97 protein-coding genes, 3 pseudogenes and 3 riboswitches (1 of these 103 running past the window's edge) are annotated in these 115,343 nt (G+C 64.6%); of the genes and pseudogenes, 68 read left to right on the forward strand and 32 right to left on the reverse strand.

What is annotated here, in order from left to right:
* The 5 genes and pseudogenes from MSIMFI_RS22145 to MSIMFI_RS22165 all read left to right on the forward strand — a co-directional run.
* Positions 1-1,115 (forward strand): annotated as a pseudogene (locus MSIMFI_RS22145) (PE family protein); the annotation flags it as partial.
* 160 nt (positions 1,116-1,275) lie between these two features.
* Entirely contained in the window at positions 1,276-2,520 is a 1,245-nt protein-coding gene (locus MSIMFI_RS22150) for an amino acid deaminase/aldolase (RefSeq protein WP_191499189.1), read from the forward strand.
* A gap of 99 nt (positions 2,521-2,619) precedes the next feature.
* On the forward strand, positions 2,620-3,825 hold the full coding sequence (locus MSIMFI_RS22155) for a M28 family metallopeptidase (protein ID WP_191499190.1): 1,206 nt from the start codon (positions 2,620-2,622) through the stop codon (positions 3,823-3,825).
* The gene (locus MSIMFI_RS22160) at positions 3,822-5,108 is read left to right on the forward strand and encodes a D-arabinono-1,4-lactone oxidase (protein ID WP_191499191.1); all 1,287 of its coding nucleotides are present in this window, start codon (positions 3,822-3,824) and stop codon (positions 5,106-5,108) included. Before MSIMFI_RS22155 ends, MSIMFI_RS22160 begins: the two co-directional genes overlap by 4 nt.
* Before the next feature lie 218 nt (positions 5,109-5,326).
* Entirely contained in the window at positions 5,327-5,620 is a 294-nt protein-coding gene (locus MSIMFI_RS22165) for an ANTAR domain-containing protein (protein ID WP_191499192.1), read from the forward strand.
* Positions 5,621-5,639: 19 nt separating this feature from the next.
* On the opposite strand, the gene MSIMFI_RS22170 is transcribed toward MSIMFI_RS22165, so the two are convergent.
* The gene (locus MSIMFI_RS22170) at positions 5,640-6,389 is read right to left on the reverse strand and encodes an IclR family transcriptional regulator (protein WP_396820569.1); all 750 of its coding nucleotides are present in this window, start codon (positions 6,387-6,389) and stop codon (positions 5,640-5,642) included.
* Between the two features lie 64 nt (positions 6,390-6,453).
* On the opposite strand from MSIMFI_RS22170, the gene MSIMFI_RS22175 reads away from it, so the two are divergent.
* Both MSIMFI_RS22175 and MSIMFI_RS22180 read left to right on the forward strand, forming a co-directional pair.
* Positions 6,454-7,803, forward strand: coding sequence for an FAD-binding oxidoreductase (locus tag MSIMFI_RS22175; protein ID WP_191499193.1), 1,350 nt, complete (start codon positions 6,454-6,456; stop codon positions 7,801-7,803).
* Positions 7,803-8,597, forward strand: coding sequence for a DAPG hydrolase family protein (locus tag MSIMFI_RS22180; RefSeq protein WP_191499194.1), 795 nt, complete (start codon positions 7,803-7,805; stop codon positions 8,595-8,597). The genes MSIMFI_RS22175 and MSIMFI_RS22180 overlap by 1 nt, the downstream gene beginning before the upstream one ends.
* Here the strand turns inward: MSIMFI_RS22180 and MSIMFI_RS22185 are convergent, their stop codons facing one another.
* The gene (locus MSIMFI_RS22185) at positions 8,598-9,152 is read right to left on the reverse strand and encodes a TetR/AcrR family transcriptional regulator (RefSeq protein WP_191499195.1); all 555 of its coding nucleotides are present in this window, start codon (positions 9,150-9,152) and stop codon (positions 8,598-8,600) included.
* A gap of 192 nt (positions 9,153-9,344) precedes the next feature.
* Between MSIMFI_RS22185 and MSIMFI_RS22190 the strand changes: the two genes are divergently transcribed.
* A complete protein-coding gene (locus MSIMFI_RS22190; RefSeq protein WP_191499196.1) occupies positions 9,345-10,580 on the forward strand; it encodes a cytochrome P450 in 1,236 nt (411 codons plus the stop codon).
* Between the two features lie 31 nt (positions 10,581-10,611).
* On the opposite strand, the gene biuH is transcribed toward MSIMFI_RS22190, so the two are convergent.
* From biuH to MSIMFI_RS22205, 3 genes are all read right to left on the reverse strand, one after another.
* Positions 10,612-11,337, reverse strand: a complete 726-nt coding sequence (gene biuH, locus MSIMFI_RS22195; protein ID WP_191499197.1) for a biuret amidohydrolase — start codon at positions 11,335-11,337, stop codon at positions 10,612-10,614.
* A gap of 76 nt (positions 11,338-11,413) precedes the next feature.
* Positions 11,414-11,860 (reverse strand): DUF6941 family protein, encoded by a 447-nt coding sequence (locus MSIMFI_RS22200; RefSeq protein ID WP_186243212.1) that lies wholly within the window; start codon positions 11,858-11,860, stop codon positions 11,414-11,416.
* Positions 11,861-12,017: 157 nt separating this feature from the next.
* Positions 12,018-13,865 carry a DUF4407 domain-containing protein gene (locus MSIMFI_RS22205; RefSeq protein ID WP_191499198.1) on the reverse strand — a complete coding sequence of 616 codons (1,848 nt, stop codon included), beginning with the start codon at positions 13,863-13,865 and terminating at the stop codon, positions 12,018-12,020.
* Between the two features lie 222 nt (positions 13,866-14,087).
* Here MSIMFI_RS22205 and MSIMFI_RS22210 point away from each other — a divergent pair, with 222 nt between their 5' ends.
* Positions 14,088-14,657: a hypothetical protein gene (locus tag MSIMFI_RS22210; protein WP_186243214.1), complete on the forward strand. Its 570-nt coding sequence runs from the start codon at positions 14,088-14,090 to the stop codon at positions 14,655-14,657.
* A 130-nt stretch (positions 14,658-14,787) separates the two neighbouring features.
* Here MSIMFI_RS22210 and MSIMFI_RS22215 read toward each other — a convergent pair whose 3' ends face one another.
* The 4 genes from MSIMFI_RS22215 to malQ form a co-directional block, all read right to left on the reverse strand.
* Complete coding sequence (locus tag MSIMFI_RS22215; protein WP_191499790.1) at positions 14,788-16,515, reverse strand: molybdopterin-dependent oxidoreductase; 1,728 nt, start codon at positions 16,513-16,515, stop codon at positions 14,788-14,790.
* Between the two features lie 182 nt (positions 16,516-16,697).
* On the reverse strand, positions 16,698-17,168 hold the full coding sequence (locus MSIMFI_RS22220; protein WP_191499199.1) for a nuclear transport factor 2 family protein: 471 nt from the start codon (positions 17,166-17,168) through the stop codon (positions 16,698-16,700).
* Positions 17,165-18,049 carry an LLM class F420-dependent oxidoreductase gene (locus tag MSIMFI_RS22225; RefSeq protein WP_191499791.1) on the reverse strand — a complete coding sequence of 295 codons (885 nt, stop codon included), beginning with the start codon at positions 18,047-18,049 and terminating at the stop codon, positions 17,165-17,167. Before MSIMFI_RS22225 ends, MSIMFI_RS22220 begins: the two co-directional genes overlap by 4 nt.
* Positions 18,050-18,086: 37 nt before the next feature.
* Positions 18,087-20,237: a 4-alpha-glucanotransferase gene (malQ, locus tag MSIMFI_RS22230; protein ID WP_191499200.1), complete on the reverse strand. Its 2,151-nt coding sequence runs from the start codon at positions 20,235-20,237 to the stop codon at positions 18,087-18,089.
* 335 nt (positions 20,238-20,572) lie between these two features.
* On the opposite strand from malQ, the gene eccB reads away from it, so the two are divergent.
* Positions 20,573-22,093 carry a type VII secretion protein EccB gene (gene eccB / locus MSIMFI_RS22235; RefSeq protein WP_186243217.1) on the forward strand — a complete coding sequence of 507 codons (1,521 nt, stop codon included), beginning with the start codon at positions 20,573-20,575 and terminating at the stop codon, positions 22,091-22,093.
* The gene (eccCa, locus tag MSIMFI_RS22240) at positions 22,090-26,253 is read left to right on the forward strand and encodes a type VII secretion protein EccCa (protein ID WP_191499201.1); all 4,164 of its coding nucleotides are present in this window, start codon (positions 22,090-22,092) and stop codon (positions 26,251-26,253) included. Before eccB ends, eccCa begins: the two co-directional genes overlap by 4 nt.
* A gap of 30 nt (positions 26,254-26,283) precedes the next feature.
* Here the strand turns inward: eccCa and MSIMFI_RS22245 are convergent, their stop codons facing one another.
* Entirely contained in the window at positions 26,284-27,462 is a 1,179-nt protein-coding gene (locus MSIMFI_RS22245; RefSeq protein ID WP_191499202.1) for a cytochrome P450, read from the reverse strand.
* Between the two features lie 198 nt (positions 27,463-27,660).
* Here MSIMFI_RS22245 and MSIMFI_RS22250 point away from each other — a divergent pair, with 198 nt between their 5' ends.
* From MSIMFI_RS22250 to MSIMFI_RS22355, 22 genes are all read left to right on the forward strand, one after another.
* Positions 27,661-27,855: a ferredoxin gene (locus tag MSIMFI_RS22250; protein ID WP_191499203.1), complete on the forward strand. Its 195-nt coding sequence runs from the start codon at positions 27,661-27,663 to the stop codon at positions 27,853-27,855.
* A 534-nt stretch (positions 27,856-28,389) separates the two neighbouring features.
* Positions 28,390-29,568 carry a PPE family protein gene (locus tag MSIMFI_RS22255; protein WP_191499204.1) on the forward strand — a complete coding sequence of 393 codons (1,179 nt, stop codon included), beginning with the start codon at positions 28,390-28,392 and terminating at the stop codon, positions 29,566-29,568.
* 185 nt (positions 29,569-29,753) lie between these two features.
* Complete coding sequence (locus MSIMFI_RS22260; protein ID WP_186243221.1) at positions 29,754-30,053, forward strand: PE family protein; 300 nt, start codon at positions 29,754-29,756, stop codon at positions 30,051-30,053.
* Between the two features lie 26 nt (positions 30,054-30,079).
* Positions 30,080-31,294 (forward strand): PPE family protein, encoded by a 1,215-nt coding sequence (locus MSIMFI_RS22265; RefSeq protein WP_191499205.1) that lies wholly within the window; start codon positions 30,080-30,082, stop codon positions 31,292-31,294.
* Positions 31,295-31,849: 555 nt separating this feature from the next.
* Complete coding sequence (locus MSIMFI_RS22270; RefSeq protein ID WP_191499206.1) at positions 31,850-33,088, forward strand: PPE family protein; 1,239 nt, start codon at positions 31,850-31,852, stop codon at positions 33,086-33,088.
* Positions 33,089-33,127: 39 nt separating this feature from the next.
* On the forward strand, positions 33,128-34,351 hold the full coding sequence (locus MSIMFI_RS22275; RefSeq protein ID WP_191499207.1) for a PPE family protein: 1,224 nt from the start codon (positions 33,128-33,130) through the stop codon (positions 34,349-34,351).
* A 327-nt stretch (positions 34,352-34,678) separates the two neighbouring features.
* Positions 34,679-34,978, forward strand: a complete 300-nt coding sequence (locus tag MSIMFI_RS22280) for a PE family protein (RefSeq protein ID WP_085249325.1) — start codon at positions 34,679-34,681, stop codon at positions 34,976-34,978.
* Positions 34,979-35,202: 224 nt separating this feature from the next.
* The gene (locus tag MSIMFI_RS22285; protein WP_186243225.1) at positions 35,203-35,499 is read left to right on the forward strand and encodes a WXG100 family type VII secretion target; all 297 of its coding nucleotides are present in this window, start codon (positions 35,203-35,205) and stop codon (positions 35,497-35,499) included.
* A 50-nt stretch (positions 35,500-35,549) separates the two neighbouring features.
* Entirely contained in the window at positions 35,550-35,834 is a 285-nt protein-coding gene (locus tag MSIMFI_RS22290; protein WP_085249327.1) for a WXG100 family type VII secretion target, read from the forward strand.
* A gap of 98 nt (positions 35,835-35,932) precedes the next feature.
* Entirely contained in the window at positions 35,933-36,835 is a 903-nt protein-coding gene (locus tag MSIMFI_RS22295; RefSeq protein WP_186243226.1) for an ESX secretion-associated protein EspG, read from the forward strand.
* A 281-nt stretch (positions 36,836-37,116) separates the two neighbouring features.
* Positions 37,117-38,628: a type VII secretion integral membrane protein EccD gene (gene eccD, locus MSIMFI_RS22300; RefSeq protein WP_191499208.1), complete on the forward strand. Its 1,512-nt coding sequence runs from the start codon at positions 37,117-37,119 to the stop codon at positions 38,626-38,628.
* Positions 38,606-40,393, forward strand: a complete 1,788-nt coding sequence (mycP, locus tag MSIMFI_RS22305) for a type VII secretion-associated serine protease mycosin (RefSeq protein ID WP_186243228.1) — start codon at positions 38,606-38,608, stop codon at positions 40,391-40,393. Before eccD ends, mycP begins: the two co-directional genes overlap by 23 nt.
* Entirely contained in the window at positions 40,390-41,613 is a 1,224-nt protein-coding gene (gene eccE / locus MSIMFI_RS22310; RefSeq protein ID WP_191499209.1) for a type VII secretion protein EccE, read from the forward strand. The genes mycP and eccE overlap by 4 nt, the downstream gene beginning before the upstream one ends.
* The gene (eccA5, locus tag MSIMFI_RS22315; protein ID WP_186243230.1) at positions 41,610-43,442 is read left to right on the forward strand and encodes a type VII secretion system ESX-5 AAA family ATPase EccA5; all 1,833 of its coding nucleotides are present in this window, start codon (positions 41,610-41,612) and stop codon (positions 43,440-43,442) included. Before eccE ends, eccA5 begins: the two co-directional genes overlap by 4 nt.
* A 790-nt stretch (positions 43,443-44,232) precedes the next feature.
* Positions 44,233-45,501, forward strand: a complete 1,269-nt coding sequence (locus tag MSIMFI_RS22320) for a PPE family protein (RefSeq protein WP_191499210.1) — start codon at positions 44,233-44,235, stop codon at positions 45,499-45,501.
* A gap of 110 nt (positions 45,502-45,611) precedes the next feature.
* Positions 45,612-46,829: a PPE family protein gene (locus MSIMFI_RS22325; protein WP_191499211.1), complete on the forward strand. Its 1,218-nt coding sequence runs from the start codon at positions 45,612-45,614 to the stop codon at positions 46,827-46,829.
* Between the two features lie 130 nt (positions 46,830-46,959).
* Positions 46,960-47,134: riboswitch (M-box (ykoK) riboswitch) on the forward strand.
* A 277-nt stretch (positions 47,135-47,411) separates the two neighbouring features.
* A complete protein-coding gene (locus tag MSIMFI_RS22330) occupies positions 47,412-47,630 on the forward strand; it encodes a PE family protein (protein ID WP_191499212.1) in 219 nt (72 codons plus the stop codon).
* Between the two features lie 16 nt (positions 47,631-47,646).
* Entirely contained in the window at positions 47,647-48,846 is a 1,200-nt protein-coding gene (locus MSIMFI_RS22335; RefSeq protein ID WP_318187424.1) for a PPE family protein, read from the forward strand.
* A gap of 928 nt (positions 48,847-49,774) precedes the next feature.
* Positions 49,775-51,055: a PPE family protein gene (locus MSIMFI_RS22340; RefSeq protein WP_191499213.1), complete on the forward strand. Its 1,281-nt coding sequence runs from the start codon at positions 49,775-49,777 to the stop codon at positions 51,053-51,055.
* A gap of 34 nt (positions 51,056-51,089) precedes the next feature.
* Positions 51,090-52,484 carry a PPE family protein gene (locus MSIMFI_RS22345; protein ID WP_191499214.1) on the forward strand — a complete coding sequence of 465 codons (1,395 nt, stop codon included), beginning with the start codon at positions 51,090-51,092 and terminating at the stop codon, positions 52,482-52,484.
* A 90-nt stretch (positions 52,485-52,574) separates the two neighbouring features.
* Positions 52,575-52,898, forward strand: coding sequence for a DUF732 domain-containing protein (locus MSIMFI_RS22350; RefSeq protein ID WP_191499215.1), 324 nt, complete (start codon positions 52,575-52,577; stop codon positions 52,896-52,898).
* Positions 52,899-52,999: 101 nt separating this feature from the next.
* A complete protein-coding gene (locus tag MSIMFI_RS22355; protein ID WP_191499216.1) occupies positions 53,000-53,707 on the forward strand; it encodes an MgtC/SapB family protein in 708 nt (235 codons plus the stop codon).
* Between the two features lie 12 nt (positions 53,708-53,719).
* On the opposite strand, the gene MSIMFI_RS22360 is transcribed toward MSIMFI_RS22355, so the two are convergent.
* Positions 53,720-54,907, reverse strand: a complete 1,188-nt coding sequence (locus MSIMFI_RS22360; protein WP_191499217.1) for an NAD(P)/FAD-dependent oxidoreductase — start codon at positions 54,905-54,907, stop codon at positions 53,720-53,722.
* A 106-nt stretch (positions 54,908-55,013) separates the two neighbouring features.
* On the opposite strand from MSIMFI_RS22360, the gene MSIMFI_RS22365 reads away from it, so the two are divergent.
* Together MSIMFI_RS22365 and MSIMFI_RS22370 are read left to right on the forward strand one after the other, a co-directional pair.
* Positions 55,014-55,970 (forward strand): sterol desaturase family protein, encoded by a 957-nt coding sequence (locus tag MSIMFI_RS22365; RefSeq protein WP_191499218.1) that lies wholly within the window; start codon positions 55,014-55,016, stop codon positions 55,968-55,970.
* A 102-nt stretch (positions 55,971-56,072) separates the two neighbouring features.
* Positions 56,073-56,741: an Rv1815 family serine proteinase gene (locus MSIMFI_RS22370; RefSeq protein WP_224770382.1), complete on the forward strand. Its 669-nt coding sequence runs from the start codon at positions 56,073-56,075 to the stop codon at positions 56,739-56,741.
* Here the strand turns inward: MSIMFI_RS22370 and MSIMFI_RS22375 are convergent.
* The gene (locus MSIMFI_RS22375; RefSeq protein ID WP_396820570.1) at positions 56,738-56,908 is read right to left on the reverse strand and encodes a hypothetical protein; all 171 of its coding nucleotides are present in this window, start codon (positions 56,906-56,908) and stop codon (positions 56,738-56,740) included. The two genes, MSIMFI_RS22370 and MSIMFI_RS22375, sit on opposite strands and share 4 nt — an antisense overlap.
* On the opposite strand from MSIMFI_RS22375, the pseudogene MSIMFI_RS22380 reads away from it, so the two are divergent.
* The 3 genes and pseudogenes from MSIMFI_RS22380 to MSIMFI_RS22390 form a co-directional block, all read left to right on the forward strand.
* A pseudogene (locus MSIMFI_RS22380) lies at positions 56,903-57,305 on the forward strand (TetR-like C-terminal domain-containing protein); the annotation flags it as partial. The gene MSIMFI_RS22375 and the pseudogene MSIMFI_RS22380 overlap by 6 nt on opposite strands.
* Positions 57,306-57,321: 16 nt before the next feature.
* Positions 57,322-57,822: a VOC family protein gene (locus MSIMFI_RS22385; protein WP_191499219.1), complete on the forward strand. Its 501-nt coding sequence runs from the start codon at positions 57,322-57,324 to the stop codon at positions 57,820-57,822.
* 82 nt (positions 57,823-57,904) lie between these two features.
* Positions 57,905-59,395 carry an FAD-binding protein gene (locus tag MSIMFI_RS22390; RefSeq protein WP_191499220.1) on the forward strand — a complete coding sequence of 497 codons (1,491 nt, stop codon included), beginning with the start codon at positions 57,905-57,907 and terminating at the stop codon, positions 59,393-59,395.
* 21 nt (positions 59,396-59,416) lie between these two features.
* On the opposite strand, the gene MSIMFI_RS22395 is transcribed toward MSIMFI_RS22390, so the two are convergent.
* Positions 59,417-61,336: an ABC transporter ATP-binding protein/permease gene (locus tag MSIMFI_RS22395; RefSeq protein WP_191499793.1), complete on the reverse strand. Its 1,920-nt coding sequence runs from the start codon at positions 61,334-61,336 to the stop codon at positions 59,417-59,419.
* A gap of 105 nt (positions 61,337-61,441) precedes the next feature.
* Between MSIMFI_RS22395 and MSIMFI_RS22400 the strand changes: the two genes are divergently transcribed.
* From MSIMFI_RS22400 to gcvP, 12 genes are all read left to right on the forward strand, one after another.
* Positions 61,442-63,085: an acetolactate synthase gene (locus MSIMFI_RS22400; RefSeq protein WP_191499794.1), complete on the forward strand. Its 1,644-nt coding sequence runs from the start codon at positions 61,442-61,444 to the stop codon at positions 63,083-63,085.
* Between the two features lie 93 nt (positions 63,086-63,178).
* A complete protein-coding gene (gene secA2, locus MSIMFI_RS22405; RefSeq protein WP_191499221.1) occupies positions 63,179-65,515 on the forward strand; it encodes an accessory Sec system translocase SecA2 in 2,337 nt (778 codons plus the stop codon).
* A gap of 97 nt (positions 65,516-65,612) precedes the next feature.
* Positions 65,613-66,242, forward strand: coding sequence for a CDP-alcohol phosphatidyltransferase family protein (locus MSIMFI_RS22410; protein ID WP_191499222.1), 630 nt, complete (start codon positions 65,613-65,615; stop codon positions 66,240-66,242).
* Positions 66,235-67,158: a DUF881 domain-containing protein gene (locus MSIMFI_RS22415; protein ID WP_191499223.1), complete on the forward strand. Its 924-nt coding sequence runs from the start codon at positions 66,235-66,237 to the stop codon at positions 67,156-67,158. Before MSIMFI_RS22410 ends, MSIMFI_RS22415 begins: the two co-directional genes overlap by 8 nt.
* A 31-nt stretch (positions 67,159-67,189) precedes the next feature.
* On the forward strand, positions 67,190-67,522 hold the full coding sequence (locus MSIMFI_RS22420; RefSeq protein ID WP_186245776.1) for a small basic family protein: 333 nt from the start codon (positions 67,190-67,192) through the stop codon (positions 67,520-67,522).
* Between the two features lie 253 nt (positions 67,523-67,775).
* Positions 67,776-68,642: a DUF881 domain-containing protein gene (locus MSIMFI_RS22425; protein ID WP_396820579.1), complete on the forward strand. Its 867-nt coding sequence runs from the start codon at positions 67,776-67,778 to the stop codon at positions 68,640-68,642.
* Positions 68,643-68,668: 26 nt separating this feature from the next.
* A complete protein-coding gene (gene gcvH / locus MSIMFI_RS22430) occupies positions 68,669-69,073 on the forward strand; it encodes a glycine cleavage system protein GcvH (RefSeq protein WP_191499224.1) in 405 nt (134 codons plus the stop codon).
* 270 nt (positions 69,074-69,343) lie between these two features.
* Positions 69,344-69,832: a glycogen accumulation regulator GarA gene (gene garA, locus MSIMFI_RS22435; protein ID WP_186243245.1), complete on the forward strand. Its 489-nt coding sequence runs from the start codon at positions 69,344-69,346 to the stop codon at positions 69,830-69,832.
* On the forward strand, positions 69,829-70,572 hold the full coding sequence (ftsR, locus tag MSIMFI_RS22440; RefSeq protein ID WP_085249351.1) for a transcriptional regulator FtsR: 744 nt from the start codon (positions 69,829-69,831) through the stop codon (positions 70,570-70,572). Before garA ends, ftsR begins: the two co-directional genes overlap by 4 nt.
* A gap of 97 nt (positions 70,573-70,669) precedes the next feature.
* On the forward strand, positions 70,670-71,164 hold the full coding sequence (locus tag MSIMFI_RS22445; RefSeq protein WP_085249352.1) for a bifunctional nuclease family protein: 495 nt from the start codon (positions 70,670-70,672) through the stop codon (positions 71,162-71,164).
* A 420-nt stretch (positions 71,165-71,584) separates the two neighbouring features.
* Positions 71,585-72,211 carry a MerR family transcriptional regulator gene (locus tag MSIMFI_RS22450; protein WP_186243247.1) on the forward strand — a complete coding sequence of 209 codons (627 nt, stop codon included), beginning with the start codon at positions 71,585-71,587 and terminating at the stop codon, positions 72,209-72,211.
* Positions 72,212-72,263: 52 nt separating this feature from the next.
* A riboswitch (glycine riboswitch) is annotated at positions 72,264-72,361 on the forward strand.
* 3 nt (positions 72,362-72,364) lie between these two features.
* Positions 72,365-72,496, forward strand: a riboswitch (glycine riboswitch).
* A gap of 48 nt (positions 72,497-72,544) precedes the next feature.
* Entirely contained in the window at positions 72,545-75,394 is a 2,850-nt protein-coding gene (gcvP, locus tag MSIMFI_RS22455) for an aminomethyl-transferring glycine dehydrogenase (protein WP_191499225.1), read from the forward strand.
* 4 nt (positions 75,395-75,398) lie between these two features.
* Here gcvP and MSIMFI_RS22460 read toward each other — a convergent pair whose 3' ends face one another.
* Positions 75,399-76,259, reverse strand: coding sequence for a haloalkane dehalogenase (locus MSIMFI_RS22460; protein WP_191499226.1), 861 nt, complete (start codon positions 76,257-76,259; stop codon positions 75,399-75,401).
* A gap of 39 nt (positions 76,260-76,298) precedes the next feature.
* On the opposite strand from MSIMFI_RS22460, the gene MSIMFI_RS22465 reads away from it, so the two are divergent.
* A complete protein-coding gene (locus MSIMFI_RS22465; protein WP_191499227.1) occupies positions 76,299-77,165 on the forward strand; it encodes an alpha/beta fold hydrolase in 867 nt (288 codons plus the stop codon).
* 4 nt (positions 77,166-77,169) lie between these two features.
* Here MSIMFI_RS22465 and MSIMFI_RS22470 read toward each other — a convergent pair whose 3' ends face one another.
* The 5 genes from MSIMFI_RS22470 to MSIMFI_RS22490 form a co-directional block, all read right to left on the reverse strand.
* Entirely contained in the window at positions 77,170-78,906 is a 1,737-nt protein-coding gene (locus MSIMFI_RS22470) for a CocE/NonD family hydrolase (RefSeq protein ID WP_224770443.1), read from the reverse strand.
* A gap of 95 nt (positions 78,907-79,001) precedes the next feature.
* Positions 79,002-81,110, reverse strand: a complete 2,109-nt coding sequence (locus MSIMFI_RS22475) for a substrate-binding domain-containing protein (RefSeq protein WP_191499228.1) — start codon at positions 81,108-81,110, stop codon at positions 79,002-79,004.
* Between the two features lie 50 nt (positions 81,111-81,160).
* On the reverse strand, positions 81,161-83,359 hold the full coding sequence (locus MSIMFI_RS22480; protein WP_191499229.1) for a malate synthase G: 2,199 nt from the start codon (positions 83,357-83,359) through the stop codon (positions 81,161-81,163).
* A gap of 266 nt (positions 83,360-83,625) precedes the next feature.
* Complete coding sequence (locus MSIMFI_RS22485; RefSeq protein ID WP_186243253.1) at positions 83,626-84,678, reverse strand: hemolysin family protein; 1,053 nt, start codon at positions 84,676-84,678, stop codon at positions 83,626-83,628.
* On the reverse strand, positions 84,675-86,045 hold the full coding sequence (locus MSIMFI_RS22490; RefSeq protein WP_191499230.1) for a hemolysin family protein: 1,371 nt from the start codon (positions 86,043-86,045) through the stop codon (positions 84,675-84,677). Before MSIMFI_RS22490 ends, MSIMFI_RS22485 begins: the two co-directional genes overlap by 4 nt.
* On the opposite strand from MSIMFI_RS22490, the gene MSIMFI_RS22495 reads away from it, so the two are divergent.
* Entirely contained in the window at positions 86,008-86,199 is a 192-nt protein-coding gene (locus MSIMFI_RS22495; protein ID WP_186246072.1) for a hypothetical protein, read from the forward strand. The genes MSIMFI_RS22490 and MSIMFI_RS22495 overlap by 38 nt on opposite strands.
* Before the next feature lie 33 nt (positions 86,200-86,232).
* Here the strand turns inward: MSIMFI_RS22495 and MSIMFI_RS22500 are convergent, their stop codons facing one another.
* The 4 genes from MSIMFI_RS22500 to MSIMFI_RS22515 form a co-directional block, all read right to left on the reverse strand.
* Positions 86,233-87,669 carry a GuaB1 family IMP dehydrogenase-related protein gene (locus tag MSIMFI_RS22500; protein WP_191499231.1) on the reverse strand — a complete coding sequence of 479 codons (1,437 nt, stop codon included), beginning with the start codon at positions 87,667-87,669 and terminating at the stop codon, positions 86,233-86,235.
* Between the two features lie 15 nt (positions 87,670-87,684).
* Positions 87,685-89,136, reverse strand: a complete 1,452-nt coding sequence (gene gndA / locus MSIMFI_RS22505; RefSeq protein WP_191499232.1) for an NADP-dependent phosphogluconate dehydrogenase — start codon at positions 89,134-89,136, stop codon at positions 87,685-87,687.
* 115 nt (positions 89,137-89,251) lie between these two features.
* Positions 89,252-90,202, reverse strand: a complete 951-nt coding sequence (locus MSIMFI_RS22510; RefSeq protein ID WP_191499233.1) for a M56 family metallopeptidase — start codon at positions 90,200-90,202, stop codon at positions 89,252-89,254.
* A 14-nt stretch (positions 90,203-90,216) separates the two neighbouring features.
* On the reverse strand, positions 90,217-90,633 hold the full coding sequence (locus MSIMFI_RS22515) for a BlaI/MecI/CopY family transcriptional regulator (protein WP_186243258.1): 417 nt from the start codon (positions 90,631-90,633) through the stop codon (positions 90,217-90,219).
* A gap of 369 nt (positions 90,634-91,002) precedes the next feature.
* Here MSIMFI_RS22515 and MSIMFI_RS22520 point away from each other — a divergent pair, with 369 nt between their 5' ends.
* From MSIMFI_RS22520 to MSIMFI_RS22550, 7 genes are all read left to right on the forward strand, one after another.
* Complete coding sequence (locus MSIMFI_RS22520; RefSeq protein ID WP_191499234.1) at positions 91,003-91,434, forward strand: PaaI family thioesterase; 432 nt, start codon at positions 91,003-91,005, stop codon at positions 91,432-91,434.
* A 66-nt stretch (positions 91,435-91,500) separates the two neighbouring features.
* A complete protein-coding gene (locus tag MSIMFI_RS22525; protein WP_191499235.1) occupies positions 91,501-91,803 on the forward strand; it encodes an urease subunit gamma in 303 nt (100 codons plus the stop codon).
* The gene (locus tag MSIMFI_RS22530; RefSeq protein WP_191499236.1) at positions 91,800-92,111 is read left to right on the forward strand and encodes an urease subunit beta; all 312 of its coding nucleotides are present in this window, start codon (positions 91,800-91,802) and stop codon (positions 92,109-92,111) included. Before MSIMFI_RS22525 ends, MSIMFI_RS22530 begins: the two co-directional genes overlap by 4 nt.
* Positions 92,111-93,832, forward strand: a complete 1,722-nt coding sequence (locus MSIMFI_RS22535) for an urease subunit alpha (protein ID WP_191499237.1) — start codon at positions 92,111-92,113, stop codon at positions 93,830-93,832. The genes MSIMFI_RS22530 and MSIMFI_RS22535 overlap by 1 nt, the downstream gene beginning before the upstream one ends.
* An 8-nt stretch (positions 93,833-93,840) precedes the next feature.
* The gene (locus MSIMFI_RS22540; protein WP_191499797.1) at positions 93,841-94,476 is read left to right on the forward strand and encodes an urease accessory protein UreF; all 636 of its coding nucleotides are present in this window, start codon (positions 93,841-93,843) and stop codon (positions 94,474-94,476) included.
* Between the two features lie 9 nt (positions 94,477-94,485).
* The gene (gene ureG / locus MSIMFI_RS22545; RefSeq protein WP_191499238.1) at positions 94,486-95,187 is read left to right on the forward strand and encodes an urease accessory protein UreG; all 702 of its coding nucleotides are present in this window, start codon (positions 94,486-94,488) and stop codon (positions 95,185-95,187) included.
* A gap of 9 nt (positions 95,188-95,196) precedes the next feature.
* Positions 95,197-95,841, forward strand: coding sequence for an urease accessory protein UreD (locus MSIMFI_RS22550; protein ID WP_191499239.1), 645 nt, complete (start codon positions 95,197-95,199; stop codon positions 95,839-95,841).
* Between the two features lie 190 nt (positions 95,842-96,031).
* Here MSIMFI_RS22550 and MSIMFI_RS29810 read toward each other — a convergent pair whose 3' ends face one another.
* Positions 96,032-96,886 (reverse strand): PE family protein, encoded by an 855-nt coding sequence (locus tag MSIMFI_RS29810; protein ID WP_191499240.1) that lies wholly within the window; start codon positions 96,884-96,886, stop codon positions 96,032-96,034.
* A 154-nt stretch (positions 96,887-97,040) separates the two neighbouring features.
* Here MSIMFI_RS29810 and MSIMFI_RS29055 point away from each other — a divergent pair, with 154 nt between their 5' ends.
* The gene (locus MSIMFI_RS29055; protein ID WP_263597435.1) at positions 97,041-97,166 is read left to right on the forward strand and encodes a hypothetical protein; all 126 of its coding nucleotides are present in this window, start codon (positions 97,041-97,043) and stop codon (positions 97,164-97,166) included.
* Positions 97,167-97,194: 28 nt separating this feature from the next.
* On the opposite strand, the gene MSIMFI_RS22560 is transcribed toward MSIMFI_RS29055, so the two are convergent.
* The 3 genes from MSIMFI_RS22560 to MSIMFI_RS22570 all read right to left on the reverse strand — a co-directional run bounded on the left by MSIMFI_RS22560 (position 97,195) and on the right by MSIMFI_RS22570 (position 100,393).
* Positions 97,195-98,580 (reverse strand): NAD(P)/FAD-dependent oxidoreductase, encoded by a 1,386-nt coding sequence (locus tag MSIMFI_RS22560; RefSeq protein ID WP_191499241.1) that lies wholly within the window; start codon positions 98,578-98,580, stop codon positions 97,195-97,197.
* Between the two features lie 160 nt (positions 98,581-98,740).
* Positions 98,741-99,664 carry an LLM class F420-dependent oxidoreductase gene (locus tag MSIMFI_RS22565; protein WP_191499242.1) on the reverse strand — a complete coding sequence of 308 codons (924 nt, stop codon included), beginning with the start codon at positions 99,662-99,664 and terminating at the stop codon, positions 98,741-98,743.
* Between the two features lie 51 nt (positions 99,665-99,715).
* Positions 99,716-100,393, reverse strand: coding sequence for an SDR family oxidoreductase (locus tag MSIMFI_RS22570; RefSeq protein WP_191499243.1), 678 nt, complete (start codon positions 100,391-100,393; stop codon positions 99,716-99,718).
* Positions 100,394-100,653: 260 nt separating this feature from the next.
* On the opposite strand from MSIMFI_RS22570, the gene modA reads away from it, so the two are divergent.
* The 6 genes from modA to MSIMFI_RS22600 all read left to right on the forward strand — a co-directional run bounded on the left by modA (position 100,654) and on the right by MSIMFI_RS22600 (position 105,984).
* Positions 100,654-101,421 (forward strand): molybdate ABC transporter substrate-binding protein, encoded by a 768-nt coding sequence (modA, locus tag MSIMFI_RS22575; protein ID WP_186243269.1) that lies wholly within the window; start codon positions 100,654-100,656, stop codon positions 101,419-101,421.
* Positions 101,422-101,430: 9 nt separating this feature from the next.
* The gene (locus tag MSIMFI_RS22580) at positions 101,431-102,225 is read left to right on the forward strand and encodes an ABC transporter permease (protein ID WP_191499244.1); all 795 of its coding nucleotides are present in this window, start codon (positions 101,431-101,433) and stop codon (positions 102,223-102,225) included.
* A gap of 6 nt (positions 102,226-102,231) precedes the next feature.
* Complete coding sequence (locus tag MSIMFI_RS22585) at positions 102,232-103,377, forward strand: sulfate/molybdate ABC transporter ATP-binding protein (RefSeq protein WP_191499245.1); 1,146 nt, start codon at positions 102,232-102,234, stop codon at positions 103,375-103,377.
* A 75-nt stretch (positions 103,378-103,452) separates the two neighbouring features.
* Positions 103,453-104,478, forward strand: coding sequence for an alanine and proline-rich secreted protein Apa (locus tag MSIMFI_RS22590; RefSeq protein ID WP_191499246.1), 1,026 nt, complete (start codon positions 103,453-103,455; stop codon positions 104,476-104,478).
* 109 nt (positions 104,479-104,587) lie between these two features.
* Positions 104,588-104,887, forward strand: coding sequence for a GlsB/YeaQ/YmgE family stress response membrane protein (locus MSIMFI_RS22595; RefSeq protein WP_186243273.1), 300 nt, complete (start codon positions 104,588-104,590; stop codon positions 104,885-104,887).
* 71 nt (positions 104,888-104,958) lie between these two features.
* Positions 104,959-105,984, forward strand: a complete 1,026-nt coding sequence (locus tag MSIMFI_RS22600) for a zinc-binding alcohol dehydrogenase family protein (RefSeq protein ID WP_396820580.1) — start codon at positions 104,959-104,961, stop codon at positions 105,982-105,984.
* Positions 105,985-106,021: 37 nt separating this feature from the next.
* On the opposite strand, the gene MSIMFI_RS22605 is transcribed toward MSIMFI_RS22600, so the two are convergent.
* From MSIMFI_RS22605 to MSIMFI_RS22620, 4 genes are read right to left on the reverse strand one after another with little or no spacing between them, the layout of a single operon-like run.
* Positions 106,022-106,777 carry a CPBP family intramembrane glutamic endopeptidase gene (locus MSIMFI_RS22605; protein WP_191499248.1) on the reverse strand — a complete coding sequence of 252 codons (756 nt, stop codon included), beginning with the start codon at positions 106,775-106,777 and terminating at the stop codon, positions 106,022-106,024.
* Between the two features lie 35 nt (positions 106,778-106,812).
* Entirely contained in the window at positions 106,813-107,490 is a 678-nt protein-coding gene (locus MSIMFI_RS22610) for an MOSC domain-containing protein (protein WP_191499798.1), read from the reverse strand.
* Positions 107,491-107,547: 57 nt separating this feature from the next.
* Positions 107,548-109,929 carry a phosphoketolase family protein gene (locus tag MSIMFI_RS22615; RefSeq protein WP_191499249.1) on the reverse strand — a complete coding sequence of 794 codons (2,382 nt, stop codon included), beginning with the start codon at positions 109,927-109,929 and terminating at the stop codon, positions 107,548-107,550.
* A 10-nt stretch (positions 109,930-109,939) separates the two neighbouring features.
* Positions 109,940-110,791: an SDR family oxidoreductase gene (locus MSIMFI_RS22620; RefSeq protein WP_191499250.1), complete on the reverse strand. Its 852-nt coding sequence runs from the start codon at positions 110,789-110,791 to the stop codon at positions 109,940-109,942.
* Between the two features lie 59 nt (positions 110,792-110,850).
* Between MSIMFI_RS22620 and MSIMFI_RS22625 the strand changes: the two genes are divergently transcribed.
* Positions 110,851-111,357, forward strand: a complete 507-nt coding sequence (locus MSIMFI_RS22625) for a GNAT family N-acetyltransferase (RefSeq protein WP_191499251.1) — start codon at positions 110,851-110,853, stop codon at positions 111,355-111,357.
* A gap of 138 nt (positions 111,358-111,495) precedes the next feature.
* Here the strand turns inward: MSIMFI_RS22625 and MSIMFI_RS22630 are convergent, their stop codons facing one another.
* Positions 111,496-112,782 carry an Rv1453 family transcriptional regulator gene (locus tag MSIMFI_RS22630; protein WP_191499252.1) on the reverse strand — a complete coding sequence of 429 codons (1,287 nt, stop codon included), beginning with the start codon at positions 112,780-112,782 and terminating at the stop codon, positions 111,496-111,498.
* 203 nt (positions 112,783-112,985) lie between these two features.
* Between MSIMFI_RS22630 and MSIMFI_RS22635 the strand changes: the two are divergent.
* Positions 112,986-115,343, forward strand: a pseudogene (locus MSIMFI_RS22635) (CoA transferase); it runs 124 nt beyond the window's last position.

A 115,343-nucleotide genomic window follows, 5' to 3' on the forward strand; every position in this document is an offset into this window, starting at 1 on the left:
CAACCATCCTTCCCGCCGGGGGGGTTGGCGGGTTCGGCGGGAACGGCGGTGCGGGCGCGGGGCTGCTCGGCTTCGGCGGCGCCGCCGGAATCGGCGGAGCAGGCGGAACCACCGACGGCACCGTCACCGGCGTGGGCGGCTACGGCGGCCAGGGCGGCACCGGCGGCCAAGGCGGCCTGCTGTACGGCGTCCCGGGAGCTGGGGGCGCGGGCGGTGCGGGCGGCAACGGCTTCGGTACCGACACCGTCAGCTTCGGCGGCCACGGTGGCTCCGGCGGTAACGGCGGTGCCCTCGGACTATTCGGCAACGGCGGGTCCGGTGGCAACGGCGGTGTTGGTGGGGACGGAGCCGCAGGTGCCGCTAAGGCGGGCGGCGACGGCGGTGTCGGTGGTCTCGGCGGTGACGGCAGCCCAGGTGGTCTGCTGTACGGCAACGGTGGCGCCGGCGGTAGCGGCGGCCTCGGCGGCAACGGCGCCACGGGCGCTACCACTGGTTTTGCCGGCTCGGGCGGTTTTGCCGGCTCCGGCGGCGACGCCGTGCTGATCGGTACCGGCGGAGTTGGTGGCAACGGCGGTGGCATAGGGACCGGTAGCACGACCTTCGTTCCAGCCGACCGGCAACCGGTGGGCGGTATCGGTGGTAACGGTGGGCGCGCCGGGTTGCTGTTCGGCACCGGCGGCAACGGCGGCAATGGCGGCGCCACCAGCGTCGGCGGCACCCTCTACGCCGCTGGCGGAAACGGCGGCAATGGCGGTTGGGGGTTCGGCGGCGGCGGCACCGGCGGAAACGGCGGCGCAGGCGGGGCCAACAGCGCCGGCAACGGCGGTGTTGGCGGCAATGCAGCGCTGCTGTTCGGCAACGGCGGGGCCGGTGGGACCGGTGGCACCGGCGGAATCGGCGCCGGCGGTGCGGGCGGTAGCGGTGCCATTCTCATCGGCAACGGGGGTGTTGGCGGCAATGGGGCGCCCGGCGGCAATGGCGCGGGTGGTAACGGCGGAAGTGCCGTGCTCATCGGCAACGGCGGCAACGGTGGAAACGGGACCGGCACGGGTGCCGGCGGCGCCGGGGGCGCCGGCGGATTCCTGTTTGGTCAAAACGGGACGCCGGGGACGTAGCCGACGTACCCAACGCTTGGCGCAACCGAAAGGGCAATCTGCACAACGTCCGGCGATTTCGCCGGCATACGGCACACAATGCGGTATCGCCCCGGATTCAGCTCGCGCCAACACGTCAAAGCGCCTATGAGAGGCGACCCTTGTTCAGTAGGGTTACGGCGTGCAAAACGTGGCCGGTCGCGAGCAACGTCCAAACGGGCCGGTCAGGCTGGACGCACCGGGCCGGCTGCAGCGCTACGAAGAAGCGTTCGCCGATTACGATGCGCCCTTTGCGTTCATAGACCTTGACGCAATGTGGGGAAATGCCGAGCAGATGCTCGCGCGCGCCGGTGACAAGCCGATCCGGGTGGCGTCGAAATCGTTGCGTTGCAGGCCGATACAACGCGAAATCCTCGACGCCAATGCGAGATTCGACGGCTTGATGACGTTTACCCTGTCGGAGACCTTGTGGCTGGCGAGCCACGGCTTCGCGAACCTGTTGCTTGCCTATCCGACCAGCGATCGCGCCGCACTGCGCGAACTTGGCGAGATAACTGCCGAGGATCCCGCTGGCGCGCCGATCGTGATGGTCGACAGCATCGAGCACCTGGACGTGATCGAAAGCGCCACCGCCAGGCCCATCCGGTTGTGTATTGACCTCGACGCGGGCTATTGGCGTGCCGGAGGGCGCGTGAAAATCGGCCCCAAGCGCTCACCGCTGCACACGCCCGAACAAGCTCGCGTGCTGGCTGCGGAGATCGCGCGGCGACCGACGCTGGAGCTGGTTGCGCTGATGTCGTACGAGGGCCACATTGCGGGGTTCGGTGACAAGGTCGCCGGCAAACGCGCGCAAAACGCCGTCGTGGGGTGGATGCAGCGCCAGTCGATCGCGGAGCTGCGCGAACGACGCGCCCGCGCGGTTGAGCTGGTCCGCGAAGTCGCGGACATCAAAATCGTCAACGCCGGCGGCACCGGCGACCTGCAGCTCGTGGCGCAGGAGCCCGCGATCACGGAGGCGACCGCAGGCTCAGGGTTTTACGCGCCGACGCTTTTCGACTCGTACTCGTCGTTCACGTTGCAGCCCGCGGCGATGTTTGCGCTTCCGGTGTCTCGTCGACCCGACGCGAAGACGGTGACCGCGCTCGGCGGCGGTTACCTGGCCAGCGGAGTCGGCGCCAAGGACCGCATGCCCACTCCCTACTTGCCTAGCGGACTGAAGCTCGACCCGATGGAGGGCACGGGCGAGGTGCAGACGCCATTGCACGGCGAGGCTGCTCGGCGATTGAACGTCGGCGATAAGGTCTATTTCCGCCACACAAAAGCCGGCGAGTTGTGTGAGCGGTTCGATCGCCTGCACTTGGTTCGCGGCGCACAGATCGTCGACACCGTCCCCACCTACCGGGGTGAGGGGCGGACCTTTCTGTGATGCAGACAGTCGAAACGAACTTTTCGCTGGCAAGATGCTCACCGGGCAAATGCGGCGCGGCCCGGTGACACCGTCCAAGGCGCGCGAAAAGGAGCTGCCATGACCGCGATCACCGCGCTGCCGACGGAGCTGGACGCGATGCGCGAGGTCGTTGAGACCTTGGCGCCGATCGAACGTGCCGCAGGCGAGCCCGGCGAGCTGGAGGCGGCGAGGTGGATCGTCGAGCGCCTGGCTGCGGCCGGCGCTCAGAATTCGCGCATCGAGGAGGAACTGTACTTCGATGGTTATCCCCGGCTGCATCTCAAGTTGTCGGCCATCGGGGCGGCGGCCGGCCTCGCAGGTCTGGTCAGTCGGCGGTTGCGCGTTCCCGCCGCGCTGGCCGGGTTGGGTGCCGGATTGGCGATTGCCGACGACTGCTCCAACGGGCCGCGTGTTGTTCGCAAGAGAACGGAAAAGCCCCGGACAACTTGGAATGTGGTAGCCGAGGCCGGCGATCTGACGGCAGAGCGCACGGTTGTTGCCTGCGCCCATCATGATGCCGCGCACAGCGGCAAGTTCTTCGAGGCCCATATCGAGGAGGTTCTCGTCGAGCGTTTCCCGGGGATCGTTGAGCGCATCGACACCCAGCTGCCGAACTGGTGGGGGCCCGTCCTCGCGCCGGCGCTCGCCGGCGTCGGCGCCCTGCGCGGCAGCCGCAAAATGATGATCGCCGGAACAGTGGGCAGCGCTCTGGCGGCCGCTTTGTTCGCCGACATCGCCCGCAGTCCGGTAGTGCCCGGTGCCAACGACAATCTCTCCGCGGTGGCACTGCTAGTCGCCCTCGCGGAGCGGCTGCGTAAGCGACCGGTGAAGGGCGTGCGGGTGCTGCTGGTGTCACTAGGCGCGGAGGAAACGTTGCAGGGCGGGATCTACGGGTTCCTGGCTCGTCACAAGCCCGAGCTCGATCGAGAGAACACCTACTTCCTGAACTTCGACACCATCGGCTCACCCGAGCTCATCATGCTCGAGGGCGAGGGCTGCACGATCATGGAGGACTACTTCTATCGGCCGTTTCGCGATCTGGTCATACGGGCCGCCGATCGCGCCGACGCGCCCGTGCGGCGAGGTATCCGGTCGCGCAACAGTACCGACGCGGTAATGATGAGCCGCGCCGGCTACCCGACCGCGTGCTTTGTGTCGATCAACCGTCATAAGTCAGTGGAGAACTACCACCAGATGTCCGACACGCCCGAGAACCTATGCTACGAGACTGTCTCGCATGCAGTTACCGTCGCCGAGTCGGTGGTACGGGAGCTGGCGCGATGAGCACGGTGTGGCGCAACTGGCCCCGCGAGCAGGTCTGCACCCCGTCGGCGATCGCGCGGCCGGAGTCGGAGGCCGAGTTAGCAGAAGTCGTCGCACGTTCTGCAAAGCGTGGTGAGCGGGTGCGCGCGGTGGGCAGTGGGCACTCGTTCACCGACTGCGCGTGCACCGATGGAGTAATGATCGACATGACCGGCCTACAGCGGGTCATCGACGTGGACCGGGCGAATGGCCTGGCGACGGTCGAGGGTGGTGCCAAACTGCATTCGCTCCTTGCGCAGCTGGCCGAGCGCGGCCTTGCGTTGGAGAACCAAGGAGACATCGACAAGCAGTCGATAACCGGCGCAACCGCAACCGCCACGCACGGCACCGGTGTGCGCTTTACCAACCTATCTGCGCAGATCGCATCGCTGCGGCTGATCACCGCCAGCGGCGAGATCCTGAGCTTGTCGGAGGGGGATGACTACCTGTCGACGCGGGTGTCGATTGGTGCCCTTGGGGTGATCTCGCAGGTCACCCTCAAGGTGGTGCCGTTGTTTACGTTGCATCGTGATGACGAGGTGCGGCCGCTGGCTGAGACACTCGAGCGGCTCGACGAGCACGTGGACGGCAACGATCACTTCGAGTTCTTCGTGTTCCCTTACGGGGACAAGGCCCTGACGCGCACCACGCGCCGCAGCGACGAGGAGCCCAGGCCCAGGCCTGCGTGGAAACGCCGGATCGACGAGAACGTCGAAAACGCTGGGCTGAGCATGATCTGCCGCGCTGGGCGGCAATTCCCAAGTGCGGCACCAAGACTGAACCGCCTCATCACGAGCTTCATGTCGCCGTCCACCGTTCAGGACCGTGGCTGGAAGGTCTACGCGAGCGCACGCAACGTCAAGTTCACCGAGATGGAATACGCCATTCCTCGCGAGCATGCGCGCGAGGGAGTCGAGCGTGTCATCGACCTCGTTCGCCGTCGCAAGTTGCCGATCATGTTCCCGCTCGAGGTGCGGTTCTCGGCGGCGGACGACGCCTTCCTGTCGACCGCGCAGGGGCGTGACACCTGCTATATCGCCGTTCACCAGTACACCGGCATGGAGTTCGAAACCTATTTCCGTGCCGTCGAGGAAATCATGGACGAGTATGCGGGACGACCGCATTGGGGCAAGCGACATTACCAGACCGCGGCTACGCTTCGCGAGCGCTATCCGAACTGGGACCGCTTCGCGGCGGTCCGCGACCGCCTCGATCCCAACCGCATCTTTCTCAACGACTACACCAGACGCGTGCTCGGCAGCTGATTTCGCCCACGACTAAACCACGCCGACCACTTGCGATTACGAAAGCGTGGTTGGTTTCGGCTTGCATATCAACACGATTACAGCCCCATATCGATACCGGCGGTGGTGTGGCGCTGGTAGCGGCGTTGCACAAATCATGGCAAAGGGCGCCATAGGGGACCAGGGTTGTGAGCCGGGCGCACCGGAGGACGCTAGGGCTCAACAGGAGGTACCACGGCATGACGGCGAACTGGGTTCCCACCCAGATCTCGTGCGGCCCGAATTCTGGTCGCATTCTCGATACCGCACGGGGCATTCTGATTGGCCTTCGACGCTGCACCTCCGAAACGGCCTTCGAAGAACTGTTCAGCGCGGCACAACGCCACAAGGTGCCGTTGTTCGCGATGGCGTGGGCGCTGGTCCATCTCGCCGACGACTCTGGAAAACCAACTCCCAGCTTCATGGAGGCACAGTCCGCGGCGCGCCGCGAGTGGGGTGAGCTCTTCGCCGAATCCGCGATGGCCCCCTGCTGAGTACTGCGGTTGACCGTCTTCAGCGCGTCCAGGCCGGCGACTCGGCGGCGATCCGCAAAGCAGCGATGATCTGCTGCTCTTTCTCCAGAAATCGCTCGGTGGGGGTAGGCACCGAAATCGCAATCACGTTGTCGCCCACGGCTCGTCGCGCAATTGCAGCCGCGGAGATCCCGGTGGTGTGTTCGTCGCGATCGAAAGCGATTCCGGTGCGCCGGATCTCGACTATCTCGCGACGCAACCCGTCGGCAATCTCGGCGTCGAACCGCGAAAGTGCCGCCTCGGCGTCGGCGTCGTCGAGCCGCGCTAGCGCGGCTTTTCCGTTCGCCGTTCGGTCCAACGGAAACCGGATACCGACGGCCGAAACCGCGCGAAGTCGGTGTGACGATTCGATCTGGTCAATGAACAGCATGCGTTGGCCCCGCAAGATCGACAGGTCGACCGTCTCGCCATCGGTTGCGCGAGCTACGCGCTCGATGGTCGGCCGGAATATCGCCGCGATATGGGCGCCGGTGGCGGTACCGAATCCCAGCAACCGCTCACCAAGCGAGAATCGGCCCTGCGAATCGACGCTTACCAAGCCGACTTCGGACAGGCCGACAAGTAGTCGCCGAGTGGTCGACTTGGCCAACCCCAGGCGCTCACCGAGGTCGACCAGGCGCAAGCGTCCCGGCTCTGCGGCGATTTCGTCCAGTGCGGCCGCGGCGCGTCGCAGCACCTGGATTCCCTCGTCGCGATTGGTCGGCGCATTTCGTTCCGTTCGAGGCACCATTCCACTATAGTGACCCGCATCGCGGACTTAAAGGAACCGAAATGTGGATCAAAGGAGTTCCAGAATGAGCGCTCTTCCGGCCGGGCGGCACTTCTTCCGTGGCGATGACGGGTACGAGGCGGCCCGTGCCGGAACCGTGTGGCACCAGCGCGTGCCCGAACGCTATCCCGAGGTGATCGTCCAGGCCGTTGATTCCGACGACATCGTCGCGGGCCTTCGCTACGCCAAGGCCCACAGTCTTAAGGTCAGCGTCGTATCGGGAGGGCACAGCTTCGCGGCCAGCCACCTTCGCGACGGGGCCGTGCTGCTCGACGTCAGCCGCCTCGATCACGCCAGTATCGACGCCGAGAAGGGCCTCGCCGTCGCCGGTCCGGGCAAAGGCGGCAGCCTACTCATGGCCGATCTGGAGGCGCGGAACCTGTTTTTCCCAGGCGGCCACTGCAAGGGCGTCTGTCTCGGCGGATATCTGCTGCAGGGCGGATACGGCTGGAACAGCCGGATCTACGGCCCGGCTTGCGAGAGTGTCGTCGGCCTGGATGTCATCACCGCCGACGGCGAGCAGATCCATTGCGACGCAGACAATCACGCCGACCTCTACTGGGCTGCCCGCGGCGCGGGTCCGGGCTTTTTCGGCGTCGTCACGTCGTTCTACCTCAAGCTGTACCCGCGGCCCGCCGCGTGTGGCACCAGCGTCTATGTCTACCCGTTCGACCTCGCCGACGACGTCTTTACCTGGGCCCGTGCGGTCAGCGCCGAAGTCGATCCTCGAGTCGAGTTGCAGGCCGTCGCCTCCCGTGGAGAACCGAATATGGGCATCGACGTCCCCGTCATCACATTTGCCTCACCCGCGTTCGCCGACTCCGACGCGGACGCCGAAAAGGCCCTCGCCCTGTTCGGCACCTGTCCCGTTGCGGAAAAGGCGATCGTGAAAGTCCCTTATATGCCAACCGATTTGCCTACCTGGTATGACGTCGCGATGAGCCACTATCTGTCCGACCACCACTACGCGGTGGACAATATGTGGACGTCGGCGTCGGCCGAGGACCTGCTTCCGGGTATCCGGACGATCCTGGACACGATGCCCCCGCATCCGGCGCACTTCCTTTGGTTGAACTGGGGTCCGTGCCCTCCCCGCCAAGATATGGCGTACAGCATCGAAGCCGACATCTACCTGGCGCTCTACGGCTCCTGGAACGATGCGACGGATCCGGCCGACAGCGACCGTTACGCCGACTGGGCGCGATCCAACATGGCCGCCATGTCCGACCTGGCCGTCGGGATTCAGCTCGCCGACGAGAACCTCGGCCAGCGTCCGGCGCGGTTCGCCAGCGACGCGGCCATGGCCAAGCTGGACCGGGTGCGCGCCGAGTATGACCCCGACGGTCGCTTCAACAGTTGGATGGGAAGAATCTGATGGCCAGCGAACTGTATCTAGGCTACCGCGGCGACGACGCGAACACGCCATGGGGCAAGTTCTTCAAGCCTGAAATGGCGCCGCTGCCACAGCATGTCGTCGAGGCGCTGCAGCACGGCCCGCAGGGCGGGATGGCGCTGTTGGCGTACGACGACGCGGCGAGCGTCGCCGGCGAGGGGTACCAGCAGACCGAGAACGGTTACGGGGTTCTCGAGGACGGCAGCTACCAAGTATCGGTACGCACCGACATGCCTGGTGTTACCCCGGCGATGTGGTCATGGTGGTTCGGCTGGCACGGTTGCGACACCCGCCGCTACAAGCTCTGGCACCCGCGCGCTCACCTCTCCGCCGCCTGGAAGGACGGGAAGGACGACCTGAGCTACATCGGCCGCTGGTCGTTGATCAGCGAGTACATCGGCTCATCGCTGCTGAACGGCGCGATCCAATTCGTCGCGCCCCAGGAGATGGGCTGTCCCCCCGACAGCGACGATGCGGTGGCGGTTTGTGCCCGACTGGGCGCCGGTGACGCCCCGGTGGATGTTGGATGGTTCATCCACCACATCAGGTCGACGCAAGGCGGCTCCGAAATGCGTTCCCGGTTCTGGATGGGCGGATCGCACATCGCCGTGCGCAAGGCCCCCGGCGTGGCGTCAAAAGCGGTGCGTCCCATCGCGTCACGGATACTTGGCGACCCGGTGGCCAGCGGTCGCAATCTGCTGGTGCACTGTGCGCAGGAGATGAATCACCTCGCCGGTTTCCTACCGGAGTTGTACGACGCCTTCGGCGACGAGTAATCACCGCTGGTCGGTGAAGGCTGGCGCGACGAATCGTTGCACTAGCTGGCGTTCCGCGTGATCATCAGCGGCGGGCCAGTACATCAGCGACAGGACGACGCGGACTACCCAATGCGCGGCCTCTGGATCACGGCCGGAAAGCCCGGCTAGATCGGTGGCGAAGTCCGCCAGCAGTGGCGATCCGGTCAGCCACATCATCTCGTTGGCGCGGACCGAGCTGAACATGAGTGGTGCGAGTGGATCGGCTCGGATCAGCTTGAGCGCCACCGTGATTGCGGTGACAACGCGCTGCGGCCCGCTCATATTCTCGACAGCTTTACGCACCGACTCGACGATGCGAGACGCGGCGCGGGCAACGACTGCGTCGCGGATTTCGGCTTTTCCTCCGACATACCGGTAGATAGTGGCCCGTGAACAGTGGATGCGCTTGGCCAACGTGTCGATATCGAAGGCCTTTGGCCCGTCGCGCGCGATCATGTCCGTGGCGGCGGCATAGATGCGTTCGGCGGCGATCGCGCGGCGATCACCGCCGACCAGCCAATCGTCTCTAGGCATGGGTGCCTATCCTTCCGGGCGAGATGAGTACTGAGCCTGGTCTCATCGTGAGACAGATCCGGCAAATTTCTCTCAAGATAGTCGCAGCTCCGGCCCGTGCCGTGAGACGGCCGTATGCGACGGCGCTCGGTGCTGGGTTTCAACTTTCGCTGCGCCGTTGACGTGCAATTATCGCCCCCTCAGCCTGGTGGGATGACCGTGACTCACGATCCCATCGAGTTGTTCGGGGCCGCATCCATCCAGGATCCGTATCCGCTCTACGACCGAATGCGCGCCGCCGGTCCGGTCCTTCGTATCGGTGATTCCAATTTCTATGCGGTGTGCGGTTGGGACGCGGTCAATGATGCCATCAGCCGCCCGGAGGACTTCTCCTCGAATTTGACCGCGACAATGATGTATACCGCCGCAGGCACCGTCGTGCCCTTCGATATGGACCCGCTCGGCGGACCCACCCATGTCCTGGCTACCGCCGACGATCCTGCGCACGCCGTGCACCGCAAGTTGTTGATACGTCATCTGGCGGCCAAGCGAATCCGTGCAATAGAGGAATTCACCACAGAGACCGCAGAGCGACTGTGGGCCGAGGGACTCAGCGACGGGCGCATCGAATGGATGAGTGCCATGGCCAACCGCCTGCCCATGATGGTGGTGGCTGAGCTGATCGGTGTCCCCGACGCGGACATCGACCAGCTGGTGAAATGGGGATACGCTGCCACCCAACTACTTGAAGGGCTGGTCAGTGAGGAACAGCTCGCCGCCGCGGGCGTCGCCGTCCTGGAGCTCGCCGGCTATATCAACCAGCAATTCGACCGGGCCGCAGCGGACCCGCAAGACAATCTGCTGGGCGCACTTGCGACTGCCTGCGCTTCGCACGAGGTGGACACCATCACCGCTCAGGCGATGATGGTGATCTTGTTCGCCGCGGGCGGGGAGTCCACCGCATCGTTGCTGGGTAGTGCCGCATGGATCTTGGCGAACCGTCCCGACATTCAGCAGCAGGTCCGCGACGATCCCTGCCTGCTTCCTACATTCATCGAAGAAGCGTTGCGCTATGAGCCACCGTTTCGAGGTCACTATCGGCACGTCCTGGTGGACACCACCCTGGGCGATGTGGAATTGCCCGCCGGCTCGCGGCTATTGCTGTTGTGGGGAGCGGCAAACCGGGATCCGGCACATTTCGAGGCGCCCGATGAATTCCGCCTTGACCGCACCTTGGACCGAGCCGACGCCAAAGGCCACATCAGTTTTGGCAAAGGAGCTCACTTCTGCGTCGGCGCCGCGCTGGCACGTCTGGAGGCTCGGATCGTTCTGCGGCTGCTGCTTGATCGCACTTCGATAGTCAAAGTGGCTCCGGAAGCGCACGTCGGCAGGTGGCTGCCGAGCATTCTGGTGCGCCGCCTCGAACGTCTCGAGCTAGCCGTCAAATAGCCTTACTGATTCGACTGCAGCACAACGGGTTTTAGGAGCCGGCTGCCGTCCGCTTCTTCCGCAACCTATCGAACGCGTCAAGAACCGCGGAGCTGGTGGCGTGGGCACCGAAGACGCCGCCCTGCATTGTGATCATCTTCAGTGCGGCAAGGTGGTTCGCATAGTCTGTGGCACCGGTGCAGTCGGACAAGACGAGACATTCGTAACCGCGGTCGTTCGCCTCGCGCAACGTGGTGTGGACGCACACGTCGGTGGTGATACCGGTGAAGATCAGGTGGGTGATGCCGTGATTTTTGAGGATCAAGTCCAGATCGGTGGCGTAGAAACTGCCCTTGCCCGGCTTGTCCACGATTGTTTCACCCTCCAGCGGTGCCATTTCAGGGACGATCTCCCATCCCGGCTCGCCGCGGGTGAGAATGCGTCCGCACGGCCCGGGCGATCCGATCTCGGCCCCGATCTGCTTCGATCTCCATCTTTTGTTCGGCGGTAGGTCGCCGAGGTCGGGCCGGTGTCCTTCCCTGGTGTGAACAATGAACAGGCCCGCCCCGCGCGCGGCGTGCAGCACCGCCTGCGCCGGACCCAGGGGAGTGCGGGTCAACGACAGGTCGTAGCCCATGATGTCGACGTAGCCACCCTCGCCGGCGAAGTCGACCTGCCAGTCGATGTTGACAAGTGCCGTTCTGTCGACCGGGATGTCGCCGTCGTAGGGCCAGACATAGGGTGTGGCGTCGACGGTAACGAAATCGGCGGCACTCATACCGATGCTCCCGTTCCGAGCCAATCCATCTGTCCAGTGAAAGTGATTGCCGCGGTAGACATTGCGACGATCGACATTACCCGGCCGGCGGGGACGGAAGTCCTGCGCTCACCACGAACGCTTCGACCGCTGTGGCCTGCTCGTAGCCGTCCACTTCTACCCGCCACTCGTATATTCCTGGATCCAAGGGGATTCCGCCTGGGATGTTGAGCGTGAGCGGCATGCGAACCGATGTGCCGTGGATTGCCCCAGGAGGCCTGCCCGCCTCTGCGGCGGCTTCGAACAGGATCCGCTGCGGCCCTTGCGGTCCGGGCACTACCACCGATTCTCCATCGGTAGTAAGCAATTGGCATGTTAGCTTATGCTGCTTGTTGGTCTCATCCCAGTCGATGTCGAGAAACAGCACCAAAGCAAAAGGGGGAGTGGGCGTTTGGCACTGGCGCCAGCCGAGCCCAAGCGTGTGGACTTTCCCCGACTGGACGTCGGCTTGCGCCGCATCGGCGAGGAACAGGCTGACCTTCATCGGGCAGCCGGCGTTCGGATCGATGTTCGGTGCAATGCCGCGAGATCCACGTTCTGCTCCCAATCCGTATGCAATTGCTCGAAAAACGCACTCCTCGGCAGGATAATACGCCGCGACCGATCGACCTATTCGCGAGGATTTGCTTCGAGATTCTCGGCTATTTCGGGGGCGGCAGCTCGCGTGGGCCTTCGGGCGGACTCAGTTCATGGGGCCCATCCCGCCCGACCAGCGCATGCCGGCCGTCGCGCTCCGTCGAGCCGCGCGCTAGACCCGTAAGGTCGCTGGGCGCCACCCCCTCCAATGGGGGGTGCGCCTGATGCGCACCCAGGTGGCCCTCGTCGCTGGCAACTCGACGGTAGTGCCCAGAATTACCGGCGCCACGCGATGATTCGATCCGGTTGCTTTCCGCAGGCGGGTCGGCCGCGGGGGCTGCGAGCTGCCGGTCGCCGCCGTCGGAACTCTCGGAATTGACCGTCACCTTTCGGGTGCGCTTGAGCGAGAACGCGATCTCCTCGACCTCTTCGAAAACTTGACGCGCGGTGCGCAGCGGCTGGGTCGTGTTGTCGATGACCCGGGCAACAAACGGCGGCACCAGCGGGCGAATCCACCGAGCAGCGGCCTTGGTGGCATCCGGGATCGACGGGATCAGTGGCGTGCCGCGCTCCTGTGTTTCGTGCTGTTCCTCGTGATATTCAACGGCTCCGGCCGGTTCGATCTGCGCGGGCAGGTTCTCCGGCACGTCGGCGCCAGCGTGGTGTTCCGCTGCGGGCAACTCGGCGACTGCCCGGCTGGCAGCCTCGGCTTCGGCGGCGATCGGCAGATACATGGCTTCCTCCACTGGCTCGAAACTACGCTGCGATGAAGCGTGCACCGGACCCTCGAGTGCTTCCGTGACTCGACGGCGTTGCTGTTCGCGATCGATTTCGGCTTGGGCCTCGATGGCAAGGCGGGTCTGGGTAAGTTGATGCTCAGCCCACATGATTTCGGCAGCCCGGCGAACCTCGGCTCGCTTGATCGCAATCGCCGTGTCAGCGTCCAGCTCGGCGCGTTCTCGCGCTGCGCGCGCGGCCGCATGGCGGTCATGGGTGGTCTCGCCACGCCACAACCGCAAAATCAGCGGAAGCAGATAGAGCAGCGAAAAGAACGCGATCGTCAGCATTCGCAGCACTAGTGCCCCGCTACTGGACATTGTCAGATCGTTCATGGCTACCCAGCGCGCGCCCAACCCGCGACCCGCATCGGCGACCACGCTGTGGCGCGCCGCAATGAGGGCCTGGTCGTCACGGGCGACTTTGGCATCCCGCTCAGGCGCCTGCCGATCGCGGGCCGCTAGAGCGTTGTCCAGTTCACGCTGTGCATCGGCGAGAAGTCCGTTTGCCGTGCGTGTTTCGGGCCCTTGACCGGGAACACCGGTGATTCGGGTCTGCGGGCAGTCCGGTGTCGGGTGGTACTCGCAGCGCGCGACGACCAAGGCTTTGTCCAGGTGTTCACGAGCCTGATCGACTGTGGCGTCCAACGAAGCGCGTGCGGCTCGCGACTGTTGCAGGGACGCCGATGCTTGCGCGACCGCAGGCGCGGCGTCGGCATTGCGCAGGGCGCGTTCGTCGAGTCGGTGGTCGATCGCGCCGGAAAAAGCGACGAGCGCGGCGAGCTCACCGACCACGACACCGACTGCTACGGCGACCGCCGCGCGGCCCGCAATGCCGGGCCAACCCCGGACGGGGCCACTGGCGGTACCGCGGATTACCGCGCCGACCAGCAGGCCGAAAACAAGGGTCAGCCCGATCAGCGCCCATGTTGGCCAGTGCACGGCCTCGGTTATGGCCTGGCTCGCCACCAGTGAGGCCAGCACGGCACCCAGCGCTACAACCGCGCCGGCCACGGCGTGGGTAGACCTTTCGTAACGCTCGGCGAGTTCGCGCCAGTGTCCGCCGCCGAGCCAGGTGAGCAACCCCTCGATCCGCGATACGGCCGAGCGCTGCTCAGGAAATTCGTGGGCGCACATGAGAGTCCAACACCTCCAAGTAGCTCAAGCCTGACAGGCCGCCGCCCGACACACCGAATCGAGGAGGCCGCTTGTGGCGTTGTTCACAACTCGCCGGAGATGACCCGGATCACACCGCTGCGGGGCCCAAGCGGGCATTTGCGCCGCGTCTGATGGCAATATTCCTGCGACGCGAGCGGATCAGCGGCCGTCAGACCTGGTGACGTGAGACCGTATCAGTCTATGCAAAACCACGACTTCGTCACCTACGAAGAGTTCGGCCGGAAATTCTTCGAGATCGCCGTCACCCCGGACCGGGTTGCCGCCGCATTCGCCGATATCGCGGGCAGCGAGTTCGCCATGGAGCCGATCGCTCAAGGTCCCGGCGGTATCGCGAAGGTCAGCGCGAAGGTCAAGATCCAAGAGCCCCGCGTGACGCGAAAACTTGGTGACCTCATCACGTTCGTCATTCACATTCCGCTGTCAATTGACTTGCTTCTCGACCTACGGCTCGACAAACAGCGATTTTTGGTCGCCGGAGATATCGCGTTGCGAGCGACTGCGCGTGCTGCCGAGCCGCTGCTGCTGATTGTCGACGTGTCTAAGCCGCGGCCGTCAGATATCACCGTCAACGTGTCATCGAAGTCCATTCGCGGCGAGGTGTTGCGCATACTCGCAGGTGTTGACGGTGAGATCCGGCGATTCATAGCCCAGTACGTCGCTGAAGAAATCGATTCACCACAATCCCAAGCCGCGCAAGTCATCGATGTAGCCAACCGTTTGGACGCTGCCTGGACCGGCCTACACGGCTGACACGCGGGCCTTCTCCCACCGGCCTGCGGCACCGACTGATCGCGCGAGGAAACGATCGGGTCTTCGGCTAAGCGCCTTGCTCGATCGAAGGTACTGAAAATTGTTTTGTCACAACGGTATTCGTCACCCGTTACAGCGTCTGGTGGCGCCCAAAATACTTGTGGTCTTCGCTGTATCCGCCGTAACCGCTGCCGATTTCAGAGTAGTGGGCGACGAACTCGATACCTTTTATCCACTTGACCTGCTTAAAGCCGTGCTGCAGCTCGTTGCGCAGTCGTAGCGGTCGGCCGTGCAGGTACGGGAGCGGCTGATCGTTCATGTTGTAAGCCAGCATGCTCATGTGATGCGTCATCTGCTCGATGGGATGCGCGTTGTAGTAGATCCCGCCGGTGGCGCCCTCGCCCATCGAGTAGAAGACAACCCACTTTGCCTCTGGCAGCGGCTTGACGATGTCCATCATGGTCTGCATTGATACGCCACCCCACTTGGCGACACCCGACCACGCCTGGATGCAGAAGTGTTGAGTGATCTGGTCGTGGTAGGGCAGCGCCTTCAAGTCTTCAAGCGAAAACGCCGTCGGATTCTCGACGAGGCCGTAGACCCGCAGCCGCCAGTCGGCGAAGTCGTTCTTTTCCAGCTCTTTGTATTCGACAGTCTCTGGCAACCGGCCGTTGCGCCAGTGATACGGCGAGATGTCTTTTTCGGTGAACGCACCGGGCTTGGGGTTGAGGTTTTCCAGCACTCGCTGGAAGGGGCCGATGAGCGCGTATCCAACACGCTGCACGACACGAGGATGCCGAATCGTAAACGGAGTGGCTGCAACCCAACCGACGGCAACTACCACCATCGCCGCGACGAACACCAGGAAACCCATCCAGCCGTTGTCGTCTCTGGCGGCGAAGATGTGATTGAGGTTGCGCAACGCGTCCGTCGCGAACACCAATGTGACGTGGACCAGGATGAAGAACACGAAGTACACCAGCACCAGGAAATGCAGCGAGCGCGCGTGCTGAATGCTGAGGCGCTTGCTCAGCCAGTGAACCCGCTGCGACAGCGCCGGCGACATCCCGAGTCCGGTGATCAGCGCGGCCGGCGCGGCGATAAATACGGTGGTGAAGTACGCCAGCAACTGCAGAGCGTTATACGCGACCCACCCGTCGTCGGTGGGCCAGTCCAGTGACAGGTACTGAATTGCGACAGACGCGGCCTCGGGGAAGACATCCCAGCTGGTTGGCACGATGTGTCGCCACTGTCCGGTTGCGAACAGCAACACGTAGAAGACCAAACCGTTCACCAGCCACAAGACGTCGACGCCCAGGTGCCACCACCGGGCCAAGCCGATGGAGTGTCGAAAACCTGGCAAACCGAACTGCGGTGGCAGGGCGACGGTGTCGGAGTTGGCGGTCCATAACGGGTCGTCCGGAACGGGCGGTCCGACCCGCAGCCATTCGTCCCTACCGGGAGTCGCGTTGCGGCTGAAGTAGAGCCGCGGGTGGTCGCACAGGATCTGAATCCCCGATCGGATGATGAACATCATCATGAAAAGGTTGAAAAAGTGCGTCCATCCGATCCATGCGGGGAGGGTTGGGCTCACGGCGTGAGTCGTGTCAGTGCCGGGATACCGGCGAATGAATGACTGCACCGCCGGCATGTTGTGCAGCCCTTTGCCGATCGCCACCGCGGCCACCAGCAGCGCGAAGCCAATCGGGATCAGCCAAAGCAGGTTGAACCACTTGTCGCGGCCTACCCGCAGCCGCGGCGCAGTCGCCCGCCGAGTGAGGTCGAAGCCACCGCCGTACGTGTCGACGTCGACGACGTCCTCGGCGGTATGGACCTCCTTGGCGTAGTCCACACCCAGCTGCTGCGCAAGCCCGGAGATCTCCGCCGCGGCGGCGGATGGCGCTGTAGCTCCCGCCGAAGTTTCCCGGATTTCGGCGTTGTTGCGTTCGTTGATCACAGCCCCAAAATACGCCGATTTGTTTGCGCAAGCGCAAATAATCTCGTAGCTCGTCCTCGCCGTCACGTTCGCGCGAAGCAGGCTCAGCTTGGGTCGCGGGGCAGCAGCCTGCGCACCGGCCGGGTTTCGATGGCAATGATCGTCAAGTCGCGGCAGCTGATCCGCCAGTGCGCATCGGTCAATTCATACTCGTCGTCGTAGCGCAGGTGCCAGACCGCATCGACCAGATCGTCGGCGCGTTGACTGAAATGATGTGCAATACAGGTGATCCGGCCGCGCGCGACGCCGGATCGTGGGCCTTCGTCATAGACCTCGCCGACGATCGCGTGTTCGGTGCGCACCGCTTGGGCGACAGCGGCTACCGCGCGGGCGATCGCGTCCCGGCCGCGGTGCTGATGGACCGGCTTTAGCGCGGTTGGTGGGTCGGGTACCGTCAGGGCCGCTGAAGCGGTGAAAAGCGCTGCAACGGAGTCGAATTGACGGTCATCGACGTACGCCGCATAACGATGTACCAAGTCGCTGAGAGCCGCCCGATCGGCCAGTGCGAGACTCACGAGGCCTCAGGCGTCAACGCAAGCCGTTGTGCGCAGGCCGACAAGACGTCCTTGGCCTGTTCGATCTCGGTGGTTAGCGGCATGGCCAACACGATCCGGTCGGCGCCCTGGTCAACCATGCTGGCGGCGCGTTCGGCATCGATCTTGTTCACCAGGTGGCCCAGAGACACCTCAAGGCTCGCCGGATCACGACCCACCGACGACGCCTCCGCACGCATCAGCGCGATCAGCGAAGCCAGTTTCGGACCGGTTACGCCCAGCGGCTGAAATCCGTCGCCGAAGCGTCCGGCGCGGCGGGCGGCCGCACGGGTGTGCCCCCCGATGTGAATCGGAAGTCGCGCAACCGGTTTGGGGTAGCACATGGCGTTGTCGAAGCTGAAGAACTCGCCGTGATAGGACGCGCCGTGCGGTTGGTCGGTCCAGAGCGCGCGCAATACGGCCAACTGCTCGTCGGCCCGGCGCCCGCGGCTTTCGAAATCCGCTCCGCATGCCTCGAGCTCCTCCTTGAGCCAGCCCACACCAACGCAGAGCCGCAGTCTGCCGCCGGAAAGAGCATCAACAGTGGCTGCGCGCTTGGCGAGCACGACCGGATGATGGTTGGGCAGCACCAAGACTCCGGTGGCCAGTTTCAGCCGCGTGGTACGGCCGGCAAGAAAACCAAGCAGGTCGAGCGGGTCGGGGATCGGACAGTCAGGTGCCAACTCAACCCGGCCGGAACTGTCATACGGATAGACACTGTCGTACCGCGTGACCAGGACGGTGTGCTCAACGACGATGATGGACTCGAAGCCGCAGGCCTCGAGGTGCTGCGCGAAGGCCGTCATCCAGTCCGGGTTCGCGGTGACGCCGGCAGCCACTGGAGCAACGACACCCACCTTCAGCGGGAACTTCATGGCAACCGAAGCTAACAGGTGGGCCTCAGGTGCCGGCAGGGCTCGTCTGAGCGCGCACCGCCTCCGCCAGACTGGCCGCCCTGCGGTCGGTGAAGATGTCCTCAAGCAGCATCTGCCGGCCGTTGGGTCCGGTCAGGGGGACCCGCCAGTTCGGGTACTCGTCGGTGGTGCCGGGTTGGTTCTGTGTCCGACGGTCACCGACCGCATCGGTCAGCGCGACCCCCAACATCCGCGACGGAGTTCGGCCCAGGTAACGGTAAAGCGCCAGAATCGTTTGTTCCGGGTCCCCGATTTCTGGGTCGGTGTCTTCAAGTAATCCGACTCGGCGCAACTCGGCCAGCCAAGCCTGCCGTTCGGCCCGAGCGGACTCGAGTTCGGCCTCGACCGGGCGGGTGAGCAATCCCAGTGACTCCCGTAGCCGCACATGATCGCCGGCCAGGTAGCCCGCGGTCGGCGGCAAGTCATGGGTGGTAACCGAGGACAAGCAGTACTCCCGCCAACGCTCTGCCGGCAGCGGGCCGCCATTTCCCTCGCGATCCTGCTCAAACCAGAGAATCGAGGTGCCCAGCAGGCCACGCAACAACAGGTAGTCGCGCACCCAGGGTTCGACGGTGCCGAGATCTTCGCCGACGATGAGCGCACCGGCCCGATGGGCTTCCAGTGCGACGATGCCGATCATCGCTTCATGGTCGTAGCGCACGTACGTGCCCTCGGTGGGCGGCGCGCCCTCGGGAATCCACCACAGTCGGAACAAGCCGATGATGTGGTCGATGCGCACGCCGCCGGCGTGCCTCAGCATCGCCTGGATCAGTGCGCGAAACGGTCGATACTCCTGCTCTTCCAGCCGGTCCGGTCGCCACGGTGGCTGTGACCAGTCCTGACCGAGTTGATTGAACTCATCGGGCGGCGCGCCCGCGGTCACGCCCAGCCCCAGCACGTCTTGTAGTGCCCAGGCATCGGCTCCGTCGGGGTGCACGCCAACCGCGAGATCATGCATGATGCCCAACGACATTCCGGCCCGTTTGGCCTGTGATTGGGCCGCCGCGAGCTGCTCGTCGAGCTGCCATTGCAGCCAGCGATGGAAATCGACCGCTTCCTTATTCTTATGGACGAACTTCGCGACACCCGAGGCGTCCGGATGTTGCAGCGACTTCGGCCAGCGATGCCAGTCACCGCCGTACTTCTCGGCCAGCGCACACCAGGTGGCGAAATCATCCAGGGCGCGGCCCTCCCGGGCACGAAAGGCGGCGTAGGCCAATTCGCGTGCCGCCGACCGTGGCACCCGGTGGATGAGTTGGAGGGCCGCCCGCTTGGCCGCCCACGCTGCGTCACGGTCGATGGCGTCGAGCTGGTCGGCCAGGCGCTGCACGTCCCCTCGTAACCGCCGCAGCCGGCCCCGCTTGGGCAGGTCGACGGCTTCTGGAATGGCCTCGACCCGTAGGTAGATGGGGTTGACGAAGCGCCGCGATGTCGGCAGATAGGGCGACGGCTCCATCGGCGCCGTGAGTGTCGCCGCATGCAGGGGATTGACCAGCACATAGTCAGCGCCGTGCCGAGAAGCCGACCACAGCGCCAGATCGGCGAGGTCGGTGAGATCGCCGATGCCCCACGACTGCCGCGACCGCACGCTGTACAGCTGGATGGCCAGGCCCCAGGCGCGGCGGGTTGCGAGCTTTTCCGGCAGCCCGAGCCAGTCCGGCGTCACGATGAGTGCGGTGCTGGTCTGGTAGTCACCGGAACGCAGATGCGCGCGGTGATAGCCGAGCGGCAGGTCAGCGGGCAATACGAAGCTCGCCTCGCCGACCCAGCGCCCGTCAAGACCAAATGGCGGAGTGAAGTTGTCCACCTGCACCACCCCGTCCCGTATGGTGCCGTCCTCCAGGCGCAACCACACTTCGGCGGGAGCGCCATGGGTTACATGCGCCCAGAACCGCGTCTGGGCGCCGGCGCGCGCAACAATGACCGGCGGCAACGGGCGCGCCCAATAGGACCGCAGATGTGCAGTCAGGGCGGCGTTGCGCTGCTGTTCGGTCTCAGCAGAAACGTCTAGGGCAGCCAGAACGGCCACCAGCGTGGTCTCGGAAACGACCACATGGCGACCCATCCAGTCCTCATACCCGGTGGCGATGCCGAAGCGCCTGGCAAGTTCGACCAGAGAGGGCGCGAGCTCAGTCATGTCGCCAATCTTGCGTCTGGCACCCGCACCTGGTGAGGGCGGGGCAATTTGCCCGTCTGGGGCCACCGCGCGGCCAATAGAGTCGTATCATTACGTCCCAGGTCAGCGCGATGGACCGGGGAGTGGATGTCTCGACAGGCCGACTTGGTCATTCGCCGCTACCATGCCTTTGAAGACACGGTGAAATCTTGGGGGATTCCAGCGCGGTCGGCGCCAGCGTGGCGAGGCCTGTTCGGGTGCCCTACGGTTATCGAAGTGACTAGCGCTTGCCAACCATGCAGGCCGAATAAGCAGGTCAATATCCAGGCGTTTTGACAGACCGGATGGTGAATTAGGTGGCTGAAGAAAGCCGGGGACAGCGAGGTTCGGGCTACGGGCTCGGGTTGTCTACGCGGACCCAGGTAACGGGTTATCAGTTCCTGGCGCGCCGAACCGCCATGGCGTTGACCCGCTGGCGTGTTCGGATGGAGATCGAACCGGGCCGGCGTCAGACACTGGCGGTGGTTGCGTCGATATCGGCGGCGCTGGTGATCTGTCTGGGCGCGCTGCTGTGGTCGTTTATCAGCCCATCGGGCCAAATAAACGACTCACCGATCATCGCCGACCGTGACTCCGGCGCGCTTTACGTCCGGGTGGGGGACAGGTTGTACCCGGCGCTGAATCTGGCATCGGCGCGACTGATCACTGGGCGACCAAACAACCCGCACCTCGTTCGGTCCAGCCAGATCGCCAGCCTGCCGCACGGGCCGCTGGTCGGAATTCCGGGCGCGCCGTCGGAATTCGCGCCAAAGAATCCGCCCGCGTCGTCGTGGCTGGTATGTGACACCGTGGCCACGTCGACCGGTGTCGGCTCTCCCGGGGGCGTCACGGTGACGGTCATCGACGGCACCCCCGACCTGACCGGCCACCGGCGGATCCTGAGCGGATCGGACGCCGTGGTGCTGAACTATGGCGGCAGCACGTGGGTCATCCGGGAAGGACGCCGGTCGAAAATCGACGCAACGGACCGGTCGGTGTTGTTGCCGTTGGGGTTGACACCGGAGCAAGTCAGTCAGGCGAAGCCCATGAGCCATGCGCTATACGACGCCCTGCCGGTGGGACCCGAGTTGTTGGTGCCAGAAGTGCCTAACGCGGGTGCACCGGCAACCTTTCCGGGCGCTCCCGGCCCCGTCGGGACCATAATCGTTACACCGCAAATCAGTGGGCCACAACAGTATTCGCTGGTTCTGGTCGATGGAGTGCAAACGCTTCCGCCGCTGGTGGCCCAGATCCTGCAGAACGCGGGCCGCCCGGGCAACACCAAACCCGTCACCGTTGAGCCCTCAGCGCTGGCGAAGATGCCGGTGGTCAACAGGCTGGATCTGTCGGCCTACCCGGACAATCCGTTGAACGTGCTCGATATCCGGGAGAATCCGTCCACCTGCTGGTGGTGGGAAAGAACCGCCGGTGAAAACCGGGCCCGCGTCGAGGTGGTGTCCGGGCCGACCATTCCGGTCGCGCCGAATGAGATGAAAAGAGTGGTGGAGCTGGTAAAGGCCGACATGTCTGGCCGAGAAGCAGACCAGGTTTATTTCGGGCCCAACTACGCGAACTTCGTAGCCGTCACCGGCAATAACCCGGCCGCCCAGACGGCGGAATCGCTGTGGTGGCTCACCAACGCCGGCGCCCGGTTCGGAGTGGAAGACAGTAAGGAAGCACGCGAGGCGTTGGGTTTGACGTTGCAGCCAAGTCTGGCGCCGTGGGTGGCGCTGCGGCTGTTGCCACAGGGGCCGACGCTGTCACGAGCGGATGCGCTGGTCGAGCACGACACCCTACCGATGGACATGACCCCTGCAGAGTTGGTGGTACCAAAGTGAAACGTGGTTTTGCGCGCCCAACACCGGAAAAGGCTCCGGTAATCAAGCCCGAAAACATCGTCCTACCAACACCGTTGAGCATCCCCCCGCCGGAGGGGAAGCCGTGGTGGATTGTCGTAGTTGGCGTCGTCGTGATCGGTCTGCTGGGCGGCATGGTGGCCATGACCTTCGCGAGCGGTTCACACGTGTTCGGGGGCGTGGGCTCGATCTTCCCGATCTTCATGATCGGCGGGATGATGATGATGATGTTCGGCGGCCGGTTCGGCGGTCAGCAGCAGATGAGCCGGCCGAAATTGGACGCCATGCGCGCCCAGTTCATGCTGATGCTGGACATGCTGCGCGAGACGGCTCAGGAGTCCGCCGACAGCATGGACGCCAATTACCGGTGGTTCCACCCGGCGCCCACCTCGCTGGCGGCAGCAGTGGGATCGTCGCGGATGTGGGAGCGCAAGCCCGACGGCAAGGACCTCAACTTCGGAGTGGTCCGGGTCGGCGTTGGAATGACGCGCCCCGAGGTGACCTGGGGTGAACCCCAAAACATGCCCACCGATATCGAGCTGGAGCCGGTAACGGGCAAAGCCCTGCAGGAATTTGGGCGCTATCAAAGCGTCGTCTACAACCTGCCCAAGATGGTTTCCCTGCTGGTTGAGCCCTGGTACGCGCTGGACGGAACGCGCGAGCAGGTACTGGGATTGATGCGGGCAATCATCTGCCAGCTGACGTTCTCCCACGGGCCTGACCATGTCCAGATGATCGTTGTCAGTTCCGATCTGCAGGAATGGGACTGGGTGAAATGGCTTCCGCACTTCGGCGATTCGCGGCGCCATGATGCGGCGGGGAATGCGCGGATGGTCTACAGCTCGGTGCGCGAGTTCGCGGCTGAGCAAGCCGAGTTATTCGCCGGCCGTGGGTCTTTCACGCCGCGGCACGCTAGTTCTTCGGCGCAGACCCCGACACCCCACACCGTGATCATCGCGGACGTCGAGGACCCCCAATGGGAGTACGTGATCAGCGCGGAGGGCGTCGACGGGGTGACGTTCTTCGACCTGACCGGTTCTTCGATGTGGACAGATGTCCCTGAGCGGAGATTGCAGTTCGACGAGGTTGGCGTGATCGAAGCCTTGCCCCGCGACCGCGACACCTGGATGGTGATCGACGACAAGGCTTGGTTCTTCGCCCTCGCCGACCGACTCAGCATCGCCGAGGCGGAGGAGTTTGCCCAGAAGCTGGCGCAGTGGCGGCTCGCCGAGGCTTACGAAGAGATCGGCCAGCGGGTCGCCCACATTGGCGCCCGAGACATTTTGGCCTACTACGGGATTGACGATCCCGCGGACATCGACTTCGACGCGTTGTGGGGCAGCCGCACCGACACCATGGGCCGGTCCCGGTTGCGGGCACCCTTCGGCAATCGATCCGATAACGGCGAGCTGCTGTTCTTGGACATGAAGTCGCTTGATGAAGGCGGCGACGGCCCTCACGGGGTCATGTCGGGAACCACCGGTTCCGGCAAGTCGACACTCGTGCGGACCGTGATCGAATCGCTGATGCTGAGCCACCCGCCCGAAGAGTTGCAGTTCGTTCTGGCTGACCTCAAGGGTGGTTCGGCGGTGAAGCCGTTCGCCGGGGTGCCGCACGTGTCGCGCATCATCACCGACCTTGAAGAAGACCAGGCGCTCATGGAGCGCTTCCTGGACGCGCTGTGGGGCGAGATCGCGCGCCGCAAGGCGATCTGCGACAGCGCGGGCGTCGACGACGCCAAGGAGTACAACTCGGTGCGGGCCAGGATGCGGGCACGCGGCCAGGACATGGCGCCGCTGCCGATGCTGGTGGTGGTCATCGATGAGTTCTACGAATGGTTCCGGATCATGCCGACGGCCGTCGATGTCCTCGACTCGATCGGCAGGCAGGGCCGTGCCTATTGGATCCACCTGATGATGGCCTCCCAGACCATTGAGAGCCGAGCCGAAAAGCTCATGGAGAACATGGGTTACCGTCTGGTGCTGAAGGCGCGCACCGCCGGCGCGGCGCAGGCGGCCGGCGTCCCCAATGCGGTGAACCTGCCGGCTCAGGCCGGTCTGGGCTACTTCCGGAAGAGTCTTGAGGACATCATCCGGTTCCAGGCCGAGTTCCTGTGGCGGGACTACTTCCCCGCCCCCCCAATTGACGGCGAGGGACAGCCCGTATTCGTGCACAGCATCGATTACGTGCGCCCGCAACTGTTTACCAACGATTTCACCCCGCTCGAGGTGAGTGTGGGTGGCCCCGAGGTCGAACCGGTGGCCTCGTTCACGAATGGCGAGGTTCTCGATGTGGACGAGGACCTAGACGAGGAAGAGGAAGCGATCAGGACACCGAAGGTCGGGACGGTGATCATCGATCAGCTGCGCAAGATCAAGTTCGAGCCGTACCGGCTCTGGCAACCCCCCCTCACCCAGCCCGTCGCCATCGACGAATTAGTGAACCGGTTCCTCGGACGCCAGTGGCAAAAGGACTACGGCACGGCCAGGGATCTGGTGTTCCCGATCGGGATCATCGACCGTCCGTTCAAGCATGACCAGCCGCCGTGGACGGTCGACACCTCCGGGCCTGGTGCCAACGTTCTGATTCTGGGCGCCGGCGGTTCGGGCAAGACGACGGCGCTGCAGACATTGATCTGTTCGGCTGCCTTGACCCACACTCCAGAGCAGGTCCAGTTCTACTGCTTGGCATACAGCAGCACCGCATTGACCACGGTGGCCCAATTGCCCCACGTGGGCGAGGTGGCAGGTCCCACGGATCCGTACGGTGTCCGCCGGACGGTAGCCGAGCTGTTGGCGCTGGTGCGCGAGCGCAAGCGCAGCTTCCTCGAATACGGCATCGCGTCGATGGAGATGTTCCGCCGCCGCAAGTTCGGCGGGGAGGCCGGGCCGGTGCCCAACGACGGGTTCGGCGACGTCTACCTGGTGATCGACAACTACCGGGCGCTGGCCGAGGAAAACGAGGTGTTGATCGAGCAGGTCAACGTGATCATCAACCAGGGCCCCTCGTTCGGCGTCCACGTGGTGGTCACCGCCGATCGTGAATCCGAGCTGCGGCCACCGGTGCGTAGCGGCTTCGGTTCGCGTGTCGAGCTGCGCCTGGCTGCAGTCGAGGACGCCAAGCTGGTTCGTTCCAGGTTCGCCAAGGACGTTCCGGTCAAGCCGGGCCGCGGCATGGTTGCGGTTAACTACGTCCGGCTCGACAGCGACCCGCAGGCTGGTTTGCACACCCTCGTCGCCCGCCCGGCGCTGGCCAGCACGGCCGACAATGTCTTCGAATGCGACAGCGTGGTTGCCGCGGTCAGCCGGCTCACGAGCGCACAGGCACCGCCGGTGCGTCGGCTGCCGGCCAGGTTCGGCGTGGAGCAAGTGCGCGAACTGGCCGCGCGCGACACCCGTCAAAATGTTGGCGCGGGCGGAATCGCCTGGGCGATATCGGAATTGGATTTGCAGCCGGTTTACCTCAACTTCGCCGAGAACTCGCACTTGATGGTGACGGGCCGACGCGAGTGTGGGCGTACCACGACGCTGGCCACCATCATGTCCGAAATCGGACGGTTGTATGCGCCGGGCGCCACCAGCGCACCGCAGCCTCCGCCGGGGCGGCCCTCTGCACAGGTATGGCTGGTCGATCCGCGTCGGCAGCTGCTGACCGCCCTGGGTTCGGACTATGTCGAGAAGTTCGCCTACAACCTCGACGGCGTCGTTGCGATGATGGGTGAGCTATCCGCTGCCTTGGCCGGCCGTGAGCCACCGCCGGGTCTGTCCGCCGAAGAGCTGTTGTCGCGGTCGTGGTGGAGCGGTCCGGAGATCTTCCTGATCGTCGACGACATCCAGCAGCTGCCACCCGGCTTTGATTCGCCGCTGCACAAGGCAGTTCCGTTTGTGAACAGAGCCGCCGATGTGGGCTTGCATGTGATCGTCACCCGTACCTTCGGTGGCTGGTCATCAGCCGGCAGCGACCCGATGCTGCGGGCGCTGCATCAGGCCAATGCGCCGTTGCTGGTGATGGACGCCGATCCCGATGAGGGCTTCATCCGCGGCAAGATGAAGGGCGGTCCGCTGCCCCGCGGTCGTGGTCTGCTGATGGCAGAGGACACCGGTGTGTTCGTACAGGTGGCAGCAACCGAGGTGCGCCGGTAATCCGCCACCGGCAAGGGCGCGGCGCCGGGCTCAGCTCCAGCGCAGGGGCAACGCCTTGAGCGCGAACGACTTTGACGGGAAACGGATCTCGGGTGTGTACCCCGGAGCCAGTTCGAACTCGGGGATTCGCTTCAGCCATTCGCCGACAACGAGGGTGAGCTCTAAGCGCGCCAGGTGAGAACCCAGGCATCGGTGCGGTCCGCCGCCAAACCCCCAGTGGCGGTGCACCTTTCCGTCCATCACCAAGTCATCGGTGGATACCTCGTCGGTGCCGTCGCGGTTTATCGCGGCCATGCATAATCGCACGGGTGACCCTGCGGGCAGGGTCATGCCACCGACGTTGACAATCTGCGTGGTAATCCGGGGGGCCACCGGCGCCGACGGCTCGAGGCGCACGATCTCTTCGATGAAAACCCTGATCTGCTTGGGATCGTCTCGAAGCATGGTGCGAAGCTGCGGTCGGCGCGCAAGTTCAAGCAAACAGAAACCCACCGCGGCGGTCACCGTGTCTAGCCCTGCGAGTATCAAGAGGTGACTCAGGCCCAACACTTCGATCTCGCTCAGCGGGTCCTCGCCGATGAGCACTTGCGACAAGACGTCCGGACCCGGGTTTTGTTTGCGTTCGGTGATCGCTTGTCCGAGGTATTCGAAGAGCTGGCGCGATGCCGCGATGTCGGCATCGGTCGGATAGGGCTTGTCCGATGTGGCGATGACAGCGTCTTTCCAGCCAATCAGGCGGTCGCGATCCTCCAGCGGCAGCCCGTAGAGAACCAGAAAGAGCTGAAACGGGAACAGATTCGCGAGGTCTGCCATGGCCTCACACTCACCACGGGTGGCGATGGCGTCGATCAGGGCGACCGTATGTTCCAGCAGCACCGGTCGGACTTTGGCCAACGCCGCCGGGCTGAAGTACGGTTGCAGGATCCTGCGGTAGCGAGTGTGCTCCGGCGGGTCGAACGCCAGCGGCACCACGGGCAACGGATTCCCCGGCGGTTGGAGCGCTTCCTTCGAAGAGAAAACCTTCGTATTGCGCAGCGCCGAAAGCACATCCTCACGGCGGGTCAGGTAGTACCAGCCGTTCATGAACACCACCGGCCCGGCATCGCGGAGGATCTTCCACCCGAGACCTCTGTCGGCGGTCATCGGTAATGTCGAATACTCAAGGCGCGGCAGGTAAAACGAGCCTTGGCCGGCGTCGGGAGTGCTCATGGTCTTTCGCTTGTCCGTCCTCTTGGTTGGCGGTAGCCGACGCAGCCAAGGCTGATGGCACAGCCAATATTGCACGTACAGCAGGACAGCCACCACTCGGCGGTTAGGCACATCCACCACCAGGTGTGCTGCCGTGCCGACCGGCTAATCTACGTCTGACCGATCCGGCGCGGGCCCGGAGCGGTCAGGAGGAAACCCGTGAAGGTTCGTCTGGAACAGTCGAGATGCGTAGGACACGCCCAGTGCTACGCGGTGGATCCCGATCTGTTCCCGATCGACGATTCGGGCTACTCGATCCTTCAGGAGCGAGAGGTCCGGCCCCAGGACGAGCAGTTGACTAGAGACGGCGTGGCGGCCTGCCCTGAAATGGCACTTATTCTCGAAGTCGACTGATGCGATCGTGGTCCCGGCTGCGCTGAGCGCAACTCATCGAAAGCTCATAACTTATTTGCAATCGACCAGAGCGCGGTTCCGACCTCCACCGAGTGACGGTGTCACGTTTCCCCTGGTGGCGCAATCCAATATGAATCTTCAAGCAATGCTTAATTAACAGCAGCTGAACACTGGTTTGTAGGGAATGAATAGTTGGCGTCCGCGGCTCAGGATGTCGGTTTGGCAATCTAATGTGTTTGATATGCAACGGTTCCGCAACGAAGCAACTGTTGATTGCCGATGTTAAACTGCGCGATTTTTCTGGCTAAGACCGCGTTTCGGTGGTGACCGGATATCGGGGAGGTCGCGTAGTTGACCCCGATTTTGGCTCAACGATGAATGCCTGAACCTATCGGCCGGTCCGTCGACAACGGACCACTGACTTAAAAACGTTCGCAGCGATGGACGAGTTCGCGCCCACGGCGCCGACCGCAGACGATACCAACGCTACCCAAGGTCGCTAAGGCGATCGCGGTCGGCTGAGGAGGAGTGGTTTTGGACTTCGGGGTATTACCGCCGGAGATCAACTCGGGCCGCATGTACGCAGGCCCGGGATCGGGATCTATGCTCGCCGCCGCGGCAGCCTGGGATGAGCTGGCTGCCGAATTGGCTTGGGCAGCGGCCGGATACGACTCGGTGGTTTCTGAGCTCAGCAGCTCGCCGTGGGTCGGTGCGGCATCAATGGCGATGGTGGGAGCGGCCACAACGTACGTCGCGTGGCTTAGCGGTGCCGCGGCGCAGGCCGAAGACGCGGCCTTGCAGGCACGGGCTGCCGCAGCGGCCTATGAGGCGGCGTTTGTGATGACGGTGCCCCCGCCGGTCGTCACAGCCAACCGGGTGCTGTTGATGACGCTGATCGCAACGAACTTCTTCGGCCAGAACACACCGGCGATCGCGGCCGCCGAGGCGCAGTATGCCGAGATGTGGGCCCAGGATGCCACCGCCATGTACGGCTACGCGGCCTCCTCGGCAACCGCATCACAGTTGACTCCGTTCACCGAGCCCGCGAACACCACCGATCCCGCCGGGGTTGCCGCACAGTCGATGGCCGTCGCCGAAGCGGCCGCCACTCCGTCAGCGACTTCCGCGCCGGCGTTATCGTCGGCGGATTCGCTGATCACCTCTGCCGCGATACCGGACCTGCTGCAGCAGCTTTCGTCGTCCGCGTTGGCGAGTTGGCCCAATCCTAACGACTGGTGGATTGTGCAGCTCCTGGGTTCGCTTAACCCCGCTAACCGAACTGCGGCAGTCCGTTTAGCGGGTCTTTCGTATTTCGCGATGGGCATGTCGCAGTTTTTTGCATCGATCGGGCAACAGTTGACGTTCGGTCCCGGGGGCACGACGGCCGGTTCGGGCGGCGCCTGGTACCCGACGCCCCAATTCGCCGGCCTCGGGCTCGGTGGTGGGCATGCTTCGGCGACCTTGGCTTCGGCCAACAAGGTCGGAGCGTTGTCGGTCCCACAGAGCTGGGTCAATTCGACTGCCGCGGCCGAACGTGCCGCCGCGGCGACGATGAGCAGCAACATAGTCAGTCAGTCTTCGCCAAATGGAACCGGGGGTCTGCTCCGGGGAATGCCGCTGGGGTCCGGCATTGGCCGCCGTAGCGCCGGCGGCTTCAGCAACCGATATGGGTTCCGCTACAGCGTTCTGACCCGCACGCCGTCAGCCGGATAACGCCATGAACGCAGTGACAGGCCGAGGAGAGACAGAAGAGAAAGTGGCTGGCGGATGAACAATAGTTGTCCGGGAATGAATAGTTGGCAGCGGTGGAGCGCTGCTAAATCCAATCCAATTAGCGTCATTAGTAATCAAGTTCCCGACGGTCTTTTTGGCCCGAAGGTTATTGAGGAGGAGATCGCATGTCGTTTGTGACCACACAGCCAGAAGCGCTGGCCGCGGCGGCCGGCACGTTGCAGGGGATCGGCTCGGCGCTGAGTTCCCAGAATGCGGCTGCGGCGGCCCCGACGACGGGCGTCGTTCCGGCGGCGGCCGATGAGGTATCGGCGCTGACGGCGGCTCAGTTCGCCGCACATGCGCAGATGTATCAGGCCGTCAGCGCTCAGGCTCAGGCAATTCACGAGATGTTTGTCAACACCTTGGGCATCAGCTCCGGGTCGTATGCGGCCACTGAGGCCGCCAATGCCGCCGCCGCCGGCTAAAAGGCGTTCTAAAAGGGGTTACTGCCATGGATTTTGGAGCGCTACCGCCAGAGATTAATTCCGGGCGAATGTATTCGGGCCCGGGGTCGGCGCCGATGGTCGCGGCCGCGGCGGCCTGGAATGGGCTGGCTACAGAGCTGGGTTCGGCGGCCCTCGGTTATGACAAAGTGATCGTTCAGCTCAGCAGCGAAGAGTGGATGGGTCCAGCCTCGGCGGCGATGGCCGAGGCGGTCATGCCCTATGTGGCGTGGATGAGCGCGGCTGCGGCACAAGCCGAACAGGCGGCCACTCAGGCCAGGGCGGCCGCGGCGGCCTACGAGGCGGCGTTTGCTGCGATGGTGCCTCCGCCGCTGATTGCGGCCAACCGAGCCCAGTTGGCGCAATTGATCGCCACCAATGTTTTTGGTCAAAACACGTCGGCGATTGCGGCAACGGAGGCCCAGTACGGTGAGATGTGGGCCCAAGACGCGGCAGCGATGTACAGCTACGCCGGTACCTCTGCCTCCGCCGCGTCGGTCACGCCGTTTGCCGCGCCACCGCAGATTGCCAACCCGGCCGCTCAGGGCACTCAGGGTGCCGCGGTCGCTGCGGCAACTGGCACCGCGGCCGGCTCGGCACAAGAGTCGCTGAATCACGTGCTGTCCGCGCTGCCGTCGGCGCTGGGAAGCCTGGCGTCGCCTCTCACTAGTGCGGCCCCGGCCGCTGCGGCCGACCCCTTGTCGTGGCTGTGGCAAATTCTGTTCGGGTCGTCCACATTCCCAACCTCGATTTCGGGGCTGCTCAACGCACTTCAGCCCTACGCAAGCTTCTTCTACAACACCGAGGGTCTGCCTTACTTCAGCATCGGTATGGGCAACAACTTTGTTCAGTCGGCCAAGACGCTGGGGTTGATCGGGGCGGCGCCGGCGGCTGCGGCCGGGGCGGCCGGCAATGCCGCCAAGGGCCTACCCGGGCTCGGCGGGCTACTCGGCGGCGGGGGTCCGGTATCTGCGGGCCTGGGCAACGCACCTTCGATCGGGAAGCTGTCGGTACCGCCGGTCTGGAGCGGACCGCTGCCCGGGGCGATGAACCCGGGTGCCGCTCCACTGCCGGTGAGCACCATCAGCGCCGCCCCCGAAGCCGGGGCCGGCAACCTGCTGGGCGGCATGCCGCTGGCGGGTGCGGGGGGCGGCGCGGCCGGCGCGGGCCCGCGGGACGGGGTCCGCCCCACCGTTATGGCCCGACCACCGTTCGCCGGATAACGCACGATCGCACTGACCCGCAACGACGGAACCGGGCCGCCAAGATTCGGCGCCCGGCTTTGTCGTCACGCGTGCTGCGCAATAAACACCGAATGCCGATGAATTTGATTGCCTTATGATTTTTATTCGTCGGACATAGTTTCTATAGACAACGCATAACCACCGCGCGGCCGGTGGCGTGCTCGCGGTGCAGTCTTCCCAGGCCGCGTTCGTGGGTGTATTTGTGCAAGTCGGAGATGGGAATTGGGCGTCCGCCGCCCGGTCACGCATCGCATCTGGTCCGTGTGCGGCACGCCCGTGAGTCGGTAGTTCATCACCGGTCGACGTCGACGCACCGAAAGGCAGCACGCGGCTGTTCGATCTAGCCTCCCAGAGAAGCGACCTGCTAATGATCGCTGAAACTCAAACCGGGAGTGCGAGATGCCGTTCGTACTGACGTCGCTGGCGACGCCTGCGGGCAACTTGCCGAACCCGACGGGGATGGTTCACTGCGTTGCCGCAGTTGCCAGCCCGGTCGCCGCCGGCTGAGCATCCGGCGGTCTACCGACAATGCTGATGGATTATGGGGCACTGCCCCCAGAGGTGAACTCTGGTCGGATGTATTGCGGTCCGGGTGCCGCGTCGATGCTGGCCGCGGCGGCGGCCTGGGACGAGCTGGCTTCGGATTTGGCCGTTGCAGCAGCCGGCTACGGGTTAGTGCTGGCGGAGCTGACACGTTCGGGCTGGGTCGGTCCGGCGTCAGTGGCGATGACAACCGCGATCAGACCATTTGTGACCTGGCTCGGCGACACAGCTGCCAAGGCGGAGCGCGCAGCTAGTCAGGCTTGGGCAGCGGCGGCGGCCTACGAGACCGCGTTTGCGCTGACCGTGCCCCCGCCAGTGATCGCAGCCAACCGGGCGTGGTTGACGTCGTTGATCGCGACCAACTTCTTTGGCCAGAACACTCCGGCGATCGCGGTCGCCGAGGCCGTGTACGCCGAGATGTGGGCCCAGGACGCCGCCGCCATGTACGCCTATGCGACCTCGTCGGCAACCGCGTCGCAGTTGACTCCCTTCAGTGCGCCGGCGATGACCACCAACCCGGCCGGATTGGCCGGGCAGGCAGCGGCGGTCGCCGAGGCCGCGGCAACGTCGTCCGGGATCAGCGGGGTGACCGACGCTGGCCTGTTGTCCGGATCCGCACTGCCCCAAGCACTGCTACCGGGCTCGTCGTCAGTTGCTTCGTTGTCCTCTATCTGGACATGGCTGCTGGCCCAGCTCAGCAATATCTCACCCGCTGAACGAACCGCGTTGGTTCGTCTCCTGGTAGGGCTGCCGTACTACACGTTGGGGATCGGGCAGGTGGTTGTCTCGCTGACACAGACGCTGATCCCGGGCAGTCCTGCCACTGGTGGGGGTGATGCCGGGTCGTCGGTTGCTGACTCGTGGGGACCAACTTTCGGAGCGAGCCTGGCCCAAATACCGGGCACCGCGACCGGCAGTTCGGTCGCGCCTGGCATGGCGTATCCGTTGGCGCACCCACTTGATCCCAATCCGGTATCGGGAGCTTTGGGCAACGCAAACTCGGTCGGGGGTTTGTCGACACCGCCGCGTTGGACCAGCAACACGGCGATGCACCCGACGGACACCGAGGCGCCGCTGACCAGCATCGCAGGGCACGGCAAGGGTGGCGCAGTCGACGGCTTGCTTCGGGGCATACCGCTGACAGGGGCCAGCCGGCATGCTGGCGACTCCTATGTGCACCGCTACGGGTTCCGCTACAGCGTCATGGCGCGTCCGCCGTCAGCTGGGTAACGACGATGTGCAGCAAATTCAGTGAAGAGGACTAGCGCGATGGACTTTGGAGCATTGCCGCCAGAGGTCAATTCCGGACGTATGTATGCGGGTCCGGGATCGGCGCACTTGGTGGCCGCGGCGTCGGCGTGGAATGGGCTGGCGGTCGAGCTTGGCTCGGTGGCCACCGGCTATGACACGGTAATCACTGCGCTCAGCAGCGACGAGTGGCTGGGACCGGCATCGGCACTGATGGCCGACGCGGTTGCGCCATTTGTTGCGTGGCTGAACGCGGCGGCGGTTAAGGCCGAGGAAGCGGCTACGCAAGCGAGGGCGGCGGCGGCGGCTTTTGAGGCGGCATTTGCCGCGGTGGTGCCTCCGCCGCTGATCGCGGCCAACCGCGCCCAGCTGGCACGTTTGATCGCGGCGAATGTCTTTGGCCAAAACACCTCGGCTATTGCCGCTACCGAGGCTCAGTACGGCGAGATGTGGGCCCAGGACGCCGCCGCGATGTACGGATACGCCGGCTCCTCGGCTTCCGCGTCGGCAGTCACCCCGTTCACCGCGCCGCCGCAGACCACGAGCCCGGCCGCCTCGGCCCTGCAGGCGGGGGCCGTCAGCGAGGCTGTGGCGACCTCGGCGGGCACGGCCCAGTCAACCCTGTCCCAGCTGATCTCGGGGGGTCCTACGGTGCTCCAAGGCCTTACCTCGCCAATCTCGTCGGCGTTGGTCCACTTCGCTTCGTCGGATTCACCCTGGTCCTGGCTGTGGCAGCTGCTATTCGGGACGAGCACGTTCCCGACGTCGATTTCGGCCCTGTTGACCGACTTGCAGCCCTACGCGAGCTTCCTCTACAACACCGAGGGTCTTCCTTATTTCAGCATCGGTATGGGTAACAACTTCGTGCAGTCGGCCAAGACGTTGGGGTTGCTTCCCGCGGCGGCGGCCCCCGCGGCGGCGGCGGCCGCTGGCGATGCGGCCAAAGGCCTGTCCGGCTTGGGAGGGCTGCTGGGCGGCGGACAGGTCACGGCGGGTTTGGGTGATGCCGCCTCGCTTGGCCGATTGTCGGTTCCGCCATCGTGGGCGGCGGCAACTGGTCCGGGGCTAAGCTCGGGAACTGCGCCGGTGCCGATCAGCACGGTCAACGGCGTCCCCGAGGCCGGGGGATCCGGAAATCTGCTGGGCGGCATGCCCCTGGCCGGTGCTGGATCCGGGATGGGCGGTTCTGGTCCCCGATACGGATTCCGCCCGACCGTCATGCCCCGACCACCGTTTGCCGGATAGCGGTTGCACGCACCTCAGTAGCTAAGGACGGGGCTTAACTGCCGGCGAGATTTTATCGCCGGACACCTCGATAGCCCACAAATGTGTTGCTGAGCCCGCTGTTATGGGCCGAAACCGGCGATCTGTGCACTCGCTCGGCGTGAACTGCTCCGAGAGGGCCACCAACCAGGTCAGACGCTGTTACTGTGTCGTTACAGCAGGTGAATTCGTCGTGCCGCTGGGTGAACAAATGCAAACAGGGGACGTCGAAAGCGACCTGGTGCGGCCTAGTCATCTACTCTCGTGCAGAGAGCGGTTGCTGGGGATGATTCAAGAGAGGAAAACAGCATGTCGTTCGTGACCACACAGCCGGAAGCATTGGCTGCGGCGGCCGGAAACCTGCAGGGTATCGGCTCGGCGATGAATGCCCAAAACGCTGCAGCGGCGGCTCCGACCACCGGGGTAGTGCCAGCGGCCGCCGACGAGGTGTCGGCGCTAACCGCGGCTCAGTTCGCCGCGCACGCGCAGATGTATCAGGCAGTCAGTGCTCAGGCCGCGGCGATTCACGAGATGTTCGTTAACACTCTGGCAACCAGTTCCGGCTCGTACGCGGCCACCGAAGCCGCCAATGCAGCTGCTGCCGGCTGACCGGGCTGACAGTTCACGGCTGGGACGAATTGGCGAGGACCTACGCCGTGGTTTGGCTGCTACGTCCACATCGACGGGATGCAAACCGGCGGCCGCGGAGTGACGGAAGGGGGTCATCCGTAGTTCGGGTCGGCGGTTGTGCCGTGGCATAGCCGAACCCGGCCAGGTCCACAACAACAGATGATCTAGGCAGCAAATAACCAAGTACTAAAGGAGACAATCGAGTGACCACGCGCTTTATGACTGACCCGCACGCGATGCGGGACATGGCGGGCCGTTTTGAGGTGCACGCCCAGACCGTCGAAGACGAGGCCCGCCGGATGTGGGCGTCCTCGCAGAACATTTCCGGCGCTGGCTGGAGCGGTCTTGCCGAGGCAACCTCGTTGGACACCATGGGCCAGATGAACACCGCTTTCCGGAACATCGTCAACATGCTGCACGGCGTGCGCGACGGCCTGATCCGCGATGCTAACAACTACGAGCAGCAAGAGCAGGCATCCCAGCAGATCCTCAGCAGCTAGCGACCAGAGCCACAGCTGCGTACGCTTCCTCACATTAGGAGAACACCAATATGACCATTAATTACCAGTTCGGGGATGTGGACGCCCATGGCGCTCTCATCCGCGCACAGGCCGCAAACCTGGAAGCCGAGCACCAGGCCATCGTTCGCGATGTGCTGGCTGCCGGGGATTTCTGGGGCGGTGCCGGTTCGGTGGCGTGCCAGGAGTTCATCACCCAATTGGGCCGCAACTTCCAGGTGATCTACGAGCAGGCCAACGCTCACGGCCAGAAGGTTCAGACCGCCGGCAGCAACATGGCGCAAACAGACAGCGCCGTCGGCTCCAGCTGGGCCTAATACCGAACTTCAGGCGCGGCAGCACACCACCAGCCGGTGTGCTGCCGTGTCCTGCAGTCAACTGGGACGCGAACGACTGAGGACCTCTGAGGCTAGGGATGGACCAACAAAGTACCCGCACCGATATCACCGTCAACGTCGACGGCTTCTGGATGCTCCAGGCGCTGCTGGATATCCGGCACGTCGCGCCGGAGCTGCGGTGCCGGCCGTACGTATCTACCGACAACAACGACTGGTTGAACGAGCATCCGGGGATGGCGGTCATGCGCGAGCAGGGCATCGTCGTCAACGACACCGTCAACGAGCAGGTGGCCGCTCGGATGAAGGTGCTCGCCGCGCCTGACCTCGAGGTCGTCGCACTGCTGTCCCGGGGCAAGTTGCTCTACGGCGTTGTCGACGACGAGAACCAGCCGCCCGGTTCGCGTGACATTCCCGACAACGAGTTCCGCGTGGTGTTAGCGCGCCGCGGCCAGCACTGGGTGTCGGCGGTCCGCGTTGGCAACGACATCACCGTCGACGACGTTTCGGTCACCGACAGCGCCTCGATCGCCGCGCTGGTGATTGACGGCTTGGAGTCCATCCACCATGCGGACCCGGCGGCGATCAATGCGGTCAACGTCCCACTGGAGGAGATGTTGGAGGCAACGAAGTCGTGGCAGGAATCCGGTTTTAACGTCTTCTCCGGCGGAGACCTACGGCGAATGGGCATCAGCGCTTCCACAGTGGCCGCTCTGGGGCAGGCCCTTTCGGATCCCGCGGCCGAGGTCGCGGTGTACGCGCGGCAATACCGTGACGACGCGAAGGGGCCCAGCGCCTCGGTGTTGTCGCTGAAGGACGGATCCGGTGGGCGCATCGCGCTGTATCAGCAGGCGCGGACCGCGGGGTCCGGCGAGGCGTGGCTCGCGATTTGCCCGGCTACCCCGCAGCTAGTGCAAGTGGGGGTAAAGACGGTTTTGGACACATTGCCGTACGGCGAGTGGAAAACGCACAGCAGAGTTTAACAACACCGTTACCAAACACGCAGTGCAACAACAGTTTTGAACATAGAGTGCGAGTTGGATGCGAACACGACATACTGCTCTAGAACCGGCTGCAATAACTGAAAAGCAAGGTCAACCGCAATTAATAGTCGCGAGGCGAGGCAAATGAAATCGGAGTCAGTCGAGCCGCTACTCCCAGAGGGCTTTGACATCTTGGGCGTCTCGGTGCGCACACCGAAAGAGCCCCACGTGCCGCCGAGAACACACCGCAACACATTCGCCATGGCAGGGGGAGCAGGACGATGACTGCAGTAGCTGATGCGCCACAGGCCGATGTCGAGGGCGTCTCGTCGCCGCGAGCCGTTGTAATCGGCATCATGGCCGGTGAGGGTGTCCAGGTCGGTGTGCTGTTGGACGCCAACGCTCCGGTTTCAGTGATGACCGAGCCACTGTTGAAGGTTGTCAACAGCCGACTCCGGGAACTCGGTGAGACTCCATTGGAAGCCACTGGGCGCGGCCGATGGGCACTGTGTCTCGTTGACGGCACGCCGCTGCGCGCCACCCAGTCGCTTACGGAACAAGACGTCTACGACGGCGACCGACTGTGGATTCGGTTTATTGCCGACACCGAACACCGCTCGCAGGTCATCGAGCACATCTCCACTGCAGTGTCGTCCAACCTCAGCAAGCGATTCGCCGCAATCGACCCCATCGTCGCAGTCCAGGTCGGTGCGGCGATGGTGGCGACTGGGGTTGTGCTGGCATCCGGCGTGCTGGCCTGGTGGCGCTGGCACCACAACACGTGGTTGACAACCATCTTCACCGCGGTGATCGGCGTGCTCGTGTTGGTAGTGGCTATGTTGCTGTTGATGCGCGCCAAGACGGACGCGGATCGGCGCGTTGCCGACGTCATGCTGATGAGCGGGATCGTGCCGGTGACGGTTGCGGCCGCCGCGGCACCGCCAGGTCCGGTCGGGTCCCCGCAAGCTGTGCTCGGATTTGGGGTCCTCACCGTCGCCGCCGCGCTGGCGCTGCGGTTTACCGGTCGCCGACTGGGGATCTACACCGCGGTCATCACCATCAGCGCGCTGACAACGCTTGCGAGCCTGTCGCGAATGGTCGCAGCGACCAGTGCGGTGACCTTGCTGTCCTGTGTGCTGCGGGCCTGCGTGTTTTTCTACCACGCGGCGCCGGCGCTGTCCCGACGACGGGCCGGCATCCGGCTGCCGGTGTTCCCGTCCGCCACGAGCCGATGGGTTTTCGAGGCCCGCCCCGATCTGCCGACGACTGTGGTGGTGTCGGACGGCGGTCCGCCGACTCTGGAAGGACCGGCGTCGGTGCGGGATGTGCTGCTGCAAGCAGGGCGCGCCCGGTCGTTTTTGAGCGGCTTGTTGGTGGGACTCGGCGTCCTCGTGACTGTGTGTGCGACCGCGTTGTGCAATCCACACACCCACGAACGCTGGCTGCCGCTGATCCTGACCGGGTTCACCGCAGGTTTCCTGCTGCTGCGTGGTCGCTCCTACGTCGACCGTTGGCAGGCGATCACCTTGGCCTCGACCGCCGTGATCATCGTCGCCGCGGTGTGCGTGCGGTACGCGGCCGGGCTGCACTCGCCGCTGTCCGTGTCGATCGCGGCGGCGATCCTGGTGCTGCTGCCCGCGGCGGGGTTGACAGCCGCGGCTGTGGTGCCCAACACCATCTACAGCCCGCTGTTCCGCAAGTTTGTGGAATGGATTGAATATCTCTGCCTGATGCCGATCTTCCCGCTGGCATTGTGGTTGATGAATGTCTATGCAGCGATTAGGTACAGATAGCAGCAAGTCGTGGCGTGGTCGCGCAAGCACCGCGACCGTCGCCGCGATTCTGCTTGCCTCGGGTGCGTTAGCCGGCCTCCCGCCGGCGTATGCCATCTCGCCGCCGACGATTGATCCGGGCGCGTTGCCGCCTGACGGTCCACCCGGACCAGTGGCGCCGATGAAGCAAAACTCCTACTGCACCGAGGTCGGGGTGATACCAGGCACGGATTTCCGGTTGCAGCCGAAATACATGGACATGCTGAACTTGACAGAGGCATGGCAATTCGGACGTGGCGGTGGGGTTAAGGTCGCCGTCATTGATACCGGTGTGACACCACACCCACGACTGCCGCACTTGATCCCGGGCGGCGACTACGTGATGGCGGGTGGTGACGGCCTGTCCGACTGCGACGCACACGGAACCATCGTCGCGTCGATGATCGCCGCGGCTCCCGCCAACGGGGCAGTAGCGCCGCCGGCTGCGCCACGTCGGCCGGTGACCGTGCCCACCACAGAAAAGCCACCACCGCCGCAGACGGTGACACTGTCGCCGGTACCCGGCCCGACGGTGACGGTGATTCCGGCTCCGCCGCCGTCGCCGCAGGAAGGGGCTCCACCCGGGCCACCGCCAGGACCTGGTCAGGCGCCGGCCGCGAACCACGGCGGCGGCACCGTGACCATTCCCGGCTATTCCGGTGGCGGGCACGTGATTTCGGTCGACAATCCACACCCGCTGGCCCCGCACCCGCTCGCCCCGTCGACCACCTCGACACCCGCACCGCCACCGCCTCCACCGCCGGCTGCATCCGCGGCACCAGCCCCGGACGCTTTCAGCGGAATCGCACCGGACGTTGAGGTGATCTCAATTCGCCAGTCAAGCCAGGCCTTTGGCCTCAAGGACCCCTACACCGGGGACGAAGATCCGCAGACGGCGGCGAAGATCGACGGCGTCCAGACGATGGCGCGAGCGATCGTGCACGCTGCCAACATGGGAGCTTCGGTGATCAACATCTCCGACGTGACATGCATGAGCGCGCGCAACGTCATCGACCAGCGCGTCCTGGGCGCCGCCGTTCATTACGCGGCGGTCGACAAGAACGCCCTCATCGTGGCCGCAGCCGGCGACAGCAGCAAGAAGGACTGCAAGCAGAACCCGATCTTTGACCCGTTGCAGCCCGATGATCCTCGCAACTGGAACGCTGTCACCACGGTGGTGACGCCCTCCTGGTTCAGCGACTATGTGCTGACCGTCGGAGCAGTCGACTCCAACGGGCAGCCAATGAGTCAAATGAGCATCGCCGGACCATGGGTATCGATCTCCGCACCCGGAACCGACATCGTCGGACTCTCACCCCGCGACGACGGTCTGATCAATGCGGTTGACGGCCCGGACAACACGTTGTTGGTTCCGGCGGGCACCAGCTTCTCGGCTGCGATCGTGTCCGGCGTGGCCGCGCTCGTACGCGCCAAGTTCCCCGACTTATCCGCGTACCAGGTTATGAATCGGTTGATTCACACGGCCAGGGCGCCCGCTCGCGGCGTCGACAACCAAGTCGGCTACGGTTTGGTTGACCCGGTGGCGGCACTGACATGGGATGTGCCCGAAGGCCCCGCCAGGCCGCCAAAGCAGCTATCAGCACCACTGGTACTGCCAAAGCCGCCCGCCGATCGCAACATGGTGCCAGTGTGGGTGGCAGCCGGTGGATTAACCGGTGCACTACTGATAGGCGGCGCGGTGTTTGGTACGGCGACATTAATGCGGCGATCAAGGAAGCAGCGATGAAGACTCAGCGCAGGTTTGGGTTGTCGTTGTCGTGGCCGCGCGTTACGACGGTGTTTTTGGTCGACGTCCTGATTTTGCTGGCCGCCAGCCATTGCCCGGAATCATGGCAGGGCGACAAGCATGTGGCGTGGTGGGTCGGTGTGGCCCTCGCGGTGCTGGTAACGCTGCTGTCGGTGGTGACCTATCGCGGGATCACGGTGACATCGGGTGTGGCGGCGTGGCTATGGGATTGGTCGGCTGACCAGGGTGCGGCGCTCGGGGCTGGATGCACGCCGGCAATCGACCACCAGCGTCGCTTCGGGCGTGACACCGTAGGTGTGCGTGAGTATCGGGGCCAGTTGGTCACCGTGATCGCTGTTGACGACGGTGAAGGCGATCCGTCGGGTCGCCACCGCCATCGGACTGGTTTTGCGACGGGGACGGCAGCCGTTTTGCCGGTGACCGCAGTCGCTGAGACGTTGCGCCAGTTCGACATTCAGCTTGATGGCATCGACATTGTGTCGGTGCAGGCGCGTGGCGCAGCGGAGGCGGCCAAGGCCTCGGCTTCGCTGGAGGAGTGGGGGCCTGAGGAGTGGGATGTGGTGGGTGATCAGCCCGCCGCCGATCGGCGTAGCACCTGGTTGGTGTTGCGGATGAATCCGCAACGCAATGTGGCTGCCGTGGTGTGCCGCGATTCGTTGGCGTCGACGTTGGTGGCGGCCACCGAGCGGCTGGCCCAGGATCTGGATGGGCAAAGTTGTGCAGCCCGGCCGTTGACTGCGGATGTGCTGGCCGAGATGGATAACGCGGTGCTTGCGGATTTGGAGCCGACATGGAGTCGCCCGGGTTGGCGGCACCTCAAGCATTTCAATGGATACGTGACGAGTTTTTGGGTGACGCCAGCGGACATCAGCTCTGAGACATTGGAGCAGTTGTGGTTGCCCGACGCCCCGGAAGTGGCAGCGACTGTGCTTACGGTGCGGTTGACCATGCGGGTGGAGGGGCCTGCGGTGTCGGCGTGGGTGCGCTATCACAGTGAAGCCCGTTTGCCTAGGGAACTATCAGCAGGGCTCAACCGACTCACCGGCCGACAGTTGGCCGCTGTGCGCGCCAGCGTGCCTGCGCCTACGACCCGGCCCCAATTGGTAGTACCTAGCCGCAGGCTTGGGGAGCATGACGAACTCGAGCTGCCAGTCAGCCACGAGCCGGAACACGCAACAAGCTTGTCCACAGGGCAATGACCCGCGCGCAGTCAGCCGCCGAAGACGCCCGTAACGCACTGGTCGCCGGTCTGCTGGCATCGGGAATCTCTGTCAACGGCCTGCAACCTAGCCACAATCCGCAGGTGGCCTCGCAGATGTTCACCACCGCTACCACCCTGGATCCAGCGATGTGCGATGCCTGGCTGGCGCGGGTGCTGGCCGGGGACCAGAGCATCGACGTGCTGGCTGGCGCATGGGCGGCAGTAAGGACCTTCGGTTGGGAGACGCGCCGCCTTGGCGTCACGGATCTGCAGTTCCGCCCTGAGGTCTCCGACGGGTTGTTTCTGCGGCTGGCGGTAACCAGCGTGGACTCGCTCGCCTGTGCGTACGCGGCGGTCCTCGCCGAGGCTAAGCGTTACCAGGAGGCGGCGGAACTGCTGGACTCCAGCGATCCCAAGCATCCGTTCGATGCTGAGTTGGTGAGCTATGTCCGGGGTGTGTTGTACTTCCGCACCAAACGCTGGCCGGATGTGCTCGCGCAATTCCCCGAGGCAACGCCGTGGCGTCACCCCGAGCTGAAAGCCGCGGGCGCGGCAATGGCCACGACGGCACTGGCGTCACTCGGCGTCTTCGAAGAGGCATACCGCCGCGCCCAGGAAGCCATCGAGGGGGACCGGGTACCCGGCGCGGCAAACATCGCCTTGTACACCCAGGGCATGTGCCTGCGGCACGTCGGGCGCGAGGAGGAAGCGGTAGAGCTGCTTCGCCGCGTGTATTCACGCGATGCGAAGTTCACCCCCGCCCGCGAGGCGTTGGACAATCCCAACTATCGGCTGGTGCTAACCGACCCGGAAACAATTGAGGCGCGGACGGATCCGTGGGATCCGGATAGTGCGCCGACCCGCGCACAGACGGAGGCCGCTCGCCATGCCGAGATGGCCGCGAAGTACTTGGCCGAAGGCGACGCCGAGCTGAACGCGATGCTCGGTATGGAACGAGCCAAGCGAGAAATCAAACTCATCAAGTCCACGACCAAGGTGAACCTTGCGCGAGCCAAGATGGGCCTTCCGGTCCCGGTGACTTCGCGCCACACGCTGTTATTGGGGCCCCCGGGAACCGGCAAGACGTCAGTCGCGCGCGCTTTCAGTAAGCAGTTGTGCGGGCTGACCGTGCTGCGCAAGCCGGTTGTGGTGGAGACCAGCCGAACCAAGCTGTTGGGCCGCTATATGGCGGATGCGGAGAAGAACACCGAGGAGATGCTCGAGGGCGCGCTGGGCGGGGCGGTTTTCTTCGACGAGATGCACACGCTGCACGAGAAGGGGTACTCCCAGGGCGACCCTTACGGCAACGCGATTATCAACACGCTCCTGCTGTATATGGAAAACCATCGTGACGAGCTAGTGGTGTTCGGCGCGGGTTACGCCAAGGCGATGGAAAAGATGCTCGAGGTGAATCAGGGTCTGCGGCGGCGTTTTTCGACAGTTATCGAGTTCTTCAGCTACACCCCGGACGAGCTGATCGCGCTGACGCGCCTGATGGGCCAGGAGAACGAGGACGTCATCACCGAGGAAGTGGCCCAGGTGTTGTTACCGTCCTACACCAAGTTCTACAGCGACGAGACCTACTCCGAAGACGGAGATTTGATTCGCGGAATAGATGTGCTCGGCAATGCCGGTTTCGTGCGCAATGTGGTGGAGAAGGCGCGCGATCATCGCAGTTTCCGGCTCGATGACGCAATTCTCGACGAAGTGCTCGCCAGCGATCTCACCGACTTCAGCGAAGCCCAATTGCGCCGATTCAAAGAGTTGACTGCCGAAGATCTCGCCGAAGGACTCCGCGCTGCAGTGGCGGAGAAGAAGACAACCTAGACAATTCTGGTCTAGCCTCGGCCAGCTAACCGCGGCTCCGCGTAGTCCCGATTCAGTCCGTCGAATGTCCCGGACATTTACGACCGTCACGTTTATCGCTCATCGCAACCTCCGGGAGTCGCGTTGGCGTGCATAGGGCGCGATAGCCCCGGGGCACCGGACACTGGCTCGCCAGTGATGTTTCTGCACGGAAATCGGCCCGGAAATAGAGATTGGCGGTTACCGCCGAAGGCGCCCAGGGGCCGGCACGACACGCCAAGTGTATGGGTTGTGTCTAACTCGCTTCGGGCAGCGCCGCAGCCGGATACGCTGTTTGGTGCCGAAGCTCAGACGAGCGGGATGCCGAGTCTGGCAAATTTTGCCGGGTCGACGGTTATCCCAATTTGCGCAACACGGCGGCACTCCCGGGTGACCGAAACGTGACGGGAGGTGGGCCGGGACCGATCCAATTGACAGTGGTTGTACGAAGTTGATGATCGTTTCTTTCCGATCCGGTCAAGGCGAATTTTCCGCCGTCTGAATCGATTGGCGCCGAGTACCCGAAACACGCTGCGCAGTGATTGCCTAGGTGCTTTCGGCCACACCCCGACACCACCACAGCGGCCGAGGCCGAACTCCGGGTCGGACTATCCCGACGAGGAGACGTCCATGCTATCTAGGCCCGCCGCAACACAATTCGCGTTGCGCGCCCCAATCTATCAAGGTCCGGGCCGCAAAGCGGCGATCCTTCACGAACTGTTCATGGCCAACGTGGCCAATGCAGTCATTGCCGGTTAAAGGAGGTGTGGCAATGGATTTCGGAGCGTTACCACCGGAAGTCAACTCTTTGCGCATGTATTCGGGGCCAGGATCGGCCCCGATGCTGGCTGCTGTGACGGCCTGGGACAGCCTCGCCGCAGAGCTGCGTTCGACGGCGGACGCATACGAGACGGTGATCTCGACACTGACCAGCGACGAATGGCTGGGCCCGGCCTCGGCATCGATGGTGGCCGCAGTCACCCCATATCTGGCGTGGATGACCATCACGGGAATGCAGGCCGAGCAGACTGCCCGTCAGGCAGCGGCAGCGGCGGGCGCATTTGAGTCCGCGTTCGCGATGACGGTGCCTCCACCTGTGGTGGCGGCTAACCGGGCTCAATTGGCGGCGCTGGTCGCGACCAACTTGATTGGTCAGAACACGCCCGCCATCGCCGCGACCGAGGCTGCATACGGCGAGATGTGGGCCCAGGACGCGGCGGCGATGTATGGCTATGCGACCGGTTCTGCTGCCGCCGCGACGCTGACACCGTTCACGGAGCCGGCGCAGACGACCAACCCGAGCGGGCAGGCCGACCAGGCCGAAGCGGTCACCCAAGCCGCCGCCAGCGCCGCGGGCAGCCTCGCGCAATCGGAGTTGCCGCAACTAATGTCCGCGGTGCCGGACAGTCTGCAAGGACTTGCATCACCAGCCGCGGCGTCGCCGCTCGACGCCATTCCGGGGACGGGATTGCTCGCCGACATCCTGAATTTCCTGGATGGCAACGACGGGAATCCTTATGGGATCTTCTTGAACTCCTCGTTGATGAACGGCTTCGTCTCGGCCGGGTACGTCAGCCCCGCCCTCGTCGGCCCGGCCGTCTGGGCTGCAATGGCAGACATCAACGCCGTAGCGCTCGGCGCGCAAGAAGGTGTCGCGGTACCACCCATGGGCTCGGGCGAAGGAAATCCGGGGTGGATACCGGCAGACTCGCCGGCCAGCCCTATAGGCGTGCCCCCTTTGGGCACTGTGACTCCGGCCTCGTGGAGTACGGCAGAGGTGTCGGCCGGCACCAACAAGGCGGCGTTAATCGGGCGATTGTCCGTCCCACAGAGCTGGACGGCGGCGACCGCGGTGGCGAACCACGCCGGAGCTGCGGCAGCAGGTGGCGGCTGGACCAGCACCGCCGTCCCAGAAGCGGCGGCCGGTATGCCCGGCGTGCCCGGCATGCCCGCCGTGGGCGCTTACGGGCACGGGTTCGGAAGTGCCCCGCGGTACGGATTCCGGCCCACAGTCATGGGACGCCCGCCAGCCGCTGGATAACGCAACGGTCTTCGTGACTTTGGCCTATCGGTGCTGGCACGTATGCGGTCACCGAAGCCAACAACGCGCTGCGCGATCGGTTAAAGGTCGGCCAAAAGGAGGTGCAGGCAATGGATTTCGGGGCGCTCCCGCCTGAAGTCAACTCCCTGCGCATGTATTCCGGGCCAGGATCGGCGCCACTGCTGGCTGCTGTGACGGCCTGGGATGACCTTGCTGCCGAAATGCATTTGACCGCAACGGCATACGAGTCGGTGATCTCGGCGTTGGTCAGTGAAGGATGGCTGGGGCCGGCATCGGCAGCGATGGCGGCTGCGGTCGCCCCGTATGTGACTTGGATGAGCGCGACGGGCCTGCAGGCCGCACAGACAGCCGCTCAGGCCGCGGCGGCCGCGGCGGCGTTTGAGGCCGCGCACGCGATGACCGTGCCCCCGGCTGTGGTTGCGGCGAATCGTGCGCGATTGCTGGCACTAGTGGCGACCAATTTTCTCGGTATTAACACACCTGCGATCGCGGCTACCGAGGCCGAATACGCCGAAATGTGGGCCCAGGACGCGACGGCGATGTACGCATATGCGGCGAGTTCTGCCGAGGCCGCAGCGCTGACACCATTTACTGAACCGGCGCAGACCACCAGTACCTCCGGGCAGGCCGGCCAGGCTGCGGCGGTCTCTCAAGCGGCCGGTTCCGCAGTGGGCAGCGTTACCCAAACGCAGTTGCCCCAACTCATGTCGGCGGTGCCGGCGAGCATACAAGAATTCGCATCACCTGCGGCGGCGTCGCCATTCGACGCAATTACCCAGCCGGGACTGCTTGCCGACATCCTGAATTTCCTGGATGGAAACGATGGGAACCCCTACGGGATCTTCCTGAACTCCTCGCTGTCGAATGGGTGGGTGTCAGCCGGATATACGGCTCCCGCAGCGGTCATGCCCGCAATCACGAGCGCGCTTGCCGATGTCAATGCCGTGGCTCTCGGCGATACGGAGCAGGTCTCCTTACCGCCGATGGGCTCCGGTTCCGGCAATCCCACGTGGACCGGGGCGACGGGCACTCAGCCGGGATTGGGTGGCGTTACGACCGGCACGAACCAGGCGGCCCTGGTTGGGCGACTGTCTGTTCCACCGAGCTGGACGGCGGCCGTCGAGGTGGCAAATTCCCCCGGTGCCGCAGTATCCGGCACAGGTTTGACCAGCACCGCTGCTGCGCCTGAGGCTGCGGGAGTGCCCGGCGTGCCCGGCATGCCGGCCGCTTACGCACGTAATTTTGGCAATGGTCCCCGATACGGATTCCGGCTGACGATCATGCCGCGCCCGCCCGCCGCCGGCTGACAGAGACTGCGGACCGCCCGATAGCCCCGAATTGTGCTTTTGCGCTGGTTGCTCGGTTTGTACACCGATATTTGCAGTCGGTTGCGTGTTGGGTTGACTCCCATCGCTGCGAGTGCCACGATGGGGCCGGTATGCACCTCGCTAGGTGAGGCGTCTGCACGGATATAGGCCACTGACCTCGAACGTCGAAAGACGCCCAGGGTCAGGACAGCTCTTCCCGGCTTAAGGGTTGAGCCCAAGTGGCTTCTGGTTTTACCAGCCAGATACGCCGTGTGGTGCCAAAGCTCTGACGAGAGGGGTGCCCGCCCGATCGCTTTGCGTTGGGCCCTCATCCCTATGTGCGCGGTACCCGGCATCCCCGTGTGCCCCGGCCCTGAGGAGGTGAGAGCGAATGAGTCCCGGCGATAGTCCCTATCCGAGATCGACGACCATTTCGTTCCGATCCGACCCTGGCGCCGTTTTCGCAGTCTGAACCGCGTTACAGCAATTTCCTGATCTCACGTTTCGCCACGCGAAACGTGTGTGGGTTGCGCGGAAATGCCACCGTCCGGGTTGGGTGATTTCCCGTGAGGATCATGTCCGATGTCATTTGTCACTACCAATCCGAAAGCCTTAGCCCTGGCTGCCGGTCTCTTGCATGACGTCGCGTTCATTCCGACACAGTTCAGCGCCCACGGCGCCCTATATCAATTGGTGGGCGCGCGTGCCACGGGAGTCCATGAGCGGTTTATCGCGACCCTGGGCACCAGCGCCGATTCCTATGCGGCCACCGAAGCCGCCAACACCATTTCCGCCAGCTAACGAGAAGGGGGCAACGATGACCGCCGCCCTGGACTTTGCCGCATTGCCGCCCGAAATCAACTCCACTCGCATGTACATGGGAGCGGGCTCGGGGCCAATGCTGGCCGCCGCGTCAGCCTGGAGCGGATTGGCCGCAGAACTGCGTGCCACCGCGTTGTCTTACGGCTCGGTGCTCGCCGCATTAACCACCGAGGAATGGTGCGGCCCGGCGTCAGCATCCATGGCGGCCGCCGCGGCCCCCTACGTTGGGTGGATGAGCAGCGTCGCCGTCCAAGCCGAGCAGACCGCCGCGCAAGCCGAGGCCGCCGCGGGTGCTTACGAAGCCGCGTTCGCCGCAACGGTGCCACCAGCGGCGGTCGCGGCCAACCGTGCTCAGCTGATGGCGCTGATCGCCACCAACGTCCTGGGGCAAAACACGCCGGCGATCGCGGCCAACGAGGCCCAGTACGCCGAAATGTGGGCCCAAGACGCGATGGCCATGTACGCCTACGCCGGTTCCTCGGCTGCAGCAACGGAGTTGAGCCCGTTCGTCGAACCGCACCAGACAACCAACCCCAGCGGGCTGGCCGCCCAGGCCGCTGCCGTTACCCAAGCCGCCGGCAACTCGGCCGCCAGCCAGCAGAACGATCTGTCGCAGCTGATCTCCGCTGTGCCCAGCGCATTGCAAACACTTACGGGCTCCAACAACACATCATGGTGGACAGAAATCCTGAACATTCTGACTGGGAATGGGCCTTCTTGGTGGAACAACTTCTGGAACACGTGGGGGCCCAACGCGAATATCTGGAACACCATCACTTCGACTGGGTTCTTCACCCCGGGCGCCACCATCGGAACCCTTTCGAGCTTGCTCGGTGCGGGCGCCATTGGCGATGTGGCGGGGGACATAGCCGCGGAGGCAGCACCTGCCGCGTCCAACGCGGTGACAGGTGCTGTCGGATCCCCGGCCGGGCTTGGTGGAATGATTTCCGCCGGCGCGGGCAACGCAGGCATCATCGGCAAGCTATCGGTACCGCCAAGCTGGACCGGCGCCGCGCCGGTCAGCCCTCTTGGCTCGGCGTTGGGAGGCACGCCAATGGTCGCGCCGCCGCCAGCGATGGCAGCCGGGATGCCCGGAATGCCGTTAGGCAGTATGGCCGGCCAACCGTTTGGCCGCGCCGTGCCACAGTACGGGTTCCGCCCCACCTTCGTGGCACGCCCACCCGCCGCCGGATAGCCTGCGGCGGGTCAACGAGGGCGTCCTCCCAGGGAATGTCCAGCAACTGGGCAGTCAGGTGGCAGCTGTATCGGCATAAGTTTTTGAACGTTTTGCGTACGCTTTCCCAGTGTCAGGAGAACACATCACTACGATCAGTAATCCATTCGGCGCTCGACCATCAGGCCGCCGCCCGCGAGTGCTGACGCAGCCATCTGTGGGGTCGGTCGTAGATGATTGAGGGGTATGCCAGGGCACACGACCACTGGTCTCGACCGCGGTCAGCGGTGCGAAATGTTTGCCGGCGACGATCAGGCGAACGATAAGCTGATTGCAGTAACAATGCCGCTGGATATCCTTAGCCAATATCGTTCGTACGCTCCGAAGCCCTACCGCCGCGGCGCAGCATTTGTGCATATTTTGAAACCCTCCAAAGCATTTTTTAAACAGCGAAAAAGGGGGTCGCATTATTCGCGATTGACGCAGTGAAATGCCTTTCTTTCGCACATCGCGACAATGCAAGTCGAGTCGTCAAGCTGCAGATACTTGTATCGGCCTCGGGTCCATTGCCGGATGGTCGCCGATCATAGTTGTGACCACGGTGTTTAGTGTGACAGAGCGATAGCTGCGCGCTCGTCTCACCAGTCGTCAACGACCGGTGACACTGACTGTTTACATTTCGCTTACGTGAGCGGAACGCTAGGCAAATAATTTTTTCGCAGCATGTTCGTATCGTAGGCCAGAAACCTGAAAAGGGGGAGGAAATGCCTACCGCGACAGATTTTTCGAACGGGCGTGAGCGGGTTTGTCGTCACTAAAACATGTGAAATTACTCACAGAACCTTATTTGCGTATCTGGTGAGTTTGATAAGAGCCAGATCGATTTGTATGCACAACGAGGGAGCCGTGATTACCATGGCGGCCGTATAGGGGACCGGAGGTAACACATATGGACTTCGGGGCGCTCCCGCCGGAAATCAACTCCGGGCGGATGTATGTAGGGGCGGGGTCCGGACCGATGTTGGCTGCAGCTGCGGCATGGGACGAGTTGGCCGTGCAATTGCACGACATGGCCGCCTCATATGGTTCCACGATTGAGGGCTTGACCATCGGCCCATGGGCGGGTCCGTCCTCGATCACGATGGCGGCTGCGGCCGCTCCGTATGTGGCGTGGATAACCGCCACGGGGGCTCAGGCTGAACAGGCGGCCACGCAGGCCAAGATCGCCGCGGCGGCGTATGAGACGGCGTTTGCCGCGACGGTGCCCCCACCGATGATTGCCGCAAACCGCGCGTTGTTGATGACGCTGATCGCCACCAACATTTTTGGACAGAACACGCCGGCAATCGCGGCTACTGAAGCCGAGTACGCCGAAATGTGGGCGCAGGACGCCGCCGCGATGTACGCCTACGCCGCTTCGTCTGCGACCGCGTCGGAGGTGACACCGTTCACCGAGCCACCGCAAACCACCAATCCGTCGGCGGCCGCCACGCAAGCGGCCGCGGTTGCCCAATCCGCCGGGACCGCTACCGGCTCAGAGTTGACGACGCAGTTGTCCCAGTTGATCTCCGCGGTGCCGAACACGCTGCAAAGCCTGGCGACGACCACGGGGTCAACGGCCGCGGCTACGGGATTGCCATTGCCGGGGATCACCCTGCCACCGTGGCTGGCGACCGACATCGCAAACTGGAACACAATCATGTCGGCCCTCACCGGGCCGTACTCCCTCCAGGGGCTGACCTCCATACCCGGCGGCCCGTTCCTGTCGTTCGGTCAGATATACGCCTTCGCCCAAAACGGGCAAGGGCTGCAGGCCTTCTACGCCCCTGCGAAACCCATCACCGGGGCATTGGCACCTATCGCTGGGCAGGGGTTCAACCTGACCTCCGCAGCGGCAGGTGGGGCGCCGCCAGTGTCGGGGGCCATGGGCCGCGCGGCCTTGGTGGGAAGTATGTCGGTGCCCGAAGGCTGGACCACAGCCGCGCCGGCGATGAGAACGCTCGCCTCGGTCCTACCCGCCAACATGGCAGCCGCACCGGCTGCTTCCCTGGCCGGCGGCGAGGCCGGCGTGTTCGGCCAGATGGCCCTGTCGAGCCTGGCGGGACGTGCCATGGGCGCTACCGCGTTCGGCTCCGGAGGTGGTGGTGCGGCGAGGTCACTCGGCGGCGTCGTCGCCGAGGCGGACCCAGCCGCCGCCACCATCATCGTGATCCCGGCGGTCGAGGACTGACCAGGACGGCTACGACCAGGTAAGAGGCGAAGACATGTTGTATGCAGCACTACCGCCGGAGATCAACTCGGGCAGGATGTACACCGGGCCTGGCTCGGGGCCGATGCTGGCCGCCGCGGCCGCCTGGGACACGCTTGCCGGAGAACTACAGTCCACGGTGGCCCTCTACTCGTCCGCGATCTCGAGTCTGACCAGCGGGCCGTGGGTAGGTCCATCATCGGCAGCCATGGCGGCCGCGGTCGCGCCATATGTGACGTGGCTCAGCGCAACCGCGACGCAGGCAAAGGAAGCAGCGACCCAGGCGACCGCGGCGGCAAGCGCCTACGAGGCAGCATTCGCCGCACACGTGCCGCCGCCGGTGATCGCGGCGAATCGCAGCCAACTCGCAACACTGATCGCTACCAACCTTTTTGGGCAGAACACGTCGGCAATCGCGGCCACCGAGGCTCAGTACGCGGAATTTTGGGCCCAAGACGCCACCGCGATGAACAGCTATGCAACCTCGTCGGCGACCGCTACCCAAGTGACGGCGTTCACGGAGCCACCGCAGATCACCGATGCGAGCGGTCTGGCCAGCCAGGCGGCCGCGGTAGGGCAAGCCGCCGGCGGCGCAGCCGCCACGGATACGCTCCTTGGGGCCGGGCCGATATCGGAGCTGCTGCAATTGGGTGCTGACCTCGCCACGGCTTACAACACCGCTGTTCCAAAGCTCATAGACGCCCTGCTTGGGCCGGGCACGGCAGCGACCTATAGCAGCTTGTACACGGCGATCAAGGTTCCTCTCGGGTTTACCACTCAGTTCAACGACATCGGGCTGATCATCAACTTCCCGGCGTCGCAATTCCTCAAGTTCGCGACCAAGCCGGCTGTGCTTGGCGAACTGCCGAAAGATGCGCTGGGAGGTGGACTTGGCCTTGGGGCACCACACTGGGGCCGGGGCTGGCTGACCAGCGCGCCGGTAACGGCGGATTTCGGACGCGGCACCTTGGTTGGAAAGTTGACAGTTCCGCCGAGTTGGGCCCCGGCGACTCCGGATATCAGGATGGTCGCTGCCGCGCTGTCGGCCGCGGGGCCGGAGGCGGTGCCGGCGGCCGCGCTTAGCGAGGGCAGCCTGCTCAGTTCGATGTCGGCGGCCGGAATGCTCGGCAGTGCCTTAGGCGCAGGGGCTCCCAGCGCTTTCGCTGGCACTGGCGTCCGAGGTCGTCTCACGCCCATCAAAGACCTCAAAAACAAGCACTCGCCCGAGAAGCTCAAACGTCTGGTCGCACAAATTTCGGAAAAGCCCGAGAGCGTACAGCACCATAATGTCGATCAAGAAGGTCTTGACAGCCTGCTCGAGCAACTGTCGAAGAAACCCGGCATCCACGCGGTCCACCTGACCAAAGGCGACAAGCCAAAAGTCCTGCCGCCAAATACGCAGTTAGGTTAGCTTTTTACCGTATTGCCTTGGGACAACGGAATTTTGGCCCACTGTACCAATTCTGCAAGAATTGCCTCGACATGGGAGAATGGTGAGATTATGAGACGGCTACTTGCGCTTCTCGGCGTCTTTGCCATGATTGGCCTTGCCGCGCCCGCGTACGCCGATCCCGATGACAACGGCGGCGGTGACGACGCGGGCTTCCTCGCGGCCCTCCGACAAGTCGGCATCACCTACGGCAGCCCCGCCCAAGCCATTGGGTCCGCCAAGGCGGTGTGCGGATGCTTGGATAACGGCGAAACGGGTTTGGAGCTAGTCAACGACGTAAAGACTCGCAATCCCGGCCTGGATATGGACGCGGCGGCACAGTTCGCATTGATCTCGTCGAAGTACTACTGCCCGCATCACCTCAGCCACGCCTGATACCTGTAGGCCACGCGCCGTTCACCTAGGCGTGGTTAGCTGCCGCGCCGAGGGGTGGGGGCGGATACGCAGCCCTGCGGTCGGGGAAGGAGTGCGCCGTCATGCAGACGCTGAGCACCGCCGATTTCGCACTCCGGCTTGGCGTCGGAGTGGGTTGCGGCGCCCTCATCGGATTTGAGCGGCAATGGCGGGCGCGCATGGCCGGCCTTCGAACCAACGCACTAGTGGCGGCCGGCGCCACGTTGTTCGTGCTTTACGCGGCCGCCACCGAGGACAGCAGCCCCACCAGAGTCGCGTCTTATGTGGTGTCGGGGATCGGCTTTCTCGGTGGCGGGGTAATCCTGCGCGAGGGGTTCAACGTCCGGGGCCTCAACACCGCCGCCACCCTGTGGTGCTCGGCGGCCGTCGGTGTGCTGGCGGCCTCCGGGCACTTGGTGTTCACTCTTATCGCCACCGGCACCGTCATCACCATCCATGTGCTGGGGCGCCCATTGGGCCGGCTGATTGACCACGACAACACCGTCGAGGAAGACGAAGGTTTACAGCCCTATCAGGTTCAGGTGATCTGTCGCCCCAAGTCGGCGAAATACGCGCGTGCTCAGCTCGTGCAGCACACCACCAACAACGACATCACATTGCGGGGCGTTCATACGAGCCCGGTCGACGACGACAAGGTCACTTTGACTGCGCACCTGCTCATGGACGGCCATACGCCGGCCAAGCTGGAGCGGATGGTTGCCGAATTGTCTTTGCAGCCAGGCATTTACGCGGTGCAGTGGTATGCCGGTGAACAGGCGCAGGCGGAGTGACCAGGGTCCCGCTCAGGGACGCGCCTGCAGATCAGGTGCGGCTGCGGCCAGCAGGTCCGAGCGACTTCGCGTCAACGGAGGATAGATCCGCCGGGTATTGATGGTCTGCTTGGTGGCCTTGGCCTCCACGCCGCGCGACACGACCATCCGATCCCACCCTTCCGTGTACACCGCGCCAGCCGGTCCTAGATCGAGAACCGTGACATACCAAGGGATCCGAAGCGCCAGCAGGGGCTGGTCAAATAGGTCGCTGATCACGTTGTAGCCGGCATACCGGCCCATCGGGCGGCCATGCTGACACGACATCACCGACACGTGTTCGTCGTCCATGCGGGCGGCGGAGACATCGCCGGCGGCAAACATTGCGGGCACCCCGATCACTCGCAGATAGTCGTCGACCTCAACCCGGCCCAGCCGATCACGGGCCACCGGCAATTGCTCGGTCAGTGAGCTGGCCCGCATGCCGGCACACCACACCACCGTGGCGGCTGCCAGCTGCTCACCCGACGACAGCGACAGCCCACCCCGACCGACTGCGGCAACGCTGACTCCCGTCCTGGTCTCAACACCGTTGTCCGACAAGGCTTGTTCGATCACGGGCCGCGCAGATGCCCCCATGTCGGAGCCGACAAAAGCGTTGTGGTCGACCAGCACCACCCGGGGTGTGACGCCCAGTGCTCGTAGTCGGTGCGGCAGCTCGCAGGCCGTCTCGATACCGGTTAGGCCGGCACCGACTATGACGACGGTGGCCGCCGCCGGCGTCGCCGGACCATCGGCCAGCTCTTGAAGGTGGTGTTGCAGCCTCATCGCGCCGTCATAGGTGTCGACATCGAAACCGAACTCCCGCAGACCCGGTATGTCCGGTTTGACCACACGGCTACCCGAGGCGAGCACCAGTCGGTCGTAGTCGTGCGTCTCACCGCTGGCGGTGGTGACGCGGCGACAGTCGGCGTCAATCCCGGTCACCTCGGTCGTGATGTGCGCGACGCCGGCTGGGTCGAGCACGTCGGCGAGTGGGATGCGGCATGCACTCAAGTCAGCCTCGTAGTTGCGAACGCGGATGTCATGAAACGGTTTTGCGCTCAACACCGTGATGCAAACCGTTCGTTCTGTCACACCGAGCTCATCGAGTCGCCTGGCAGCACCGAGCGCTGCCCATAAACCCGCGAAACCCGAGCCGATCACCACGACTTTGATCAACGCAGCTCCTCTTTTCTGGGCCGGGCTCGGCCATGGCTGCCATCAGTGTGTACTCCGGGCGACCAATGGTCACCTCCTCGGCACCAGGAGTCGTAGTCTGTTTGGTGTGGATTCCTTAGCAGGGTTCTGGTCCGCGCTGCCCCCGCTAATGCGGGACCCGGTGTTATTTGCCATCCCGTTTTTCCTGCTGCTGTTGACTCTCGAGTGGACGGCGGCGCGCAAGCTGGAGAGCATCGATGCCCTGGAACCCGATGCCAACACCGGCAAACCGCGGCCGGCATCAGGGGCGTACTTCACCCGCGACTCCATGGCGAGCATCTCGATGGGGCTGGTGTCGATTGCCAGCACCGCCGGCTGGAAGACGCTGGCCCTGCTCGGTTATGCCGCACTGTATGCCTATGTAGCGCCCTGGCACCTCCCGGCGAGCCAGTGGTATACGTGGGTCATCGCCATCCTGGGCGTCGATTTGCTCTATTACACCTATCACCGCATCGCCCACCGGGTTCGACTCATCTGGGCGACTCACCAGGCTCATCACTCCAGTGAGTACTTCAACTTCGCCACCGCACTGCGCCAGAAGTGGAACAACAGCGGCGAGGTCCTCCTGTGGGTCCCGTTGCCGTTGTTGGGGCTTCCCCCTTGGATGGTGTTCTTCAGCTGGTCGTTGAATCTGATCTACCAGTTCTGGGTGCACACCGAACGTATCGGCAAGTTGGCGCGGCCGTTCGAATTCGTCTTCAACACGCCTTCACATCACCGGGTTCATCACGGGATGGACAAGGTGTACCTCGACAAGAACTATGGCGGCATCTTCATCATCTGGGATCGGCTGTTCGGCAGCTTCCAGGCGGAGTCGTTCCGACCGCACTACGGCCTGACCAAGCGGGTCGACACCTTCAACATCTGGAAGCTGCAGACCCGCGAATACGTGGCGATTGCCCGCGATTGGCGATCGGCAACACGGCTGCGGGATCGGTTGGGCTATGTCTTCGGACCACCAGGTTGGCAGCCGCGAGCCACCTCTAAAGCACGCGGTGCGATCCCGCTGGCGACGTCGCGGTAACGCCGGGCGGGGCCGGGGCGAAAAACTCAACGACGGTGAACCTACGCCGCAACCTCGCCCTTCGGTCGGCGCCACGCCGGCCTCGACGGATCGGAGTCCATAGTGCGCCGCCTGGCAACGCGTGCATTGACCGCATCGATTGTCATCGCGGTGCTGGCCTTGGGGTATTCATCTCCGATCGCCGGCGCCGACCCGATATTGGTGTTCCCCGGCATGGAAATCCGCCAGGACAGCCACGTCTGCACTCTGGCTTATGTTGACCCCGGCCAGCGACTGGCATACACGGCAGGGCACTGTCGGGGCGCGGGGCCTGTCACGGACAGGGACAACAATGTCATCGGGCATCTCGCGGCCTTCCGCGACAGCACACCCAGCGGCTCGACCGTGGCCACCGACCAGACGATCGATGACTATGAAGCGATTGCGCTGGTCGGCAACGTCGCGATGAACAACATCCTGCCGGGCGGACGGGCGCTGATGTCGAGTCCGGGTGTGGTTGTCGCGCCCGGCCAGGCCGTCTGCCATTTCGGCATTAGCACCGGTGAAACCTGCGGGACTATCGAGGCAGTCAACAACGGCTGGTTCACCATGACGGGCGGCGTTGCCAGCCAGCGGGGTGATTCGGGTGGCCCGGTGTACCTGACCCCCAACGGGGGCCCCGCGCAGCTCATCGGGATCTTCAACAGTATCTGGGGGCAGTTTCCCGCGGCCGTCTCTTGGCAGTCCGCCACCGAGCAGGTGCGCCAGGATCTAGGGCCGTCAAGACACTAGGCTCGCAGCTCACGAGCGCACAACACCGGGATCAGTGGTGCCGCGGCACGCAGTTCGTCGTCGCTGGCTTGCGGTGTCAACCCACCGACATACCCCTTCACCTGCCAATACCATCTGCCCAGATAGTGCCTGAGGAGTCGGTGCCACAACCCTGACTCAAAGCGCATTGGGCGCTGCTCTACGGCAGCCCCGTGCCCGGATATCACGCACCGCCCGAGCGCACCATCGGCGTCGGCACCCGCGTGGTCGGAGCGGTCCTCGACGCGATCGCGGCCGGTATTGCAACCGGTGACATCATGTTGACCGATTATCAAGCGCGGCAACCGATGTCATCGGACTTCGAACGCATTCGGCACGAGTTCGAGTTTCCCGGTGACGATGGCGTCGTCGCCAAGTTTGCTGTGGGCCGGTGTCGTCGGCGCGATCAGTCTCGAGGTATTTGGGCAGTACGGCACCGATACGTTGACCGACCCTGAGGCGGTCCTGAGACGGTCGTGCCAACCGGAATTAGAACGTGTTCACCATGCCCGTGGAGGCCGGCCATCGCCGATTCCGGCAAAGTAGGTTATTCTGCGAATCGATGAACTTTTCCGTTCAGTCTCCGACACAGATCGCATGGGTAACCGCGGACCTGGACGCCACCGAAACGACCCTCACCGGCCTGTTAGGTGCCAAAAAGTGGGTGCGGATACCCGATGTGCACTTTGCTCCAGACACCTGCAGCTATCAGGGCAAGCCCGCTGATTTCGTCGCCAGTATTTCGTTGAGCTATCTCGGCGACATGCAGTTGGAGCTGATCTCTCCGGTTAGAGGGGAGAACATCTATAGTGACTTTTTGCGGGAGCGCGGGCCCGGTTTGCATCACATCTGCGTGGAGGCCGAAAGCTTGGAGCGCTTCGACGCCGAGGTGGCGCAAGCCGCCGCTCACGGCGCTGAGCTCGTGCAGCAGGGCGTAATGCCCGGCGGTATGCACTTCGCCTATGTGTCGGCGCCGCGGGCGGGCGTGCCGTTTGTCGAGATTGCCTATGTCTCGCCAGAGATCAGATCGTTCTACGAGTACATAAAGCGGGAGCAGCGGTGACCCGCGCCAGCGGCGATGCGGTGGGGGCACCCCCAGCCGCGCAGCGGCGAGGGGGACGTAGCGATGAAGAGGAGTGGTGCCAATGAGCACCGAGATACCAGCGACGGTCAATGCGGACACGGTGACGTCGTGGTCGGATGAGGTCGACGTCGTGGTGATCGGTTTCGGTATTGGCGGGGGCTGCGCGGCGGTCAGCGCCGCTGCCGCCGGAGCACGGGTCTTGGTCCTGGAACGCGCCGCCGCGGCCGGCGGCACCACGTCGCTTGCCGGGGGGCACTTCTACCTGGGCGGAGGGACGGCGGTCCAGCAGGCGACCGGCAACCCCGACTCACCCGAGGAGATGTATAAGTACCTGGTCGCGGTGTCGCGACAACCCGACGAAGCTAATCGGACCAAAATTCGTGCCTACTGCGATGGCAGTGTCGAGCATTTCAACTGGCTGGAGGACCTCGGGTTTCAGTTCGAGCGCAGCTTCTTCCCGGGCAAGGCGGTGATCCAGCCAAACACCGAAGGGCTGATGTACACCGGAAACGAGAAGGTGTGGCCATTCCTCGAGATGGCGGTGCCGGCGCCCCGCGGTCACAAGGTGCCCGTCCCCGGCGACCCCGGCGGGGCCAGCATGGTGATCGACCTGCTACTCAAGCGAGCCGCAAGTCTGGGCGTTCAGGTCCGTTACGAGACCGGCGCCACCGAGCTCATCGTGGACGGCTCTGCCGGCTCGGGCCCGGGGACCCGCGTTACCGGTGTGATGTGGAAGCGGTTCTCCGAATCCGGTGCGATCAAAGCGAAGTCGGTCATCATTGCCGCCGGGGGCTTCGTAATGAACCCCGCGATGGTCGCCAAGTACACCCCGAAGCTGGCCGAGAAGCCGTTCGTGCTCGGCAACACCTACGACGACGGGCTTGGCATTCGGATGGGCGTCTCGGCAGGCGGGGCCACCCAGCATATGGATCAGATCTTCATTACGGCTCCGCCGTATCCGCCGTCGATTCTGCTGACCGGGATTATCGTCAACAAGCTTGGGCAACGGTTTGTCGCTGAGGACTCCTACCATTCCAGGACCTCGGGATTCATCATGGACCAGCCGGACAGCGCGGCCTTCCTGATCGTCGACGAGGCACACCTAGAGCACCCCAAGATGCCGCTGGTCCCGCTGATCGATGGGTGGGAAACCGTCGCCGAGATGGAAGCTGCGCTTGGCATCCCACGGGGCAACTTGGCGGCGACGCTGGACCGCTACAACGGCTACGCCGCGCGTGGCGAGGATCCCGACTTCCACAAGCAGCCGGAATTCCTTGCGCCGCAAGACAACGGGCCATGGGGAGCCTTCGATATGTCGCTGGGCAAGGCGATGTATGCCGGATTCACCGTCGGCGGGTTGGCCACGTCAGTGGACGGCGAGGTACTGCGTGACGACGGCTCGGTGGTAGGCGGTCTGTACGCAGTCGGCGCGTGTGCCTCCAACATCGCTCAGGATGGCAAGGGATACGCCAGCGGAACGCAGCTGGGTGAAGGGTCGTTCTTCGGGCGCCGGGCGGGGACGCACGCGGCAGCCGCGGAGCACGCGCGGTAAAGCCTCGAGCGCAGGGGCCCGCTACACCGGCGCCGGCTTGTTTTCGACCCGACCCAGCTCCCACGCACCGCCGCCAAGCAGCTTGAGTTCCTGTTCATGGAGCAGCTCAACCGCACGCCGATGGCTGACACTGACCACGATGCAGTCCGGGAGTTCGCTTCGAAGCATTTGGTAGAGCGCGAATTCCAGCCCTTCGTCGAGCGCCGAGGTGCTTTCGTCGAGAAAGACCGCCTGGGGCTTGGTGAGCAGGATACGGGCAAAGGCAACGCGCTGTTGTTCGCCGGGCGAGAGCACCTTGGCCCAGTCCTCGTCTTCGTCGAGCCGCTCGGCTAGGGGAGCCAGCGCGACCTTGGTCAGCGTGTCCCGGATGACCTCTTCGGAGATGTCGTCCGGCGAATTCGGATAGCACACCACCGCGCGCAAATTTCCCAGCGGCACATACGGCAACTGTGACAAGAACATAGTTGCGTTCTCGCCGTCGGGGCAGCGCAGTATTCCGGAGGCAAACGGCCACAATGCGGCGAGACTGCGCAACAACGTGGTCTTGCCGACCCCCGAGCGTCCCGTGACGACCAGCGAGTCGCCACGTTCTAGGCGCAAGTCCAGCGGGTCGATCAATTGGTCGCCGGCCGGCGTGCGGACTTCTACATGGGCCAGCTCGACTGTCCCGTCGTCACTCGGCCGCGCCAGCACCGCCGGCAACGCGCGGCCCTGTTCGTTGGCGTCAACCAATCCATGCAACCGGATTATCGCCGCACGGAAACCCGCGAACGCGTCGTAGTTGTTTCGGAAGAACGACAGCGAATCGTGAATATTTCCGAATGAAGTCGCCGTCTGACCAACGTCGCCGAAGTCGATCTGACCGGCGAACAAACGAGGCGCCTGGATCACCCATGGCAACGGCACGATCGTCTGGCTCACCACCAGGTTCCAGCCATTGAAGCCGATGCTTCGATTAACAAACCGAAGGTAGTTGTCGATGATCGGAGTGAACCGCCGCTGCAATTGGGTGCGTTCCACGCGTTCACCACGGTAGAAGCCCACAGCCTCCGCGGCATCGCGCAAGCGCACCAGTGCGTAACGGAAAGCGGCGTTGAGCTTTTCGTTGCGGAAGCTCAGCCAGATCAATGGACGACCAATGATAAACGAGATGATCGTGGCCGCGAGCACATAAACGATGACGGTCCAGAACATGGCACGTGGGAAGGACACCCCAAAGATATTCAGGGTGCCGGAGAGCTTCCATAGGATCGCGGTAAAGGAAATGACTGAAATAATCGATTGCACCGCACCGAATAGCAGCGTGCTAGCAGTCCCGTTGGCGGGCTGATTCGGAGTACCGCCGCTCCCGGCAGTGAAGATGTCGACGTCTTGCTGGATGCGCTGGTCGGGGTTGTCGATCGTTTCGTCGATGAACAGGTCCCGGTAGTAGGCCCTGCCGTCGAGCCAGTCCTGGGTCAAGTGGCCGGTCAGCCATACCCGCCAGGCGACTATGAAGCGCTGCGTCAAGTAGATGTCCGCCATCACGCGCGCCACGTGCAGTACGGCCATGATGCTGAACACCCCGATGGACATCCAAAAACCGCGTACGCCTGAGCGTTTGACAGCGTCATCGCCGGAGGCGATGCCTTCGAAGGCTTTCTGCAAAGCCGTGTACATGTCGTTGCCCTGATAGCTGAACAGCACATTCAGGCGCACCGCCAGCACCACCGAAAGCAGCAAGACGCCGAGCATCAGCCACACCCGAATGCTCTTTGTCCCGACGAAGTACCCGCGGGTGATCCGCCAGTACTGCTGTCCCCAGGGTGTCACGAAACGCAGCACAACCAGCACGACGAGCACACAGACCGCGCTGATCGCCCACGCTTTGCCGGTCCAATACAAAGAATCCAGGAGTGCCCTAGACCAGTCGATGGATGGCTTAAACGGTTTGGGGCCCAAGGTCGGTGTCTCCTCACAGGCGAGGTGTTCCGGCGGCGGCTGGAACAGAAATCCTTCGGCGAAGGTACCCGACTGCGGTGGATAGGCTCTCCAAATATGAGCGATATGAGCACCCAAGCCGTCCCCGCCCAGACGATTCATGCCGGCCAGCTCGTCGCGCGCCGACTCAAAGCCAGTGGTATCGACACGATCTTCACGCTGTCGGGCGGCCATCTGTTTTCCATCTACGACGGCTGCCGCCAAGAAGGCATCCGGCTGATCGACACCCGGCACGAGCAGACGGCGGCTTTCGCCGCCGAGGGCTGGTCGAAGGTGACCAGGGTGCCGGGCGTTGCCGCACTCACCGCGGGTCCTGGGGTTACCAACGGGATGAGCGCCATGGCCGCCGCACAGCAGAACCAGTCGCCGCTTGTCGTGCTTGGCGGACGGGCGCCGGCGGGGCGCTGGGGCATGGGCTCCTTGCAGGAAATCGACCACGTGCCGTTCGTGGCGCCGCTGGCGCGGTTCGCCGCCACGGCACAGTCAGCCGACGACGCGGGCCGGCTGGTCGATGATGCCCTGCGGTCCGCGATGGGTGCTCCGTCGGGCGTGGCGTTTGTCGACTTCCCGATGGACTACGTGTTTTCGATGTCGGACGACGACGGGCGCCCAGGCGCTCTGGCCGAATTGCCCGCAGCGACGAGCCCGGACAACACCGATCTGGACCGGGCCGCCGCACTGCTTTCGACGGCTCGGCGGCCGGTCATCATGGCGGGAACCAATGTCTGGTGGGGACACGCCGAAACGGCGCTGCTGCGTCTGGCCGATGCGCTGCAAATCCCGGTGCTGATGAATGGAATGGCCCGTGGCGCAGTTCCCGCCGACCATCCGTTGGCCTTCTCGCGGGCGCGATCAAAAGCATTGGGAGAGGCGGACGTTGCGCTGATTGTCGGCGTGCCCATGGATTTCCGCTTGGGCTTTGGTGGGGTATTCGGGTCAGATACCCAGCTCATCGTCGCAGACCGCGCCGAACCAGAGCGCGAGCATCCGCGCCCCGTTGCGGCTCGGCTCTATGGGAACCTCACCGCGATCCTGTCGGCGCTGGCCGTACCCGGCGGAAGCGACCGTCGGGACTGGATTGATGAGCTTCGTACGGCCGAGACCGCCGCGCGCGATCTTGAGAAGGCCGAACTCGCCGATGACCGCATTCCGCTTCATCCGATGCGGGTATATGCCGAGCTGGCATCGCTGCTGGACCGCGACGCCGTCGTCGTCATCGATGCGGGCGATTTCGGGTCTTATGCCGGCCGCCTGATCGACAGCTACTTGCCGGGCTGCTGGTTGGACAGCGGTCCCTTCGGCTGCCTTGGTTCAGGTCCCGGGTACGCCCTGGCCGCGAAACTGGCGCACCCCGAACGCCAAGTCGTGCTGCTGCAAGGCGACGGTGCATTCGGGTTCAGCGGCATGGAATGGGACACGCTGGTTCGCCACAACATTCAGGTCGTGTCGGTGGTCGGCAACAACGGCATCTGGGGTTTGGAGAACCATCCCATGGAGGCGCTGTATGGCTACTCGGTTGTGGCCGGGCTGCGGCCGGGAACGCGCTACGACGAGGTGGTCCGCGCCCTCGGCGGTCACGGCGAGCTGGTCTCGGCGCCCGCCGAGCTGCGCCCGGCGTTGGACCGTGCCTTCGCCAGTGGTCTTCCGGCCGTCGTCAACGTCCTTACCGACCCAACAATTGCCTACCCACGTAGATCCAACCTCGCCTGATCCCGAGGCCCGCGAACGTGCGTAGTTGTTCGCTTGTACTCGGTGTGTCGCGTGCAAACACGCACGCTCGCGCCGACCGCGTACGGTGGGGCTGTGCCTAAGACGATCCGCGCTCAACCAGGCCGTCTGAGCGGCCGATTCTGGCGGCTGCTCGGCGCCAGTACGGAAAAGGACCGCAACCGTTCCCTGGCCGAGGTCGCAGCTTCGGAGGAGTTCGACGAAAAGGCGGCCGATCTCGACGACGAGAAGCTGCGCAAGGCGGCTGGCCTGCTCAACCTCGACGACCTCGCGGAATCCGACGACATCCCACAGTTCCTAGCGATCGCCCGGGAAGCCGCGGAAAGGACGACCGGCTTGCGACCATTCGACGTGCAGTTGCTGGGCGCGCTGCGCATGCTCGCCGGTGACGTGATCGAGATGGCAACCGGTGAGGGCAAACCCCTCGCCGGCGCGATCGCGGCCGCGGGATACGCGCTGGCCGGACGGCACGTGCATGTGGTGACCATCAACGATTACCTGGCCCGCCGTGACGCGGAGTGGATGGGCCCCCTGCTTGAGGCGATGGGCCTCAGCGTCGGCTGGATCACCGCCGAGTCGACGAGTGCGGAGCGCAGGGCCGCATACGGGTGCGACGTCACCTATGCCTCGGTCAATGAGATCGGATTCGATGTGCTGCGTGATCAGCTGGTGACCGACGTCGACGACCTGGTATCGCCCAACCCGGATGTGGCCCTCATCGACGAAGCCGACTCCGTGCTGGTCGACGAAGCGCTGGTGCCCCTGGTACTCGCAGGCACCACGCACCGTGAAACGCCGCGGCTAGAGATCATCAAGCTGGTCGGTGAGCTTGTTGGCGACCACGACGCCGACGAGTACTTTGCCACCGACTCGGACAACCGCAACGTCCACCTCACCGAGGTGGGTGCCCGCAAAGTCGAAAAGGCGCTGGGCGGCATCGACCTGTACTCCGAGGAGCACGTCGGCACGACGCTGACCGAGGTCAACGTCGCCCTGCACGCGCATGTGCTGTTACAGCGCGACGTGCACTACATCGTCCGCGACGACGCGGTGCATCTGATCAACGCCTCGCGCGGCCGCATTGCGCAACTGCAGCGCTGGCCGGACGGCCTGCAGGCCGCTGTTGAGGCGAAGGAAGGCATCGAGACCACCGAAACCGGTGAGGTGCTCGACACCATCACGGTGCAGGCGCTGATCAACCGCTACACAACCGTGTGCGGCATGACCGGCACCGCGCTGGCCGCCGGTGAGCAGCTGCGCCAGTTTTACAAACTGGGGGTCTCGCCAATACCGCCGAACACCCCGAACATCCGCGAGGACGAGTCCGATCGGGTCTACATCACCGCCGCCGCCAAGAACGACGCGATCGTCGCGCACATCGCCGAGGTGCACGAGACGGGGCAGCCGGTGCTGGTCGGCACCCGCGACGTCGCCGAATCCGAGGAGCTGCACGAGCGGCTGTTGCGGCGCGGCGTTCCCGCGGTGGTGCTCAACGCCAAGAACGACGCCGAGGAAGCCCGGGTAATCGCCGAAGCCGGCAAATACTGCGCGGTCACGGTGTCCACCCAGATGGCCGGGCGCGGCACCGACATCCGCCTTGGCGGATCCGACGAAGCCGACCATGACCGGGTTGCTGAACTCGGTGGTCTGCACGTGGTGGGCACCGGCCGGCATCACACCGAGCGACTGGACAATCAGTTGCGTGGGCGGGCCGGACGCCAGGGTGATCCGGGGTCGTCGGTGTTCTTCTCCAGTTGGGAAGATGACGTCGTTGCCGCCAACCTCGACACCAACAAGCTGCCAATGCAGACCGATGAGGACGGCCGGATCGTTAGCCCCAAGGCCGCCGGGCTGCTCGACCATGCGCAGCGTGTCGCTGAGGGCCGGATGCTGGATGTGCACGCGAATACGTGGCGCTACAACCAGTTGATTGCCCAGCAGCGCGCCATCATCGTTGACCGGCGAAACACATTGCTACGCACAGCAACCGCGCGCGAGGAACTCGCCGAACTGGCGCCGAAGCGGTATGAAGAGCTGTCGGAAGATGTTTCCGATGAGCGGCTGGAGAACATCTGCCGTCTGATCATGCTGTATCACCTCGACCGCGGCTGGGCCGATCACCTGGCGTATCTGGCCGACATTCGCGAAAGCATCCATTTGCGCGCGCTGGGCCGGCAGAATCCCCTCGACGAGTTCCACCGGCTGGCCGTCGACGCGTTCGCGTCGCTGGCCGCCGACGCGATCGAGGCGGCTCAACAGACGTTCGAAACCGCGAACGTCCTCGAAGAGGAGCAGGGGCTGGACCTGTCCAAGCTGGCACGGCCGACGTCGACGTGGACCTACATGGTCAACGACAATCCGCTGTCCGATGACACGCTGTCCACGCTGAGCCTGCCTGGCGTGTTCCGCTAAGGCCGGCGCCACCATTCGCCGGGCTCGGCCTGATTCGCCCGGCTCCTTTTCGGTCCGCCGTGCGGACCATGTCGTCGCCGGGCTAAGGTCACGGCTCATGGAGCCCGTGCTCAGACAGAATCGGGTGCTGACGGTGCCCAACGTGCTGAGCCTCATCCGACTGGCGCTCATCCCGGTATTCGTCTACCTAATGCTGGTCGCCCATGTACATGGCTGGGCGGTGGCGATCCTGGTATTCAGCGGCGTCTCGGATTGGGCCGACGGCAAGATCGCTCGGCTGCTCAATCAGTCGTCGCGGTTGGGCGTGCTGCTGGACCCGGCCGTCGACCGTCTCTATATGGTCACCGTGCCCATCGTGCTGGGGTTGAGCGGGATTGTGCCGTGGTGGTTTGTGGTCACATTGTTGGCCCGCGACGCGTTGCTGGCTGCGACGCTGCCGGTGCTGTGGAGTCGCGGATTGTCGGCGCTCCCGGTGACCTACGTCGGCAAGGCCGCGACATTCGCACTGATGGCCGGCTTTCCGATCCTGCTGTTAGGGCAATGGGACGCGTTGTGGAGCCGGGTGTTCCGGGCCTGCGGTTGGGCGTTTCTGGTCTGGGGTATCTACGCCTACCTGTGGGCGTTTGTGCTGTACGTGGTGCAGATGACGATGGTGGTGCGTCGGATGCCCAAGATCAAACACCGGGCCTACCAGCCTGCGGTTCAAAAAGCAGATGACCATGGCTGACTCCGACCGGCTACTCGGCGGCTATGACCCCAATGCCGGGTACAGCGCCCACGCGGCGGCCCGCCCGAAGCACATTCCGGTGCCATCACTACTGCGCGCCCTGCTCTCCGAGCATCTAGATCCCGGTTACGCGGCCGCGGCCGCAAAACGTGGCCGCCTTGCCGCTTCGCAGTCGGTGAGAGCCCGCACTTTCGGCTGGATGTGGCAGGCGTTGGCGGCGACCCTGGTCGCCGCGGTATTCGCCGCCGCGGTCGCACAGGCCCGTTCGGTTGCGCCCGGCATGCGCGCCGCCCAGCAGCTTTTGGCGACGAGCGTGCGTTCGACACAGGCCGCCGCAGCCAAATTGGCCCAAAGCCGCGGCGCGCTCTCAGCAAAGGTCGACGAGGTGCAGCGGGCCGCGCTCGCCGACGACGCCGAGGGGCAGCGGCTGTTGACCCGTATCGACGCCCTCACCCTGGCAGCGGCTACCACACCGGTTATTGGCCCCGGTTTAACGGTGACCGTGACCGACCCCGGCGTCGGCCCGAATCTTTCCGACGCGTCCAAACAGCGAGTGAACGGCAGCCGGCAAATCATTTTGGACCGTGACCTACAACTGGTCGTCAACTCGTTGTGGGGGAGTGGGGCGGAGGCCATCGCGGTCGACGGCACCCGGATCGGGCCGAATGTGACCATCCGGCAAGCCGGCGGAGCCATCCTGGTCGACAACAATCCCATCAGTAGCCCCTACACAATCCTCGCTGTCGGGCCGCCGCACGCGATGAAGGATGTCTTCGACAGCAGTCCCGGTCTGCACCGCCTTAGGCTGCTGGAGATCTCGTACGGCGTGGGTGTCAGCGTGAACGTCGGCGACGGTCTGGCACTGCCCGCCGGAGCAACCCGGGACATCAAGTTCGCCAAACAGATTGGGCCCTAGTGAGACAACCGTGGACGGGAATCCGACAAGCATGATCGGCATCGCGGCGCTTGCCATTGGCATCGTGCTGGGCTTGGTTTTCCACCCCAGCGTGCCCGAGGTCATCCAGCCCTATTTGCCGATCGCGGTGGTTGCCGCGCTGGACGCGGTATTCGGAGGGTTGCGCGCCTACCTCGAGCGGATCTTTGATCCTAAGGTCTTTGTGGTTTCGTTCGTGTTCAACGTCTTGGTGGCTGCCTTGATCGTCTACGTCGGTGACCAATTGGGCGTTGGCACCCAGTTGTCCACCGCGATCATCGTTGTGCTGGGCATCCGCATCTTCGGTAACACTGCCGCGTTGCGACGCCGGCTATTCGGCGCATGACCGCGCCGGCGACGATGCAGTGGGGGCGCCCCGAGCCGCGAAGCGGCGAGGGGGACGAAGCGATGAGGAGGAGCGGCGCCGTGACCGCGCCGGCGACGATGCAGAGCGAAGCGATGAGGAGGAGCGGCGCCGTGACCGCGCCGGCGACGATGCAGAGCGAAGCGATGAGGAGGAGCGGCGCCGTGACCGCGCCGGCGACGATGCAGAGCGAAGCGATGAGGAGGAGCGGCGCCGTGACGGAGATGACGTCAGGATGACCCACGATGTGCCAGAACCCGCCCCTGACCCAGCCGCAGCCGAAACTCGTGGCGCGGCAACCTCTAAGGCCGACACTGGTACGCACGGAGCCCTACGGCACGGTCGTCATGAACTGCCCGCCAACCACCCGCGTCCCGGGATCGGAGCCTTGCGTCGGACGGGGCGCGGCGGGCGCTCGCGTCTGGTGTTCGGCACTCTCGCGATCTTGTTGTGCCTGGTGTTGGGGGTCGCCATCGTCACCCAGGTCCGCCAGACGGAGTCCGGAGATTCTCTGGAAACTGCCCGGCCCGCAGACCTGTTGGTGCTGTTGGATTCCTTGCGGCAACGCGAGGCCACGCTCAACACCGAGGTGACCGAACTTCAGAACACCCTGAACGCGTTGCAGGCGTCCGGCAACACCGATCAGGCCGCCATCGAAAGTGCCCAGGCCAGGTTGGCGGCGTTGTCCATCCTCGTCGGCACGGTGGGTGCCACCGGGCCGGGTGTCACGGTGAAGATCGAGGATCCCGGGCCAGGAGTGGCACCGGAAGCGATGCTCGACGTGATCAACGAGCTGCGCGCCGCCGGCGCCGAGGCGATCGAAATCAACGATGGGCGGCAGTCCGTGAGGGTCGGTGTTGATACCTGGGTGGTTGGCAATCCCGGCTCACTGACTATCGACACCAAGACCCTCTCGCCGCCGTATTCAATTCTGGCGATTGGCGATCCACCGACGCTTGCTGCGGCGATGAACATTCCCGGTGGTGCGGAAGATAGTGTCAAACGCGTTGGCGGGCGGATGTTTGTGCAGCAGGCAGACCGAGTAGATGTGACCACCTTGCGACAACCAAAACCGCACCAATACGCTCTGCCCGTCAAGTGAGCAACAGCGACCAGAACAGGAGCACCGTGAGCGATATCCCGCCCGATCTGCACTACACCGCCGAACACGAATGGGTTCGCCGCAGCGAGGCGCATACCGTGCGGATCGGGATCACCGACTACGCGCAGTCTGCACTGGGTGACGTCGTTTTTGTTCAGTTGCCCGGATTGGGCACATCGGTAAGCGCCGGCGAAGCCTTTGGCGAAGTGGAATCGACGAAATCTGTCTCGGATCTGTATGCGCCGGTCTCGGGCAAAGTGTCCGCGGTCAACAGCGAACTGGAAGGCAATCCGCAACTGGTGAATTCCGACCCGTACGGCGCTGGCTGGTTGCTGGAACTCCAGGTCGAAAGCTCAGAAGTCTCAGCGCTGGAGTCGGCCATAGCAACACTGCTTGACGCGGAGGCCTACCGCGACACCTTGACCGAATGACGATTGCTAAGGTCCCGAAGGCGTCGCGTGGCGACGAGGGGGCGCGTGTCAAAGACCCGGACAAGGCAGGAGATGCTTAGGAGAAGCCGGGGCATCGGGCTTACGATCCAGCAGTGGAGGGCACGCGGCAGACCCGTGCGCGGTACGGTCGAGACATCAGGGTTTGAAGCACTAATAGGCAGTAAATGGCAGTAAAAGCGGTAAATCCTAGGGGAAGCGGGCCGAAGGGCCCGGTCAGACAACGCCACAGCGGCCAGTGAGGAGCAGCGGGTGACGGACAAGGACGCAGACCGAGAGCAGGACCAGACTTCTGACGAAGTCACCGTGGAGACGACGTCCGTCTTCCGCGCCGACTTCCTCAACGAGCTGGACGCTCCCGCACAGGCCGGTGCCGAGAGCGCCGTATCCGGGGTGGAGGGACTCCCCGCGGGCTCAGCGTTGCTGGTCGTCAAACGGGGACCCAACGCGGGGTCTCGCTTCCTGCTCGACCAATCCATCACTTCCGCGGGCCGGCATCCCGACAGCGACATCTTCCTCGACGACGTCACGGTGAGCCGTCGTCACGCCGAATTCCGCTTGGAAAGCAACGAGTTCAGCGTCGTTGACGTCGGCAGCCTCAACGGCACGTACGTCAACCGCGAGCCTGTGGATTCCGCAGTGCTCGCAAACGGTGATGAAGTCCAGATTGGCAAGTTCCGCTTGGTGTTCTTGACCGGGCCCAAGCAAGGTGACGACGACGGGGGCACCGGAGGCCAGTGAGCGCACCCGATAGCCCCGGGCTGGCCGGGATGTCGATCGGGGCGGTTTTGGACCTGCTACGACCGGACTTCCCGGATGTCACAATCTCCAAGATTCGTTTTCTGGAGGCCGAGGGGCTGGTGACGCCGCAGCGCGCTGCATCGGGGTACCGCAGATTCACCGCATATGACTGCGCACGGCTGCGCTTCATCCTTACCGCCCAGCGCGATCATTACCTGCCGCTGAAGGTAATCAGAGCGCAGCTCGAGGCGCAGCCCGACGGTGAGTTGCCGCCATTCGGATCTCCTTACGGTGTACCGCGATTGGTGTCGGTAGCCGACAACGGTACTGATCGCGCAGAATCTGACACCGCAGCCGTGTCGCCCACCCGCGTCCGACTCAGTCGCGAAGACCTGGTGGAGCGTGCAGGAGTTGACGACAACCTGCTCGCGGCCCTGCTCAAAGCCGGCGTCGTTACCCCTGGACCCGGTGGCTTCTTCGACGAACACGCCGTAGTGATCGTCCAGTGCGCGCGGGCGTTGTCCGAATACGGTGTTGAGCCGCGGCATTTGCGCGCGTTTCGTTCTGCGGCCGACCGGCAGTCGGATTTGATCGCCCAGATCGCCGGTCCGTTGGTCAAGGCCGACAAGGCAGGTGCCCGTGACCGTGCCGACGACTTGGCTCGTGAGGTCGCCGCGCTTGCCATTACTTTGCATACTTCGTTGATCAAGTCGGCCGTTCGCGACCTTCTTCACCGCTGAGGACTAGACTTCGTTCGACAGCTTGGTGTTCGACGGCACCGCGTCGTCGTGCTGAGTGCGGACAGTCGGCGGCGGCATGTGCGGAGGGCAAACACAGATGGGTGAAGTTCGTGTTGTCGGCATTCGCGTCGAGCAACCGCAGAACCAACCGGTGCTGTTGCTGCGCGAAGCCAACGGTGATCGGTATCTGCCGATTTGGATCGGCCAGTCGGAGGCGGCGGCCATCGCGCTGGAACAGCAAGGCGTCGAGCCACCTCGTCCGCTGACGCACGATCTGATCAGGGATGTCATTGCAGCGCTTGGGCATTCGCTCAAGGAGGTGCGGATCGTCGATCTTCAGGAGGGTACTTTTTACGCCGATTTAATCTTCGACCGCGATATCAAGGTATCGGCACGCCCCTCCGACTCGGTTGCGATCGCACTACGGGTCGGTGTTCCGATCTACGTTGAGGAGGCAGTCCTCGCCCAGGCCGGTTTGCTGATACCCGACGAGAGCGACGAAGAGAGCGACAGCGCTGTTCGCGAAGACGAAGTCGAGAAGTTCAAGGAGTTTCTCGACAGTGTGTCACCCGACGATTTCAAGGCGACCTAGCCCGCCGACGATGCGCGCCGGGACGGCGGGCTGAGGAGGTGGGCAATTAGGCCTGAGCCCGCCGACGATGCGCGCCGGGACGGCGGGCTGAGGAGGTGGGCAATTAGGCCTGAGCCCGCCGACGATGCGCGCCGGGACGGCGGGCTGAGGAGGTGGGCAATTAGGCCTGAGCTGAGAACTTGCTGCCAAACGTCACGGATGAGTCTCATCTCACACACTGCGGGGTCGACACGCCTGGCGGATATCGCCCACAAACCCAGGCGGCGGCCATACTTTGAGGACGATTGATGATCAACCGGGAGCACAGCAGCAAGCGAAAAGCGTATGCTCTCTAGCACTCGGGCCTGAGAAAACGTGGCTGTCCGAGGCAGCCAGTGACGCAGCTATTGACATAGAGCGCGATCGGCGAGAGGAAGCACCGTGAGCGAGCAGCCACGTCAAGGACAGCTGGATCTTGCTGACCACGCGGCCACCAATGGTGCCGACGACGGCGCCGTAATGAGCCGGCCCGTGCAGCCCGGACTCTTCCCCGACGATTCCGTGCCCGACGAGCTGGTCGGCTACCGCGGCCCAAGCGCCTGTCAGATCGCCGGAATCACTTACCGGCAGCTGGACTATTGGGCACGCACATCGCTGGTTGTCCCCTCGATCCGCAGCGCCGCAGGATCCGGCAGCCAGCGGCTCTACTCCTTCAAGGACATCCTCGTCCTCAAGATCGTCAAACGCCTGCTCGACACCGGTATTTCGCTGCACAACATCCGGGTCGCGGTCGACCATTTGCGCCAGCGCGGTGTCCAGGATCTAGCCAACATCACGTTGTTCTCCGATGGCACCACGGTCTACGAATGCACATCTGCCGAGGAAGTCGTCGACCTCCTGCAAGGTGGCCAGGGCGTGTTCGGCATCGCCGTCTCGGGTGCGATGCGTGAGCTGACCGGCGTCATCGCCGATTTCCACGGCGAGCGTGCCGATGGTGGCGAGTCGATTGCCGCCCCGGAGGACGAGCTGGCATCGCGGCGCAAGCATCGCGACCGCAAGATCGGCTAGCCGCACCGGAGACACCCGGCCGAGTAGCCTAGGCCTAAACTGGTATAAGCATCGCTCTAGCGCGGGAGAGTTCCGTGGCTGCCAGCTACGGACGCCGAAGGAGCAATACCTCTCCGTCAACCTCTCAGGCACCAGGACCGCGCCAGATAACGATGCCTCTGGAAAGCGGTGGCGACCTGGAGATTTCCAGCGGTTGCCACCCGCCGATGGGGAAAGGCGCCGCGACGCATGCCGGCGCCGAATCTCTCAGGCGCCCGACGAACGGGTGAAGACAGAGGGAGAGGGCCGCGAGTCCGTTTCCCTTTGGGGTGCCTAGTCGTCAGGAGTTCCGCCTTGACCGAACATTCGAAGCTTTTCGCGTCCGACCATTCAACGTTTGCCGACCGGCACATCGGCCTGGACAGTCAGGCCATCGCGAGCATGCTTGCGGTCATCGGTGTCTACTCACTCGATGACCTGGCGACAAAGGCGGTCCCGACGGGCATCCTCGATCCGCTGACCGGTATCGGCGCGGCACCGGGTCTGGACCGGCTCCCACCGGCCGCCAGCGAGGCCGAGGCACTTTCGGAATTGCGGGCGCTGGCCGATGCGAACACCGTCGCCGTGTCGATGATTGGCCAGGGTTACTACGACACATTCACCCCCCAGGTGCTGGTACGCAACATCCTCGAGAACCCGGCCTGGTATACGGCCTATACGCCGTACCAGCCAGAGATAAGTCAGGGTCGACTGGAAGCCCTGCTGAACTTCCAGACCATGGTCACCGATCTCACCGGCCTCGAGATCGCGAACGCATCGATGCTCGACGAGGGCACCGCAGCCGCAGAGGCCATGACGCTCATGCATCGCGCAGCGCGCGGCCCGGCGAACCGGCTCGCTGTTGACGTCGACGTGTTTACCCAGACGGCGGCGGTGCTGGCTACCCGCGCCAAACCGTTGGGCATCGAGATCGTGTCGGCCGACCTGCGCGAGGGGCTGCCAGACGGCGAGTTCTTTGGCGTCATCGCCCAGCTTCCCGGGGCCAGTGGCCGGATCACGGACTGGGCCGCTTTAGTGGAGCAGGCCCACGAGCGTGGCGCGCTGGTGGCCATCGGCGCCGACCTGTTGGCGCTAACACTGATCACCCCGCCCGGCGAGATCAGCGCGGACGTGGCGTTCGGCACCACCCAACGTCTTGGTGTACCAATGGGATTCGGCGGTCCGCACGCCGGCTACCTGGCAGTACACGCCAAGCATGCCCGTCAACTGCCCGGCCGGCTGGTTGGAGTATCAGTCGACAGCGACGGCACGCCCGCATATCGCTTGGCGCTGCAGACACGCGAGCAGCACATCCGCCGCGACAAGGCGACCAGCAACATCTGCACCGCACAGGTGCTGTTGGCGGTAACGGCCGCCATGTACGCCAGCTATCACGGCTCCGACGGACTCAGCGCAATCGCTCGACGGGTACACGCGTATGCCGAGACCATCGCCGGCGCCCTCGGCGATGCGCTGGTGCACGACAAGTACTTCGACACGGTGTTGGCCCGGGTGCCGGGGCGTGCCGATGAGGTGTTGGCCGCAGCCAAGGCGAATGGTGTCAACTTGTGGCGCGTCGACGCCGACCACGTGTCGGTCGCATGCGACGAGGCCACTACCGACGCCCACGTGGCCGTAGTCCTGGATGCGTTCGGTGTATCGGCTACCGACCCGGCGCGTGTCGATATCGCAACGCGCACATCGGAATTCCTGACCCACCCCGCGTTCACCCAGTACCGCACCGAAACGGCGATGATGCGGTACCTGCGGACCCTGGCGGACAAAGATATCGCTTTGGACCGCAGCATGATTCCGCTCGGCTCATGCACGATGAAACTCAACGCCGCCACCGAGATGGAGTCCATCACCTGGCCGGAATTCGCACGTCAGCATCCGTTTGCCCCCGCATCCGACAGTGCCGGGCTGCGTCGTCTGATCGCCGATCTGGAGCGCTGGCTAGTGGCGATCACCGGCTACGACGCGGTCTCGCTGCAACCCAACGCAGGCTCGCAAGGCGAGTACGCCGGCCTGCTGGCGATCCACGAATACCACGCCAGCCGAGGGGAACCGCACCGCGATATCTGCCTGATCCCGTCCAGCGCGCACGGCACCAACGCCGCGTCTGCCGCGTTGGCCGGGATGCGGGTGGTCGTGGTGGGCTGTCACGATAATGGCGACGTCGACCTCGACGATCTGCGCGCCAAGGTCAGCGCCCATGCCGATCGGCTGGCGGCGCTCATGATCACCTACCCGTCCACGCACGGCGTCTACGAGCACGACATCGCCGATATCTGCGCCGCCGTGCACGACGCCGGTGGCCAGGTGTACGTCGACGGCGCCAACCTCAACGCGCTGGTCGGCCTGGCCCGGCCGGGCAAGTTTGGCGGCGACGTCAGCCACCTCAACCTGCATAAGACTTTCTGCATCCCGCACGGCGGCGGTGGCCCGGGTGTCGGGCCGGTCGCGGTGCGCTCGCACTTGGCCCCGTTCCTGCCGGGTCACCCGTTCGCACCGGAATTGCCTGCGGGGCATCCGGTCTCGTCGGCACCCTACGGGTCGGCATCGATCCTGCCGATCACCTGGGCGTATATCAGGATGATGGGTGCCGACGGTCTGCGCGCGGCGTCGCTGACCGCGATCACGTCGGCCAACTACATCGCCCGCCGTCTCGACGAGTACTTCCCGGTGCTGTACACCGGCGAGAACGGGATGGTGGCCCACGAGTGCATCCTGGATCTGCGCGGTATCACCAAGGCAACCGGCGTCACCGTCGACGATGTCGCAAAACGGCTGGCGGACTACGGCTTTCACGCGCCAACCATGAGTTTCCCGGTTGCGGGGACGCTTATGGTCGAACCCACCGAGAGCGAGAGCCTGGCCGAGGTGGACGCGTTCTGCGAGGCCATGATCGGCATCCGCGCCGAGATCGACAAAGTCGGAGCCGGACTTTGGCCTGCCGACGACAATCCGTTGCGGGGCGCACCCCACACGGCTGAGTGCCTGCTGGTGTCCGATTGGAACCATCCGTACACCCGCGAGGAAGCCGCCTACCCGCTGGGCGCGACTTTCCGACCCAAAGTCTGGCCGCCCGTGCGGCGCATCGACGGCGCCTACGGCGACCGCAATCTGGTGTGCTCGTGCCCGCCGGTGGAAGCGTTCGCCTAACGGGTCAACCGAAGCGCTCGACGATCGCGGTGGCGATGCGGTCGGGTGCGTCCTCTTGGATGTAATGCTTGGCGGTCGGTAACTCGACGAGGACGTGATCCGGAAACGTCCTGCGCATGCGGGGGATTGACGGACCGGGCCTAAATGCCATGTCCTTCATCCCCCAAACCAACAGAGCGGGCTTGGCACCCAACTTGGCGGGCACTTCCTGGGCGAGCCGCGCGAGCAATGGGTGGGCGGCCAGTATCTGCTTGGGCATCTCGGCAACGCCCACCCGGGCCGCGGCGTCGGGCTGCACCGCGCGGTAGTGGGTCATTACCGCGTCGCTCGGGCGGTGCTCAGTTCCCGCGGGGATCAGCCGCTCGACGAAGAAGTTGCGCTTCAGGATCGCGTACTGCATCGGTGGGCTGGACATCACCCTGCTGAACGCCTTCGTCGCCAGCGTGTCCGCCGGCCAGAACCACGTGTTGCCCAACACGACGCCGCGCACCCGGTCGGCACGCTCGATGCCGACCGCCAGGCCGATCGGTCCACCCCAGTCCTGGCCCATCGTCAGGTAGCCCTCCAGGCCCAGGTGATCGACGAATTCGCCGATCACCTGCGCGTGCTCGTCGATCTTGTACCCGAATCCCGAGGGGCGCTCCGATAGCCCAAAACCCAGATAATCCGGAGCGATACAACGGAAACGGCTCCGCAATGCGACGATGATGTGCCGATACAGGAAACTCCACGTCGGGTTGCCGTGACACAACAGAATCGGCGGACCCTCGCCCTCGTCGACGTAGTGGACCCGCCCGCGCGAGCTATCGAACCAGCGCGACTCGAACGGATACAGCTGCGGATCCGGTGTGAATGTGACAGTCATGACTCTCCTCTGGTGCGTTCACGATGGTATGCCCGAAGGGTGACATCACCGAGTATTCGTGACTGGCGCGACGGTGGCCGTTGGTTGCACACGCCGATAGGAAAAGTGTTCGTTCGGTCGAGACCGGGTGAAGCGCCGACCGTGTTGCTGCTGCACGGCTATCCGTCCAGTTCGTTTGACTTCCGTGCCGTGCTCCCGCATCTGGCCGGCCATGCCTGGATGACGATGGACTTTCTGGGCTTCGGCTTGTCCGACAAGCCGCGCCCGCACCGCTACAGCCTTCTCGAGCAGGCCGACCTGGTGCAGACCGTAGTCACCCAAACCACGACCGGCCCGGTGGTGGTGCTTGCCCACGACATGGGCACGTCGGTAACCACCGAGCTGCTGGCCCGCGATCTGGCCGGCCAGCTGCCCTTCGAGCTGCAACGTGCGGTGCTCAGCAATGGCAGCGTGATCCTGGAGCGCGCCAGCCTAAGGCCGATCCAGAAGCTGCTGCGCAGCCCGCTGGGACCGATCGCCGCCCGGCTGGGCAGCCGCGGCGCCTTCAAGCGGGGCCTTAGCAGAGTTTTTTCGCCCGCGCACCCGCTGTCGGCCGACGAGGCGCAGGCCCAATGGGAATTGTTGTGCTACAACGACGGCAACCGGATACCGCACCTGCTGATCAGCTACCTCGAGGAGCGGGTGCGGTACGCGCAGCGTTGGCATGGCGCCGTGCGCGATTGGCCCAAACCGCTTGGCTTCGTATGGGGACTCGACGATCCCGTGGCAACAACGGACGTGCTCAAGGGTTTACGGGAATTGCGTCCGAGCGGTGCAGTCGTTGAACTGGCCGGCTTGGGCCACTACCCGCAGGTCGAGGCGCCGAAGGCGTACGCCGACGCCGCGCTGTCACTGCTCGTCGAATAGCCGGCTATGGGTGTACGACGGGCAGATCGATACGGGAGGCATGCGACCGGCTGCGGTAGACGCACACGGTCGGTGGTCCGCCCGGCAGGATCGCGAAGTGGCTCGCGTCGGCGCCAGCGATCGCGATGCGGATGCGGTGCCCCGGCTGGAACAGGTACGACGTCGGCAGCAGGTCGAACGTCAGCTCGGCAATCTCGCCTGAGACGAGGGGCTGCGCGTCGCTGCGCTTGAACGTTCGGTATGGGACGGTCTGGCGGTACAGCGGCGCGTCGCTGAGCCGACGGTTGATGGCGCGCAGCTGACCCTCGGTGATGTAGGAGACGCGACCGCGCCGATCAACGTCTTCGAGATAGACGAAAAATGTGCCGTCGCTGGCTGTCGAGGTCACGAACAGCGTGATTACCGGATGACCGGTCACCTCCAGGGGGTGCTCGAGCCGTGCAGAGGTGTAGGTCAGCAGCTTGGCGTCCTGGGCGTTGCGGTCCGGGTAGCGAATGTGTCCACCGATGCCCACCTGCGCATGCCAGCGTGAGTGCTCCCCGGTTCCGGCTGTCTGATCCACCGCGTACTCATCCGCGCCGCTGTCGGAATCGGGCGGGTTCAGGCTGAGCTGTCGCTCTGCGGCGAGGTAGTAGCTTTGCCTGGTTGCGGGCGGCGGCCAGGTGTCGGCCGACTTCCAACGGTCTTCGACCATGGTGAAGTAGTGAACCGGCGGCTCTGAACCGATACCTGTATCGATGCCCTTGAGGTGATGGTCGACGAACCGCAGCAGCTCGCTGTCGTGATCGAACACAGGCTTGCTCAGCCCGCGGAGGGGATCGACCTGCCAGCCGCCGGTGTGGTTCCACGGTCCCAGGGTCAGGCGGCTGCCGGGGGTGGAGATGGTCAGAAAGCGCTTTATCGCGGAATGCGCATATCCGCCGTCGAACCAGCCGCTGTAACTGTAGATGGCTGCCCCGGACGCCTCGATGTCGTGCCAATAGTTGTGCGGGCTAATGAGATCGAGGATGCCCGCCTCATCGTCACGGAAAGTCAACGACCGCGTCAGCTTGTGGACGTCGTAGTTGTCGCGGTGTGCGGCGATGGCCCCATCTCGCAGTGAGCGGTCATGGTCGTCTTGCACCGGTTGCATGCCGGCCAGTGGGAGCTTGGCCCACCAGACCACCTCGTGCAAGGCATTGCGGTCGAGTGCGTCGTTGTAGCGTCCCCATGTTTCGGTGAACCAGGTGGCGTGGATGCCGCCGGGGAACGCGATGTCGGTGTAGACGTCGAAGAGCGCGAAGCACGGCGCGGTCACCCGCACCGCGGGATGCTGGTTGACCAGCAGAAAGTCAGCCGACGTGCCGTCGTACGAATTTCCTAGCGCCGCGACTTTTCCGTTGCACCACGGCTGGCGCACGATCCAATCCACGATCTCGCCGCCGTCACGGATCTCGTCCGGGGACCATTCGCACCTGCGGGAGCCAAACGACGCGCCCGCTCCGCGCACATCCACATCGACCCACGCATAGCCGCTGGCAACGAAGCGTCTCCGGCGCCCCCTATCTGCGGCGATGTGCTGAAAGGGCTTGCCCCCGAGGAACATCCGCAACGGCCAGCGCAGCTCCATCGACCGGTAGTAACGGGTCTGATGCAGGATCGCGGGCAGCCGTGCGCCACTCGTCAGGTCCGCGGGCAGGTAGAGGTCGATGGCGATCCGCACCCCGTCGCGCATCGTCAAATAGCACGACGAGTAACGCATGCCCCGGTATCTCCGGATCGCAGGCTTTGGGCAGTGGGTGATGTACCAGGCCGCATCCGAGCCGCTGTTCACGATGGGACCTTTGCGGCAGCCGATCAGCTCAAGAAGGTGTCGACTGCCGTGGCGAGGTCAGGAGTGGCCGACGTCGGCAGGTTCTGGTAGCTGCCGCCGCTGAGCCGTGCGACGGCTTCCCAGGTTGCCCGGTCCGGGTCGCCACCGAAGTCGATGACGTTGACCGCGACCGGCTTGGCGGGGTCGGCGCTGGTGCGAATGAAATCCTCCAAGCCCGGCCCGTCAAGGGTCTTGTCCGTGTGCGGCCCCGCAGTGATCACCAGCACCGAATTCTCTTGACCAGCACGGAAATTGGCCTGCATCTCCTGATAGATCATGCGCAGCGTGGTAAACGACACCGCACCGCCGTTGGATGAATACTGCTTGTCCAGCGCGGCCAGCAGGGCCGCTGAGCGCGGCTGACCGTTGACCTGGTCGGCCAACGGCCCGGCCGACACCTCCGCGCGCCCCTCGTGGCCGTCGAACGTCCACAGCCCTACCACCGAGCTGGGGGGCAACACCTTGATCCGGTTGTCGAGCGCCGTGACCACGTTGGCCAGCCGGGTCTTGCCGCCCTCATCGTTGGGCATCGACTGGTCAAGCATGATGGTTGCGGCCACTCCGGTCGACGGCGTGGCCATCGTGTCGGCCAGGGTAGCCCGCATTCCGTCGTCGCCGACCGACAAAGTGCCGGGCAGTGCCGCAAAACTGGTGACCTGGCTGCTCGGCGGCTTGACTCCGCTGACGCGGAACCCCGCCTTGGCCAGCTTCGCGAGTTGCTCTGGCTTGTGCATGTACCTGGCGAAAGCGCTGGCAGCCGTGGTCTGTTCCGGCGATAGCCACGAGCCGCTGAGCAGCACGGTGGGGTAGTCAGCCAGTGCCACCGGCCCGGGCGGTAGCCAGGATCCCAGCTTGTTCTTGGCATCGGAGAGCGACTGGCCGCGCTGGAACAGCTCCTGTTCGGTGGTGATCACCGCGTGCACTGGTGCCGCCGCCACATCGCCAGGCTTGAGCAGCGCATTCATCGCCTCGCCGAGAGAGTCGTCGCCAAGCTTGGGTTGCGCGCCCATCAGTGTGCGCACCGCACCGGTGCCGGCGGTTGGTGGCGCGCCAGTTGGTGCCGACGCGGCTGCAATGGCCTCACCGGCCAGAAACGCGGCGTCGCCATTACCGCTGACCGGCAGAGACAGCCGCAACGATCCCCAGGTCGGCATGTTCAAACCGGCCAACGAATCGGGCTTCGTTTGTAAGCCGGGGAGCGCGGCCCAGTTCTGGTTGGACAGGGCCTTCTGGAATTCGGGTCGGATGGCAAGCAACACCGGCGACGTCACCAGCGAACGGCTGTCGCTAATGATTTTCTGGCCCGCGGCTCCGGCGAGCCGTGCCGCAGAGATCGAGCTACCGGGAATCCCCAATCCGGGTTGGCCGCCCAGCTCGGATGGCCATTTGCCGATGAAACCTGCGATGACGGCGTCGGAGCCGGCCGGTTTCACTGCCACCGCCACACACCGGTCACCGATCGGGCCGGCCGACGCGTTGTAGCTGTCGGCGAAACCCTTCACCTGGTCGGCGATCGTCGGGTCAGCGATCACGGCAACTGTGTCCTTGCCTCCCACACAGCGCGCGGCCGCCGTGTGCGAGCGGTGCGACAACGCGTCACTGAAAAAGCCCCACAGGATCACCCCGGCCACCACCACCACGACAGCAACAAGAGCCACGATCACACCGACGCTCACGCCGCGTCGTCCGCCTGGGCTGCGGTGGCCGCCTTGCCATTCGCCCAGACCCCGGCGTCCGGCGGCACGGAACAGGGGCGGGGGCGCGGCCCCTGGCTCCGGCCCCGCCGGCTCAGAGCTCGGCGGGCGCGATCCAAAGTCGGGGTACTCGTCGGCATTGGGTGCCGAATACGCGCCGAGCGTGGGGTAGTGGTCCTCGTCGGTGTAGCTGTAGCTCGTCGGGGAGTCGAAGGGCAACGGGCCGGGCGCAGCCTCAGGGAACCCGGCGTCGGCGCCAGGCCCGGCTTCGTGGGCACCACCCGGGCCTTCGGCTACCTCATCGCCCGCGCCCTGATGATCGGCAGGGTATTCATCAGACGGCTCAGGGGCGGAATCGGGGGCGTAATCCTCAGGGTCGGGCTTACTGTGCCTACCCATACTGGCGTGTGCGTCCTCTCCGTCGAACGTTGCACCGCTTCAAGCGGCAATCATGCACCAGAGCGGGCCTTAAATTCGCGACGACGGCGATGCAGGATCGGCTCTGTGTAACCGTTGGGCTGCTGCCCACCGGACAAAATCAGATCCTGGGCGGCCAGGAAGGCGACGCTGTCGTCGAAGTTCGGCGCCATCGGACGATATGCCGCGTCGCCGGCGTTTTGCTGATCGACGAACGGCGCCATTCGTTCCAGGCTGGCACGCACGTCCTGGCTGGTGATCACGCCGTGGCGCAGCCAGTTGGCCAGCAATTGACTGGAGATCCGCAGGGTGGCCCGGTCCTCCATGAGCGCCACATTGTGGATGTCGGGGACCTTCGAACAGCCGACACCCTGCTCGACCCAGCGCACCACGTAGCCGAGGATGGACTGGCAATTGTTGTCGACCTCCTCGCGGATCTCCTCAGGGGCCCAGGCCAGTTCCTTGGCCAGCGGAATCGTCAGCAGCTGGTCGATGGTGGTGCGGGTCTTGCCTTCGAGCTCCTTCTGCACGGCGAACACGTCCACTTGGTGGTAATGCATCGCGTGCAGGGTTGCCGCGGTCGGCGAAGGTACCCAGGCGGTGGTGGCGCCGGCCTTGGGCTGGCCGATCTTCTGCTCGACCATGTCGGCCATCAGCTCGGTCATCGCCCACATGCCCTTGCCGATCTGAGCCTTTCCGGTGAAGCCGGCGGCAAGCCCGATGTCGACGTTGGCGTCCTCGTAGGCCTTGATCCACGTGGTGTTCTTCATCGCACCCTTGCGGATCATCGGGCCGGCCTCCATCGACGTGTGGATTTCGTCGCCCGTGCGGTCCAGGAAGCCCGTGTTGATGAACACCACTCGGTCGGCGGCGGCCTTGATGCAGGCCTTGAGGTTGACCGTGGTACGGCGTTCCTCGTCCATGATGCCGACCTTGAGGGTGCCCTGCGGCAACCCGAGCACATCCTCCACGCGGCTGAACAGCTCGCAGGTGAAGGCCACCTCGGCCGGGCCGTGCATCTTGGGTTTGACGATGTAGATGGAACCGGTACGGCTATTGGTCAACGGCCCGTTTAGGTCACCGGTCTTGAGTCCATGGATCGCGATCAGGCCGGTGAACAGCGCATCCATGATGCCTTCGAAGACTTCATTTTCCCGGCCGTCGGCCTCGCTTACAAGGATGGCGTCGTTGGTCATCAGATGGCCGACGTTGCGGACGAACAACACGCTGCGTCCGGGCAGGGTCAATTCGCCGCCGTCGAGGGTGCTGTAGGTGCGGTCCGCGTTGAGCACGCGGGTGAAGGTCTTGCCGTCCTTGGTGACTTCCTCGGTCAGGTCGCCCTTGTTCAGGCCGAGCCAATTGCGGTAGCCGAGCACCTTGTCGTCGGCGTCGACGGCGGCCACCGAGTCCTCGAAGTCCATGATTGTGGTGATCGCCGACTCCAGGATCACGTCCTTAACACCAGCCCGGTCGGTGGCACCAATGGGTGATTCCGGGTCGATCTGGATCTCGATGTGCAGACCGTGGTTGACCAGCAGCACCGACCAGTTGGGGGACCCGAGTTCGCCGGTGTACCCGAGGAACTTCTCCGGGCTGGCTAACCCGCTGGCCTCCGCACCGACGGCGATCTGCAGCTGGCCGTCGACAATGCTCACCCCCGTCGCGTCGGCCCATGAGCCCGACGCCAGCGGGACAGCTTGATCGAGGAACTTGCGTGCGTAGGCGATGACCTTGTCACCGCGAACCTTGTTGTAGCCGCTGCCCTTTTCAGCTCCGTCATCTTCTGAGATGACGTCTGTCCCATACAGGGCGTCGTAGAGGGAGCCCCAGCGTGCGTTGGCCGCATTCAGTGCGAATCGTGCGTTGAGAACCGGCACCACAAGCTGGGGACCGGCAGTCGTGGTGATCTCGTCATCGACCCCGGATGTGGTGATGGTGAAGTCGTCGGGTTCGGGTAGCAGGTAGCCAATTTCGGTGAGGAACTGACGGTAAGCCTCCACGTCGAGCGGCTCGATCACCCGATGCCGGTGCCACTTGTCGATTTGCGCTTGCAGCTCGTCGCGGGTGTTCAGCAGAGCCTGGTTCTGCGGTGTGAGGTCGGTGACGATCTTGTCGACGCCCGCCCAGAAGCTGTCCGGGTCAATGTCGGTGCCAGGAAGGGCCTCGCTGTTCACGAAGTCGTAGAGCACCCGAGCGACGCGCAAGTTGCCCGCCGACACGCGATCAGTCATGGTTCTCCTCTGTCATGGCCGTCCCCGGCCCCTCCACTGGCTACTACGTCAGCCTACCGAGCTGCAGCCCGACGAGCGTATCCGGCCGACCCGCAACAGCAGGTCACGCCGCGCTAGAAGCTTCGCGCGCTGCGACCCGGCGGGCCATACGAACCGCTTTCTGGCAACACGTGTACATGGGATTGATACGTTTTCCCTACGCTCCCGTTACCCATGGCCGCTCAGATCATACGGGCTGCACACGACGACGCCCGGCGGCCCGGGCGTCAGTCTCGGTGTATCCCGTCACGCATGGTGCCGACCAAGTCGGCCACTAGATCCTCCAGCGCCAACATGGCAACCACCGTGCCGTCATCGGCGGTCACCAATGCCAGATGGCTATTACTGCGACGCAGGTGTGACAAGGCATCGGGGAGCCCCAGCGAACTGGGGACAAGCGGCAGCGGACGCACCAGGGCTAGATCGATCACGGTGTGCGGATCGTCACCGAGCGCCAGCACGTCTTTGATGTGCAGGTATCCGACGTACTTGGCATCGCGGCCCACGACCGGAAACCTGGAGTAACCGGTCTGAGCGAGGGCCTCTTCGATCGCGCCGATCGTGGGCCCGGAGCCCGGTGCCGCGACCGGCACTGCGTGGACGTTGACCAGCGGCACCGCAACATCGCCAACCACCCGAGTGCGAACCCGCAACGCGCGGGTTAGCCGCGTGTGCTCCTCGGGATCCAGCAGACCTTCGGATACCGATTCCGCCATCATCTCGCTCAGCTCGACCGTGGAGACGGTGATGTCAAGCTCGTCTTTGGGCTGCACCCCAAGCGCCCGCAGTATCGCCTTGGCACTCCTGTCATAGAGCCCGACGAACGGGCGAGCGGCCCGCATATAGATCAGGTATGGCGGCACCAATAGCATCGCTGTCTTCTCCGGTCCCGCGATGGCGATATTCTTCGGCACCATCTCACCGAGCAACACATGCAGGGCGACCACAATCGCCAGCGCAACCACGAAAGCCAGCGGATGCAGCAGCGCGTCCGGCATGCCGACCAGGCGCAACGGTGTCTCCAGCAGATGGGCGACAGCTGGCTCGCCGATCCGGCCGAGCAGGATCGAAGCCACCGTGATACCCAACTGAGCTCCCGTCAGCATCAGCGCGAGCTGCTCATTGGCCCGGATCACCGTGACCGCGCTTGCTCTGCCCTGCTCAGCTAGGGCTTCGAGTCGGTCGCGGCGGGCTGAGATGAGTGCAAATTCGGCGCTCACCAAGAATGCGTTGGCACCCAGCAGCAGGATCGTCAGCAGCACTGCCAGCATGGCATTCATCGGCTGCCCCCGCCCAATCCGGATTCATCGTGCCGGCCCAATTGAGTCAGCTCCAGGAGGTCGATCCGGCGGCCGTCCATCTGGACTACCGTGGCCTGCCAGCTCGCCGAATCATCTGGTAGGCCATCGGTATTCAGGGCGGTCAGCTCAACGGTTTCGCCGGCAACCGGGATGTGGCCCAGCTCCCGAAGAACCAACCCGCCGATTGTCTCGTAGGGCCCCTCGGCCGCTCGATAGCCAGTGGCGGTTGCCACCTCGTCGATGCGCAACAGGCCCGATACCCGCCATCCATTGTCTGCCGCTTGCACATGGGGCGTTGCGTCGTCGTGCTCATCGCGGACGTCGCCAACAATCTCTTCGATCAAATCCTCGACGGTGACCATGCCGGCGGTGCCGCCATACTCGTCGACAACCATCGCGGTCTGTAAAGCGTTGGCGCGAATCTGCGCCATCACCGCATCCCCATCCAGCGTCGAGGGCACCACTGCCACTGGCTTGGCGACCGTGGTCAGCAACGTGTGCGAACGAGCGGCGGGCGGAACCTCGAACACCTGCTTGACGTGCACGATGCCGACGGTCTCGTCGAGATCACCCCGGACCAACGGGAAACGCGAGAACCCGGACGCGGCGACTGCCGCGACCAGATCTGCAATGGTGTCGTCGGTCTGCAATGCCACGATCTTCGACCGGGGCGTCATCAGCTCCTCGGCCGTGAGAGCGCCGAACTGCAGTGAGCGGTGCATCAGCGAAGCGGTGGCGTCGTCAAGCGAGCCGCTGCGTGCCGAGTTCCGTACCAGCGACACCAGTTCCTGCGGTGTGCGGGCCGACCGCAGCACTTCGGCCGGCTCGATGCCGAGTCGACGCAGGATCCAGTTCGCCGCGCCGTTCGTCAGCCGGATGGCCGGCGTGAACAGCACCGAGAACAGCCATTGGGGAAGCGCGACCGCGCGGGCGGTCCGCAGGGGCCGAGCCACAGCGAGGTACTTGGGGACCAGCTCGCCGAACACCATCGAAACCGAGGTCACGATGACCAGCGCCAAGAACGTCGTGATTGTGTCGGACATTTTGTCCGGTATCCCCATGGCGTCCAGCCACGGATGCGGCAGCTCTGCCACTAGCGGTTCGGTGAGGTAACCGGTTGCCAGCGTGGTGATCGAGATACCCAACTGAGCCCCCGACAACTGGAACGACAACCTGCGGTGGGCACGCTGGATGAAACGGTCGCGGCTGGCGCCGCTTCGGGCGTTGGCCTCAACTGTGCTGCGATCCAGCGCGGTCAGTGAGAATTCCGCCGCGACGAACACCGCGGTACCGAATGTGAGCGCCAAAATGGCCAGCACGCTGACCACGGTGCCGATCAGGATCATGGGCCGCCCGGATGTCGTGCTGCCGCAGCAGCTCGCGCCGCCCCGGATGGCCGCTCGTCCCGGATGCCTGCGGCCCCGACGGGTGCCTGCGGCACGTCAACCCTTTCCCTCGATGCCGCGCAACGCGTTGCTGCGGGGTGAATTCACATGGTAGCGAAGATGTGAATCGGACCCCGCCGAGACGCGGTCACCAACCGGTGGGCAGGGGATGGCCTTCGGCGAAGCCGGCCGCCGACTGCACACCGACCACGGCCCGCTCATGCAGCTCCGCCAGGTTCGAGGCACCAACGTAGGTGCAGGTGCTGCGCACGCCGGAGGTGATGTGGTCGACGAGGTCTTCGACCCCACCGCGGTCGGGGTCGAGCCCCATCCGCGATGTCGAGATGCCTTCTTCGAACAATGCCTTGCGAGCTTGGTCGAAGGGACTGTCCGCGGCCGTGCGGGCGACGACCGCCCGCTTGGACGCCATCCCGTAGCTCTCCTTGAAAGGCTGATCGTCACGGTCCCGCATCAGGTCACCGGGGGACTCGTAGGTACCGGCGAACCAGGACCCAATCATCACGTTCGACGCGCCGGCCGCTAGCGCCAGTGCCACGTCGCGCGGATGACGGATTCCGCCGTCTGCCCACACGTGGCCACCGAGTTCTCTTGCAGCAGAGGCACATTCGAGCACCGCGGAGAATTGCGGGCGGCCCACACCGGTCATCATGCGGGTGGTGCACATGGCGCCGGGGCCGACACCGACCTTGACGATGCTCGCGCCGGCCTCGAGCAGATCACGAGTTCCCTCCGCGGACACCACATTTCCCGCCGCCAGCGGCACACCCAAGTCCAGGGATGAGACCGCACCGATCGCCTCCAGCGTCTTGACCTGGTGTCCGTGAGCGGTGTCGATGACCAGCAGGTCGATACCGGCCTCGGCAAGGGCACGGGCCTTGGCGCCCACGTCGCCGGTGATACCGACGGCCGCGCCGACCCGCAGCCGGCCCGCGGTGTCGGTGGCGGGGGTATATATACCGGCGCGGATCGCTCCGGTGCGACTCAGCACTCCCGCCAACTTGCCATCGGTGCTGGTCAATACCGCGACATCGATCGGAGCGTGCTCGAGCAAATCGAAGACCTTGCGCGGTTCGGTGCCAGCGGGGGCGGTCACGAAATCCGCCACGGCGATGTCCCGCACCCGGGTGAAGCGATCCACACCCATGCACGACGATTCGCAGACCAAACCGATTGGGCGGCCCTCGAAGACCACCACCGCAACCCCGTGCGCGCGTTTGTGGATCAGGGCCATCGCATCCGATACCGAATCGTCGGGCGCCAGCATCACCGGGGTGTCGAGCACCAGATCTCGGCTCTTGACGAAATCCACCGTCTGCTGCACCGCCGGGATCGGCAGATCCTGGGGCAGGATCACGATGCCACCGCGGCGGGCTACCGTCTCGGCCATCCGTCGTCCGGCTACCGCGGTCATGTTGGCGACCACCACCGGAATGGTGGTGCCCGAGCCGTCGGTGGTGGACAAATCGACGTCGAACCGCGATGCGACGTTGGAGCGGTTCGGCACGATGAACACGTCGTTGTAGGTCAGGTCATACCCGGGTCGGTGCCCGTCTAAAAACCTCATCGCTGGTGCAATTCGTTAGGCCGGTACTTCGCTGCGATCTCCGCTCCACAGGGTGTGGAACTTGCCCGGCTCGTCGATCCGCCCGTAGGTGTGCGCACCGAAGAAGTCGCGCTGGGCCTGGGTGAGCGCCGCAGGCAACCGCTCGGTGCGCAACCCGTCGTAATACGAGAGGGCCGACGAGAATCCGGGAGTTGGAATACCCAATTGAGCCGCCGTGACTACCACCCGCCGCCAACTGTCGATGGCCGCCTCCACGGCGCTGCGGAAATACGGCGCGACGATCAGGCTGGCCAGGTTTGGGTCGGCGTCGAAGGCTTCCTTGATGCGGTTGAGGAATTTGGCCCGAATGATGCAGCCACCGCGCCAGATGGTCGCCAGGTCGCCCGCGGTGATCTGCCAGCCGTAGTCAGCGCTGCCGGCCTGGATGTGGTTGAAACCCTGCGCATACGCCACGATCTTGGACGCATACAAGGCCTGACGGACGTCTTCGGTGAAAGTCTCGTGATCGGTGGGTTTCTCGCCGAGCTTGCCCGACGCCAGCCCTATGGTGGCCTTGCGTTGCGCCACCGAACCGGACAGGGCGCGGGCGAACACGGCCTCGGCTATTCCGGTTACCGGCACCCCGAGATCCAGTGCTGACTTGACCGTCCAGCGGCCGGTGCCCTTTTGTTCGGCTTCATCCAGAATGATGTCGACCAGCGGCTTACCGGTCTTGACGTCGTTCTGGCGCAGCACCTCGGCGGTGATCTCGACCAGGTAGCTGTCCAGGTCGCCCTTGTTCCAGTCAGTGAATACGTCGGCGATCTGCGGTGCATCCAGGCCTAGTCCATCGCGCAGTAGCTGATAGGCCTCGCCGATGAGCTGCATATCGGAGTACTCGATGCCGTTGTGGACCATCTTTACGAAGTGTCCGGACCCGTCGGGGCCGATGTGGGTACAGCAGGGGACGCCGTCGACGTGGGCGGAGATCTCCTCGAGCAGCGGGCCCAGCGACTTGTACGACTCGGCGGGCCCACCCGGCATGATCGACGGACCGTTCAGGGCTCCCTCTTCGCCGCCGGAGATGCCGGCGCCGACGAAGTGCAGGCCACGCTCACGCATCGCTTTTTCCCGGCGCATGGTGTCGGTGAACAGCGCATTACCGCCGTCGATGATGATGTCGCCGGGTTCCATGGCGTCCGCGAGCTCGTTGATGACGGCATCCGTGGCGTCACCGGCCTTGACCATGATCAGGACCCGACGCGGGGTCTGCAGCGCGGCAAGGAATTCGGGGATTGTTTCGCTACGGACGAACTTGCCCTCGGACCCGTGCTCTTTAAGCAGGGCATCGGTCTTGGCGACGGACCGATTGTGCAGAGCCACGGTGTACCCGTGCCGGGCGAAGTTTCGGGCGATGTTCGAACCCATCACGGCCAGGCCGGTGACGCCTATCTGTGCGGTGGCGGTGTTCGATTCCGACGAACTCATGTCCTGCCTCTCGGTCGGGCCTCTCACGTTGGAGAATCTTGTCTAGAGCTTTATCGAAAGCCATTCGGACACACTGTGGCACAGCGGACGCGTGATACTCCAATGTGTTGCGGCGCTAGATGGTGATCAGGCGTTGCAGCTCGGTGAGCCACGGTACGGCCAGCGCGATAGTGGGCACCACCAGCACCGCGGCGGCGGCGAGGTAGGCGGCCACGGACAGCGCCAGGCTATTGCCGCGGCCCGAGAGCCGCCGCACCCGCAGCACCGTGGACGGACCCGCTGCGGCCAACGCACCCGATGGCGCCCGCCCGGATGCGCATGCCACCAAGGCGCGGGCCAGGGGAGTGCGCCCGGCAGCCCGCACCGCCGCGTCGTCGGCCAGCAGCTCGACGAGCAGCTGCACCGCGCCCAGCGCATTGGCACTGCGGACCACTCGCGGAAAGGCGGCGTGTACCGCGGTGAACGCTTCCAAGACAAGGTCATGGCGGGCCCGCAGATGAGCTCGCTCATGGGTGAGGATTGCCGCGACTTCGGCGTCACCCAGGGGGTTCAGCGCCCCTTCGCTGACCACGACCCGGCTACGTACGCCGGGCAGACAGTAGGCGAGCGGCTGGGCCACGTCCAAGACGCGAAGGTCGCGAGTCCGCGCGCACGGCTGGGCCAGAGCAGCGTCGCGCCCGACGTGAACCAGATCAATCACCATGCGGTGATGAGCCCGCCGCCGCCGAGTGGCGATGGCACCCCTCAGCACCGCGGCTACCAGCCGCACTCCCACCAGGACCGTTAGCGCGAATACCGCGATGTATGCCGTCCACAACGGCCAGCCGAGCCGGCCCTCGGCTCCGAGAATTGTGGCGGTGGGTCGCCCGTCGGGACCGGGCATGAGCACCCGGCTGGCAATCGCGATGCCTGCGCTGAATGCGGACAGCGCTGCGGCGAGCGCAATGGCCTGCCAGAGCACCATCGCGGCTCGCGGGGCGCGCAACGGCCACGTCGCTCGTGCTAGTAAGGCTGGTGTTGGGCCAGCCAGCAGCACCGCGAGGATGGTGAAGGCCAGCGCGGACACGCTGCTAGTCTCTCTCAGTCCTCCGCTGGAGCGCCAGCAGATGGCGAATTGCGGTGACTCGCTTCCAATTCGGCGAGCGCACGGCGAAGGGCATCCGCCTCATCGGCGCCAACCCGCTCGACAAAGTGCACCAGTGCTGCCTGCCTACTGCCGGAGTCCTCGGCCTGGGCCAGTGCATCGACCATGAGCCCGGCGACTAGTTCGTCGCGGCCATGTACCGGCGCATAGCGGTGCGCCCGATCGTCGCGAATTTGAGAGACCAGATTCTTCTTGGCCAACCGTTGCAGCACGGTCATCACCGTCGTATAGGCGAGGTCGCGCCGCGCCGACAACGCTTCGTGGACTTGGCGAACGGTTTGAGGTTCCGCCGTCGACCACAGGTGATCCATCACGGCGCGTTCCAGATCCCCTAGCCGCGTCAGCTTGGCCATAGTTCACTCATCTCCATCAGGTTGAAACCAGCGTACTCCGGCTTACTACCGACTGTCGTATCCAAAACCGGTCGATGCCAAACGAACGCTGCTAGACCGGCACGCGACATCGGCTCTCTGTGACCGACGTCACGGCGCTGCACATCCGCAAACCGGTCTCTCACGTTGGCAACACTACGCGATGGATGCTTGCAAAATTAGGGCAGCCTTGCCTATGCTGATACCGGTCGAGCGAACAAATGACCGCGGCAGAGTCCTGAGGGCTGCAGCGACCCCCGGTCCACTCGATCGGCGAGCCCCGTGCCTGGTGCACGGGGCTCGCCCGTTTGGGGCTGGGGGCGATGGGGTCGATGGTGTAGACACAAGGACGTGCCATCCTCGCCTGACCCGTCAGACACACCCCAACCGGTTACTCCGCAGGATTTCACGGCCCCGTTCGACACCCAGCTCGGTCTGCAATTCACCGAACTCAGCCCGGATGGCGCCCGCGCGCAGCTCGAGGTCAAGCCCAAGCTGTTGCAGCCGATGGGAATCGTGCACGGCGGCGTCTACTGCTCGATGATCGAGAGCATGGCCAGCGCGGCCGCCTTCACCTGGCTCGCCGCGAACGGAGGCGGAAACGTCGTCGGCGTCAACAACAACACGGACTTCCTGCGCGCCATCACTTCCGGGACGGTGCACGGCAAGGCCGAACCTGTCCACCGTGGTCGGCGTCAACAGCTGTGGTTGGTCACCATCACCGATGATCGCGACCGGGTGGTGGCCCGGGGTCAGGTGCGGTTGCAGAACCTCGAGCCGTAACCCAACGACTGAGGTTGGCTCCGCATGTGCTGAAGTCAGTAACGTGGCGTGGCAGGATCGCAGAGCATGCGCCTGACTCCGCACGAACAGGAGCGATTGCTGCTGTCTTACGCCGCCGAGCTGGCCCGTCGGCGTAGGGCCCGCGGCTTGCGTCTCAACCACCCGGAAGCGGTCGCGGTCATCAGCGACCACATCCTCGAAGGCGCGCGTGACGGTCGCAGCGTCGCCGAACTGATGGTCAGTGGCTGCGAAGTGCTAAACCGCGACGAAGTGATGGAGGGAGTGCCGGAAATGCTGGCTAGTGTTCAGGTGGAGGCGACGTTTCCGGACGGCACCAAGTTGGTGACCGTCCACCACCCGATCACATGATTCCCGGCGAAATCTTCTACGGCAGTGGCGATATCGAGATCAATCCGGCGGCCCAACGACTCGAGATGCAGATCGTCAACACCGGCGATCGCCCGGTACAGGTCGGTAGTCATGTCCACCTCCCCCAGGCCAATGCGGCGCTATCGTTCGACCGCGCCGCGGCCCACGGTTACCGCCTGGACATTCCGGCAGCCACGGCGGTCCGCTTCGAGCCGGGCGTGCCCCAGACTGTCCAATTGGTGCCGCTGGGCGGGCGGCGCGAGGTCCACGGTTTGACGCTGAATCCGCCCGGACGACTGGACATTTGATGGCGGCGCTGTCTAGGCAGAGGTACGCGCACCTGTTTGGCCCCACCACCGGCGACCGGATCAGGCTGGCCGACACCAACCTGCTCGTGGAGATCACCGAGGACCGTAGCGGGGGACCAGGACTGGCCGGGGACGAGGCCGTGTTCGGCGGCGGCAAGGTGTTGCGCGAGTCGATGGGCCAGGGGCGCACGACCCGCGCCGAAGGCGCACCCGACACCGTCATCACCGGCGCGGTGATCATCGACTACTGGGGAATCATCAAGGCTGACATAGGGATTCGCGATGGGCGCATCGTGGCGCTCGGAAAGGCCGGCAACCCCGACACCATGGCGGGCGTGCATCCGGCGCTGGTGGTCGGACCATCGACCGAGCTGATCAAGGGCAATGGACGCATCATCACCGCCGGGACCATCGACTGTCATGTCCACTTGATCTGCCCGCAGATCCTGACCGAAGCGATCGGTGCAGGCACCACGACGATTATCGGGGGTGGCACCGGTCCGGCCTTGGGCACCAAGGCCACCACCGTCACTCCCGGCGAGTGGCACCTGGCCCGGATGCTGGAGTCGCTGGATTCCTGGCCGATGAACTTCGCGCTGCTCGGCAAGGGAAATACCGTGAGCGCCGACGCGCTCTGGGAGCAATTGAATTGCGGTGCTTCAGGTTTCAAGCTACACGAAGATTGGGGATCCACGCCCGCGGCCATCGATGCCTGTTTGACCGTCGCCGATGCGGCCGGTGTGCAGGTGGCGCTGCATTCCGACACCCTCAACGAGATGGGATTCGTCGAGGACACTCTCGCTGCGATCGCCGGTCGTTCGATTCACGCCTACCACACGGAAGGCGCTGGTGGCGGACACGCTCCGGACATCATCACCATTGCGGCACAGCCGAATGTGCTGCCCAGCTCCACCAACCCGACCCGCCCGCACACGGTCAATACCCTCGACGAGCACCTCGACATGCTGATGGAGTGTCACCACCTCAATCCCCGGATTCCGGAGGATCTGGCGTTCGCCGAAAGTCGGATCCGGCCGTCCACCATCGCCGCTGAGGATCTGTTACACGACATGGGCGCGATCTCGATGATTGGCAGCGATTCCCAGGCGATGGGCCGCGTCGGCGAAGTGGTGTTGCGCACGTGGCAGACCGCGCATGTGATGAAAGCGCGCCGTGGAGCTCTTGCCGGTGATGGTGCAGCCGACAACATGCGCGTCCGGCGCTACATCGCCAAATACACCATCTGCCCTGCCATCGCGCACGGCCTGGACCACGAGATCGGTTCGGTCGAGGTGGGCAAGTTGGCCGATCTGGTGTTGTGGGAGCTGCCGTTCTTCGGGGTCCGCCCGCATACCGTGATCAAGGGCGGCGCAATCGCGTGGGCTGCGATGGGTGACGCAAACGCATCGATCCCGCCCCCACAGCCGGTGCTCTCGCGGCCGATGTTCGGCGCGGCGGCGGTAACCGCGGCAGCCACCTCGGTGCACTTCGTCGCGCCGCAATCGATCGAGGCGCGCCTGGCGGACCGGCTCGCGGTCAACCGCCGGCTAGCGCCGGTAAACGATGTGCGTGCGGTCAGCAAGGGTGACCTGCCGCTCAACGATGCCATGCCTAACATCGAAGTCGATCCCGACACCTTCACCGTGCGTATCGATGGGCAGGTGTGGCAACAGCAGCCGGCAGCCGAACTTCCCATGGCGCAGCGGTACTTCCTGTTCTGATGGCTCAGATTCTCTCGCTAGCAACGCTTTTGGCCTTGGCCGACTCACGGCTGCCCAGCGGCGCGCACGTGCACTCCGGTGGCATCGAAGAAGCTGTCGTCAGCGCGATGGTGACCAACCTGGCCACCCTGGAGGCGTTCCTTAAACGGCGGATCCGCACGCACGGACTGGTCACCGCGTCGATTGCCGTCGCAGTACAGCGCGGCGATCTCGCCCTTGATGACGCCGATCGCGAGACCGATGCGCGCACCCCGGCGCCAGCCGCCAGACAGGCGTCGCGCAGCCAGGGCCGGGGGCTGGCGCGTCTGGCGCGTGTGATTTGGCCCGACGCGCAATGGGATGCACTGGGCCTGAGCCCGCATCTTGCGGTTGTCGCCGGGCGCGTCGGAGCGCTGAGCGGCCTCGCCCCCGAGCACAACGCCCTGCACCTCATCTACACGACGATGACCGGTTCGGCCACCGCCGCACAGCGACTGCTGGCGCTGGACCCCGCCGACGTGGCCGCTCTGACCTTCCGACTCTCCGACCTATGCGAAGGCACCGCCGTCGAGGCAACCGCCGGACTCGCCGACTTATCCGACCCCTTGCTCGACGCGCTCGCACAGCATCATGCCGAACGCGATCGGCCCCTGTTCGCCTCCTGAAAGGTAAAAATGCCACCACATTCCCACTCTCACACCCACTCTCACACCCACTCTCACACCCACTCTCACCCACACGCACACATCGATCGGCCAAAGCGGGTCCGCCAGCCCGGAGAGCCGCTGCGGATCGGCGTCGGCGGCCCCGTGGGGTCCGGCAAGACAGCGCTGGTCGCCGCACTGTGTCGGCAGTTGCGGGACGAGCTGTCGGTGGCGGTACTGACCAACGACATCTACACCACCGAAGACGCCGACTTCCTGCGCAAACACGCGGTCCTGCCCGACGATCGGATCGCGGCCGTGCAGACCGGCGGCTGCCCACACACCGCGATCCGCGACGACATCACCGCGAACCTGGACGCGATCGACGACTTGACCGCCGCCCACGAACGTCTGGACCTGATATTTGTCGAGTCCGGCGGCGACAACCTGACGGCCACCTTCTCTTCGGGCTTGGTGGATGTGCAGATCTTCGTGGTCGATGTGGCAGGCGGCGACAAGGTACCGCGTAAGGGCGGACCCGGAGTTACCTATTCGGATCTATTGGTAGTCAACAAAACTGACCTGGCTCCGCTGGTGGGGGCAGACCTGCGGGTGATGGCGCGCGACGCCGACGCGGTGCGCGGGGGCCGCCCGACCGTGCTGCAATCGTTGACCGAGGATCCAGCCGCCAGCCAGGTTCTGGCCTGGGTTCGCACCCAGCTGGTCGGCTGATGGACACTGATGCTTTCTAGGGTACTGGTTGTCGCGTCACGAAACCGCTTGCCGCGCATCGACTGCCGTGGCGGTATCCAGGCGCGCCGCACCGCACCGGATACCGTGCACCTGGTATCGGCGGCCGCCACGCCCTTGGGAGGCGACACCATAGACATTCGGGTGATCGTCGAGGAAGGCGCGCAACTCAGGCTCCGTAGCGCCGCGGCCACCGTCGCCTTGCCCGGCGGACAGACCCCGACGTCGCATGCCAGCTGGCGGATCGATGTGAGCGGGACCCTGGATGTGGATCTCGAGCCGACGGTTGTCGCTGCGTCAGCCCGGCATTTGTCCCGCGTGGTCGTTGCTCTGCACGACGACGGCCAGATTCGCTTCCGGGAGCGGGTGCAGATCGGCAGATGCAATGAGCGCGAGGGGTTTTGGTCGGGATCGCTGAAGGCCGACCGGGGTGACCGGCCACTGCTGCGGCACCGGGTCGAGCTGGGAGCCGGGTCGGTGGCCGACGACGTCCTTGCCGCACCGGGCGCCACTATCAGCGAGCTGTGCTACCCGGCGAAGGAGATTCCCGACGGGATAGACGCGCGGGCGACCGCGTTGGCGTTGGCCGGCGGCGGGACGCTGACCACCTGGCAGGGCGACCGGTTAGCCGGTTAGCCGTTTATCTCGAAGCAAGTTGTCTAGCTCGGATACATCCAGGCCCGGCGCCGGTATGATCCTTTCGCGAGTCGGCCAGGACCTCGGCGGTGGCGATCAACGCCTGAAACTGGGTCATTCGTCGAAGCAGAATACCGCCGCCCGCGCCGCCGGCGGTGGACCCGCGGTTCGGCGCCCGCGTCACATACGCTCAACTCAACGTCACTGTGGCCGTAAGTGAACCCGGTTGCACCGTAATCACAGCGGGCCCCACTGTGCCCTGGGGTCCAAGCCCAATGCTGATCGTGGCTGACGTGATTGCGCCTGATGATAATTGCTGCACCAGCGCATCAGGCAACGGCAGAGTTAGCGTATATGTCCCGTTAATGCCGTCGCTTACGGCGGTGAGGGGAGCCAACAGGAGTGTCTGGAGGGCGGCCGGCACCTGTCCCCCTAGGAGTTGGCTGACAGCTATTGCGGCGGAATTTTGGAACGACGCCACCATGTTGGCCGGTACAGCCCCCAAAGTAAGGAGCCTTAAGGGGGCCAGTACGGCCTCACCCACGGCAAGATTGCCCGAATAGGAGACGGCCCCTGAATCCGATACCACCTGGTTCATCGTCAGCGTCCCCGGGAACCACGGAATTGGACCATTGTAGATCTGGGTGGCTGCCGCGGGTGCGGTCGAGCCTGTCCCTATCAACGGGTGACCCAGTAACGCCTCGGCGTGGGCATTGGTCACGGCAAGCGCGTCCTGCCCCAGGGTCTGCAACCGCGAGGCGTTGGCGGCCTCGACTGCCGCATATTCCCGCGCACCGGCATTCAGCGCCTGCACAAACTGGGCATGAAACTTCGCCGCCTGAGCACTCAACGCCTGATATTCGTCGCCGTAGGTGCCAAACAGCCTCGCGATCGCCGCCGACACTTCATCGCCGGCCGCGGTCAGCACGTGCGTTGTCGAGCTGGCCGCCGCCGCATTGGCAGCTCCAATCGTCTCCTCGAGCCCGGTCAAACCCTCCGCGGCCGACGCCAAGATCCCAGGAGTCGCTATCACGAAAGACGACATCAACAGCCCCGATCACGATGGGGTCAACACGACCCCACGAAGAAACTTCCGACTGTGCGATCGTCCACCAACAAGGGCGTGCGTAGGCGCGTAGCCGACTACCTAACCTCCACCCCTCCACACCCATCGAACTACCCCACTCAGACCAGCCGAGGTGAACGGCGCCACCGGCGAGGTCCTGGCCGACCTGCGAAAGGGCCAAACCGGCGCCGACGTGTTGCGATATTTCGAACGGATCGACGCCGCAGCCAAAAGGACGTCATTGGCCCTCGGCCCATGAAAGTGACACGACCGAAAGCGCCGCTAACTTAGCTAGCCTTCCAGGCCATCGAGGATTGGGCCTCGGCGGCCAGCTCCGCCAACTGTTCGAGCCGCGTCCGCGCGAACGCCTGCTGGTCGGTAATCGTCAGCTGGCCTCGTCGGGTGCTCAGGAAGGTCACCGTCCAGGACAGCAGCGTGGTGATCTTGGTCTTAAACCCGATCAGGTACACCAGGTGCAACACAAGCCAAATCAGCCAGGCGATAAAGCCGCTGAACTCGAGCGGCCCAATCTTGGCTACCGCCGAGAACCTCGAAACCGTAGCCATCGAACCCTTGTCGAAGTACTGGAAGGGCTCTCGCTCCGTCGGGTCGGCCCCGGCCAGCTCGGCCTTAATGGTGCTGGCGACGTACTTGGCGCCCTGAATCGCACCCTGGGCCACACCCGGCACACCCTCGACGGCGGCCATGTCGCCGACAACGAAGACGTTCGGATGTCCGGGGATGGACAGGTCGGGCAGCACTTGGACGCGCCCGGCCCGGTCAAGCTCGACGTCGGACTGCTCGGCGAGATCCCGGCCGAGCCGGCTGGCCTGGACCCCGGCGGACCACACCTTGCACGCCGATTCGATTCGCCGAATGGTGCCGTCGGAGTCCTTTACCGTGATGCCGTTGCGGTCCACGTCGGTGACCATTGCGCCCAGCTGGATCTCCACACCCAGCTTCTTCAGCCGTGCGGCCGCGCGCTCACCGAGTTTTTCACCCATCGGTGGCAGCACCGCGGGCGCGGCGTCGAGCAGGATCACCCGTGCTTTGGTCGAGTCGATGTGTCGAAACGCACCCTTGAGGGTGTACTCGGCCAATTCGGCGATCTGCCCGGCCATTTCGACACCGGTGGGACCAGCTCCCACGACGGTGAACGTCAGCAGCTTCGCGCGTCGTTCCGGATCGCTCGACCGTTCGGCCTGCTCGAAGGCGCTCAGGATGCGGCCGCGCAATTCCAGCGCGTCGTCGATTGACTTCATGCCCGGCGCAAACTCGGCGAAGTGGTCGTTTCCGAAGTACGACTGTCCCGCGCCGGCGGCGACAATCAGGCTGTCGTAAGGGGTTTCGTAGGTGTGGCCGAGCAACTCCGAGACGACGGTCTGGTTGGCCAGGTCGATGTGGGTGACGTTGCCCAGCAATACCTGGACGTTGCGTTGCTTGCGCAGCACGACGCGGGTAGGCGGTGCGATCTCGCCCTCGGAAATGATCCCGGTAGCCACCTGGTACAGCAACGGCTGGAACAGGTGATGAGTGGTGCGCGCGATCAGCTTGATGTCGACGTCGGCGCGCTTGAGCTTCTTTGCCGCATTGAGTCCGCCGAACCCTGACCCGATGATGACAACTCGATGCCGATCGCCCTGTTGCGCTGTGGGTTCTGGCTGGGGACTCATGTTCCGCTGCTCCTGACGGGGTCTCCTTGACGGGCGGCTGCAGTTAGCTACTGACCCTTTGAGGGTAGTCAATCGCGCCCTCACACGCCCAGGCGCGGGCATGTGTAATTAGCCACACTTACGGAAGCGTCCTGGTCGCAGGGCACCGCTTATCGGGCGCCTACAGACCGAGCAGCGGACGCAGCGCCTCGGCCGCGGTGGTAACGACGCCGGGCGTGTAGCCGTGTGGGGAGAGGTTGATTATCAATCCGTCCACACCGACGTCGAGCACTTTGGTTTGGACTTGCTCGGCGATCTGTGCCGGACTACCCACCACCATGCGCCCGCTAACCTGCTCGGGAAGCTGATCCGGCTTGACGTTCTCATCGATCATCACCGTCAGCATCAAGCTGGTCTCCAGTGTCGTCCTGTCCCTTCCGGCCTCCTCACAGCGGGCCGTCAGCGCCGCCACCTTGCGCGGCAGCTCGTCGAGCGAGGCGACGATGTTGAGATGGTCGGCATAGCGCGCGGCGATCGCGAAGGTCTTTTTCTCGCCGCCGCCGCCGATCAGAATCGGGATCCGGTCGCGGTAGCGCGGCTCGGCCATTGCGGATTCGGTGGTGTACCAGTCACCTTCGAAGGTCGGACGCTCACCCGTGATCATCGGATCGAGGATCTGCAGGGCCTCCTCGAGCCGGTGAAAACGGTCGGTGAAAGTGCCGAACTCGAAGCCGAGCTGGCGATGTTCAAGCTCGAACCAGCCGGCCCCGATGCCCAGGACCGCGCGGCCGGCACTTACCACGTCAAGGGTGGTGATGATCTTGGCCAGCAGAGCCGGATTGCGATAGGTGTTACCAGTCACCAACGCTCCCAGCTGCAGCCGTTCGGTCGCGGTGGCCAGCGCGCCGAGGGCGGTGTAAGCCTCCAGCATCGGATCTTCGGGCGGACCCAGCATGGGCAGCTGATAGAAGTGGTCCATCACAAAGAGCGAGTCGTAGCCCGCCGCCTCGGCCTCACGGGCCTGCGCGATGACCGACGGGAAAAGCTTCTCCACGCCGGTGCCGTAGGAGAATTTGGGAATTTGGAAGCCAAGCCTGATCGCCACGGTATCTACCGTAGTGAAGGGCCCGTCAAACTACAGAAACCGACAAGAGGCTCACGCGAAGTGAGCGAGCGCGCCGTGGCTGACGTGCAACGTTTGGCCGGTGATGTGGCGTGCCGCGGGGGTGGTGAGGAACTTCGTCAGCCGCGTGATCTCGGCCGCGGCAGGCGCGGGTGTGCGCGAAAGTCCTTCGTAGCCGTCCTGGACGCTGCGCCCGCAGGCGACGGCATTAACGGTGATGCCGCGGGTGCCGTACACCTCGGCCTGCCCGCCAACCCAATTGGAGATCGCGGCCTTAATCGCCGCGTCGACGCTGCCCGGGGCCGCGTTTTCCGGTACCACGCTGATGATGGAGCCGCCGGAGCGTAGGTGGTCGCCCACCGCCTGCACGGTGAGCACGGCCGAAAGGACTGTGGCATCGAGCGCGTTGCGCCACGCGGTGGCCGTGTCGGAGAGCGAGTAGGTGCGTGGGTCGCCGGCGTCCCATGTTGGGGCAGGCACGTTGACAATGGTGTCCAAGTGATGGGGGAACAAGCGACGAGCTTCGCTGAGGCTCGCTGGGTCGGTTGTGTCGCAGACGATCGCATCCACGTCGAGTTCCTTGGCAACGACCTCGAGGTCGCCGCGGCGGGCGCCCACAAGAGTCACGTTGTGCCCGTCGTCGCGAACCCCCTCGGCTACTGTGCGTCCTAGATCGGTGTCCCCGCCAGTGACCACAACCTCCACTGCCATGACCTCCTCGTGTTCAACGTTGAACCCAGACCCTGGCGTTCACCAGCGCTTATGCTTCGCACTCGGCGCGTCAAACATCCTTTCGATGGTCGCACACCACAGGAGTGTCGCCTGGGATCTCAGCGTGTTATGGCGTCAATCCCTGTAGATGTTACTGGACAGTAGCTATTTGACGAAACTCCCGACACCACGCCACGCAACCGATTTGCGTAACGGACTGGCAACGGCCTGGCATCCGCCACGGCATTAGGGTTTGACTCATGCGTCGTGTCGGGGTGCTGGCCGGAGTGCTGGTCTGGAGCCTGGTAGCTGGCCTAGTGGGATGCAGTTCGAACTCACAGCCATCGCAGGGCTCACTAACGCTCGTGGTGTTTGCGGCGGCCTCCCTGAAGTCCGCGTTCAATCAGCTCAGCGAGCCATTCAAGGCGGACAACCCCGGCGCGGACATTAGCTTCGAGTTCGGTGGTTCCTCGGAATTGGCGACTCAGTTGAGCCAGGGCGCCACCGCCGACGTCTTCGCCTCGGCGGACACCGCGCAAATGGATACGGTCGCCAAGGCCGGCTTATTGGCCGCTGAACCGACCAACTTTGCGTCCAACACGCTGGTGATCGTCACGGCGCCGGGGAATCCGAAGAAGGTCGGATCGTTTGCCGACCTCGCCAGGCCCGGGCTGAGCGTGGTGATCTGCCAACAGCCGGTGCCATGCGGGTCGGCGACCCGTCGCATCGAAGACGCCACCGGGATCCACCTCAACCCGGTCAGCGCCGAACTCAGCGTGACCGATGTCCTCAACAAGGTCACTACCGGACAAGCCGACGCCGGGCTCGTTTACGTCACCGACGCGCTCAACGCCCGAAGCAAAGTGACGACGGTCAAGTTTCCCCAAGCCGCCGGCGCGGTGAACGTCTACCCGATTGCCGTGCTGAAGAAGGCGCCTCAGCCAACGCTCGCGCGGAATTTCGTGGCCATGGTGATGTCCGAGACCGGTCAACGGATTCTGAATCAGTCGGGCTTCGCCAAACCCTGACAGCCAACCGTGCACCGGCCTACCGATCTGCCCCGCTGGGTCTATCTGCCAGCCACCGCGGGGATGGCCTTCGTGGCCTTGCCGCTGGCCGCGATAGCGATCAAGGTTGATTGGCCGCATTTCTGGTCGCTGATCGCGAGCTCCTCCTCGCAGACGGCGCTCTTGTTGAGCCTGAGAACCGCCGCGGCCAGTACGGTGCTGTGCGTCCTGCTCGGCATCCCGATGGCCCTGGTGCTGGCTCGTAGCCGGACCCCGCTGGTGCGGTTGCTTCGGCCACTGATCCTGCTGCCGCTGGTGCTGCCGCCGGTGGTAGGTGGCATCGCGCTGCTCTACGTGTTCGGCCGGCTCGGGTTGCTAGGACATTACTTGGAGGCCGCCGGCATCAGCATTGCTTTCAGCACCACCGCCGTAGTGCTGGCGCAGACCTTTGTTTCGTTGCCGTTCCTGGTGATTTCCCTCGAAGGCGCGGCGCGCACCGCCGGAGCCGACTATGAGGTGGTAGCCGCGACGCTTGGGGCGCGGCCTAGCACGATCTGGTGGCGAGTCACCTTGCGGCTACTGCTTCCGGGCATGGTTTCGGGAGCGGTGCTTGCGTTCGCTCGGTCGCTGGGGGAGTTCGGCGCGACGCTCACGTTTGCCGGTTCAAGGGAAGGGGTCACTCGCACACTGCCGATCGAGATCTACTTGCAGCGGGTGAGTGATCCGGATGCCGCTGTGGCTTTGTCAATCCTGCTGGTAGCGGTGGCGGCACTGGTTGTGCTGGGACTGGGGGCTCGCAGGCTGACCGGGACCGACACGAGGTAGCCGCCCGTGACCGAACTGCAGCTCCGCGCGGTCGTCGCAGACCGCGGTCTGGACGTGGAGTTCTCCGTGTCGGCGGGCGAGGTGCTCGCCGTGCTAGGACCCAACGGCGCCGGCAAGTCCACCGCCCTTCACGTCATCGCGGGGCTGGTTCGCCCCGATGCGGGCCTGGTGCGTTTGGGACACCGAGTCTTGACGGACACCACCATCGGGGTGCATGTGGCGACGCACGACCGCCGCGTCGGCTTGCTCTTACAGGATCCGTTGCTGTTTCCACACATGAGCGTGGCCGCCAATGTTGCCTTCGGACCCCACAGCCGTCGGAAGCTGTTCCGGTCCAGCCGTGCTCGTGACAGGAAGTCGGCCATGCGCTGGCTGCTGGAAGTGGACGCCGAGCAATTTGCCGACCGCAAGCCGCGGCAACTGTCGGGTGGACAAGCCCAGCGGGTCGCCATCGCGCGGGCGCTAGCCGCTGAACCCAATGTGTTGCTCCTAGACGAGCCGCTGACCGGACTCGACGTGGCCGCCGCAGCGGCAATTCGTGGGGTGCTGCGCAACGTGGTCACTCGCAGCGGCTGCGCGGTAATCCTGATCACCCATGACCTGACGGACGTGTTCACCCTGGCCGATCGGGTGCTGGTGCTCGAGGATGGGAAGATCTCGGAGATCGGTCCGGTGGCCCAGGTGCTCGCCGCACCGCGCAGCCATTTCGGAGCCCGGATCGCGGGCGTCAACTTGGTAAACGGGAGCATCGGTCCCGACGGCTCATTGGTCACGGCGTCTGGACAGCACTGGCATGGCGCGCCGGCCCCGGAGTCCGGCGAAGAGCTTGTGGTCGGGGTGCAGGCGGTCGCGGTGTTCGCGCCGGCGACTGTGGCCGTGTATCAAGATCGGCCGCATGGCAGCCCGCGCAATACCGTCGAGGTGACAGTGGCCGAGCTGGATACCCGCGGGCCCGCGGTCGTGGTGCGCGGCCACGACCAACCCGATGGCGCACCCGGTCTGGCCGCAAACATCACCGTCGATGCCGCCGCAGAGTTACGGCTGACGCCAGGTGCGCGGGTGTGGTTCAGCGTCAAGGCTCACGAGGTGGCGCTGCACCCGGCCCCGGACCGACACGCCCGCTGCTCGGGCCATCTTCGGATCGGTTCCTGATGAACCGCCTAGAAATACCTGTTCGAAGGGCAGGTCATCCTTGCTTCACGGCTGTAACACGGTAGGTTCGTCGCCATGCATGAGGTGGACCCGAATTCGACACGTCGCAAAGGACTCTGGGCCGCGTTGGCGACCGCCGCGGTGACCAGGGCCAGCGCTGCCACCATTGCGTTGCCGGCAACTTCGAGCGCCGACCCGGAGCCGGCGCCCGCGCCACCTACGACTGCGGCCCCTGCGCCCGCTAGTCCTACGGCGGCACCGCCACCGGGCACCGCCAATACGCCGAATGCTCAGCCGGGCGATCCCAACGCGGTGCCGCCGCCGGCCGACCCGAACGCAGCGCCGGCGCCCGTCGCCGACCCCAACGCACCACCGCCGCCCGTCGTCGACCCCAACGCACCGCCGCCACCCGTCGTCGACCCCAACGCACCCGAGCCCGGCCGCGTCACCAATGCCGTTGGCGGATTCAGCTTCGTGGTGCCCGCCGGTTGGGTGGAGTCGGACGCCTCGCACCTCGACTACGGATCGGCGCTGCTGAGCAAGTCGATCGGCGAGCCGCCGTTGCCGGGGCAGGCGCCACCGGTAGCCAACGACACGCGCATCGTGCTGGGCCGGCTAGACGCGAAGCTTTACGCCAGCGCCGAGACCACCAACCCCAAGGCGGCCGTCCGGCTGGGCTCCGACATGGGTGAGTTCTTCATGCCGTACCCCGGCACGCGGATCAATCAGGAATCCATTCCGCTCAACGCCAACGGAATATCGGGCAGCGCGTCCTACTACGAAGTCAAGTTCAGTGATGCATCCAAGCCCAACGGACAGATCTGGACGGGCGTAGTGGGTACCCCGGCGGCCAGCACCCCCAATGCAGGGCCCCCGCAGCGCTGGTTCGTGGTGTGGCTTGGGACGGCGAACAACCCCGTCGACAAGAACGCAGCCAAGATTCTGGCCGAGTCAATCCGACCCTGGACACCGCCACCGGCCCCCGCGCCGGCACCGGGTGAGCCCGCGCCGGTTGCGCCCGCTCCGGTGCCGGGCCAAGCGCCTGCTGGCGGAACCGCACCCGCACCCGCGCCGACACTGCAGCGGAGCATGCCGGCCTAACCGGCCGGGCCTGACAAAACGACGGCCAAATCGTTACACAGACGGGGTATACCGAAGGCACGGCCCGGTATCTGAGCTGGGCTTTGCCAGTGATAGCGAGGAGAGCCCGATGGACGTCATGGCAGCTACTGAATACCTGGCCCGGTCGACAACGCTGACGAGCGTGGGCTGGGTCGGCTACATCATCATCGGTGCTATCGCGGGCTGGATTGCCGGCAAGATCGTCCGGGGCGGTGGAGCCGGCATCCTGATGAACATCGTGATCGGCGTCGTCGGTGCGTTGATCGGCGGCTTCCTGTTGAGCTTCTTCGTCGATACCGCAGCCGGCGGCTGGTGGTTCACGTTGTTCACTGCGATCCTCGGCTCGGTGATCCTGCTCTGGATTGTCGGCATGGTGCGACGAACTTAACGTGCTAACCCGTTGTGGCCCTTGTGATCAGAGGGCGGGAGCAAGGAGCGATGGTGCCGACCACCACTACGATGACGGCGTGGCAGGTCCGCAAGCCCGGCCCGATGGAAACTGGCCCGCTGCAACGAGTTACGACCGACGTGCCGCGGCCCGAACCATCCGAGCTGCTGGTGGCGGTGCACGCATGCGGGGTGTGCCGCACCGACCTGCACGTCGCCGAGGGCGACCTTCCGGTGCACCGCGACGGGGTAACGCCCGGCCACGAAGTGGTGGGGGAGGTCTTGGAAGTGGGCTCAGAGGTGGGGTCGGCGGTGGAGGCCGACGCCGGCGCGGGTTTCAAGGTGGGGGACCGGGTGGGGATTGCCTGGCTGCGGCACACCTGCGGAATGTGCAAGTACTGCGTTCGGGGCAATGAGAACCTGTGCCCAAAGTCCCGTTACACCGGCTGGGATGCGGACGGTGGATACGCCGAATTTGCCACGGTCCCTGCGGCTTTCGCACACCGACTGCCGAGTGGCTACAGCGACAGCGAGCTTGCGCCGTTGCTGTGCGCCGGAATCATCGGATACCGTTCCCTGCTGCGTGCCGAGCTGCCTCCAGGTGGGCGATTGGGCCTCTATGGGTTTGGCGGAAGCGCCCACATCACCGCGCAGGTCGCGTTGGCACAGGGCGCCGAGGTGCACGTCATGACCCGTGGTGCCCGGGCCCGTGAGTTGGCGCTGGAGCTTGGCGCCGCATCGGCACAAGGCGCCGCTGACCGGCCGCCCGTGCCGCTGGACGCCGCGATCCTGTTCGCGCCGGTGGGTGACCTGGTGCTGCCTGCTCTGGCGGCGCTGGACCGGGGCGGCACCTTGGCGGTGGCCGGGATTCATCTAAGCGATATTCCGGTCATGAACTACCAGCGGCACTTGTTTCAAGAGCGTCAGATACGGTCGGTCACGTCGAACACCCGGGCCGATGCGCGCGCGTTTCTCGACTTCGCTGGCCGGCATCGCATCGAGGTCACCACGCCCGAATACCCGCTCGGACAAGCGGACCGCGCACTGAGCGACCTTAGCGCGGGGCGAATCGCCGGGGCGGCTGTGCTGCTGGTGTAGCCGGGTTCAGCTGTAATTCAGCAGGTTCAGCTGGACTTCAACTAGATAGGTGCCAGACCAGCGCGGCGGCCAGGGCACCCATCCCGTTCAGCGACCAATGCAACGCGATCGGTGCGATCAGGCTGCCGCTGCGGCGGCGCAGCCAGCTGAACACGAGGCCTGCCGCGCCGGTGGCCAACACGGCTAGCGTCACCCCCGCCATCATCCCGAGGATTCCGCCGCCGAACAGCCGCGTGAAGCCCACATTGCCACTTGTCAGACCCAACGACGTGCTTACGTGCCACAGACCGAATAGCAGCGAGCCCGCCACAGCGACACCGCGAAATCCCCAGGCCCGGTTCAGCGCCCCGTGCAGCACACCGCGGAAGGCGAGTTCCTCGGGAATGACGGTTTGCAGCGGAATGATGACCATCGAGGCGATCAGCGCGCCGGAGATCGTCGCGTAGTGGTTGTTCAGGAACATCGGCCGGGTCATCGGGAGCAGCACACCGATCGAGATCACCGAGACGACGACGGCCACGGCCGCAAGCGCATATCCCAGGCCCGACTTCCAATGTTCCCGGCCCAGGCCGAGGTCGGCCCAGCCCAGGCCGTTGCACCGGACCAGGATCACCAGTCCGACGGCAGCGGCCGGGACGGTGGCAATACTCGCCCAAACGGTAGTGAAGTGCGCAATAAGGTTGGTCAGCACCAGCACCACGACGACGACGGCAACGTCGACCTGAATTCGGAAGCGATGCAGCGCCGACAGCTGCGACAGCAGCGGATGGGTGTCAGCGGTCGCGGCGTGCATCCCGCAAGTTTACCTGCGGGCGGATCATCGGCCGCTCACTTCGACGGTTGACTCTCCTTCAACGCTAGCCGGCGACGTACGTCTGTCTTGATCTGTGCTGAGAGCGCGTCCGCTGCCAACAGCCGGGGGAGCAGCTCGGGTTCCGACATTCGGGCCCGAAAGACCAGACCGATGGTCACGTCATGATCGGGGCGGTACTCAACCGTGACGGCGTCGCAGGCGCGAACCTTTCCGGGCGAGATCACCCGCAAGTAGGCGCCGGGTTTGCCCGCCTGGGTGAAGGTCTTGATCCAGTGGTTCAGGTTCAGGAACGCGGCGAACGTCCGGCAAGGAATCCTGGGCGCGGAGACTTCGAGCACCAATCCGTCGGTGCCGACCCGCCAGCGCTCACCGATCCGCGCGTTGGTCACGTCGATGCCCAAAGTGGTCAGATTCTCGCCGAACATTCCGTTGGTGAGCGTGCGCTGCAATTGGGCTTCCCATGCGTCGAGATCTTCTCGCGCATACGCGTACACGGCCTGATCGTCACCGCCGTGAACCTTCTGATTGCCGATCGTGTCGCCGACGAGTCCGCTGCCGAGACCACCGTGCATCGGCCCCGGGGCCCGCACCATCACCGCGTCGGTCGTGGCCACCTTGTCGATGCCGGTCAACGTCGACTGCGCGTGCGGATCAGGATTTGTTCGGCCGCGAGCCAAGTTGACCGATAACACCTTGGACACCCGCACAGGCTAGCGCGTTACGTGCACCGCCGCCGTCAGCCGCTCCCGTCATTGCGCTTCCCAGGCCCACCCGCTGATCTGGGGGTCGTCCTCGCCGTGTTCGCGTGTGTAGCGGCGCGCGGCGAGCCGGGCGTCGGCCATCCGCTGACGTAGCACCGCGGCTCGGCTCGCCAACCCCTCAACCCGGTCGATGACATCCATGACCAGGTGGAACCGGTCGAGATCGTTGAGCATCACCATGTCGAAAGGCGTGGTTGTGGTGCCGCGCTCCTTGAATCCGCGCACATGGATCTGCGAGTGATTAGTGCGGCGGTAGGTCAGTCGGTGGATCAGCCACGGATAGCCGTGGTAGGCGAAGATGATCGGCTTGTCGCGAGTGAACAACGCGTCAAATTCCCCGTCCGGCAACCCATGCGGGTGCTCGGAGTCCGGCTGCAAGCGCATGATGTCGACGACGTTGACCAGGCGCACCGCGAGGTCGGGCAGTTCGCGGCGCAGGATGTGGGCGGCGGCCAACGTCTCCTGTGTGGGGATGTCACCCGCGCAGGCGAGCACCACGTCCGGCTCGCCGGTCGCCGTGCTCGCCCACTGCCAGATCCCCAGCCCGCGGGTGCAGTGGGTAATCGCCTCATCGATCGAAAGGTAGGCAAGCGCCGGTTGTTTGCCGGCGACGATGACGTTGATGTAGTCGCGGCTGCGCAGGCAGTGGTCTGCTACCGACAGCAGCGTATTGCCGTCCGGCGGCAGGTAGACGCGCACCACCTCGGCGCGCTTGTTCGCCACCAGGTCGATGAATCCGGGATCCTGATGCGACGCGCCATTGTGGTCCTGGCGCCACACATGTGAGGTCAGCAGATAGTTCAGCGAAGCGATCGGACGCCTCCACGGCAGTTCGCGGCTGGTAGACAACCATTTCGCGTGTTGGTTAAACATCGAGTCGACGATGTGCACGAAGGCCTCGTAGCAGTTGAACAGGCCGTGGCGACCGGTCAGCAGATAGCCTTCCAGCCAGCCCTGGCACAGATGCTCGGACAGCACTTCCATCACACGACCATCGGCGGCCAGGTGTTCGTCGTCGGGCAGGGTTTGCGATAACCAGACCTTGTCAGTCGACTCCAAAACCGCGCCCAGGCGGTTGGAGGCGGTTTCGTCGGGCCCCATGAGACGGAAGCGGTCGAGATTGCGTGTGATCACATCGCGCAGGAACGTTCCCAACACGCGCGTGGCCTCGTGCGTCGCGACTGCGGGTTCCGCGACCGGCACCGCGTAGTCGCGGAAGTCCGGGAGGTCCAAGTCGTGCAACAGCACCCCGCCGTTGGCGTGCGGGTTGGCGCTCATCCTGCGATCACCTTTAGGCGCGGCGGCCTTCAGCTCCGGGCGCAGCGCGCCACGCTCGTCGAACAACTCCCCAGGACGGTAGCTGCGCAGCCATTCTTCAAGCTGGGCACGGTGCGCGGGGTTGTCGTGCGTCCCCGCAAGCGGAACCTGGTGTGATCGCCAGGTGCCCTCCACGCGCTCGCCGTCGACCACTTTCGGCCCGGTCCAGCCTTTGGGGGTGCGCAGCACGACCATCGGCCACACCGGCCGCTCGGTCTGCTCGCCGTTGCGCGCGGCCCGCTGAATTGATGCGATGTCGTCGAACGCGTCATCAAGGGCGGCGGCCAGCTGCTGGTGTGCGATCGCCGGCTCTTCACCAGTCACCGTGATCGGCCGATAACCATGGCCGCGCAACAGCGATTCGAGCTCGGCGTGCGGGATCCGCGCCAACACGGTCGGATTGGCGATCTTGTAGCCGTTGAGGTGCAGAATCGGCAGGACCGCACCGTCGACGGCTGGGTTGAGGAATTTGTTGGAGTGCCAGCTGGCCGCAAGGGGCCCGGTCTCGGCTTCACCGTCCCCGATGACACAGGCAACCACCAGATCCGGGTTATCGAAAGCCGCACCAAAGGCATGCACCAGCGCGTACCCCAGTTCACCGCCTTCATGGATCGACCCCGGAGTCTGGGCGGCGACGTGGCTGGGTACGCCGCCGGGGAAGGAGAACTGCCGGAACAGCTTGCGCAGACCTTCGGCATTTTCTTCGATGCCGGTGTACACCTCGCTGTAGGTGCCCTCGAGGTAGGCGTTGGCGACAAGTCCCGGGCCGCCGTGCCCGGGCCCGGTGACGTAGATGACGTTGGCGTTGCGGTTGCGGATGATCCGGTTGAGGTGGACGTAGATCAGGTTGAGCCCCGGCGTGGTGCCCCAGTGGCCCAAGAGCCGGGGTTTGACGTGTTCGGCGGCCAGCGGTTCGGTCAGCAGCGGGTTGTCCAGCAGGTAAATCTGCCCGACCGACAGGTAGTTGGCGGCACGCCAGTAGGCGTCGATGAGAGCAAGTTCGCTATCGGACAGGGTTGCGGGCGCAGTTCTTGTTGCGGTCTGTGTGCTCATTTGGGTGGCGCTACTCCTCTTCACCGCGAGCCCGCGCCTCATAGGCCCGGCGCTTAGCGACATCGACGTCATCGGTGAAAACGTGTTCGCCGCCGAGTATCCGGTTCAGACCCTCGGCAAACGCGCGGGGCATGAACTTCTGGGATACGACCATCGCACCAGCCGCTTTGGTGACCCGTACCCGAGGCTTGGGGCGAACGATGAGCCCGACGATCGCGTCAGCAATGTCGGAGGGGTCGGCATTCTTAAATCCCTTGGCTCCCGCGGTGCCAGCGGTGAGTTCGGTGTTGACGAAGGTTGGCAACACCGCTGAGAACATCACGCCCGCCGAGCGGTACTCGAGTCTGGCCGAGTCGGTGAACGCGAGCACCGCGTGCTTGCTGGCGCAGTAGGTCGCCAGCCCGACGATGTGGAGTTCGCCAGCAAGCGAGGCGACGTTGATGACGTGTCCGGATCCGCGAGGAACCATGCGCTGCGCCGCCAGCTTGCTGCCCAGGATGACGCCATAGACGTTGATGTCCAGGATGCGTCGGGTGACCGCGTCCGGCTCGTCGACAATCCGGCCGACGGGCATGATCCCAGCGTTGTTGACCAGCACGTCGATCGGGCCAAGTTGGCGCTCGACCTGGTCGAGGAATTCCGAAAACGAATTTCGGTCAGTGACATCGAGTTTGCCGTACACCTCGAGGCCGAGGTCGGCGCCCGACTCCTTCACCGTCGCCTCGTCGATGTCGCCGATCGCTACCTTGGCACCCAGTTTGTGCAGCGCGGTCGCCGTGGCCAGTCCGATTCCCCGTGCGCCGCCGGTGATCACAATTACTTTGTCCCGAACCTTGAGACCAATGGATGCCGTGTCTGCCATGCAGCAAGCACAGCATTCGACGTCACGGCCGCGCAATCTCGGCGGTCGATACTGCATAGGTGACTCTGGTGCGATGGGCCGTTCCGGAAGACGCGCTCGACGTGGCCCGAGTGCACGTCCGATCGTGGCAGTCGGCCTACCGAGGGCTTATTGCTCAGGACTACCTCGACAGCCTGAACCCTGAAATCTGGGCCCGCCGATACACCTTTGGACGCAGGGGGATTCACATACCATCCACCATGGTCGCGGTCGATGGTGCTGCGATCTGCGGCCTGGCTACCACGGGCCTGTCTCGGGACGAAGACTTGCCGAATTTCGGTGAGCTGATGGCCCTCTACGTCGATCCCGGATACATGCATTCCGGAGTTGGGCGTTTGCTGATCACCGCCGCGCGGAAGCAGCTGGGGAGGGTCGTCGTGAAGGCGTCGCTATGGGTGCTCGACAGAAATGTCCGGGCTCGGCGGTTCTACGAGCGCGACGGGTGGTGGTTCGACGGGACACGCCGGACCGCGACGTACGGCAGCGTGCCACTGGAAGAAGTGCGCTATCGACGCGCGCCCGTCTAGTCACGGCGGAATCCGGCCACAGCACCCGCGGGTGGTTCACACCCAACACGAATCCCCTTTTGGGAGACGTGCCGTTGTGCCCGCATCCAGGCGACAAACGGGGTGTTGCTGACTCTGACGAGCTCGCAGACGGCTCAATCAGCGGTCCGAGGGGACCTCCGCCAGCACGCTGTTGTGGTGAGGCTCGGTGGGAACCTGCACGGGGTCGCTGGCTTTATACCCGCGCCACCGTAGCGCTTCTAGCGCGACGCCAACACGGACCGTGGTGTATTCAAGGGGACGGGGAAGAAGTCGTTCGGCGGTGGCGAGGCGATGCAACAGGGTATTGCGGTGGATGTAGAGAGCCTTGGCGGTCCGGGACGTGTTGCACTGCTCATTGATGTAGGTCAACACCGTTGCGTGCAGTGTTGGGCCGGCCGACTCGAACTCTCCAAGGGTGTGCTTGATGAAGTTGCCGGCGGCGGGGTTTTGCGTGAGCAGCGCAACCATCTCAACGTCGTCGAAGCAGGCAATCCGTTGCGGTGACTTCAGTCGAGCCAGCATGCGTTGCGTGGTGAGTGCGTCGTTGTGGCTGCTCCGGAAGCCGTCGATGCCTTCGGCCACGCTGCCGATTGCGATGCGCGTGTGCGGCGCGAGATCGAGTGCCTGGTGAACCCTGCCTAGGTCGTACGTGACGATGTCTCCCAGCCATACCCAACGAGTCGCACTGCTGGCGAACACTGTTAGCGATTGCGGGCTTTCCATGGCTTGGCCGAGCGCGTCCGCGGCTTCGTCAACACCGTGGTGGTTGCTGTCGGGGTCGTCGGACCAGATGATGGCGGCAATGTGGGATCGGTTCAGCGAATAACCCAATTGGACTTCGGCCCGGTCAAGGTCGTCGGTTGCGCCGTCGAGGATGAGCTCGACGAACTTACGACGTTCGGCGCGTAGGTCGCGGGTCAGCGCGTCGTGTTCTTTCTCCATCCGCGCGGTGAGCCTGGCAAGCGTGGCGTCCACATATTCGTTGGCAGTCAGGAAGGGTGCGTCGATCAGGTCGCGCAATTCGTGAGGGTCAGAAGTGAGTCCGAACGCGATTTCCGTCCAGCGCCGTAAGGCCACATTGTGTCCGATCCGGTAGATCTCAAGCGCCAGCGTATCGAGACCGCGCCGCACCAGTTCGCGCGCCATGTGCAGCTGTTCGTCGCCGAGGTGCGGTGGCACCGGGGCGCCGGGGTCACGCAAGTGGGCCGAGGCGAAGTGGACCAGGTTAGCGCGGTTGCTGCGGCTGACGACTGCGGCTAGCTCAGGGTCATCGGCGATAGACGGGTGGGCGGCTAGCGTGGCGCGGTCCAGGTCTTCGAGCCATTCCGGACTGGGATTGAGGGCTATCCACGAACCCTCGCGAATCAGATCGCGAACTCGCGGTGAGAACTTGCGCCGACTCACACGGCGATCGTAGAGCAGCTGTGCATCTTTTACAGCGAGTCGGGATACCGAGACGGATATTGCTGGGCGTTGGGCATATAGGTTTTGGTGCCGGAGTTGGCGGTGGTGGCGGCGGACTCGCCGGGCCGATGGGCGCACCCGGGCCGAATGACCCGGTGCGTTCGGCTCGATGTTGAGCCCGGCGGGGCGGCTACGGTAAGCAGATGGCCGACAGGCTGCTTGCTGGGGTACGCGTTCTCGACTTGGCCGGTGCCGAGGCCGACGCGGTGACCCGTCTGCTCGCCGACCTGGGTGCAGACGTTCTCAAGGTGGAGCCTCCCGGCGGTAGCGCGACGCGCCGGATGCTGCCCACGTTGGCCGGTGCGGGGATCGCGTTCGCCGTGCACAACGCGAACAAGCGCAGCGCGGTGCTGGACCCTCTCAGCGAAGACGACCGCCGCCAGCTCCTCGATCTGGCCGCAACAGCCGACATCGTCGTCGACAGCGGCCTTCCAGGACAGGCCGCCGAGTACGGGACGTCATGTGCCGAACTCGCCGATCGGTATGACACGCTCGTGGCGCTGTCGATCACCGACTTCGGGGCCGCGGGTCCGCGATCGTCCTGGCGGGCAACCGATCCCGTGTTGTACGCAATGTCAGGTTCGCTGTCACGGTCGGGTCCCACCACGGGCACGCCGGTGTTGCCGCCGGAAGGAATCGCTTCGGCAACCGCCGCCGTGCAGGCCGCGTGGGCCGTGCTGGTCGCCTACTACAACAGATTACGTTGCGGGACAGGTGATTACATCGACTTCGCACGCTTCGACGCCGTTGTGATGGCGCTTGATCCGGCATTCGGCGCGCACGGACAGGTCGCCGCCGGCATCCGCAGCAGTGATCGGTGGCGAGGCCGCCCCAAGAACCAGGACGCCTACCCGATCTATCCCTGCAAAGACGGCTTCGTCCGGTTATGTGTGATGGCGCCGCGGCAATGGCACGGCCTGCGCCGCTGGTTGGGGGAGCCAACCGACTATCAAGACCCCAAGTACGACGTCATCGGCGCGCGTTTCGCCGCATGGCAGCAAATCAGCGTGCTGGTCGGCCTCATTTGCCGAAAAGACCATGAAGGAGCTGGTCGCCGCGGGACAGGCGCACGGGGTGCCGATCGCTGCGGTGCTGACGCCGTCGCGAATCCTGGCCTCCGAACACTTCCAGGCGGTGGGCGCCATCACCGACGCCGAACTCGTCCCCGGCCTGCATACCCGCGTGCCGACCGGATATTTCGTCGTCGACGAGCGGCGCTGCGGTTTCCGCACCCCCGCCCCGACGCCCGGACAGGACGGACCGCGCTGGCTGGCCGCCCCAGCACCGACACCGGCGCCGTCCGGTCGGGTGGGCGGATATCCGCTTCAGGGGCTGCGAATTCTGGATCTCGGGATCATCGTCGCCGGCGGCGAGCTGAGCCGGCTGTTCGGCGACCTGGGCGCCGAAGTCATCAAGGTCGAAAGCGCTGAGTATCCCGATGGACTGCGGCAAGCGCGCACCGGCGACGCGATGAGTGAGTCATTCGCCTGGACGCACCGCAATCACCTGGCCCTTGGCCTGAACCTGCGCGACACCGAGGGCAAGGCGATCTTCGCCCGGCTGGTCGCCGAGGCTGACGCGGTCTTCGCCAATTTCAAACCGGGAACCCTTACCTCCCTTGGGTTTTCTTACGAGGCACTGCATGCGCTCAACCCGCGGATCGTGCTCGCCGGCAGCAGCGCGTTCGGTAATAGGGGGCCGTGGAGCACCCGGATGGGCTACGGACCGCTGGTCCGCGCCGCCACCGGTGTCACCCGGCTTTGGACCTCCGAAGAGGCGAGCACTGACGCCTCGAAGCATGCCTTTTTCGACGCGACGACGATCTTCCCCGACCATGTTGTTGGGCGCGTCGGCGCTGTGCTTGCGCTGGCAGCGCTGATCCACCGCGATCGAACCGGCGATGGAGCCCACGTTCATATCTCGCAGGCTGAAGTCGTCGTGAATCAACTGGACACGCTGTTCGTTACCGAGGCCGCCCGGGCGGCCGGCGTAGCCAAGATCCGCAACGACGCCAGCGTGCACGCGGCCTACCCATGCGCCGGCGACGACGAATGGTGCGTCATCTCAATCCGTTCCGATAACGAATGGCGTTGTGCTACATCCGTTTTCGGCCAGTCTGAACTGGCGGACGACCCGCGCTTCGCGACAGGAGAGTCACGCATCGCACACCGGGCGGAGTTGGTGACACTGGTGTCGGCATGGACCAGCACTCGCAGCCCAGTGCAGGTGGCCGAAGCATTGCAGTCGGCTGGGGTTCCGGCCGGCCCGATGAACCGCCCGCCAGACATCCTCGAGGATCCGCAGTTGATCGAGCGGAAACTGCTGGCCGATATGGTTCATCCCCTCATCACCCGTCCACTACCAGCGGAGACGGGGCCGGCGCCGTTTCGCCAAATCCCGCCGGCGCCGCAACGCCCGGCGCCGCAGCCGGGTCAGGACACTTGGGAGATCTGCCGGCGGTTGCTAGGCATGAGCCCGAAGGAGACCGCGCGCTTGATCGC

The sequence above is a fragment of the Mycobacterium simulans genome (assembly GCF_900232995.1).
GTDB lineage: Bacteria > Actinomycetota > Actinomycetes > Mycobacteriales > Mycobacteriaceae > Mycobacterium > Mycobacterium simulans.

Coding starts and splice junctions, on each gene's coding strand:
- MSIMFI_RS22155 (WP_191499190.1), top strand. CDS start 2,620: ATGACCGCGATCACCGCGCTGCCGACGGAGCTGGACGCGATGCGCGAG.
- MSIMFI_RS22160 (WP_191499191.1), top strand. CDS start 3,822: ATGAGCACGGTGTGGCGCAACTGGCCCCGCGAGCAGGTCTGCACCCCG.
- MSIMFI_RS22165 (WP_191499192.1), top strand. CDS start 5,327: ATGACGGCGAACTGGGTTCCCACCCAGATCTCGTGCGGCCCGAATTCT.
- MSIMFI_RS22170 (WP_396820569.1), bottom strand. CDS start 6,389: ATGGTGCCTCGAACGGAACGAAATGCGCCGACCAATCGCGACGAGGGA.
- MSIMFI_RS22175 (WP_191499193.1), top strand. CDS start 6,454: ATGAGCGCTCTTCCGGCCGGGCGGCACTTCTTCCGTGGCGATGACGGG.
- MSIMFI_RS22180 (WP_191499194.1), top strand. CDS start 7,803: ATGGCCAGCGAACTGTATCTAGGCTACCGCGGCGACGACGCGAACACG.
- MSIMFI_RS22185 (WP_191499195.1), bottom strand. CDS start 9,152: ATGCCTAGAGACGATTGGCTGGTCGGCGGTGATCGCCGCGCGATCGCC.
- MSIMFI_RS22190 (WP_191499196.1), top strand. CDS start 9,345: ATGACCGTGACTCACGATCCCATCGAGTTGTTCGGGGCCGCATCCATC.
- biuH (WP_191499197.1), bottom strand. CDS start 11,337: ATGAGTGCCGCCGATTTCGTTACCGTCGACGCCACACCCTATGTCTGG.
- MSIMFI_RS22200 (WP_186243212.1), bottom strand. CDS start 11,860: ATGAAGGTCAGCCTGTTCCTCGCCGATGCGGCGCAAGCCGACGTCCAG.
- MSIMFI_RS22205 (WP_191499198.1), bottom strand. CDS start 13,865: ATGTGCGCCCACGAATTTCCTGAGCAGCGCTCGGCCGTATCGCGGATC.
- MSIMFI_RS22210 (WP_186243214.1), top strand. CDS start 14,088: ATGCAAAACCACGACTTCGTCACCTACGAAGAGTTCGGCCGGAAATTC.
- malQ (WP_191499200.1), bottom strand. CDS start 20,237: ATGACTGAGCTCGCGCCCTCTCTGGTCGAACTTGCCAGGCGCTTCGGC.
- MSIMFI_RS22245 (WP_191499202.1), bottom strand. CDS start 27,462: ATGAGCACTCCCGACGCCGGCCAAGGCTCGTTTTACCTGCCGCGCCTT.
- MSIMFI_RS22260 (WP_186243221.1), top strand. CDS start 29,754: ATGTCGTTTGTGACCACACAGCCAGAAGCGCTGGCCGCGGCGGCCGGC.
- MSIMFI_RS22265 (WP_191499205.1), top strand. CDS start 30,080: ATGGATTTTGGAGCGCTACCGCCAGAGATTAATTCCGGGCGAATGTAT.
- MSIMFI_RS22270 (WP_191499206.1), top strand. CDS start 31,850: ATGGATTATGGGGCACTGCCCCCAGAGGTGAACTCTGGTCGGATGTAT.
- MSIMFI_RS22275 (WP_191499207.1), top strand. CDS start 33,128: ATGGACTTTGGAGCATTGCCGCCAGAGGTCAATTCCGGACGTATGTAT.
- MSIMFI_RS22280 (WP_085249325.1), top strand. CDS start 34,679: ATGTCGTTCGTGACCACACAGCCGGAAGCATTGGCTGCGGCGGCCGGA.
- MSIMFI_RS22290 (WP_085249327.1), top strand. CDS start 35,550: ATGACCATTAATTACCAGTTCGGGGATGTGGACGCCCATGGCGCTCTC.
- MSIMFI_RS22295 (WP_186243226.1), top strand. CDS start 35,933: ATGGACCAACAAAGTACCCGCACCGATATCACCGTCAACGTCGACGGC.
- eccD (WP_191499208.1), top strand. CDS start 37,117: ATGACTGCAGTAGCTGATGCGCCACAGGCCGATGTCGAGGGCGTCTCG.
- mycP (WP_186243228.1), top strand. CDS start 38,606: ATGCAGCGATTAGGTACAGATAGCAGCAAGTCGTGGCGTGGTCGCGCA.
- eccE (WP_191499209.1), top strand. CDS start 40,390: ATGAAGACTCAGCGCAGGTTTGGGTTGTCGTTGTCGTGGCCGCGCGTT.
- eccA5 (WP_186243230.1), top strand. CDS start 41,610: ATGACCCGCGCGCAGTCAGCCGCCGAAGACGCCCGTAACGCACTGGTC.
- MSIMFI_RS22320 (WP_191499210.1), top strand. CDS start 44,233: ATGGATTTCGGAGCGTTACCACCGGAAGTCAACTCTTTGCGCATGTAT.
- MSIMFI_RS22325 (WP_191499211.1), top strand. CDS start 45,612: ATGGATTTCGGGGCGCTCCCGCCTGAAGTCAACTCCCTGCGCATGTAT.
- MSIMFI_RS22330 (WP_191499212.1), top strand. CDS start 47,412: ATGTCATTTGTCACTACCAATCCGAAAGCCTTAGCCCTGGCTGCCGGT.
- MSIMFI_RS22335 (WP_318187424.1), top strand. CDS start 47,647: ATGACCGCCGCCCTGGACTTTGCCGCATTGCCGCCCGAAATCAACTCC.
- MSIMFI_RS22340 (WP_191499213.1), top strand. CDS start 49,775: ATGGACTTCGGGGCGCTCCCGCCGGAAATCAACTCCGGGCGGATGTAT.
- MSIMFI_RS22345 (WP_191499214.1), top strand. CDS start 51,090: ATGTTGTATGCAGCACTACCGCCGGAGATCAACTCGGGCAGGATGTAC.
- MSIMFI_RS22350 (WP_191499215.1), top strand. CDS start 52,575: ATGAGACGGCTACTTGCGCTTCTCGGCGTCTTTGCCATGATTGGCCTT.
- MSIMFI_RS22355 (WP_191499216.1), top strand. CDS start 53,000: ATGCAGACGCTGAGCACCGCCGATTTCGCACTCCGGCTTGGCGTCGGA.
- MSIMFI_RS22375 (WP_396820570.1), bottom strand. CDS start 56,908: ATGCGCTTTGAGTCAGGGTTGTGGCACCGACTCCTCAGGCACTATCTG.
- MSIMFI_RS22385 (WP_191499219.1), top strand. CDS start 57,322: ATGAACTTTTCCGTTCAGTCTCCGACACAGATCGCATGGGTAACCGCG.
- MSIMFI_RS22390 (WP_191499220.1), top strand. CDS start 57,905: ATGAGCACCGAGATACCAGCGACGGTCAATGCGGACACGGTGACGTCG.
- MSIMFI_RS22400 (WP_191499794.1), top strand. CDS start 61,442: ATGAGCACCCAAGCCGTCCCCGCCCAGACGATTCATGCCGGCCAGCTC.
- MSIMFI_RS22410 (WP_191499222.1), top strand. CDS start 65,613: ATGGAGCCCGTGCTCAGACAGAATCGGGTGCTGACGGTGCCCAACGTG.
- MSIMFI_RS22415 (WP_191499223.1), top strand. CDS start 66,235: ATGGCTGACTCCGACCGGCTACTCGGCGGCTATGACCCCAATGCCGGG.
- MSIMFI_RS22420 (WP_186245776.1), top strand. CDS start 67,190: ATGATCGGCATCGCGGCGCTTGCCATTGGCATCGTGCTGGGCTTGGTT.
- MSIMFI_RS22425 (WP_396820579.1), top strand. CDS start 67,776: ATGACCCACGATGTGCCAGAACCCGCCCCTGACCCAGCCGCAGCCGAA.
- MSIMFI_RS22445 (WP_085249352.1), top strand. CDS start 70,670: ATGGGTGAAGTTCGTGTTGTCGGCATTCGCGTCGAGCAACCGCAGAAC.
- MSIMFI_RS22460 (WP_191499226.1), bottom strand. CDS start 76,259: ATGACTGTCACATTCACACCGGATCCGCAGCTGTATCCGTTCGAGTCG.
- MSIMFI_RS22470 (WP_224770443.1), bottom strand. CDS start 78,906: ATGCGTTACTCGTCGTGCTATTTGACGATGCGCGACGGGGTGCGGATC.
- MSIMFI_RS22475 (WP_191499228.1), bottom strand. CDS start 81,110: ATGGGTAGGCACAGTAAGCCCGACCCTGAGGATTACGCCCCCGATTCC.
- MSIMFI_RS22480 (WP_191499229.1), bottom strand. CDS start 83,359: ATGACTGATCGCGTGTCGGCGGGCAACTTGCGCGTCGCTCGGGTGCTC.
- MSIMFI_RS22485 (WP_186243253.1), bottom strand. CDS start 84,678: ATGAATGCCATGCTGGCAGTGCTGCTGACGATCCTGCTGCTGGGTGCC.
- MSIMFI_RS22495 (WP_186246072.1), top strand. CDS start 86,008: ATGGCCAGCACGCTGACCACGGTGCCGATCAGGATCATGGGCCGCCCG.
- MSIMFI_RS22490 (WP_191499230.1), bottom strand. CDS start 86,045: ATGATCCTGATCGGCACCGTGGTCAGCGTGCTGGCCATTTTGGCGCTC.
- MSIMFI_RS22500 (WP_191499231.1), bottom strand. CDS start 87,669: ATGAGGTTTTTAGACGGGCACCGACCCGGGTATGACCTGACCTACAAC.
- gndA (WP_191499232.1), bottom strand. CDS start 89,136: ATGAGTTCGTCGGAATCGAACACCGCCACCGCACAGATAGGCGTCACC.
- MSIMFI_RS22515 (WP_186243258.1), bottom strand. CDS start 90,633: ATGGCCAAGCTGACGCGGCTAGGGGATCTGGAACGCGCCGTGATGGAT.
- MSIMFI_RS22525 (WP_191499235.1), top strand. CDS start 91,501: ATGCGCCTGACTCCGCACGAACAGGAGCGATTGCTGCTGTCTTACGCC.
- MSIMFI_RS22530 (WP_191499236.1), top strand. CDS start 91,800: ATGATTCCCGGCGAAATCTTCTACGGCAGTGGCGATATCGAGATCAAT.
- MSIMFI_RS22535 (WP_191499237.1), top strand. CDS start 92,111: ATGGCGGCGCTGTCTAGGCAGAGGTACGCGCACCTGTTTGGCCCCACC.
- ureG (WP_191499238.1), top strand. CDS start 94,486: ATGCCACCACATTCCCACTCTCACACCCACTCTCACACCCACTCTCAC.
- MSIMFI_RS22550 (WP_191499239.1), top strand. CDS start 95,197: ATGCTTTCTAGGGTACTGGTTGTCGCGTCACGAAACCGCTTGCCGCGC.
- MSIMFI_RS29810 (WP_191499240.1), bottom strand. CDS start 96,886: ATGTCGTCTTTCGTGATAGCGACTCCTGGGATCTTGGCGTCGGCCGCG.
- MSIMFI_RS22560 (WP_191499241.1), bottom strand. CDS start 98,580: ATGAGTCCCCAGCCAGAACCCACAGCGCAACAGGGCGATCGGCATCGA.
- MSIMFI_RS22570 (WP_191499243.1), bottom strand. CDS start 100,393: ATGGCAGTGGAGGTTGTGGTCACTGGCGGGGACACCGATCTAGGACGC.
- modA (WP_186243269.1), top strand. CDS start 100,654: ATGCGTCGTGTCGGGGTGCTGGCCGGAGTGCTGGTCTGGAGCCTGGTA.
- MSIMFI_RS22590 (WP_191499246.1), top strand. CDS start 103,453: ATGCATGAGGTGGACCCGAATTCGACACGTCGCAAAGGACTCTGGGCC.
- MSIMFI_RS22595 (WP_186243273.1), top strand. CDS start 104,588: ATGGACGTCATGGCAGCTACTGAATACCTGGCCCGGTCGACAACGCTG.
- MSIMFI_RS22600 (WP_396820580.1), top strand. CDS start 104,959: ATGACGGCGTGGCAGGTCCGCAAGCCCGGCCCGATGGAAACTGGCCCG.
- MSIMFI_RS22605 (WP_191499248.1), bottom strand. CDS start 106,777: ATGCACGCCGCGACCGCTGACACCCATCCGCTGCTGTCGCAGCTGTCG.
- MSIMFI_RS22615 (WP_191499249.1), bottom strand. CDS start 109,929: ATGAGCACACAGACCGCAACAAGAACTGCGCCCGCAACCCTGTCCGAT.
- MSIMFI_RS22620 (WP_191499250.1), bottom strand. CDS start 110,791: ATGGCAGACACGGCATCCATTGGTCTCAAGGTTCGGGACAAAGTAATT.